The following is a 112776-nucleotide window of genomic DNA, read 5'->3' as shown; positions in this document are numbered from 1 at the left end:
AGTCCGCCGTGGGCACCTTCTCAACCAAAGACTCCGGCGCCCCGAAGCTGCGCGCGATGGCCCGCACCTGGTTCTTCACCAGGCCGCTCAACGGGGCCAGGTCGCATGCACCGTCACCAAACTTGGTAAAGAAGCCCATCACCGCTTCGGCGGCGTGGTCGGTGCCGATCACAAGGCCTGCACGGGCGCCTGCGATGGTGTATTGCGCAACCATGCGCGTGCGCGCCTTGACGTTGCCCACGACGAAGTCCACCAGTGATGGCGAGCCGTCTTTGAGTGCCTGCACTTCTGCAGCCAGTGCACGCACGGCAGGTGCGATATCAACGGTGTGCACTTCGTCGGCGTTGATCACTTCCAGGCACGCCTGGGCGTCGTGCTCGTCATGCTGTACCTGGTAGGGCAGGCGCACGGCAATGAAGCGGTAGGCCGGGTCGCTGGTTTCAGCGCGCAACTCGCTGATGGCGCGTTGGGCGAGCAGGGCGGCAGTCAGCGAATCGACGCCCCCGCTGATGCCCAGTACCAGGGTCTTGAGACGGGCGTTGGCCAGGCAATCCTTGATGAACGCCACGCGCCGGGCGACTTCGGCCTCGAGCGCAGCGGCGTCTGCAAACGGCGGCTGCACGTTTAGCGCCTGGGCAATCTCTTGCTGAACGGCTTGCATGGGTTACTCCTTGCTGGGGATTTTGAACACGTGACGCATGTAGGCGACGAAGTTCTCGTCGCGGCACTGGGTCTTGGCGGCCTCGTCAGAGATCTTCGCCACCGGCGAGCCGTTGCAGTCAGTCATTTTAAGCACGATATTCATCGGCGCCACGCCGGGGATGTCGCAGGTCAGGTTGGTGCCGATGCCGAAACTGACGTTGATGCGCCCGCGCAGGGCACGGAAAATCTGCAGCGCGCGGGTCAGGTTGAGGCCGTCGGAGAACACCAGGGTTTTGGTCATCGGGTCGATACCCAGCCTTTGGTAATGGGCGATCGCCTTTTCCGCCCAGGCCACCGGCTCACCTGAGTCATGGCGCAGGCCGTCGAAGAGTTTGGCGAAGTACAAGTCGAAATCGCCGAGGAAGGCATCCATGGTGATGCAGTCGGTCAGGGCGATACCGAGCAGGCCGCGGTACTCTCGGACCCAGCAGTCCAGAGCGGCGATCTGGCTGTCGATCAGCCGCGGGCCGAGCTGCTGGTGGGCCATGATCCATTCGTGAGCCATGGTGCCCAACGGCTTGATATCCAGTTTCCATGCCAGGTCGACGTTGCTGGTACCGACGAAGCGGGCCGGGAAGTCATCGCGAAGTACCCGCACCACTTCCTCCTGCACGCGGCCGGAAAAGCGCCGGCGGGTGCCGAAGTCAGCCACTTGCAGCTCGGCCAGTTCGTCGTCGCTGGCGTGCGCCTGCAGCCAGTCGAACTTGCGGTAAAGCTGGTCACGGGCCTCGGCCAGGCGCATGCGCGGATGAAGGTGGCGGTTGCGCACTTCGCTGATGATGGCCAGCAGCGGGACCTCGAAGAGAATCACATGCAGCCAGGGGCCTTTGAGGCGCAGGTACAGCTGGTCGCTCTCTATGCCGACCTGTACATAGCGCAGGTTGAAACGGAACAGGCGCAGGAAGCGCAGGAAATCGGGCTTGAGGAAGCTGATGCGTTCCAGGAAGGCGAGCTGGCCATCATCGAGGGTAAGTTCGCTCAGCCGTTCGAGCTGGTTGCGGATCTCGCCCAGGTAAGGGCGCAAGTCCTCGCCATTGCGGCAGCGAAACTCCCATTCCACGTCGGCGTCGGGGTAGTTGTGCAGCACGGCCTGCATCATGGTGAGCTTATAGAAGTCGGTATCGAGCAGGTTGTGCACGATGCGCTCGGCGAATGCGCTCTCGCTCATCAAGGGTGGCTCCGGAAGCAGGACTGGCGGCCATTGTGCCAGCCTTTTCAGGGTTGTTGTGGCAGTGCGGCCCCAATGCGGGCGAGCCAGCTGCCAAAGATCTGCTTCAGCCGACTTGCCCGCGAGGGGCCAGCACCCTCAACACGGGTGTTTTTTCGTGCACCCGCCAGCCTTGAAACGGTGCTGCCTGTAGCAGTCGCGCACCAGCGGTGTGCACTTCGGTGACGTCTGCTGTTACAGGGCGGTTGCACGTAAACACTTGTCAGGGTTGCAATGATGGCACTCGCTGGTTGCTCCTTGTTCGCGCGAACGGTGGCGCTTGTCGCGTGGTAGACGGTTGCACACTCAATAAAGAAAAGGCCGTCGGTCGCCTCGACGCAGCCCGCTCAGTGTGTTTTCCCACAAGCCAAAACCAATGGCACGGCCCTTGCTCGGAGCTCAGGGCTGAGAAGTTGTAGTGCCAACCAAAAAAAACTCAAGGAGCACCACCTCATGTCGCAGACGTTTTACAAGAAAGGTTTCCTGGCACTGGCCGTGGCTACGGCACTGGGTGTTTCTTCGTATGTTCAGGCCGACGTCAAGATCGGTGTCGCGGGGCCGATGACCGGGGCTAACGCAGCGTTTGGCGAGCAGTACATGAAAGGTGCCCAGGCGGCAGCTGACAAGATCAACGCTGCCGGTGGCGTCAACGGCGAGAAAATCATCCTGGTCAAAGGCGATGATGCCTGTGAGCCGAAACAGGCTGTATCGGTTGCCAACCGCCTGGTCGATCAGGACAAGGTAATCGGTGTGGTGGGCCACTTCTGCTCCTCCAACACCATTCCCGCTTCCGAGGTGTATGACGAAGCAGGCGTGATCGCCATCACCCCTGGCTCCACCAACCCGCAGGTCACCGAGCGCGGGCTGAGCGCCATGTTCCGTATGTGCGGCCGTGATGACCAGCAGGGCATCGTTGCCGGTGACTACATCGTCGATGTGCTCAAGGGCAAGAAAGTGGCGGTACTGCACGACAAGGACACCTACGGCCAGGGCCTGGCCGATGCAACCAAGGCGCAGCTCGAGAAGCGCGGGGTCAAGCCGGTACTGTATGAAGGCCTGACCCGTGGCGAAAAAGACTTCAGCGCCGTGGTGACCAAGATCCGTTCCACCGGTGCCGACGTGGTCTACTTCGGTGGCTTGCACCCCGAAGCCGGTCCGCTGGTGCGTCAGCTGCGCGAACAAGGCCTGAAGGACGTCAAGTTCATGTCCGATGACGGCATCGTCACCGACGAACTGGTCGCGACGGCCGGCGGCGCCCAGTACGTCGACGGCGTGTACATGACCTTCGGGGCCGACCCGCGCCTGCTGCCAGACAGCAAGGCGGTGGTGGAAGAGTTCCGCAAAGCGGGTACCGAGCCTGAAGGCTACACCCTCTACGCCTACGCTTCGCTGCAAGCCTTGGCCGCTGCCTTCAACGGTGCCAAGTCGAACAAGGGCGAAGACGCTGCCAAGTGGCTCAAGGCCAACCCGGTGCAGACCGTCATGGGCGAGAAGAAGTGGGACAGCAAAGGCGACCTGACTGTCTCTGACTACGTGGTCTACCAGTGGGACAAGGACGGCAAGTACCACCAGCTGGATAAACAAAAATAACAACGGCAACCAGCCCGGGCCTACGCCCGGGCCGATGCCCCTGCGGTACCTGTCTTTATTCGGAGATCTGCACGGTTCTGCGCTGCGAGGGCCGCTTCATCCGTGGCTTGCCGTGGTCGGCGCTCGTGCAGTCTCGCTCAGGTGAGATTGCGTTATGGATGGTATTTTCCTGCAGCAACTGGTCAACGGCCTGACTCTAGGGTCGGTCTATGGCCTGATCGCCATCGGCTACACAATGGTCTATGGCATCATCGGCATGATCAACTTCGCGCACGGCGAGGTGTATATGATTTCCGCGTACCTCGCGGCAATCAGCCTGGCATTGCTGGCTTATTTCGGTATCGAGTCGTTCCCCCTGCTGATGTTGGGCACCTTGTTGTTCACCATTGTCGTCACGGGTGTGTATGGCTTCACCATTGAACGCATCGCCTACAAACCCCTGCGCAACTCCACCCGCCTGGCACCGCTGATCAGTGCCATCGGCATCTCGCTGATCCTGCAGAACTATGCGCAGATCAGCCAGGGCGCCCGCCAGCAAGGCGTGCCCACCCTGCTCGAAGGCGCCTGGCGCGTCGAAGTGGGTACCGGCTTCGTGCAGTTGACCTACACCAAGATCTTCATCCTGATTGCCGCATTCGTCGGCATGGGGCTGCTTACCTATGTGATCAAGTACACCAAGCTCGGCCGCATGTGCCGCGCCACCCAGCAAGACCGCAAGATGGCCTCGATCCTCGGTATCAACACCGACCGGGTGATCTCCTATGTGTTCGTCATCGGCGCGGTGATGGCTGCGCTTGCCGGTGTGCTGATCACCATGAACTACGGCACCTTCGACTTCTACGCCGGCTTCATCATCGGCATCAAGGCATTCACCGCGGCGGTGCTCGGCGGCATCGGCTCGCTGCCCGGTGCCATGTTGGGCGGCATCATCCTGGGGATCTCCGAGTCGTTGTTCTCTGGCCTGATCAACTCCGACTACAAGGACGTGTTCAGCTTCTCGCTGCTGGTGCTGATCCTTATCTTCCGCCCACAAGGCCTGTTGGGTCGCCCGCTCGTGGCTAAGGTGTGAACATGTCCACTGCCAAAACTGCCTCCGTTGCCGAAACCCAAGGTTTCGATCTCAAACGCAGCCTGCTGGAGACCATCGTCGCCGGCCTGCTCGCGCTCATTGTCTTTGGTCCGGTCGTCGGCGTGGTGCTCGACGGCTACAGCTTCAATGCCGAACCCCGTCGCGTAGCCTGGCTGGTCGGCGGCGTGATGCTCGGGCGCTTCCTGCTCAGCCTGTACCTGCAGACCGCCGCAGGCAAACGCATGCTGCAAGGCTTCGACAGCGGCGGCTCGGGGGTGCACGTCAATGCACCGAACTACAAATCGCGTCTGCGTTACATCATTCCGGCGCTGATCGTGATCGCCATCGTCTTCCCCATCTTCGCCAACAAGTACCTGCTGACCGTGGTCATCCTCGGCCTGATCTACGTGCTGCTGGGCCTTGGCCTGAACATCGTGGTGGGCCTGGCGGGCCTGCTCGACCTGGGCTACGTGGCGTTCTACGCCATCGGCGCCTATGGCCTGGCGCTGGGCTACCAGTACCTGGGGCTGGGGTTCTGGAGTGTGCTGCCACTGGCGGCCATCGCCGCAGCGTTGGCGGGCTGCATATTGGGCTTCCCTGTTTTGCGCATGCACGGTGACTACCTGGCGATCGTGACCCTGGGCTTTGGCGAGATCATCCGCCTGGTGTTGAACAACTGGCTGTCGTTCACCGGTGGCCCGAACGGCATGCCAGCCCCGGCGCCGACCTTCTTTGGCCTGGAGTTCGGCCGCCGAGCCAAGGATGGCGGGGTGCCGATCCACGAGTATTTCGGCTTCGATTACAACGCTAACCTGAAGTTCGTGTTCATCTATGCCGTGCTGTTCCTGGTCGTACTGGCGGTGCTGTACATCAAGCATCGGCTGACCCGCATGCCAGTTGGCCGCGCTTGGGAGGCGCTGCGTGAAGACGAAATCGCTTGCCGCTCGATGGGCCTGAACCACGTGCTGGTCAAGCTCTCGGCCTTCACCCTGGGCGCCTCAACTGCAGGCCTTGCCGGGGTGTTCTTCGCCACCTACCAAGGTTTCGTCAACCCGTCCTCGTTCACGTTCTTCGAATCGGCGCTGATTCTGGCCATTGTCGTACTGGGCGGCATGGGTTCGACGGTGGGCGTGGTGATCGCTGCGTTCGTGCTGACCGTAGCGCCGGAACTGCTGCGAAGCTTCTCCGAATACCGGGTGTTGCTGTTCGGTGTGCTGATGGTGCTGATGATGATCTGGCGACCGCGAGGGCTGATCCGCATCAGCCGGGCCGGCGTGGTCCCACGTAAAGGAGTGGCGCCATGAGCGACGAAATCATTCTCTCGGTCGACAACCTGATGATGCAGTTCGGTGGCATCAAGGCGCTCAGCGATGTCAGCCTGAAGGTCAAGCGTAACCAGATCTTCGCCCTGATCGGTCCCAACGGCGCCGGCAAGACCACGGTGTTCAACTGCCTGACCGGGTTCTACAAGGCCAGCGGCGGGCGTATCGAGCTGAACGTACGCGGCAGCCATACCAACGTCATCCAGTTGCTCGGTGAGCGCTTCCAGGCGGCGGACTTCGTTTCGCCGGCGCGTTTCGTTTCGCGCCTGTACTACAAGATGTTCGGCGGCACCCACCTGGTCAACCGCGCGGGGCTGGCGCGGACCTTCCAGAACATTCGTCTGTTCAAGGAAATGTCGGTGGTGGAAAACCTGCTGGTAGCCCAGCACATGTGGGTCAACCGCAACCTGCTGGCCGGCGTGCTCAACACCAAGGCCTACCGCAAGGCCGAGAGCGATGCCCTGGACCACGCCTTCTACTGGCTGGAGGTGGTCGATCTGGTCGACTGTGCCAACCGCCTGGCCGGGGAGCTGTCGTACGGCCAGCAGCGCCGCCTGGAAATCGCCCGGGCCATGTGCACGCGGCCGAAGATCATCTGCCTGGACGAACCGGCAGCCGGCCTCAACCCGCAGGAAACCGAAGCACTTAGCCGCATGATCCGCGTGCTGCGAGACGAGCACGACATCACCGTGGTGCTGATCGAACACGACATGGGCATGGTCATGAGCATTTCCGACCATATCGTCGTGCTCGACCACGGCAACGTGATCGCCGAAGGCGCGCCGCAGGATATCCGCCACAACCCGACGGTGATCGCCGCCTACCTGGGTGCCGACGAAGAGGAGCTGGTATGAGTGCACCCATTCTGGAATTGAAGGATCTGGACGTGTTCTACGGGCCTATCCAGGCATTGAAAAAGGTCTCGATGCACATCGACGAAGGTGAGACCGTGAGCCTGATCGGCGCCAATGGTGCCGGCAAGTCGACCCTGCTGATGTCCATCTTCGGCCAGCCGCGGGCGGCCTCCGGGCAGATTGTCTACCGCGGCACCGACATTACCCGCAAGTCGTCGCACTACATCGCATCCAATGGCATCGCTCAGTCGCCAGAAGGACGCCGGGTGTTCCCCGACATGAGCGTCGAGGAAAACCTGATGATGGGTACCATCCCTATCGGTGACAAATATGCCAGTGAGGACATGCAGCGCATGTTCGAGCTGTTCCCACGGTTGAAGGAGCGGCGTAACCAGCGTGCGATGACCATGTCCGGTGGTGAGCAGCAGATGCTGGCCATTGCCCGTGCGCTGATGAGCCGGCCCAAACTGCTGTTGCTCGACGAGCCTTCGCTGGGGCTGGCGCCGATCGTGGTCAAGCAGATCTTTTCGACCCTGCGCGAACTGGCCAACACCGGGATGACCATCTTCCTGGTGGAGCAGAATGCCAACCATGCATTGAAGTTGTCGGACCGGGCCTATGTCATGGTCAACGGCGAGATTCGCATGACCGGCACCGGGCAGGAGTTGCTAGTCAACGAAGAGGTTCGTAGCGCCTATCTGGGCGGGCACTAAGCTGGACTTGGGGCTGCTTTGCAGCCCCAATATTCGTCAAATAGAGAATGTGGACAACTTGTCGCATATCTTTCTTGAGCCACGCCACAATCCCTGCGCAAGCTATTGTTTCCACAGGCTCATTGTTGTCCACGGATAATGTGGAGCCGCCTGTGGAAAACATGGTGGCATCTCGCTGCAACCCATTGAAATCAAGGCTTGCACGGTGCTGGTTAAATTTTGACCAGCTGCCGCATTGAGCGCTTTCAGGCGCGTTGTCACAGGTGTCATTCAATCCCTCAATAATACGCACGACCTGTGGATAACTCTGTGCGAAACCCTTGGACAGACTGCTGCAAGCGGCATGGTTGAAAGCGTCGCGCCATCATAGGGCTGCGCAAGGATGACCGTAGTTGGCTGAAAGGGTTCCGCCTAAGGGTCAAGTTGCCCCCAATCCGTGGGGAAAGCCTTGTGGATAACATGCGCATAGATGGCGCAGGCCCCTCTACCATGCGGGTTTTCGGGTAATGTACAAAAAATGACCAAGGGCTTCTATGGCTTGCTGACGACGCCCGTCGCGGGCATGCTGCAAAGCTTGCCGAAAATAATCCACAGCGAGGAACAGAGCATGACGTCCACCGTATTCATCACTGGCGCGACTTCCGGTTTTGGCGAAGCCTGCGCGCGCCGTTTCGCCGATGCCGGCTGGAAGCTGATCCTTACCGGCCGGCGCAAGGAGCGCCTGGATGCCCTGTGCGCCGAGCTGTCAGCCAAAACCGAAGTGCATGGCCTGGTGCTCGATGTACGTGACCGCAAGGCCATGGAGCAGGCCATCGCCAATTTGCCGGCCGGCTTCGACAAGTTACGCGGCCTGATCAACAACGCAGGCCTGGCGCTTGGCGTCGATGCCGCGCAGAACTGCAGCCTGGATGACTGGGAGACCATGGTCGACACCAACATCAAAGGCTTGATGTTCACCACTCGCCTGCTGCTGCCGCGTCTGATCGCCTACGGCCGTGGGGCGTCGATTCTCAACGTCGGATCGGTGGCGGGTAACTATCCGTACCCGGGCAGCAACGTGTATGGCGGCACCAAGGCGTTCGTTGGCCAGTTTTCGCTGAGCCTGCGCTGCGACCTGCGCGGCACGGGCGTGCGTGTCAGCAATATCGAGCCGGGGTTGTGCGAGAGCGAGTTCTCGCTGGTGCGCCACGGCGGTGACCAGGCCAAGTACGATGCCACCTACGCCGGTGCCGAGCCTATTCAGCCACAGGATATCGCCGAAACCATCTTCTGGATCCTCAACCAGCCGGCGCACATCAACATCAACAGCCTGGAGCTGATGCCGGTGAGCCAGGACTGGGCGGGGTTATCGATCGATCGTTCGGTGAAAGGCTGACGCCCTAGGGGCGCTTTGCCGCCCAACCGCCGGCAAGCCGGTTGCCACAGGCGTTGCGGGCGCCGCTCGCTGTGTGGCAACCGGCTTGCCGGACGTGGCGTCAGTCAAAGCGCTGCAGGCCTTCCAGGCAAGTCGCCAGGTGGTAGGGCGTAGTCGAAGGCATGTCATGGCGGCTGACCGCACCATCACCATCGCGGCATTCATACCAGCCGCCATCGTGCAGGAAGCGTTGCTGCATTGCCTGCAACTGCTCGGCCAGCTTCGCTTCACTGCCTGGCCGTAATGCCAGCGCGCGCAGATATTCAGCCTGTGCCCAGATCCGCTGGGTCGCATCGATCACCTTGCCATCCACCGCGAGCATCGCCAGCACTGCGGCATCCTTCACTCCGCACTGCTCGGCGTAACCGAATGCGCGGTCGATCGATGCATGCAGCGGCGTGCCGCGCAGCAGTGCCGAGGTATGCAGCAGGTAGAACCACTCGAACTGATGCCCCGGCTCGAACCAGTTATCCACAGCACCGCGGGGTTTTTCCAGCATCAGGCCAGAGTGCGGCTCGATGAAGTGCGTCTGCAGGGCTTGGCACAGTTGCAGCAGTGCTTGTTGAACACCCGGGTCTTCACGCACGCAGAGCACTTGCAGGAAGGCTTCGGCCAAGTGCATCTGTGGGTTTTGCAGGGGGCCGCTGCCAAGGTCGCTCCAGTCTTCACCCAGGCTCGCTTCGTAGAGGCCGTCATCGCGGGCAAACCGCTCGTTGACGATCTCAAGGGCAGCATTGAGGGCCGACTCCACCAGGCCTTCGCGGACTTTGCCCCAGTAATGAGCGCAGGCAAACACGATGAATGCATGGGTGTAGAGGTCCTTGCGCCGGTCCAGCGGCTTGCCTTGGGCATCGATGCTGTAGAACCAGCCGCCATGTTCAGCGTCGTGGAAATGCCGCTGCAGGGAGCGGAACAGCGCTGCAGCCCGCTCGGCCGCGCCCGGTTGTTCGATGCGGCTGCTGAACAGGTACAACTGACGCGCGCAGGCCATTGCCCGGTACCGCTGCACCGGCAGCGGGTGGTGCATGGCATCCAGGGCCTCGTAGGGCAGGGCCATTTCGGCATTCCAGCCCGGGCCGAGCCACAGCGGTACGATGCCTTCGGCGAAGTGCTGTTTGAAGCCGGCCAGTTCGGCTGGAGTGGGGCGGGGGTCGGACATGAATGCGCTCGTCACAATCGGGCAGTGCGCCATGGTAGCAGAAGTGCGCTTCAGCCCGGATTACCCAGACCCTGCCAATGCCGTGCACCGACGAAGATGAAGCGTAACTGCTGGGTTATCTTGTCCCGTGCGCTCAGGGCCTGTGGATAACCTTGCTCCGGGTTGTCGATCAGTTCCGGCAGGGTGGCAAACACGGTCTTCACCACCAGGTCGGCGATCACCGCCAACGCTGCCTCGTTCAGGTGCTGCCAGCGTTTCATGCGCGCAAGGTCGGTGGACAGGTCGTTGCTGATACCTTGGCGCAAGCGGCCGATGGCCTGGCGCACCGCCTGCGAGCCGCCGTACTGCTCGCGGGCCAGGAACAGGAACTGTGCCCGGTTGGCGGCTACCACGTCGAGGAAGATGCGTACCGAAGCGTCGGTGATGCCGCCCAGTTCGAATTCATTGTGCCGCACCAGGCGGATGGTCTGGCGGAAGGTGTCATCGACCTCGGCCACCAGCGCCAGGCCCAGGGCGTCCATGTCGGGGAAGTGCCGATAGAACCCGGTGGGCACGATGCCGGCGGCCTTGGCCACTTCGCGCAGGCTGATGCTGCCGAAGCCACGGCCACTTTCCATGAGCTGGCAGGCCGCGTCGAGCAGGGCCTGGCGAGTCTGTAGCTTCTGTTCGGCGCGCGGCAGCATGTCAGGTCATTGATCACATGAGAAACCTGCACTTTATTGGCTCATGGCCAAAAGTCAAAAAAAAGCAGTTTCAAGCCGCTTGCTCGTTGAGGTGGCGCGCAGCGTAATGCTCAATGTAGTTATCGCCGCTGATGGGGACCTCCAGCATCTTCATGTCCATGTTTGCCAGGCGCTTGAGAATGGAGGGCGCATACTTCACCAACAAGGCCTGCTTGCGTTTGGCCCAGCTCCGCACTTGCCTGGCCGAGGCCGCCTGGGTACGCAGCAGGGCCACTGCGTGGTGCTCTAATTGGTTCAGTAGGTAGACATCGAGGATCACTTCATCCAACGCGTCGTTTCGGGCATTGGCCAGGTATCTCAAGCAGGGCATGCGCACCCCCAGCAGCCTGGCCAGCAACAGCAACTCTTCGGTCTGCATGTGCCGGTTCGGTATTCTGGCAATGCCCGAACGCAGGGCTTCGATGCACGCATCCAGGTGTTTGAGCAGGCGCTGGCGTTGCTTGCCAGTGCTGGCCTGCGTGCTGGCAGGGGCTGCCTGTTTCAGTGAGTAGGAAGCGGCTTTGAGCATGATGACCATGTTTTCGCCTTCGGCTGTGATCGCGCCGTTGTTGGTCAGCAAGTAGCCGATGATCTTGTTCGCCGAGAACATCCCTTGGGCTCCGCACCGTTCACGGCACCGCGTCAGGGTGTCCTGGCTGCCCCAGGTCGAAACCGCCTTGAGAATCGCCACCTCGTTAAGTACTTCGGGGGGCAAAGGCTTGATTGCATCATTGCCCAGCCCCGCGACGATCTGTTCCAGCCAGGCTGCGTGGACCAGGGTGGTCGCAACGTCGATGGCCATGGGGTGGCGATAGGTGGGATAGCTGAGCAAATTGACCGGCCCAGCTGGGCTGAAGCTCTGGCGTTTCTGAGCGTAAGCGTAATTGATCTGCAGGCCCGCCATCGCTACTGCAAGGGAGCAACTGGCCATACACAGCTTGCCGGACTGAACGCGTTCGACCGAGCTGAGGAAGCGCTGGCTGCGCGTGTTCGTCAGCCGCAGGCTGCCGTCGCGGTCGAGTTCGATAATCCCTCGCTGCAGCAGTGCCTCGTACGGGAGTTCGACGTTATCGAACGAGGTCATGGCATTGTCCAGGTGCAACCCCGGCTTGTGGCCCAGCGCCGTGATTCGAATGCCGGTGCAGGCGGCGCCATCTGCCTGCAGTGGAACCAGGAATGGCAGGATGCCGACGAACTGATCCTTGACCATCAGCCGTGCCATGACGACCGCTATTTTGGGTAGCGAACTGTGCGTACTGTTCGGCATGAACTTGTAGGACTGGGCACTGGGAGAGTTAAGCATGAAGCGCTGTCGTTCAGGGTGGTAGTGCGCTTCGGTTTCCAATGAAAAAAGATTGCTTCCGTACCCCAGTTCAGTTGCCAGGTACACACCGATTGCCGTGCCATCGTTCAAGCGGCTGTAATGTTCACGCACATAGTCACTTTCATCGCCCAGGGATTTGATGGTCCCCATGCACAGGTTGTAATGAATGGAAATCATCGATGCCAGGGCGCCATCATGGATGGCACAGACTGCGTGGAGCTGGAGCAATCTGGGCAGGTCGCACAGCAAGGTATCACCTCGCATGCTGGGGTGCGCCAATACATCGATCAAGGCTTGCTTGGCATCTTCACCGGTCGTGATGGGCCTGGCGATGCGGGCCAGAAGTTCTTCGTCCAGCCAGTCCGGCCTGAGTGCTATCAGATCAGTTGTGGGATTTGTCATGCCAACGCTCCATCGCCTCATTTGTCTCAACTTAACAATGGCGATGGGGGGGCTGAAACTGGCAGAAATGATAGGTACTGGTGCAACAGGCGGGCATGCAATACCCCCGTAAAACAAAGCCCGGTCAAGTGACCGGGCCGGGAGGGGCGCAAGCGCTGTACTGCCAGTTGTTCTTTTCGGCCATGGCGTCAGCTCACGCGGCTGATTTCGACCAGGCGGTCCGAGCCACCTTCGGCAACATGGCCACTGCGTTCGATCAGACGGTCAGAACCACCTTCGGCAACACGATCATTGCGTTCGATCAGACGGTCAGAACCACCCTCGGCAACACGATCATTGCGTTCGATCAGACGGTCAGAACCACCCTCGGCAACACGATCATTGCGTTCGATCAAACGGTCGGAACCACCTTCGGCAACTTGGCCACTGCGTTCGATCAGGCGGTCAGAACCACCTTCGGCCACACGATCACTGCGTTCGATCAGGCGATCCGAGCCACCTTCGGCAAGGGTTTTCAAGGGCTGGGCGACTTCCACAGCGCTGGAGCGCGATTCGGCGGTCAGGTGCTGGTCGGCTGCAGGCACGGCAAAAGCGTTGGCAGCAAGAATGGACAAGGTCAGGGTCAGCAGTTGGCGTTTCATGATTTGAGTGCTCCTCAGAGGGGCTGGAAAGTGGGTACGGAGCCAATGCTACGCCCGGTAGCGCCAGAGAGAAGTTCATACGGATAATGGTAACAATCGATGCCATTGATAGCCGTCCAAGAGGGCTCTGGCACGCGGCCTTCAAGTCGATGTGTGGCTCATTGCCACCGTTGCTTTCACGCCACGGCGCACCTGCTCTATGGGCAAAACCTGAACAATGAGCCAAGAAAAACTTCGCTATCATGAGCTTCACCGATAAAACCCTGCGGGCTTTCATCAGTCCGAGACAGTGAGTGCCATCGTTGCGCCGTTATGCGCCAAGCCGTCAGGAGAATCACGCAATGACGCGTCCCGCCAGAATCCTCGTCTGGACCCTTACCAGCCTGCTGACCCTGCTGGCGATACTGGTGGTGGTGATCGCCACCTTCGACTGGAACCGCGTCAAGCCGCTGCTCAATGAGAAAGTCTCCGAAGCGTTGCACAGGCCGTTCGCGATCAATGGCAACCTGGCGGTGCATTGGCGTACTGAGCCGGAAGAAGGCGGGTGGCGTGCCTGGGTACCGTGGCCGCACTTCACTGCCGAGGACCTGACCCTGGGCAATCCCGATTGGCTGAAGGCGCCAGAGATGGTCGGCCTGGAGCGTGTGGAGTTTCGTCTGGCGCCGCTGCCACTGATATTCCAGCAGATCGTCATCCCGCGTATCGACCTGGTCAAACCCACCGCCAGCCTTGCTCGGCTGGCCGATGGCCGCGCCAACTGGACCTTCGACTTAGGCCCCAAGGATGAGAATGCGCAGCCCTCCAAGTGGCAGTTGGACATCGGCGCCATCGGTTTTGACCAAGGCAATGTAAGCCTGGACGACCAGACCCTGAAAACCAGTATGAAGGTGCAAATCGACCCGCTGGGCAAACCGATCCCGTTCAGCGAGATCGTTGGCCAAGCCAGCGCGCAAAAGGCCGGCGGTGCACAGGATTACGCCTTCGGGCTCAAGGTCCGGGGCCGCTACAAAGGTCAGCCGGTTTCCGGCACGGGCAAGATCGGTGGCCTGCTGGCGCTGCAGGACGCCAGCCAGCCGTTCCCGCTGCAGGCCGATGTGCGGGTTGCCGATACCCATGTCGTACTCGCCGGCACCCTGACCGACCCGCGCAACCTGGGTGCGCTGGACCTTCGCTTGCGCCTGTCCGGTGCGAGCCTGGGCAACCTTTATCCGCTGACGGGGGTGACCCTGCCAGATACCCCGGCCTACTCGACCGATGGCCACCTCACGGCCAACCTGCATGCGGCCACAGGCGCGACCTTCAACTACCAAGGGTTCAACGGCAAGATAGGTGACAGTGATATCCACGGCGACCTGGCGTTCACCGCGAGCCAGCCACGGCCGAAACTCTCCGGCAAGCTGGTGTCCAATCAGCTGTTGTTCAAAGACCTGGCACCACTGATCGGTGCCGATTCCAACGCCGAGCAGAAGGCCCGTGGGGGCGCCAGCAAGCAGCCTGCTGGCAAGGTGCTGCCGGTGGAGGAGTTCCGCACCGACCGCTGGCGCACCATGGACGCCGACGTCGAGTTTGCCGGCAAGCGCATCGTTCACAGTGAACAGTTGCCATTCAACGATCTCTCCGCCCATGTGATCCTCGATGACGGTCTGCTGCGCCTGGACCCCCTGCGCTTTGGCGTGGCCGGTGGCAACCTGGCATCCAGTATTCGCCTGGATGGCCGCAGCGTGCCGCTGCAGGGGCGCGCCCGGCTGACCGCACGCGGCTTCAAGCTCAAGCAGCTGTTCCCCACCTTTGCGCCGATGCAGACCAGCTTCGGGGAGCTCAACGGCGATGCCGATATCACTGGCCGCGGCAACTCGGTGGCGGCGCTACTGGGTACGGCCAATGGTGACCTGCGCTTGCTGATCAACGATGGCGCGATCAGCCGCAGCCTGATGGAGATCGCCGGGTTGAACGTGGGCAACTATGTGATCGGCAAGCTATTTGGCGATGAGGATGTTCAGATCAATTGCGCAGCGGCCGATGTGGGTATCAAGGACGGGCTGGCGAGTACGCGCCTGTTCATATTCGATACCGAAAACGCGATCATCTATGTCAATGGCACCGCCAACTTCGCCAGCGAGCAGCTGGACTTGAAGATTACTCCGGAGTCGAAAGGCTTGCGGCTGTTCTCCCTGCGCTCGCCGCTGTATGTTCGCGGGCCGTTTGCCAAGCCCGGTGCAGGCGTGCAGGCGGTGCCGCTGGCCTTGCGCGGGGCAGGCATGGTGGCGTTGGGTGTGGTGGCAGGGCCGGCGGCGGGGTTGTTGGCGCTGGTAGCACCGAGCAGTGGCGATGAGCCCAACCAGTGCACGCCGTTGTTGCAGCAGATGAAAGCCGGCAAGGCGCCGGCTGAGGTGAAGAGCAAGAGGTGAATGAACAGGGGCCGCAAAGCGGCCCCTGGTGATTACAAGCCTTCGAGAATATCCGACATGTCGTCGGCGTGTTCCTCTTCCTGAGCCAGGATGTCCTCGAAGATCCGACGCGTGGTCGGGTCCTTGTCACCAATGTACTGAATGATCTCGCGGTAGCTGTCGATCGCGATGCGTTCGGCCACCAGGTCCTCCAGCACCATCTCCTTCAACGTGTTGCCCGCTACGTATTGAGCATGGGAGTTCTTGGTCAGGTTGTCCGGGTTGAAGTCCGGCTCGCCACCCAGCTGCACAATGCGCTCGGCCAGTTTGTCGGCGTGCTCGGCCTCTTGGTTGGCATGCTCGAGAAACTCCTCGGCAGCCACGCTCGCCTTGATCCCGCTGGCCATGAAGTAATGGCGCTTGTAGCGCAATACGCAGACAAGCTCGGTGGCCAGCGACTCATTGAGCAGGCGCAGGATTTCCTGGCGGTCGGCGTGGTAACCCTCGGTCACCGCACCTTGCTCGACGTGCTCACGGGCACGCTTGCGCAGGGTTTGCACATCGGTCAGTTCAACGTTGCTCATGGTTATCTCCAGACAAATCAGGAAGAGTGGTCAAGGTATTACGCAGGCTCAGGCGCCGTTTACGGCTTCGCTGTCCTCTTCTCGTTGTTTGCAGGTCTTGAAGCCCTTGGCATCGACATGGCCGGTGGCATCGAAACGCACGTAGTAAGGCTGCTGATGGCCATCGCGGTTGAGGATGTAGTCGTTGCAGGTGCCTCCATGCGGCAGGTCGATGGCATTCGATGGGCTGCCACCGATGGCGATGACTTTCTGCATGGTCATGCCGTTTTCAACTTGCTTGACCAGTGGCTCGTCGCGGAAGGTGACGTAGTCCACAGGGTTTTCCGGGCGGCTGCCACAGGCGGCCAGGGTCGCGCTTGCCAGAAGGATTGCCAGGGTCTGTTTGTACATGGTCCCGCTCCTTGCTCCAGGGTCTGTTCTGGTTTGGAACCGCGCGGCGCGTCAGGAGTTCGATTGCGATGCTCATTCAGGCCGCTGTAGTGTTGGCGGGTCGTCCACGCAAAGGGGCTGGGCCCATGCAGCAGGAATTGGCTACGCGATACCCGTTGGTGCTGGTGCCGGGCATGCTCGGCTTTGTCAGGGCGTTGCTGTATCCCTATTGGTTCGGCATCGTGCCGGCCTTGCGCAAGGGCGGGGCGCAGGTGTTTCCCGTGCAGGTATCGCCCTTGCACTCCAGCGAAGTGCGCGGTGAGCAGTTGCTGGCGATCATCGAAGACATCTGCCAGCGCACCGGCGCTGACAAGGTCAACCTCATCGGCCATAGCCAAGGCGCCCTGAGCGCGCGATATGCCGCTGCCAAGCGGCCAGAACGTGTGGCATCGGTGACCTCGGTGGCCGGGCCCAACCATGGCTCGGAACTGGCCGACCACCTGGCGCGTACAGCGCCGGGCGATTCTGCTCAAGGGCGCATCCTCAGGGCGGTTCTGCACGGCCTGGCGGTGCTGCTGGGGTGGCTGGAAACCGGATGGCGGCGCGCCCCATTGCCAATCGACGTGCATGCCTCGCACCAGTCGCTGACCAGTGCCGGCGTAGCGCTGTTCAACCAGGCTTATCCACAGGGCCTGCCCGACACCTGGGGCGGCGAGGGGGCGGAAGAGGTCAACGGCGTCCGTTACTATTCGTGGTCAGGCACTTTGCAACCAGGTTTCACCGACCAAGGGCGTAACCGCTTTGACGGCAGCAACCGCTTCTGCCGCCTGTTCGCCCGCAGCTTCGTCAAGGAAAAGGGCCAGTGTGACGGCATGGTCGGGCGCTTCAGTTCGCACCTGGGGCAGGTGATCGGGGATGACTACCCGCTGGACCACCTGGACATCGTCAACCAGTCGCTCGGCGCCGTGGGCAAGGGCGCCGAGCCGGTGCGCCTGTTCACCGAGCACGCCGCTCGCCTCAAGGCTGCGGGGCTGTAGCCCGGCGGCGCACGGGGGTGCTCCAGCGTTCGGCGAGGATCACCCCGGCCAGGGTCAGCAGGCCGCCGATCAGGTGGTAGCTGGCCAGTTGCTCGTCGAGCACTGCGGCTGCGATCAGCGCGGTCACCAGTGGCAGCAGGTTGAAGAACAACGTGGTGCGGCTTGGCCCCAGGCGTTGCACGGCCTGCATCCACACCAGCGGCGCGATCATGGAGGCCAACACACAGGCGTACAGCACCAAGCCCACGTTATGCACGTTCAGGCCGGTCTTTTCAGAAACCAGGAACAACGGCAGCAAGACCATGATTGCTACCAGCACCTGCAGATACAGCAACTGCAAGGGCGGCAGGCGCAGCTGCCATTTCTTCAGCAGGAAGCTGTACAGCGCGTAGGCCAGGGTGGCCACCAGCATCAGCAGGTCGCCGCGGTTCAGGCCTTGCTCCAGCAAGCTGCCGGGCTGGCCGGCGGAGACCACTTCCAGCACGCCGATGAACGACACCACAGCGCCGGTCAGCGCACCGTAGCTCAGCCGCTGGCCGAGCCACGCGATGGACAGGGCCAGCGACATCAAGGGCATCAGCGAGAGAATGATGCCCATGTTGGTGGCGCTGGTGATGCTGGCCGCGAAATAGGCCAGGCTTTGGTAGAGGGCCATGCCGAGCACGCCAAGGGCGAAGATTCTGGCCAGGTGCGGACGGATGGCCGCGCGGTTGCGCCACACGGCCGGTAGCAGGAATGGGGTGAACAGCAGCCCTGCGAGCAGCCAGCGGTAGAAGCCGATCTCGGCAGGGTGAATGGCACCTGCGGACAGCTTGGTGACCACGGTGTTGCCGGCCCAGATGAGGATGGCGGTAAGGGGGTACAGGTAATTCATGACGCAGCGGCTCTCGGATGCTCACTAGCCCCTGTGGCAGCGTGCCCGCTTGCACAGAGGTTGTAGGGTGGCCCGGTATTATCGGATGTCTGTCAGCAAGCCTATACTCTTATCCAGACAACCTGCCCCTTGAAGCAGACAGCATGCGCCGTAAATACCTCGACATCCCCCAGTTCGACCTGCTTCCTGCGCCGGTGTACCTGCGCCACGACGAATTCGGCGCCGATACGCACAGCGCGCCGCACCGCCACACCTGGGGCCAGCTCAACTACACCGCCCATGGCGTGATGCACCTGGACGTCGACGGCCAGCGTTTTCTGTCACCCCCGCATTACGCTGTGTGGGTGCCGCCGGATACCGAGCATGGTTGCTACAACCCGCAGGCCATCGTGTACCGCTCGGTCTATCTGGACCGCAGCCTGTGCGGCGGGCTACCGCAGCAGCCGTGCAGCCTGGTGATCAGCGATATCCTCAAGGCCATCCTCGGCGACTTCGCCCGTCGTGATGTCAAGGTGGCTCAGGACGAACGCGACCAGCGCCTGGTGCAGGTGCTGCTCGACCAGTTGCTGCAGGCACCCACCCAGACCTGCTACCTGCCCTTCGCTCATAGCGAGGGCCTGCGCCAGGTGCTCGATGCCCTCGTCGCCGAACCTGGTGACAACCGCCCGCTGGCGGACTGGGCGGCGCAGGTGCATGTCAGCGAACGCACCCTGGCGCGGCAATTTCTGCGCGAGCTGGGCATCAGCTTTGGCGAGTGGCGCCTGCGCCTGAGGTTTTTGCGGGCTATCGAGGCGCTGGAGGCCGGTTTGCCGATACAGGCCATCGCCTTCGACCTCGGCTACAGCAGCGCCTCAGCATTCATCGCCATGTTCCAGCGCCAGGCCCATTGCACGCCGGAGCAGTACCGGCGGCAAGCGCGCACGGGTGTGTAAAATTTGTTGTCTACACTCATCTGCGACACCGTGCATCGGGCGCGGGAGAGAAGGAGACCACTCCATGAAGATGCTGCACATGCCATTGCTGGCGTTGGCCGTTATGTTCAGTGCGCAGGGATTCGCCGCCACCGCTCAACAGGAAAAGATGACCTCGTGCAATGCCGACGCTTCTGCCAAGGCGCTCAAGGGCGATGAGCGCAAAGCCTTCATGAGCAACTGCCTGAAGAAAAGCGTACCGCCCACCCAGCAGGAAAAGATGAAGCTCTGCAACGCTGACGCCAGCGCCCAGGCCTTGAAGGGCGATGAGCGAAAGGCCTACATGAGTGACTGCCTGAAGAAGAAATGACCTGCGCCTATGCCTGTAGGACGAAGGCTGGCAGACTGCGGTTCTTTTCCGTTGTCTGCCGTTGAGGCTGTATGACCTTCACCCCCCGCCAGGTCACCCTGGCCAGTTGGATCATCGTATTTGCCGGCCTGCTGCTGGCGCTCCCTCTGAAATTGTTACCTAGCTTGCTGGCCGGGTTGCTGGTGTTCGAGCTGGTGAACATGCTCACGCCACGCCTGCAGCCGATCATTGCCGGGCAGCGCGCGCGCTGGCTGGCGGTGGCGCTGCTGGGTACACTGGTGGTCAGCACCCTGACCTTGCTGATCGCCGGCGCGTTCAGCTTCCTGCTGCACGAGGCGGAAAACCCCGGCGCCTCGCTGGACAAGTTCATGGCCCTGTTCGAGCGTGCCCGTGGCCAGTTACCGCCGTTCATCGAGAGCTACCTGCCGGCCAGCGCCGCGGAATTCAAGGTGGCCATCGGCGACTGGATCAAGAGCCACCTCAGCGACCTGCAGCTGGTAGGCAAGGGCATGGCGCACATGTTCGTGACGCTGCTGATCGGCATGATTCTCGGCGCGATCATTGCCTTGCAGCGCATCCCCGACATTTCCCGGCGCAAGCCGCTGGCTGCCGCCTTGTTCGAGCGCCTGAGCCTGTTGGTGCAGGCGTTTCGCAACATTGTCTTCGCGCAGATCAAGATCTCGCTGCTCAACACCGTGTTCACCGGCATTTTCCTCGCTGTGGTGCTGCCGCTGTTCGGTGTGCACCTGCCGCTGACCAAGACGCTGATCGTGCTGACCTTCCTACTTGGGCTGTTGCCGGTAATCGGCAACCTGATGTCCAACACGCTGATCACCATCGTTGGCATGTCGCTGTCGATCTGGGTGGCGGCGGCCGCGCTGGGGTATCTGATCGTTATCCACAAGGTCGAGTACTTCCTCAACGCGCGGATCGTGGGCGGGCAGATCAGTGCCAAGGCCTGGGAGTTGTTGCTGGCGATGCTGGTGTTCGAGGCGGCGTTCGGCCTGCCGGGCGTGGTAGCGGGGCCGGTGTACTATGCGTACCTCAAGAGTGAGCTGAAGCGGGCGGAGCTGGTTTGAAGCGGCAAGCTGCAAGCTTCAAGCTGCAAGCTAAAGCCGACCGCGGTGGGCCGTCTATCGCCAATCGGCTTGTAGCTTGTAGCTTGTAGCTTGTAGCTTGCGGCTCAGCCGTAACGTTTGCGTGCTTCGATCGCCAGGCCGCTGCCGATGCTGCCGAAGATGTTGCCCTCCACATGCCGCGCATTGGGCAGCATTGCCGCCACGCTGTTGCGCAGCGCCGGAATGCCGCTGGAACCACCGGTGAAGAACACCGTGTCCACCTGGCCTTCGCTTACACCGGCTTTGGTCAGCAACTCCGTGACGCTGCCACGCACCCGCTCCAACAGCCCTTCGATCGCGCCTTCGAACACCGTACGGGTCAGGTCCACGCCCAATTCGCGCTCGACGCGGCCGAGGTCGATACGGCGGCTTTCGTGGTCGGTCAGCTCGATCTTGCTGGCCTCCACCTCCATCGCCAGCCAGTGCCCGGCCCGCTGCTCGATCAGCTTGAACAGACGGTCAATGCCCAGCGTGTCCTCGATGTCATAGCGCATGCTGCCCAGTGCCAGTTGCGACTTCTGCGAGTACAGGGCGTTGATGGTGTGCCAGGTGGCCAGGTTGAGGTGATAGCTGGTCGGCATCAGCGCACCGCTCTTCATCCGGCTGCCGTAACCGAACAGCGGCATCACGCCCTGCAGGCTCAACTGCTTGTCGAAGTCGGTACCCCCGATGTGCACGCCGCCGGTGGCGAGGATGTCGCTTTGACGCTCGGCTACCTGGTGACGTTCAGGTGACAGGCGGATCAGGGTAAAGTCCGAGGTGCCCCCGCCGATATCCACGATCAATACCAGCTCTTCACGGCTGATACCTGACTCGTAGTCGAACGCGGCGGCAATCGGTTCATACTGGAACGACACGTCCTTGAAGCCAATCTTGCGGGCCACGTCGGCCAGGGTGTCCTCGGCCTCCTGATCGGCGGCCTGGTCTTCGTCTACGAAGAACACCGGACGGCCCAGTACCACCTGATCGAAGCTGCGGCCGGCAGCGGTTTCGGCGCGGGTTTTCAGCTCGCCGATGAACATGCCCAGCAGGTCCTTGAACGGCAAGGCGCTGCCCAGCACGCTGGTGTCGTGCTTGATCAGCTTGGAGCCCAGCAGGCTCTTGAGCGAGCGCATCAGGCGGCCTTCGTAGCCTTCGAGGTATTCGTGCAGTGCCAGCCGGCCATACACCGGGCGGCGCTCTTCGATATTGAAGAAAACCACCGAGGGCAGGGTGATCTTGCCGTCTTCCAGGGCTATCAGCGATTCGACCCCGGGGCGGTGCCAGCCGACGGTAGAGTTGGAGGTGCCGAAGTCGATGCCCAGGGCACGGGCCGGGGATACGTCAGACATGGGAAAAGGGCTTCCGGAGGCAAAACGGCCGCGCAGTTTATGCCACTTGGCCAGAGAATCAAGACCGGTCGTCTGCCTTGAAGCAAAGCCAAGCGAACCTTGAAAGGCTATGCTTGACCCTTATCTTCAGATGCAACATGAAAATTCACATTGGTGATCCATAGATGGACTTCAAAGACTACTACAAGATACTCGGCGTAGAGCCCACGGCGGACGAGAAGGCGATCAAGGCCGCGTACCGCAAGCTGGCGCGCAAGTATCACCCTGACGTCAGCAAGGAGCGCGACGCCGAGGAGAAATTCAAAGAGGCCAACGAGGCCTACGAGGTGCTTGGCGACGCCCAGAAACGCGCCGAGTTCGACGAGATCCGCAAGTACGGCGGCCAGCACGGCCGGCCATTCCAGGCCCCGCCGGGCTGGGAGAACCGTGGCGGTGCGGGCGGTGGTTTCGAGGGCGGTGATTTCTCCGATTTCTTCAGCTCGATCTTCGGTGCGCGGGGCGGCAACCCGTTTGGCGGCGCTCGGCAACAACGCAGTGCCGGCAGGCGAGGGCAGGACGTGGAACTGGAACTGGCGATCTTCCTTGAGGAAACCCTGAGCAAGGAATCCAAGCAGATCAGCTTCCAGGTGCCGCAGACCAACGCTGCCGGCCAGCGAACCGGGTTCACCACCAAGACCTTGAACGTGAAGATCCCGGCTGGCGTGAGCGACGGCGAGCGCATCCGCCTCAAAGGCCAGGGGGCACCTGGCAGCGGTGGCGGCGCCAACGGCGACCTGTTCCTGACCATCCGCATGGCACCGCACCCCCTGTTCGATGTCGAAGGCCAGGACCTGATCATCACCGTGCCATTGGCACCGTGGGAGGCTGCTTTGGGCACCAAGGTGGCGGTGCCGACCCTGGACGGCAAGATCAACCTGACCATCCGCCCCGACAGCCAGAGCGGCCAGCGCCTGCGTGTGCCTGGCAAAGGCCTGGCGAACAAGCAGGGCGAGCGCGGCAACCTCTACGCCCAGCTCAAGGTGGTCATGCCGCCGGCATCCGACGCCTCTGCCCGCCAATTATGGACCCAGCTTTCCGAGAAAGCGGCGTTCAACCCGAGGACACAGTGGAGTAAGTGATCATGAGCAGCACCCTGATCGTTCAACTGGACATGCGCACGCTTTGCCAGGAGGCCGATATCACGGCCGACTACGTGGTCGAGATCGTCGAGCACGGCATCGTTGAACCTTCGGGGCGAACGCCGGAGGAGTGGTTGTTCGATGATCAGGCGCCGCTGCTGGCCAGGCGTGCGGCGAAGCTGCACCAGGAGCTGGAGCTGGAGTGGGAAGGGGTGGCACTGGCGCTGGAATTGTTGCAAGAGGTGCAGCAGTTGCGCAGTGAGAACAGCATGCTCAAGCAGCGGCTGGGCAGGTTTACCCAAATGTGATGTCGACTGCACCGGCCCCATCGCCAGCAAGCCGGCTCTCATAGGGGCGGTGCAGAACAACTGGTCCCCAGCTGTGGAGCAGCTGTCTTGCTCAATTTCTAAAGCCGGCGCGATCGGCGTGGGGGCCGGCTTGCCGGCGATGGGGCCTGTGCAATCAGCAAAAATCAGGCTGGCTCTGCCTCCGGGTCGAGCACCAGCTGCATGAAAGTCAAATCCAGCCAGCGCCCGAACTTCACCCCCACCTGGGGCATCTGCCCGGTCACCACGAAGCCCAGGCGCTCATGCAGGCGCACCGACGCCGCATTGCCACTCTCGATGGCTGCGACCATCACATGCTTGCCACACCCCCGCGCGCGCTCGATCAGTGCTGCCATCAACTGCGGCCCCAGGCCCTTGCCGCGCTGATCGCCCCGGATATACACCGAATGCTCCACGGTATGGCGAAAGCCCTCGAACGGCCGCCAATCGCCAAACGACGCATAGCCCAGCACACCGCTGTGATCCACTGCCACCAGAATCGGATAACCCTGCTGTGCCCGGGCCTCGAACCAGGCCTGGCGGTTGCCGAGGTCCACCGGCGTTTCGTTCCAGATCGCCGTGGTGTTGCGCACCGCGTCGTTATAGATGTCCAGGATGCCCGGCACGTCAGCGGGCAGGGCATCGCGAATTTCGTGGCTCATTGCTACATCTCACTAGGTCCAGGGCTGCAGATTAAATGGTTACCAGCCCACGCACACCCTCTGCCTGCATGTTTTCGCCACGCCCGCGCTGGATGATTTCGCCACGGGCCATGACCAGATACTGGTCGGCAAGCTCCTCGGCAAAGTCATAGAACTGCTCCACCAGCAGGATGGCCATGTCGCCACGCTCAGCCAGGCGGCGGATGACGGCACCGATTTCCTTGATGACTGATGGCTGTATACCTTCGGTGGGTTCGTCGAGAATCAGCAGGCGTGGTCGGCTGGCCAGGGCGCGGCCGATAGCCAGCTGCTGCTGCTGGCCGCCAGACAGGTCACCACCGCGCCGCTGCTTCATCTGTTCCAACACCGGGAACAGTTCGTAGATGAACGCAGGCACCTCACGCGCCTCGCGTGCCGGGAAGCGCGACAGGCCCATCAGCAGGTTTTCCTCGACGCTGAGCCGCGCGAAGATCTCGCGGCCCTGGGGCACGTAGGCAATGCCGGCATGCACCCGTTGCTGCGGCTTGAGCGCGGTGATTGGCTTGCCTTCCCACGCCACGCTGCCTTCGCGTGGCGGCACCAGGCCCATCAGGCAGCGCAGGAGGGTGGTCTTGCCCACGCCGTTGCGTCCCAGCAGGCAGGTGACTTCACCGACCTTGGCCTCGAAGGACAGGCCGCGCAGGATGTGGCTGCCGCCGTAGTACTGGTGCAATTCACTGACTTCAAGCACTTTCAATTCCTCGTTCTTGTCAGCTACAAGCCTCGAGCCGCAAGGGCAAGATAAAGCACCGCTACTGCTTGCGGCTTGCGGCTTGCCACTTGAGGCGCGCTAGCGCCCTAGATAAACCTCGACCACCCGCTCATCCGCCTGCACCTGCTCCAGCGACCCTTCTGCCAGTACGCTGCCCTGGTGCAGCACGGTCACATGGTCGGCAATGCTGCCGACAAACCCCATGTCGTGCTCCACCACCATCAGCGAATGCTTGCCGGCAAGGCCCTTGAACAGCTCAGCGGTGAACTCGGTCTCGGCATCGGTCATGCCAGCCACCGGCTCGTCGAGCAGCAACAGTTGCGGCTCCTGCACCAGCAACATGCCGATCTCGAGGAATTGTTTCTGCCCATGCGACAGCAGGCCTGCCTGGCGCTGGGCCAGGGGGAGCAGGCGCAGGGTGGTCAGTACCTCCTCGATGCGTTGCTGTTGCTCACCGTTCAAGCGTGCTGCCAGGCAGGCCCAGACCGATTTTTCGGTTTTCAGTGCCAGTTCCAGGTTTTCGAACACGGTCAGCGCTTCGAACACCGTGGGCTTCTGGAACTTGCGGCCAATGCCGGCCTGGGCGATCTGGTATTCGCTCATGCGGGTCAGGTCCAGGGTATCGCCGAAGAACGCACTGCCGGTGTCGGGGCGCGTCTTGCCGGTAATCACGTCCATCATGGTGGTCTTGCCAGCACCGTTGGGGCCGATGATGCAGCGTAATTCACCCACACCGATGTACAGGTTCAAGTCATTGAGGGCCTTGAAACCATCGAAGCTGACGCTGATGCCTTCCAGGCTCAGCACCGTGCCGTGACGGGTATCGAGCCCCGCCTCCCGGCGGCTGCCCAGGCCAATGGCATCACGGCCACTGCCAAGGTTGTCGAATACCGGTTCGAGCATGAATTCCGGATGCACAGGTGGCACGCCTTTCATGGCTGGCTCCTTTTCTTCAGCAGGCCGACCACGCCCTTGGGCAGGTACAGGGTGACGAGGATGAACAATGCGCCGAGGAAGAACAGCCAGAATTCAGGGAAGGCAACGGTGAACCAGCTCTTCATGCCGTTGACCAGGCCTGCGCCCAGCAGCGGGCCGATCAGTGTGCCGCGCCCGCCCAGGGCTACCCAGACAGCAGCCTCGATGGAGTTGGTCGGCGACATTTCGCTGGGGTTGATGATGCCCACCTGTGGCACATAAAGTGCGCCTGCCAGGCCGCAGAGCACGGCGCTCAGCACCCACACCAGCAGCTTGAAACCCCGCGGGTCATAGCCACAGAACATCATGCGGTTTTCTGCATCGCGTACCGCGGTGAGCAGGCGGCCGAACTTGCTCTGGGTCAGGCGCCAGCACAGGTACAGGCTTGCCAGCAGCAAACCGACGGTGAGCAGGAACAGCACCGCGCGGGTGCCCTGCGCGGCAATGTCGAAGCCCAGAATCGTGCGGAAGCTGGTGAAACCGTTGTTGCCGCCAAACCCTGTCTCATTGCGGAAGAACAGCAGCATGCCGGCGAAGGTCAGGGCCTGGGTCATGATCGAGAAATACACGCCCTTGATCCGCGAGCGGAATGCGAAGAAGCCGAACACCAGCGCCAGCAGGCCCGGCGCCAGCACCACCAGGCACAGGGCCCAGGCAAAGTGCTGGGTACCGGCCCAGTACCAGGGCAGTTCGTTCCACGACAGGAACGTCATGAACCCTGGCAGGCCGTCACCCGCGGCCTGGCGCATCAGGTACATGCCCATGGCGTAGCCACCGAGGGCGAAGAACAGCCCGTGCCCGAGCGACAGCAGCCCGGCGTAGCCCCAGACCAGGTCCAGGGCCAGGGCGACGATGGCGTAGCAGAGAATCTTGCCGACCAGCGTGAGGGTGTAGGCCGATACCTGCAATGCGTGGTCGGGCGGCAGCAACGACAGCGCCGGCATGGCCAGCAACAGCAGGACGACGACCGTGCCAATGGCGAGCGACAGGCGCGGCCCGGCTTTTTGCGAAGCGGTGACAAGCAGTGGCTGGTTCATCAGTCGATAACCCGTCCCTTGAGGGCGAACAGGCCTTGCGGGCGCTTCTGGATGAACAGAATGATCAACGCAAGGATGAGGATCTTGCCAAGCACTGCGCCTATTTGCGGCTCCAGCAGCTTGTTGGCTATCCCTAGGCCGAAGGCGGCCCAGAGGCTACCGGCCAGTTGCCCGACACCGCCGAGCACCACCACCAGGAACGAGTCGATGATGTAGCTCTGGCCAAGGTCCGGGCCGACGTTGCCGACCTGGCTCAGCGCTACACCACCAAGCCCAGCAATGCCCGAGCCCAGGCCGAAGGCGAGCATGTCCACGCGCCCGGTGGACACGCCACAGCAGGCAGCCATGTTGCGGTTCTGGGTCACCGCACGCACGTTCAGGCCCAGCCGCGTGCGGTTGAGCAGCAGCCATGTCAGCAGCACCACGGCCAGCGCGAACGCAATGATCACCAGACGGTTGTAGGGCAGCACCAGGTTGGGCAGCAGCTGGATGCCTCCAGACAGCCAGGCCGGGTTGCTGACCTCGACGTTCTGCGCGCCGAACAGCAGGCGGATGGCCTGGATCAGTATCAGGCTGATGCCCCAGGTCGCCAGCAGGGTTTCCAGCGGGCGGCCGTAGAGGTGGCGGATCACCGTGCGCTCCAGCGCCATGCCCACCCCGGCGCTGACGGCGAAGGCCACTGGCAGGGCAATCAACGGGTAGAACTCGATGGCGCCGGGGGCGTAGCGCTGCAGCAGCACCTGGACCATGTAGGTGCTGTAGGCACCGAGCATGAGCATCTCGCCGTGGGCCATGTTGATCACGCCCAGCAGCCCGAAGGTGATCGCCAGGCCGAGCGCCGCCAGCAGCAGGATCGAACCCAGCGACAGGCCGCTGAACGCCTGGCCGAGCAGTTCACCGAACAGCAGCTTGCGTTTGACTTGGGCCAGGCTCGTTTCAGCGGCAGTACGCACGGCTGCGTCGGTTTCCACATCGGGCTGCAGCAAAGCCTCCAGGCGCGTGCGGGCCAGGGGGTCGCCAGTTTCGCCAAGCAGTCGTACCGCCGCCAGGCGTACGGCTGGCTCGCTGGCGCCCAGTTGCAGGTTGGCCAGTGCCAGGCCAAGCGCAGCGTGCACCGCAGTGTCGGGTTCGCTGGCAAAGCGCCGGTCGAGGAACGCCATTTGCGCCGGGCGCGCACTTTTTTGCAGTTGCTGGGCGGCGGCCAGGCGCGTGTCGCTGTTGTCGCTGAGCAACTGATGGCTGGCCAGGGCGTTATCGATCAAGCCGCGCAGGCGGTTGTTAAGACGCACCTTGCGGGTGTCATCGGCGGCGATGCGGCCCTGGCGCAGGTTTTCCAGCAGCGGCAGGCGCGCGGCTTCGGGTTGCGCCGCCCAGCCTTCGAGCAGGCGAGCCTGCTCGGCGGGCTTGGCGCTGAGGAAGAATTCGCCCTCGCTGGCCTGGGTTGCCAGGGGCAGCAGGAGCAGCAGGGTAAGGAGGATTCTGAACATGCGGGCAATCCTGAAATCGGCGGTGGATTCATCGCCGGCAAGCCGCGCCCCCACAGGTTGGTGCTGTTCTCATGACCCTGTGGGGGCTGGCTTGCCAGCGAATGGGCTGCAGCGCAGCCCCAGTGCACTCAGTTGCCTTTCACTGCATAGTCAGGGCGCTTTTCGTTGCCTGGAATGAACGGGCTCCACGGCTGCGCGCGCAGCGGTTGCTCGGTTTCCCAGACCACGCTGAACTGCCCGTCATCCTGGATTTCGCCGATCATCACCGGCTTGTGCAGGTGGTGGTTGGTCTTGTCCATGGTCAGGGTGAAGCCGGACGGGGCCTTGAAGGTTTGCCCACCCAGGGCTTCGCGGACCTTGTCGACATCGGTGGACTTGGCTTTTTCCGCCGCTTGCGCCCACATGTGGATGCCCACATAGGTGGCTTCCATCGGGTCGTTGGTCACGGCCTTGTCGGCACCCGGCAAGTTCTTGGCTTTGGCGTAGGCCTTCCAGTCTGCGACGAACTTCTGGTTGACCGGGTTATCCACCGATTCGAAGTAGTTCCAGGCGGCGAGGTGGCCTACCAGCGGCTTGGTGTCGATACCGCGCAGTTCCTCTTCACCCACCGAGAACGCCACCACCGGTACGTCGGTGGCTTTCAGGCCCTGGTTGGCCAGCTCCTTGTAGAACGGTACGTTGGAGTCGCCGTTGACGGTGGAGATGACTGCGGTTTTACCGCCCGCCGAGAACTTCTTGATGTTGGCGACGATGGTCTGGTAATCGGCGTGGCCGAACGGGGTGTAGACCTCTTCGATATCCTTGTCGGCCACGCCTTTGCTGTGCAGGAAGGCGCGCAGGATCTTGTTGGTGGTGCGCGGATAGACGTAGTCGGTGCCGAGCAGGAAGAAACGCTTGGCGCTGCCGCCGTCTTCGCTCATCAGGTATTCCACGGCGGGAATCGCTTGCTGGTTGGGCGCGGCGCCGGTGTAGAAGACGTTCGGCGACATCTCTTCGCCTTCGTACTGCACCGGGTAGAACAGCAAGCCGTTGAGCTCTTCGAACACTGGCAGCACCGACTTGCGTGACACCGAGGTCCAGCAGCCGAACACCACCGCGACCTTGTCCTGGGTCAGCAGCTGACGGCTCTTTTCGGCGAACAGCGGCCAGTTGGATGCAGGGTCGACCACCACCGGTTCGAGCATCTTGCCGTTGACCCCGCCCTTGGCGTTGATCTCGTCGATGGTCATCAGGGCCATGTCCTTGAGCGATGTTTCGGAAATCGCCATGGTCCCGGACAGCGAATGCAGGATGCCGACCTTGATGGTCTCGGCGGCCTGGATGCTCCAGCTAAGACCCATCGCCGCAATCGATGCGCTGAGGGTAAAGGCCTTGATCAGACTGCGACGCTTCATGTGCTCTCTCCGCTGAGTTTTTTTTGGTGTTGGCCAAGCGGGGAGGGGCGTTGCAAGGGGTGTGCCGAACGGCAAAAGGTGCGTAATAGAAGGGCTGTGCGAGGTGTTGGGGCGCGGGGCCGGTCCAGGATGGTGCCTGGATGTTTTGCCTGCACAGCATTGGGGCTGCAAAGCAGCCCCTTGGTGCATCAGCTGTTGCGCACCGCCGTTCGCGGATGGCGCTTGCTGCGCACACCTTGGTAGGTGACCGCCAGCAACACGAACCAGATTGGCGTAACGATCAGCGCAGAGCGGGTGTCCGCTTCCAGGCTCAGCAGCACCAGGATGAAGGCGAAAAACGCCAGGCACACGTAGCACATGAAGCGCCCGCCCGGCATCTTGTAGGTCGACGCCTGGTGCAGCGCCGCCCGGGTTTTGCGGTACTTCAGGTACGACAGCAGGATCAGCGTCCAGACAAACATGAACAGCACCGCGGAGACCGTGGTCACCAGGGTGAATGCCTCGATCACATTCGGCACCATGTAGATCAGCACCGCGCCAAGCAGCAGGCAGGTGCACGAGAAGTACAGCCCGTTGGCCGGGACGGCGCGGCTCGACAACTTTTCGAATGCGCGCGGTGCATCGCCTTCCTGGGCCAGGCCGAAGAGCATGCGGCTGGTGGAAAACACGCCGCTGTTGGCCGACGAGGCCGCCGAGGTCAGCACCACGAAGTTGATGATGCTTGCCGCCGCCGGCAGGCCGGCCAGCACGAACAGTTCGACGAACGGGCTCTTGCCCGGCACCACGTCGCGCCAGGGGGTCACCGCCATGATCGCGATCAGTGCCAGCACGTAGAACACGATGATGCGGATCGGTATCGAGTTGATCGCCCTTGGCAGGGTGCGCTCAGGGTTCTTCGCTTCGGCGGCGGTGGTGCCGACCAGCTCGATGCCGACGAAGGCGAATACGGCGATCTGGAAGCCGGCGAAAAAGCCCATCAGGCCATTGGGGAACATGCCGCCGTCATTCCACAGGTTGGCCAGCTGCGCGGTGCGCCCGCTCGGCGATTCGAAGCCGGTGATGACCATGTACAGCCCGGTTGCGACCAGGCCCAGGATGGCCAGGATCTTGATCAGGGCGAACCAGAACTCCATCTCACCGAACATCTTCACGGTAACCAGGTTAAGCGACAGCAGCACTGCAACGCAGGTCAGCGCGGGTATCCACTGCGGCAGGTCCGGGAACCAGAACTGTGTGTAGGCGGCAATCGCGACCACATCGGCAATACCGGTGACCACCCAGCAGAACCAGTAGGTCCAGCCGGTGAAGTAGCCGGCCCAGGGGCCGAGCAGGTCGGCCGAGAAATCGATGAACGACTTGTAGTTGAGGTTCGACAGCAGCAGTTCGCCCATGGCGCGCATGACGAAGAACAGCATGAAGCCGATGATCATGTAGACGAAGATGATCGACGGCCCCGCCAGGCTGATGGTCTTGCCCGAGCCCATGAACAGGCCGGTGCCGATGGCGCCACCGATGGCGATCAGCTGGATGTGGCGGTTGGTCAGGTTACGCTGCAGGTGCTGCGCTTGAGCAGGGGGGGAAGAGGTCCGGGTCATCGGCTGCATTCCATTGAGGGTCAGTCTTTTTGTGAAAGCCGCGTAGGCTAACACGCGCGTCCCAAAACGGGGCGCGACAGATCGACTCGACTTTTCGGTAGCAGGGGCTGCTGTGCAGCCCCAATGGCCTCAGGTGCTGGCCAGCACCTTGCGCCGTACCACCAGGCTGTCCACCACCCACATCACCACCATCGACACCCCAACCAGCGGGAAGATCACGCCTAGCACCACCATCACCCCTACCGCCGCCTTCCAGCGCGGCAGGTCATGGCGTAGCGCCGGCACCCCCAGGCCGCCGCTCGGCCGGCGCTTCCACCACATCACCAGCCCGCTCACCGAACCGAGCAGGATCATCAGGCACACCAGCAGAATGATGATCTGGTTCAGCGGGCCGAACATCTTGCCCTCGTGCAGCATCACGCCCACCTCGGTCGCGCGGGCCACCGGGCTGTAGTCCTGCCAGCGCACGTCGGCCAGTACCTTGCCGGTGTACTGGTCAACATGCAGGGTGGCATCGTTGCGCGGGTCGTCGGCGAACACGGCGATGGTGAATACGCCGTCGGCAGTGGTCGGCACGGTGATGCTGTAGCCGGGTTCCACATGGCGCGCGGTGGCGAGGTCCTGAACCTGCTGCAGGCTCACCAGAGGTGCCGCTGGCCTGTTCGACATCATGTGGTGCCCGGCATGTTCGGCGTGTGCGCCAGACTGCGGCATCGGCGTGTTTTCCATGGCCCAGGGTACCGTCTGGCGGTGGGCGCTGTTCAGTTCACCGGCCTGTTGATCGGACTTGGGCACGTCATTCCACATCGCTGCCGGGAAGCGGTTCCACAGGTCGGCGTACTGTTTGCCCCACAGGCCGGTCCAGGTCATGCCGCTGAGCAGCATCAGCAGCAACAGGGCCGAACCCCAGAAGCCGCTGACCGCGTGCAGGTCGCGCCAGAGCAGCCGCCCCCGTGCTGACAACCGTGGCCACAGCACGCCACCGCCGCTGCGCCCGCGCGGCCACCACAGGTACAGGCCGGACACCACCAGCACAATGCCCCAGCCGGCTGCCAGTTCCACCAGGCGGTCACCGAGCGTGCCGACCATCAGCTCGCCATGCAGGGCTCGGGCGACTGCCTGCAGGTTCTGCTTGGCATCCTGCTCGCCGAGGATCTTGCCGCTATACGGGTTGACGAACACATTCAGTTCGCGCCCGCCGTCATGTACCACGAATTGCGCGCTGCGCCCGGCATCGATGGGTGGCAGATACTGGGCCACATGGCCTTTGGGGTAAGCCTGGCGCACTTCGGCCAGCATCAGGTCGGCGCGCTGGCGGTGATGGCCGGCCTCGACCACCATCAGGTCACGGTACAGCAGTGGGTCCAGTTGCGGTTTGAACAGGTAGATGATCCCGGTAATAGCCAGCAGGATCATGAACGGGGCGACGAACAGCCCCGCGTAGAAGTGCCAACGCCAGGCCAGGTTGTAGAAGGAAACGCGTGTTCCGCTCATGGGAACCTCCTGTTTGACCAGCTGAGGGGCGCAGCCAGCAGCCGCGCCCGTTGTTGTCAGAAGCTGAAATCGACCTTGGTCCAGAACGTCCGGCCGGGCTCGTTGACCGGCTGTGGATCGGAAGCCGGGTAGCCGAACCCGGCGTTGCCGGCCAGGTTAAGGTGCTCGGAATAGGCCTTGTCGAACAGGTTGTCGACGCCTGCACTGAACTTGAGGTTGTGGTTCACCTTGTAGGCGCCATTGAGCGAGAACACGCCGAACCCGGCGCTTTTTTCGTAGTCCTTGCCGACCACATTGCCCTGGTTCTCGGCGATGCGGTTCTGTGCAGCCACCAGCCGCCACAAGGCCCCGGCGCTCCAGGTGTCGCGGCTGTAGGTCAGGCCCATGCGGCTTTCCAGGGGTGGCATTTGTGGCAGTGCCTTGCCGTCACTGCTGTTCTTGCCCCAGGCGTAGGCCAGGGTCGCATCGGCCTTCCAGGTTTCTGTCAGCTTGTAGGCGGCGCCCAGTTCTCCCCCCATGATGCGGGCATCGATGTTCTGCGCCTGGGAGGTGCTCATGCCCATCATGCCGTTACGGTAGTCGAACAGGATGTAGTCGCGGATCTGCCCGACATAACCCGAAGCCCAGGCTTCAAGACGCTCGTCGCGATACTGGATGCCGAAGTCGAGCTGGGTGGTCTTTTCTGGCTTGATGCCGTCGAAGGCGTTGGCTGCGCCAGGGGGCGCCAGTTGGGGCGAGAACAACTCCCAGTAGTCGGGGAAGCGCTGGGCATGGCCAAGGCCAATGTAAGTGGTGGCCGGCACCGCCGCGAGGTCGTGTTCATAACGCACGAAACCGCTGGGTAGCGTGTCGGCGCGGGTATCACCTTCGGTCGCGCTGCCAGCCCGGAAATCGCGGGCAGAGGCGCGATCGAGGCGGGCGCCGGTGATCAGCCGGTCAACCCCTGTGGCGAACCAGGTCAGTTCGCCAAAGGCCCCGTAGTTATGGAAGTCGGCGTCCTTGGTCCAGGGCTGGCCCTTGTGCGCATCAACGCCCATGCCACCGCGCTCGCGATGTTCGTTGGTCTGCGCGTCGATGCCACTGATCAGTTGCACGTCGGCCCAGCGCCAGGTGGCCTTGATGCGCGCGCCCAAGGTGCGGCGGTCGACATTGCTGACCATGGGCATACCCATCATGCCACTGCCTGATGGGGTGCGCAGGCTGTAGTTGTCCATCACGTGGTCGGCGTAGTTGTAGTAGACCTGCGCCTCGACCTTGTCGAGCACCTCGCCGAGGTTGGACTTTTCAAAGCGCAGGCCCAGGCTTTCGCGCTTGAACTGCGAGCCGTCCATGCCACGGCCGGCATAGCGGGCCTCGCCGTCACCCTTACCGGCGGTGAGTTCGAGCAGGGTGTCCTGATCGGGTGTCCAGCCCAGGGTCACATCGCCGTTCCATTTGTCCCAGCGCGAGGGCACGGTGTCGCCGTTGCCGTCGTGGTAGTCGTCCGAGCGCGACTGGTTGCCGACGAAGCGCGCATAGGCCTGGCTGTTGCCTGCGGCGGCGTCGAGCACCTGGTCGAAGCGGCCGTTGGAACCGGCCAGCAGGCTGGCGTTGATCCGGCTACCGAGGGTGCCGAATTTTTCCGGTTCACGTTCGAAGAGAATGGTCCCGGCAGAACCACCGGGGCCCCAGATCACGCTTTGCGGGCCTTTGATCACGGTAAGGCGGTCATAGGTTTCCGGGGCGATGTAAGAGGTCGGTGCGTCCATGCGGTTGGGGCAGGCACCGAGCATCACACCGCCATTGGTGAGGATATTCAGGCGCGAACCGAACATGCCGCGCAGCACCGGGTCACCATTGGTGCCACCGGCGCGGATGGCTGAAAAGCCAGGGATCGTCTTGAGGTAATCGGCGCCATCGCTGGCCGGCACGGGCTGGCGCGGGTCTTTGGGGTTGGTGACAACGGTCAAAGGCGAGCTGGGCGCAATGGCGGTGATCACCGTCGGGCTCAGCTCTGGCGGCGCTTGCTCGTGCGTTTCATGGCCAGGTTCGGCGGCCAGGGCCATGGGTGCGAGCAGCGAACCGCACAATACGGCGAACGTCCCTCGCAGATAGGGGGAGAATACAGGGGTGCAGCCTGACATAGTGATTCCAGTCGATCAGTCATGGGTGGGCGCGGAGCCTCCAGGCTCCGTGCGGCAGCAGGGGTCAGACGCTGATCGAGGACGGTGGCGCGCGGCTGCGCGCACCGGGAAATATGGCCTGTCGGGCATGGCCTTGGAGGGGGGCGGCAGGGAGCAGGGCGACGGGCAGGGCGTGCCCGGCAACAAGTGGGCTGAAGGTTTGCGGCAAGGCAGGGCAGTTGAACAACAGGCTGCAGTAGCCGCATTTTTCCCACATCACATGCAGTTGGCCATCGTCGCCGTGGCCGTGATGCGAATTGCTGGCGTGACTGTGCTCCGAGGACAGCGCCATGCCCATCGGCATGCTCATGCCCGCGTGATGATCCATCGGCATCGACTGGGAAATCAGCGGGCCGATAAAGATCATCCACATGGCGAACAGGCTCAGCCAACCGCCACCGATGCGCCTGCGTTCAGGGCCGGTGGTAGGGCTGTGTCCGTTGCGTGGCAGGCTCATGAAAGCGAGCGCCAGTCAGCGAAGGGTCAGTGCGCGTGTTCGTGTGGCTGGTCTGCCGGGGGCTGCTTCTGCACGGCCACCTCGACCGTGATGTCACCGGCCTTCTCGAAATGCAGGGTCAGCGGGAAGCGCTTGCCGTCGCTGAGCAGGCTGCGGTCCTTGGGCTGCATCAGCATCACATGGTAGGCGCTGGGGGCGAAGACTACGTCCTTGCCCGCTGGCACCACTACATCAGGCACCTGCTGCATCTTCATTGCGCCGTTGGCACTCATCACGTGTTCGTGCAGCTGTGCGTCAGCGGTGATCGGGCTGTCTACGCTGAGCAGGCGGTCATCGACCTTGCTGTTGTTGTGCACGATGAAGTAGGCCGCCACATTGGGCGCGTTCGGCGGCAGTTGCAGCGACCAGGGGTGGGCGATATGCAGCTCGCCCACCGTGTATTCATGGGCGTTGGCGAAAGCGCCGGGCAGCAGCAGTGCGGCCACGATGAGAGCTTGCTTGAGCATGGTGTAGGTCTCCGTTCTGTTCAGGTTCAGGTAAACAGCGTGATGAACTCAGACCAGGGGAGAGGCGCGGGGATTGAGCGCGGGCCAGAGCTGGCGCGGCGTCATTTGGTAATCGGCGGGCGGTGGCGCATGCGCAGCCGCCAACGCGGGTGGGTTGTGCAGTTGTGGCGGATAACCTGGCAGGGCCAGCAACGGCGTGGCACCCGAACAGCACCAGCAGTGCTGCATGTTCGAGTGATCGTCGCTTTGCGTGCCGAGGTCGATCTTGGCCAGAGCCTGAACGTCTACCTTGGCCTTACCAACCGCGCTGGAACAGAAAGCCCCCCACAGCAGCTGCTCGGCCGGGCCCTTGGGCGCGGCAGAGGACAGCGGCATGGCCAGCAGGTTGAACAGCACTGCGAGGCAGGCTATCCAGGCGATGTGCCGACGTGGGGGCATGGAGAGATCCGGTCAGGAATCGTGGTGGGTATTGTACGGCGCAGTATAGGTAAAAATGATGGGGTGCGGTGAAGTGACGCAGGCGGGTAGATGGGCTGCTGTGTAGCCCATCGCCGGCCATGAAGCTACTCCAGCCATCAAGCCTTGTTACGGCCCATCAAGCCACGCACGGTCTCTTGCAAATCAGCTGGCAGCACCACCACTTTTGCATTGTTGCTGCTCGCCAGGTTCTCCATGGCGCCGACATATCGCTCACCCAGCAAGTACATGGCGGGTACCGTCTCAGTGCCCACCGCCTCTTTGACCAGCGAAATCGCCTTCGCCGAAGCCTCGGCAAGGTTGATTTGCGCTTCGGCATCGAGCTTGGCCGACTGCAGGCGCGCCTGGGCCTCGAGAATGGCGGCCTGCTTGGCACCTTCGGCACGGGTCACGTCGGCTTTACGTTCACGTTCGGCCGCGGCCTGGCGCTCCATGGCCAGCTGCATGTTCTGCGATGGCTTTATGTCCTGGATTTCTACCGAACGGACGGTCACACCCCAGTCTTCGGTCTGTTCGGACATGGCCTCTCGCAGGCGTGCCTTGATCTGCTCGCGGCTGGACAGCGCTTCGTCCAGGTCCATGGCGCCGACGATGGCGCGCAGCGATGTCATGGTCAGGCTGGTGACGGCGAACGAGAAATTCTGCACGCCATAGGAGGCCTTCTGCGGGTCGACCACCTTGGCGAAGCACAAAGCATTGGCGACGATCACCGCGTTGTCGCGCGTGATGATTTCCTGCTCCTGCACGTCGAGGATGATGTCCTTGGTCGGCAGGCGGTAGGCGACCACGTCCATGAACGGGATGACGATGTTCAGGCCAGGCTTGAGCGTGCTGTGGTAGCGCCCCAGGCGCTCGACGATCCACTCCTCCCCCTGGGGTACGATGCGTACGCCCTTGAAGACAGTGATCAGGACGAAAACGGCGAGCGTGCCGACGACGATGAGGCTGGTCATGATGCGAACTTCCTTTTAATGCGGTTAGGCCCGGATGACCCGGGCAGTATTGCCTTCGATGGCGACAAGACGTACACGCTCGCCTGACGGGATATCGCTGTCGGCGACGCAGACCCATTCCTCGTTGCCCAATATCGGTTTCTGAAACCGCACACGGCCTTTCTGGAATTGCGAAACGCTGCTGATCAGCAGCCCCACTTCGCCGATCACGCTGTCGGCCGTCCAGCGCACATCCGGCTGCTTGCGCCGGAACAGCTTGAACCAGAGTGCGGTGGTGACCGAGGAGAACAGCACCCACGCCAGTACCTGCATATCCAGTTGCAGGGTGGGGGCGGCGAGCGAGATGAGTGACACCAGCACGGCACCGATGCCGAACCAGATGATGAAGAACGTGGGCAGGATCAGTTCGAGCAGGATCAGCGCGATGCCGAAGACAAGCCAGATCCACCATTGCATTTCCATATGGTTGACGCCTTCCGGGGGAGAGCGGCGAGTTTACGCCAGCGCAGCGGCCCATGGCCATTCGGCAGCCAGCGGAAAACGCTGAAGCGGTTGTAGGACTCGAAGCGACCTACGCAAGATCCAGTGTTGAAAGCAGCTGCGCGACTGACGCCAGCTCCAGGTCCACGGGCGGCAGCGCTGGGCGTTTCAGGATGAGCACCGGAATGCCAAGTTCCCGCGCCACCTCAAGCTTGGGCTCGGTCGCAACGCTGCCGCTGTTCTTGCTGACCAGCACATCAATAGCGCGCCGGGCGAACAGCATTCGCTCATCGTCAAGGTGAAACGGCCCCCGCGCACCGATCACTTCGCAGCGATCGTTACCCGGGCAGGCCTGTAACGCCCTCAGGGTCCAGAACTGCTCTGGCGGAATCTCATCCAGATGCTGCAGCGGCTCGCGCCCCAAGGTGAACAACGGCCGACGGAATGGCTTGAGTGCATGGATCAGCCCCGCCCAGTCCTCCACCTCGCGCCAGTCGTCACCGGGCTGGGCCTGCCATGCCGGGCGACGCAAGGCCCAGCACGGGATGCCCACGGCGCGTGCGGCGACGGCGGCATTGCGGCTGATCTGCGCGGCATAGGGGTGGGTGGCGTCTATCAGCAACGTGATACCCGCCTCGCGCAGGTAGGCGGCCAGGCCTTCAGCCCCGCCATAGCCGCCGACCCGCACCTGGCAGGCCAGACCTTCCGGCACCCGGCCGATGCCCGCCAGGCTGTAGACATGCTGCGGCCCAAGCCGGCGGGCGATGGCCAGTGCCTCGGTGACACCGCCGAGCAGCAGGATGCGCCGGTTCATTGCACACCTGCCTTGCCGACGATGCCGCCCTGGCGGTCGATGGCGAACACTTCCACCTGCACCTGTGCAGGCACCACGCTGCGGGCGAACGCCAGGGCGTGCTCGCAAACCGCATCGCCCAGGGCTATGCCGGCGGCGTGCGCCAGCGCCAAGGCTTGCTGGCTGGTGTTGGCTGCCCTGATCGCGGCCTGCAGGTCGGCATCGGCGCCGATGTCTGCGGCCCAGCCGGCCAGTTGCGGCAGGTCGATGCTCGAGTGGCGGCTGTGCAGGTCCATGTGCCCGGCAGCCAGCTTGCTGATCTTGCCAAACCCACCGCACAGTGAAAGGCGTGGCACCGGCACCTTGCGCAGGTGCTTGAGCACCGCGCCGACAAAGTCGCCCATCTCGATCAAGGCAATTTCCGGCAGGCCGTACACGCGGCGCATGGTGTCTTCGCTGGCATTGCCGGTGCAGGCAGCGATGTGGGTATAGCCATTGGTGTGGGCGACATCGATGCCCTGGTGGATGGAGGCGATGTAGGCCGCGCAGGAGAAGGGCCGCACGATGCCGCTGGTACCGAGAATCGACAACCCGCCGAGGATGCCCAGGCGCGGGTTCATGGTCTTGAGCGCCAACTGCTCGCCGCCCGCTACGTTGACCGTGACTTCGAAGCCGCCGCGATAGGCGCAGTCGTTGGCCAGTTGCTGCAGGTGTTCGCTGATCATGCGCCGCGGTACCGGGTTGATCGCCGGCTCGCCCACGGCGAGTACCAGGCCGGGGCGGGTGACGGTACCGACACCCACCCCAGCGACAAAGCGTATGCCCGGCGCTTGCTGTAAACGCACTTGGCTGTAGAGCAGCGCGCCATGGGTGACATCGGGATCGTCGCCGGCGTCCTTGAGTGTGCCAGCTTCGGCGTGCTCGCCCTCGCGGCGGCAGAATTCCAGGCGCATCTGTACCACCTTGCCCTTGGGCAGGGTGATGCTCACGGCGTCAGCGCACACACCGGTCAACAGCAGGCGCGCTGCCGCCAGGCTGGTGGCCGTGGCGCAGCTGCCGGTGGTCAGGCCGCTGCGCAGCGGCGCAGGTTGTTCGCGGGTTTCTTCACGCATCGAGGGGCTTCACCACGTCGAGCAACGTGATCGGCAAGGCCTGGCGCCAAGTGTCGAAGGCGCCCAATGGCTGGGCCTGGGCGACATGGATGCGCGTCAGTTCACCGCCATGCAGTTGGCGAAAGTGCGCCAGTGCCAGTTCGCTTTGCAGTGTCACGGCATTGGCCACCAATCGCCCCCCTGGGCGCAGCCGCTCCCAGCACAACGGCAGCACGCCTTCCCGGGTGACGCCGCCGCCGATGAAGATCGCATCCGGGCGCTCCAGCTCGGCCAAGGCCTGCGGTGCCTTGCCGCGCACCAGTTGCAGGCCGGGGACACCCAGGGCATCACGGTTGTACTCGATGAAGCCCTGGCGGCCCTCGTCGGCTTCGATTGCCAGTGTTCGGCAGGCCGGGTGGGCGCGCATCCACTCGATGCCGATCGAGCCACAGCCTGCGCCCACGTCCCACAGCAACTCGCCTGGCTGCGGGGCCAGGCGGGCCAGGGTGATGGCGCGTACGTCACGTTTGGTCAGCTGGCCGTCGTGCCGGAACGCATCGTCCGGCAGGCCGGCCGTGGGTGAGCGACGCGGAGCGTCGGCCGTGGCCTGGCACTCGATGGCAACCAGGTTCAGCGCGGCCACCTGGGGCTGGGCCCAATCATCGGCGATGCCCGCCAGGTGGCGTTCGGCAGGGCCGCCGAGGTGCTCGAAAACCTGCAGGCGGCTCGGCCCGAAACCGCGCTCGCGCAGCAGGGCGGCGATGGCTGCAGGGCTGTCACCGTCGTTGCTCAGCACCAGCAAGCGCATTCCGCTGTAAAGGTGGGCGTTGAGAGCGGCCAGGGGGCGTGCGACCACAGACACCACCTGCACGTCCTGCAGCGGCCAGCCAAGACGGGCGGCGGCCAGGGCGCAGGACGAGGGCATCGACAGCACCTGCAGCTCTTGGGCCGGCACCTGCCGCGCCAGGCTGGCGCCGACGCCGTAGAACATCGGGTCACCGCTGGCGAGCACGCACACCTGCTCACCGCGCCGGGCCAGTACCGGGGCGAGCGAGAACGGGCTCGGCCAACCCTCTCGGGCGGCGCTCACGCAGCGCGGTAGCAGGGCCAGCTGACGTGGGCTGCCGATGATCCGCGAAGCGCCGAGCAGGGCGCGCCGGGCTTGCTTGCCCAGCCCACTGAAGCCGTCTTCGCCGATGCCAATTACTGTCAGCCAGGGTGTCATGTGTTTCCGATCCGCCATTTTTTTGGGGGCGCGTTGCCCCCCTCAGCCGGCAAAGGGGGCGACGCGGTGATGAATTTCTGTTCAATCGCCAGCGATGCTCGACCACCGGCTTTTCATGCCGCCGGACAAAGCAGGCATAATACCGCGCCTTCTACACTCAAGCGCATTTTCAGCGATTGCCGGACGCCCCTTTGAAGCAGGTCCATACCCCACCCGTGTCGCCCCGTCCCTCGGCTTGCCCGGGGTTGTGGCGCATCGTCAGCGCCCTGGATGGCGGGATCTGCCGGATCAAGCTGCCCGGTGGGCTGTTGCTGGCCGATCAGGCCGATGCCGTGGCGGCGGCTGCCGAGCGCTTCGCCGGTGGCGTGATCGAGGCGACCAACCGCGGCAACCTGCAGATCCGTGGCATTGGCGATGATCACGCCGGCCTGATCGAAAGCCTGCTGGCAGCAGGCCTGGGCCCCCGCGATGCTGCCAGTGACGATGTGCGCAACCTGATGCTCAGCCCTTTGGCCGGGCATGACCCCATGATGGTGCTGGATGTTCGCCCCCTGGCCGAACACATCCTCGACCTGCTGCAAGGCACACCGCGCTTTCATCAGTTATCGGCCAAGTTCGCCCTGCAACTGGACGGCGGCGAAGGCCTGGCGATGCTCGAGCACCCGCACGATCTATGGCTTTGCGCATTGCGGCTCGAACAACGCACCTGGCTGGCGTTCGGCCTGGCCGGCTGCCCGGCTGACGGCCAGGTGCTGGGTGCGGTGCCGGTAGAGCAGGGGCTGGCGCTGGTGCGTGCAGTGCTTGAGCGCTTTCTCGATCTGGCCAGCCCGGAGCAGGCGCGCATGCGCCAGTTGCTGGAAAACTGCTCAGTGGAGCGGTTCATCGCGGGGCTGGGGCTGGAAATCCGCCGGGATGATGCCGTGCTCGCGTGGCGCCGCCCAGCGAGCCACCGCTCATGGCTCGGCGCCGTTCAGCAGCAGCAAGGCATGGCCCTGGGCATTGCCCCGCCGCTTGGCAGGCTCAACGCCGACATGCTGCGCGGTGCGGCGCGCATCGCCCGTGAACACGGCGATGGCAGCCTGCGCCTGAGCCCCTGGCAAAGCCTGATGCTGACCTCTATCGCTGGCACGCGCATCGCTGCGGCGCAACGTGAGCTTTCGGCCCTTGGCTGGCTGTGCCACAGCCATGAGCCCCTGGCCCGCCTGGTTGCCTGCACCGGCGCCAGCGGCTGCGCCAAGGCGCACGGCGATACCAAGGCCGATGCCGTGGCCCTGGCCGCCCTGTTGCCTGCGGGCGCGCCTGCCAGTGTGCACCTGTCGGGTTGCCCCCGATCCTGCGCCGTGGCCCATGTCGCCCCGGCCACGCTGCTGGCCCGCTCGCCGGGCCGCTATGACCTCTATTTGCGTGACGCGCGCCTGCCGGGCTTCGGCGCCCTGCGCGCCGCCAACCTCACCTTGAACGAAGCAGGCGCCATGCTCGACCTGCCGACGGAGCACCTTGATGATTGATTACATCCGCGATGGTCAGGAGATCTATCGCAATTCTTTCCGGATCATCCGTGAGGAGGCCCGGCTCGAGCGGATCCCCGCGGACCTTGAGAAACTCGCCGTTCGTGTGATCCATGCCTGCGGCATGGTCGAGGCCATCGACGGCCTGCAGTTCTCCGAAGGTGCAGGCCGCGCCGGGCGCGAGGCCCTGGCCAACGGCGCGCCGATCCTATGCGATGCGCACATGGTCGCCGAAGGTATCACCCGTGCACGTCTGCCCGCTGACAACAAAGTGATCTGCACCCTGCGCGACCCGAGTGTCCCAGCCTTGGCCAAAGATGCCGGCAATACCCGCTCGGCGGTGGCCCTGGAACTGTGGCGGCCCTACCTGGAGGGCAGCGTGGTGGTGATCGGCAACGCACCGACCGCACTGTTCTACTTGCTGGAAATGATCGATGCAGGTGCACCCAAGCCTGCGCTGATCCTCGGCTTCCCGGTTGGCTTCGTCGGTGCGGCGGAGTCCAAGGCCATGCTTGCCGCAGATAGCCGAGGGGTACCCTTCGTGATCATGCAGGGCCGCCTGGGCGGTAGCGCGATGGCGGCGGCGGCGGTCAATGCCCTCGCCACGGAGGTGGAATGATGGCGCCGCGTGGACGTCTGCTGGGCCTGGGCGTAGGCCCTGGCGACCCTGAGCTGATCACCCTCAAGGCCCTGCGCTTGCTACGCGAGGCCCCGGTGGTCGCCTACTTCGTGGCCAAGGGCAAGCGTGGCAATGCCTTCGGCATCATCGAGTCGCACCTGCAGCCAGCGCAAACGCTGCTGCCGTTGGTCTATCCGGTGACCACCGAGGCGTTGCCGGCACCGTTGTCCTACGAGCAGGTCATCAGCGATTTCTATGACGAAGCCAGCGTGCAAGTGGCCGAGCACCTCGATGCTGGCCGCGATGTGGCGGTGATCTGCGAAGGCGACCCGTTCTTTTACGGCTCCTACATGTACCTGCATGACCGTCTGGCGCAGCGCTATGACGCGCAAGTGATCCCTGGCGTCTGCTCGATGCTGGGCGGCGCCTCGGTACTGGGGGCCCCTTTGGTCTACCGTAACCAGAGCCTGTCGGTGCTGTCGGGGGTGCTGCCGGCCGAAGAGCTCAAGCGGCGCCTGGCCGACGCCGACGCGGCGGTAATCATGAAGCTGGGCCGCAACTTCCCCAAGGTGCGGCAGGTGCTGGGCGAACTGGGCCTGGACAGCCGAGCGCTGTACGTGGAACGGGCGACCATGGCCAATCAGAAAATCGTCGCGCTGGACCAGGTGGACCCACAGTCATCACCGTACTTCTCGCTGATCATCGTGCCGGGTGAAAAATGGCAGGGATGAGCATGCACAAGGCACCGGCGATCATCGTGCTCGGCGCTGGCAGCGTAGCCACCGCGCGGCGCATTCAGCAGCGGTATCCACAGGCAACGCTGCACGGCCTGAGTGGTCGGGTCGACCTGGCCGACCAGTATTACGAAAACTTTGGCGACACGTTGCGCGACCTCTACCGGCAAGACACGCCGATCATTGCCCTGTGTGCGGCGGGTATCGTCATCCGTAGCCTGGCCAGCCTGCTCAGCGAGAAAGGCGCGGAGCCGCCGGTGCTGGCGGTGGCCGAGGACGGCAGTGCGGTAGTGCCGCTGCTGGGCGGGCTGAGCGGCGTCAACCTCATGGCCCGGGAGATCGCTGAAGCGCTGGGCGTGGCCCCGGCGATCACCACCAGTGGCGAGCTGCGTTTCGGCACCTGCCTGCTGAACCCACCCGAAGGCTACGCCCTGGCGGACATCGAACAGGGCAAGCGTTTCGTTTCCGATCTGCTGGCGGGCGAAGCCGCACGCATCGAGGGCGATGCGCCGTGGCTGGCTCAGGCCCAATTGCCAACCAGTGAAGCTGCCCAGCGCACCATTCATGTGGGATGCACTGCGCGCCCGGCCAGCCGTGACGAGTTGCTGATCCGCCCCCGTTCGGTGGTGGTTGCGGTGGATGCGGGCGGCGCTGATCTGGTCGAACGCGTCAATGATGCCCTGCGTGAAGCGGGCATCGCCGAGCAGTCACTGGCGTGCCTGCTGGCCGCCGAACAGGCCATGGCCGAACCGTCCTTGCTGGCAGCGGCCGAGACGCTGGGTGTCGCACTGCGTTTTGCGGCCAAAGAAAGCACGCTTGTCAGCATGGCCGCCGCAGCACTGCCGGATGCGCGCCTGATCGAGCAGGCGGGCTTGGTCATTGCGCTGGCATCGGCACCAGTCAAGGTCAACCAGCTGGGCCGCAAGCGTGGCCGCCTGGCCGTCATCGGCCTTGGCCCTGGCGCCGCCGAGCTGATGGTGCCGGCGGTCAAAGCCGAGCTGGCAGGCGCCGAGGACATTCTCGGTTACGAAACCTACGTGCGCATGGCCGGGCCGTTCCGCGACGATCAGGTGCAACATTGCACCGACAACCGCGAAGAGATGCAGCGCGCGCGTCATGCTTTCGAGCTTGCCGCCCAGGGGCGCTCGGTGGTGGTGGTGTCGTCGGGTGACCCGGGGGTCTTCGCCATGGCCGCAGCCGTGCTGGAAGCGCTGCACGGGTCCTCTGACCCCGCCTGGCATCGCGTCGATCTGCAGATCCTGCCGGGGGTTTCGGCCTCGCTGGCCACCGCCGCTCAAGCGGGCGCGCCGCTGGGGCATGACTTCTGCGTGATGTCGCTATCGGACAATCTCAAACCGTGGTCGACCATCGAACATCGGCTGGGCCTGGCAGCCCAGGCCGACCTGGTGCTTGCCTTCTACAACCCGATCTCGCGTTCGCGCCCCTGGCAGCTTGGCCGCGCGCTGGAAATCGTGCGCCAGCACCGGGATGGCGATACACCCGTAGTGCTGGGGCGTGACATCGGCAGGCCGGGGCAGACGCTCAAGGTGGTCACCCTCGCCGAGTTGATGCCTGAGATGGTCGACATGCGTACCATGGTGCTGGTTGGCTCTTCCACTACCTGCACCTTTGCCCGTGCCGAGGGTGGGCAGTGGGTCTATACCCCGCGTTGGTACCCTGTTGCGCCGTAAGTGGCGGGGCTAGCCGACCAGGTAGCCCCTGATGCCGGTGAAGATGATCTGCGCCGCCAAGGCGCAGACGAACAGCCCCATCAGGCGGCTGACGATCTGCAGGCCTTGCTCACCGAGAAGGCGCTCGATGCCGTGCGACAGATAAAGCACCAGGCCCACGGTGAAGCTGGCCAGCGCGATACTGACGATGGCCAGTAACTTGTCGTCCCAGTGCGGCTGGCTGACGCCCATCACCAGCAGCGCGCCGATGGTGCCCGGGCCTACGGTGAGCGGGATCGTCAGCGGTACGATGGTCACGTCCTGCTGCACGTTGTCGGCCTGCACGGCCGGTTTGCCCTGGGCCATCCCCAATGCCGAGATGAACAGCACGCTGCCGGCGCCGATGCGGAAGGCATCGGCCGTGATGCCGAAAATGCCGAAGATCGCCCGCCCGAACAGGTACAGCAACACACTGGCCACCAATGCGGCGAACGCAACCTTCCAGGCCAGCTGCTTGCGCTCCTTGCTGGAGTGGCCACGGGTCAGGCTGATGAAGCACGACAGCACGAAAAACGGGCTGTAGAGCACCAGCATCTTCAGGTAGACACTGAACAACTCGTGAAGCATGAGGGTGAGTCCTTTGTCGGAGCGGCCTGGTGGCGCAGAAGGGCTGCGCAGCAACCGCAGTTCCATGCAGCGCTGCTGTAATCCAGGCCGCTGCGGCAGCGCTTTATCGTTAGGAGGTATGCAGCGGATCGGTCTTGGTTTCCCGCTGGTTCGCCCAATACTGGATCAACTCGCGCAATTGCGACAGCTCCACCGGCTTGGCCATGTGCCCATCCATGCCGGCCAGCCGTGCGCGCTCCTTGTGCTCGGCGAGGATGTGCGCGGTCAGTGCCACCACCGGGGTGCGCTGGCGCTGGTTGGCGACCTCCCAGGCGCGCAGTTGCTGGGTGGCGGAGAAACCGTCGAGCACCGGCATTTCACAATCCATCAACACCAGGTCGTAGCGCTGGGCTTTCATGGCCTGCAGGGCTTCCTCGCCATTGCTGGCGGTATCCGGTTCGAGATTGAGTTTGCCCAGCATGCCGCGGATCACCTTGGTCGAGATGCTGTTGTCTTCGGCGACCAGCACGCGGAAGTCGCCCGGCAGCTCGTGAGTGGGCGGGGTGCCTGGCAGGGGCATCGGCACGGTCTGTTCGCGGCCGCGCTGGGCCAGCTCTTCGGCCAGGGTGGTCTTGAGCGTGTAGCCGGCCACCGGTTTGGCCAGGATGCGCTTGACCCCGGCATTGCGGGCAATGACCTTGCTCGGTGCATTGCTGATACCGGTGAGCATCACCACGAGGATGTCGTGGTTCAGGCTGGGGTCTTCCTTGATCTTGGCGGCCAGCTGCATGCCGGTCATGCCGGGCATGTTCTGGTCGAGCAAGACCGCGTCGAAATAGTCGCGCAGGTGCGCCTTGGTCCGGAGCAGGGCCAGGGCTTCTTTGCCCGAGGGCACGGCACTGACGTTCATGCCCCAAGCGCTGCACTGCTGCACCAGCACCTTGCGGCAGGTGTCGTTGTCGTCCACCACCAGCACCCGGGCGTCACGCAATGGGCTGTCGAGGTCGGCCAAGGGTTGCTCCAGCCGCGAGGGGTCGAGCGGCAGGGTCAGCCACAGGGTGTTGCCCATGCTGGTGCTGCTCTTGATGCCGAATTCGCCCTGCATCAGGCCGATCAGTTGCTTGGCGATGATCAACCCAAGGTGGCCGCCAAGCTTGTTGCTGGACAGGAAGTGGTGGCTGTGCAGCTCTGCCTGCAGCAGGGCTTCGCGCTCGGCCGCAGGCAACGGCTCGCCGCTGTCCTGCACGGCGATCCGCAGGCGCGGCACCTCGCTGCGCTGGTCCAGTGCAACGACCAGGAGGATTTCGCCGTGGTCGGTGTTTTTCAGGGCGTTTTCCAGCAGGCTGGAGAGGGCCTGACGCAGGCGCGTCGGGTCCCCGCTGATGACCCGTGGCACCTGCGGCTGGGTGAAGCTGATCAGCTCGATGTTCTGTTGTTCGGCCTTGGCGCGGAAGATGTTCAGGCAGTCTTCGATCAGGGCATTGAGGTCGAATTGCACATCGTCCAGTTCGATCTGCCGCGACTCGAGCTTGGAAATGTCGAGAATCTCGTTGATCAGTGTGAGCAGTTCGTTGCCGGCGCTGTGGATGGTCTGCACGTAGTCACGCTGCTTGACCGACAGCGGCGTGCCCAGCAGCAGTTCGGTCATGCCCAGCACGCCGTTCATGGGGGTACGGATTTCATGGCTGATCTTGGCCAGGAACTCGGCCTTGGCATTGATTTCGGCGTCACTGGCCGCCAGTGCGCGGCTGGCGCTGAAGCGCTCTTCGCTCATGCGCCGCAGGCGCTCGCTGACCGCCAGGTTGAGCAGCAGGCCGCTGGCCACGGTCAAGCCGAGCAGAATGCACAGCAGCCAGGGCGTCGAGGTGCGGGTCAGGCCGAGCAGGGCCGGCAGCAACACCAGCCCGCCCAGGTTGAACACGATCATGGCCAGGCTGAACAGGCGTGCCGGTGCATAACCTTTGTACCAGTGGTAGCTGCTGACCAGCAGCATGCTCACACTGCCCAAGGCCAGCAGGGCGTAGGTCATCAGGTTGAGCGGCAGGGTATCGACGAACAGCAGGATCAGGCCGCTGACCGCGGCCACCAGCATTTCGCCCTGCAGCAAGCGATTGAGCTGCGGTGAATTGCAGCGCGAGAAGAAGTGCTGGGTGAAATACAGCCCCGCGAGGCCCGCCAACACCAGGGTCAGGTAGGCGGCCGGGGTTTGCGCACTGTGCCACAGGTGCCACCAGGGGCCGCTGAGGTTGAGCAGGATCAGGCCGCTGAGCAGCATCAGCCCGTGGTACAACGCAAGGACCAGGGTGGTGCTGGAGCGGGTGTATAGAAAGCGGATCAGGTTGTGCAGGATGAGCATGGCCAGGCCGCCGAAGAGCATGCCGAACAGCAATGGCTGGCCCTGGTTTGAAGCGGCGACCGCCGCAGGCTCCAGGGTGATGGCCGGGCGCAGTTGATGCTCGGAGACCAGGCGCAGGTAGACGTCCACCGCGGTCGGGCTGTTCGGCAGGGGCAATACGTGATCGCTGCCACGCAGGGTCGGGCTGGCGTTGCCGGCCTGGCGGCCGTGGTGCAGCTGGCGTAGCAGCCTGTCGCCCTCCAGGGCGTAGAGGTCCAGGCGTGAAAGGTCCGGGGCGAAGACCCGCAACAGTCGCTCCTGCTCACCCGGTTCGAGGCGATAGTGTAGCCACAGGGCCTGTTGCGACGGTGCTGCATCGAGGTCGCCCAGGGTAGTGGGGCTGAACTGGTTGCGATAGCGATCCGAGCGGACGTCGCTCAATTGCAGGTTGGCTTGTTCGTCGAGCAAAACGGACCAGCCTCCGCCTTGGTCGGCCGAAGCCGGGAGCAGGCAGAGCAGGGTCAGCAAGCTGACGATCAGAGCTGTGGCAATCCGAAGCCGACGCACTACGAGATCCCTTCCTAGCTGATGTGCCGTGGAGTAACTATGCGCGGCGCGCCAAGTCGAAGGCAAGGCCCCGAGGGGGCCATGTCGACGAGCCGAAAGCCGCACGCGCAAGACGCTGCGGCTATCCGGTCAAGGTTATTGCTGGTGTTCACCGCGCTCGCGGGCAATGGCCCGATAGCCGATGTCGGTACGGTAGAAGCTACCGTTCCAGGTGACTTCCTTGGCGAGGCGGTAAGCCTGCTGCTGGGCATCTGCGACCGTGCTGCCCATGGCCGTGGCGCAGAGCACGCGGCCACCGTTGGTCACGACCTGGCCGTCCTTGAGCGAAGTACCGGCATGGAACACCTTGCCTTCGATCTTGGCTGCGGCCTCCAGGCCACTGATCGCGTCGCCCTTGGCGTAGTCGCCCGGGTACCCGCCGGCAGCCAGCACCACACCCAGGCTCGGGCGCGGGTCCCACTGCGCTTCGACCTTGTCCAGCGCCTTGGCGAAAGCGGCTTCGATCAACAGCACCAGGCTCGATTCCAGGCGCAGCATGACTGGCTGGGTTTCCGGGTCGCCAAAGCGGCAGTTGAACTCGATGACCTTGGGGTTGCCCGCCTTGTCGATCATCAGGCCGGCATACAGGAAGCCGGTGTACACGTTGCCTTCTTCGGCCATGCCGCGCACGGTCGGCCAGATCACCTGGTCCATCACGCGCTGGTGGACATCGGCGGTAACGACTGGGGCAGGGGAGTAGGCACCCATGCCGCCCGTGTTCGGGCCGGTGTCCTGGTCACCCACGCGCTTGTGGTCCTGGCTGGTGGCCATTGGCAGCACGTTGTGGCCGTCGACCATCACGATGAAGCTGGCTTCCTCGCCGTCGAGGAACTCTTCGATCACCACGCGCGAACCGGCTTCGCCAAAGGCGTTGCCTGCGAGCATGTCACGCACGGCAGCTTCGGCTTCTTCCAGGGTCATGGCGACGATCACGCCTTTGCCTGCAGCCAGGCCGTCGGCCTTGATCACGATCGGCGCGCCTTTTTCCTGCAGGTAGGCCAGGGCCGGCTCGATCTCGGTGAAGTTCTGGTAGTCGGCGGTCGGGATCTTGTGGCGAGCCAGGAAGTCCTTGGTGAATGCCTTGGAGCCTTCCAGCTGGGCCGCGCCCTTGGTCGGGCCGAAGCAGTCCAGGCCGCGGCTGCGGAACAGGTCCACCACACCGATGACCAGTGGCGCCTCGGGGCCCACGATGGTCAGGTCGACGTTCTTCTCGGCGAAGTCTGCCAGTTGCTCAAGGGCGGTCACGTCGATGGCAACGTTCTCGCACTTGGCTTCAATGGCGGTACCGGCGTTGCCAGGGGCGACGAATACTTTCTCGACGCGTGGGTCCTGGGCGACTTTCCAGGCCAGGGCGTGCTCACGGCCGCCGCTGCCGATGATCAAAACTTTCATTACAGGCTCCTTCGGAGAAGCTGCAAGCTGCAAGCGTCAAAAGAAAGCGGTTGGCGCTGATCCTTTCAAGTGCTCACAACTCAGGGATTCAAGGGGCTGTGGCTGCAAGCAGGAGCAATTTGCCCTGCTCTTGCTTGCAGCTTGCAGCGTAAAGCTTGCCGCTGCTATCAGTGGCGGAAGTGGCGCATACCGGTGAATACCATGGCGATGCCGGCTTCGTCAGCGGCAGCGATCACCTCGGCATCGCGCATCGAACCACCTGGCTGGATCACGGCGCTGATACCCACTTTAGCGGCATTGTCGATGCCATCACGGAACGGGAAGAACGCGTCCGACGCCATGACCGCACCTTGTACTTGCAGGCCGGCATGCTCTGCCTTGATGGCAGCGATGCGCGCGGAGTTGACGCGGCTCATCTGGCCAGCGCCGACGCCGATGGTCTGGCGCTGCTTGGCGTAGACGATGGCATTGGACTTGACGAACTTGGCCACCTTCCAGGCGAACACCAGATCGTGGATTTCCTGCTCGGTCGGTGCACGCTTGGTGACGATCTTCAGGTCTTCGGCGGTGATCATGCCGTTGTCGCGGCTCTGCACCAGCAGGCCACCGTTGACGCGCTTGAAGTCCCAACCGGCGGCACGCTCGGCTGGCCACTCGCCGCACTCCAGCAGACGTACGTTCTGCTTGGCAGCCACCACGTCGCGGGCCGCCTGGGAGATTTTCGGGGCGATGATCACTTCGACGAACTGGCGCTCGACGATGGCCTTGGCGGTTTCGCCGTCCAGTTCACGGTTGAAGGCGATGATGCCGCCGAAGGCCGACTCGCTGTCGGTGGCGTAGGCCAGGTCGTAGGCCTTGCGGATACCGCCCTCGTCCTCAGGCACCACGGCGACGCCGCAGGGGTTGGCATGCTTGACGATGACGCAGGCCGGCTTGACGAAGCTCTTCACGCACTCCAGCGCGGCGTCGGTGTCGGCCACGTTGTTGAACGACAGCGCCTTGCCCTGCAGCTGGATGGCGGTGGAAACGCTGGCTTCGCCTTTGTTGGCTTCAACGTAGAACGCAGCGCTCTGGTGCGGGTTCTCGCCGTAGCGCATTTCCTGAGCCTTGACGAACTGGCTGTTGAAGGTGCGCGGGAACTCGCTGCGTGCTTCAGTGGACAGCGTGTCCTTGGCCTGGTCGATGGTGCCCATGTAGTTGGCGATCATGCCGTCGTACGCCGCCGTGTGCTCGAAGGCCTTGAGCATCAGGTCGAAACGCTGGGCGTAGGTCAGGCCGCCGGCCTTGAGGCCTTCGAGAACGCTGGCGTAGTCGCCGGCGTTGACCACGATGGCGACGTCCTTGTGGTTCTTGGCAGCCGAACGGACCATGGTCGGGCCGCCGATGTCGATGTTCTCGATGGCGGTCGGCAGGTCGCAGCCAGGCTTGGCAATGGTGGCTTCGAACGGGTAGAGGTTGACGGCGACCAGGTCAATCGGCTTGATGCCGTGCTCGTTCATGATTGCGTCGTCGACACCGCGACGGCCGAGGATGCCGCCGTGGATCTTCGGGTGCAGGGTCTTGACCCGGCCGTCCATCATTTCGGCGAAGCCCGTGTAGTCGGCCACTTCCACCGCGTTCACGCCGTTGTCCTTGAGCAGCTTGTAGGTGCCGCCGGTGGACAGGATCTCGACACCGAGCTGCTGCAGCTCACGAGCGAATTCGAGGATACCGGTCTTGTCGGAGACGCTGATCAGGGCGCGGCGGACTGGCAGGCGGGTAGTCTGGTCGGTCATTTCGGATTCCAATAACGCGGTGGAGTCAGCAAAAAAGGCGCCTCTGTTCAGGGAGCCGCCTTTTCTGATTGGGATTCTGGCTTACAACAAGTCGTACTGCTTGAGTTTCTTGCGCAGGGTGCCTCGGTTGAGCCCGAGCATCTCGCTGGCCTTGGTCTGGTTGCCCTTGACGTAATTCATCACGCTTTCGAGCAGGGGCGCCTCTACTTCGGAGAGCACCAGGTTGTACACGTCAGTGACGGTAGCGCCTTCCAGGTGTGCGAAGTAGTTGTGCAGCGCCTTCTCGACGCTGTCACGAAGGGTCTGGCCCTCTTCGCTCGGCGTGTTGAGGTGCTGTTTGAGGTTGGCGTTGTCGCTCACGGGCGTTGTTCCACTCACTAATGTCTCGGTCATCATCGTCATGCGGCCACCCCTTGTCCGTCCTCTGTCTCAAGGCTCTGTCGACGTTCGCTGAAAAAAGCTCGAACGTTGGCGCACTGCGCTTGTGTGTCTTCCAAAGCGTTGAACCGGGAGCGAAACTCCTTGCCGCCGGGTCGTGTTGCCAGGTACCAGCCGACGTGCTTACGGGCGATACGTACGCCCATCACATCGCCATAGAAGGCGTGCAGCGCGGCAAGGTGCTCCAGCAGAATACGTTCCACTTCGTCCAGCTGCGGGGCCGGCAAATGCTGGCCCGTCCCCAGGTAATGCTCGATCTCGCGAAAGATCCAGGGCCGCCCTTGGGCGGCCCTGCCAATCAGCAGACCGTCGACGCCGGTGGCGTCCAGCACCGCCCGGGCCTTTTCTGGCGAAGTGATATCGCCGTTGGCAAAAACCGGAATGGACACCGCCTGCTTGATGGCAGCGATGGTGTCGTATTCGGCTTCGCCGGTGTACAGGTCGGCGCGTGTGCGGCCATGCACCGCCAGCGCCTGGATGCCAGCCTGCTCGGCGATTCTCGCCACGTTCAGGCCGTTCTTGTTCGCCCGGTCCCAACCGGTGCGGATCTTCAGGGTCACCGGGACGTCCACCGCGCCGACCACGGCGTGGAGAATCTCGCTGACCAGAGCTTCATCTCTCAATAAAGCAGAGCCTGCAGCTTTGTTGCAGACTTTTTTTGCCGGGCAACCCATGTTGATATCGATGATCTGGGCGCCAGCTTCGACGTTGGCCCTGGCAGCCGCTGCCATCATCTGCGCATCGCCACCGGCGATCTGTACCGAGCGCGGCTCGGGATCGCCTTCGTGAATGCGGCGCAGGCTGGACTTGCGGCTGTTCCACAGGCTCATGTCGCTGCTGACCATCTCCGACACCACCATGCCCGCGCCCAGGCGCTTGCAAAGTGTACGGAAAGGCTGGTCCGTGACCCCGGCCATGGGCGCGAGGATCAGGTTGTTACGTAGTGTATATGGGCCGATGCGTACCGCCGACATAGGTGTTCCCTGTTGTGGGGCCGAATCATTGGAGTCGAAAAAGGGTTGGCATAATACCCGCTCTCGGTGACCGGATAAAGATGGATTTGGATAAATTCTGAACAGTTGCAGGCTTATGACCAGGCGCTACAAGCTGCAAGCTGCAAGCGGCAAGAGGGGGCAGACCGGTTGTCGGCTCGCTTCTCTTGTAGCTTGCAGCTCGGCGTCTATTCGGGGGAGCGGAAGCTCAAGCTGTAATTCACCGCTCTAGGGCCAGGGTCGAGGATATCCAGTGCAATGTGGATTGGCGTCTGGCTGGGCATTTCGCCACGGCCGGCCAGTTCACCCGAGAGATACTCGCTCGGCTTGAAGCGCCGGCTGGCGATCAATTGGCCATTGAGGTCGGCAAAACGCAGCTCCAGCAGAGGGAACGGCTGGGCAAAGGGGGCACGGTTGTAGATGATCGCGTCGACGATCAGCGCGCCTTTGAAGTCCGGGTGGCTGCGCACGACCAGGTTGCTGCTCTTGATCCGGCCGATATCGACACGGGTAGGCACCTCGCAGCCAAGCATCGGGCACAGCTGCTGGAAGAGCGGGCGATACTGGTCCTGGCGCGCCATTTCATCGAAATGGAACCACACGTACTGGAAGGCCAGCAGGCCGGCGGCCAGCAGCGTGAGCACGCTCCAGAGCAGGCGTTTGCCCCAGTGGGGGCGCGGTTTTTCCCAGCCCAGTTGCAAAGGGTCGTCGACCACGTCGATGAGCGGCTCCTTGCGTGACGCACGCGAGGCCTTGGCGGTGAAGCCAGGTTCAAGGCGCTCGCCGGTCAGCCCCGGGTCAGGGGTGTCATCGTGCGCCGACAGATGCAGATCCGTATCGTCATCATCACGGGCACTCAGGCCCTTTTCGTGAACGGGTTCGTCATCTGGCGGCAGCCGCTCGGGGAAGTCGTTCGGGTTGTCGCGCTCGGCAGGCCGATGCACGGCAGGTTCATCATCGAAGTCCAGGTCCAGGTTGCCGTCCAGCGTGGGCTCGGTGCGATCACCCGGGGCAGGCTCCAGGTCCAGCGGCTCTGGCTTGAGCAGTACCGGGGCGGGCTCTTCGGGCTCCAGCGGCTCATGGTGATCGTCGGTCGCATTACCGAACAGCTCGTCGCCATGGGGCTCGGCGGCGGGCTCGTTACGCCGCGCCTGTAGTGCATCGACAGGGGCGGCGGGGCGCGGCTCGTCTGACTTGCCACGGCGTTCGAGGCGGGCCAATTCCTGGTCCAGGTCAAGTTCGTCGAGGGCTTGAGCTGTGGCTGCCCAGTCTTGCGGCTCGGCGGCTGGGCGCTCGCTGACCGGTGGTTCGGGCGCAGTGACTGGCCCAACCGCCGGGATTGGCGGCACTGCCGGGGCGGCGCTGGCGCGGTTCTGCTCCAGCAGTTGCTTCGCCGCGTTGAACACCTGCAGGCAATGGCCGCAGCGCACGACCCCACGCGCCACGCTCAATTGGTGGTGGGTGACGCGAAAGCTGGTCTGGCAATGCGGGCACTGGGTGACGAAACTGTCGGTCATGCGGCGATCCGGGAGCTGTGCAGAAAAGTATTTTAGGCCCGCTTAGCGGCGGCGACCACTGATGCGTACCCAGCCGTCGCGTACGACGATCGGGTCCAGCTCGAAGTCGGCAGCGTAGGCTGCGGCCACTTCCTCACCCTGTTCGGCGAGGATGCCAGACAATGCGAGCAGGCCGCCTGGGCGTACCAGGCCGGACAGCTGCGGCGCCAGCGAGACCAAAGGGCCTGCGAGGATATTGGCGACCAGCACGTCGGCCTGCATGGCCGGCATATGCTCGGGCAGGTACAGCGCCAGCTTCTCGTCGGCGACGCCGTTGCGCTGGGCGTTGTCACGCGAGGCTTCGATGGCCTGCACGTCGATGTCGGTACCGACCGCTTCGCGTGCGCCCAACAACAGTGCGGCAATCGCCAGAATGCCCGAACCGCAGCCGAAGTCCAGGACCTGGGTGCCTTCGAGCTGCTGGCCGTCGAGCCATTCCAGGCACAGGGCGGTGGTTGGGTGGGTGCCGGTGCCAAAGGCCAGGCCTGGGTCAAGCAGCAGGTTCACGGCGTCCTTTTCCGGAGCCTCGTGCCAGCTTGGCACGATCCACAAGCGGCGGCCGAAGCGCATTGGCTGGAAGTTGTCCATCCAGCTGCGTTCCCAATCCTGATCCTCGATCACTTCGGCCTGGTGTTCCGGCAGCTGCGTGCCGGTCAGCAGGCGCAGGTGAGCGAACACCTGTTCAGGGTCGGCGTCGGCCTCGAACAGTGCCAGCAGGTGGGTATGCGACCACAGCGGCGTGGTGTTGAGGTCGGGTTCGAAGATCGGCTGGTCTTCGGCGTCCATGAACGTGACCGACACGGCGCCGACTTCGAGCAGGGCGTCTTCGTAGGTTTCGGCTTGTTCCGGGCTGATGGCCAGGCGTACTTGCAGCCAAGGCATGGCGGGCACCTTTGGTAAATCGAGAGGGGCAGCCCGAGGCTGCGCGAAGGCTGGCAGTTTACGCGAGTGCGGGGTGTTTGTGGATGGCTTGAGGCGCTGCCTGCAGCTCAATGGCCGGCAAGCCGGCTTCCTTAGGCCCTTCAGTGTTTTTCAGTGTGGTGATCTGACCGAAGGCGCTGCTTTGCCCGCGATCGGGCCAGTAAATGGGGGGCTGCATGACCGTTGGCGTGAGAAAGCCCCACAAAAAACCCCGGCACAGGGCCGGGGTTCGTGTTGCATCACGCTAACGCGATCACTCCTGGTTGGCCAGTTTGTGCTCGAGGTAGTGGATGTTCACGCCGCCTTTGCAGAAACCTTCATCACGCACCAGGTCGCGGTGCAGCGGGATGTTGGTCTTGATGCCGTCGACGACGATTTCGTCCAGGGCGTTGCGCATGCGGGCCATGGCTTCATCGCGGTCTTTGCCGTAGGTGATCAGCTTGCCGATCAGCGAGTCGTAGTTCGGCGGAACCGAATAACCGCTGTACAGGTGCGAATCGACGCGAACGCCGTTGCCACCCGGGGCGTGGAAGTGCTTGACCTTGCCTGGGCTCGGAATGAACTTCTTCGGGTCTTCTGCGTTGATCCGGCACTCCAGCGAGTGACCGCGGATCACCACGTCTTCCTGACGGATCGACAGCTTGTTGCCAGCGGCGATGCTGAGCATCTCCTTGACGATGTCGATACCGGTGACCATCTCCGAGACCGGGTGCTCAACCTGCACACGGGTATTCATTTCAATGAAGTAGAAACGGCCGTTTTCGTACAGGAACTCGAAGGTGCCGGCGCCACGGTAGCCGATCTCGATGCAGGCATCGACGCAACGCTTGAAGACTTCCTGGCGGGCCTTCTCGTCGATGCCCGGAGCAGGTGCTTCTTCCAGTACTTTCTGGTGACGACGCTGCAGCGAGCAGTCGCGGTCGCCCAGGTGGATAGCGTTGCCCTGGCCGTCGGACAGCACCTGAACTTCCACGTGACGTGGGTTGGTCAGGAACTTCTCCAGGTAGACCATCGGGTTGCCGAAGGCGGCACCGGCTTCGGTACGGGTGAGCTTGGCCGAGGCGATCAGGTCCTCTTCCTTGTGCACCACGCGCATACCGCGACCACCACCACCACCGGCGGCCTTGATGATCACCGGGTAGCCGACGTCACGGGCGATCGCCAGGGCGACCTCTTCGTCTTCCGGCAGCGGGCCATCGGAACCTGGTACGGTCGGTACGCCGGTCTTGATCATCGCGTCCTTGGCCGACACCTTGTCGCCCATCAGGCGAATGGTGTCGGCGCGCGGGCCGATGAAGGCGAAACCGGACTTCTCTACCTGCTCGGCGAAATCGGCGTTCTCTGCGAGGAAGCCGTAACCCGGGTGGATGGCGGTGGCGCCTGTCACTTCGGCAGCGGCGATGATCGCCGGGATATGCAGGTACGAATCTTTGGACGAAGCAGGACCAATGCAGACCGACTCGTCTGCCAGGCCCAGGTGCATCAGTTCACGGTCGGCCGTGGAGTGCACGGCGACGGTCTTGATGCCCAGTTCTTTGCAGGCACGCAGGATCCGCAGGGCAATTTCCCCGCGGTTGGCGATCAGGACTTTTTCCAGCTTCCCAGACATCGTTGGCTCTCCGCGAATCAAACGATGGTGAACAGCGGCTGGTCGAACTCAACCGGCTGACCGTCTTCCACCAGGATGGCGTCGATAACGCCGCCGATATCGGCTTCGATGTGGTTCATCATCTTCATCGCTTCGACGATGCACAGCGTGTCGCCTTTCTTCACGCTCTGACCCACTTCAGCGAAGTTCGGCGAGGTCGGCGAAGGTTTGCGGTAGAAGGTGCCGACCATTGGCGAGCGGATCACGGTGCCTTTGAGCGCCGGGGCAGTGGCGGCAGCTTCGGCAGCCGGCGCAGCAGCAGCGACCGGAGCAGCAGCAGGTGCGGCAGCCATTGGCGCAGGTGCGTAGAACTGCTGAGCGGCTGGGGTCTTGCTATGACGGCTGATACGGACCGACTCTTCGCCTTCCTTGATCTCCAGTTCGTCGATGCCAGACTCTTCCAGCAGCTCGATCAGTTTCTTGACTTTACGGATATCCATTAATCATCAACTCCCAAAGGTTCGGTCAGGGGGCATAAGTTAAAAACGTATCTGAAACGTTTTTCTCGAACCCCGGCCCACTCAGGCCAGGGCTTCTATCATCAGGGCTGTGCGTTGGCAGCCAGGTGTTCCAGTGCGGCCTCCAGGGCCAGGCGATACCCGCTGGCGCCCAGACCGCAGATCACCCCTACGGCTACATCGGAGAAGTAGGAGTGGTGACGGAACGGTTCGCGTTTGTGCACGTTTGACAGGTGCACTTCGATGAATGGGATGCTCACCGAAAGCAATGCGTCACGTAATGCGACGCTTGTGTGGGTGAAAGCAGCCGGATTGATCAGGATGAAGTCCACACCCTCGTTGCGTGCGGCGTGAATCCGGTCGATCAGCTCGTACTCGGCATTGCTCTGCAGGTATTGCAGGTGATGGCCCGCGGCGCGCGCGCGCTGCTCCAGGTCCTGGTTGATCTGGGCCAGGGTCACGGCGCCGTAGTGGCTCGGTTCGCGAAGCCCGAGCATGTTCAGGTTGGGGCCGTGAAGCACCAGTAGCGTTGCCATCTGCAGATTCCTTGGATTTGTAGGGCAATTCGACACAGCGCGGCGAGTGTGCCGTAAAGCGACCGCAAGTGTCCAGTTCCCGGCAATAGCCAGCACGATGTCCGAGGTTCGCGCGAAGTATGTGACCAAAAAATTAAATCTGGTCACTCCTTCGCAGAATTATGCCGGCACGCGGGAAGTTATAGACCGAGTTTGCCGCGCATGCGCGCCAGAATACCCGCGAATTCGGCGGCGTTTATCTCGCCAATGACCCGATCGGTGGTCATTTCGCTGCCGTTCGCGGCAAAGAACAACAGTGCAGGCGGGCCGAACAGCTGATAGCGGTCGAGCAGGGTACGTTGCTCGGCGTTGCTTTCGGTGATGTCGAAACGCAGCAACTTGAAGGCGCTCAGTTGGGGTTGGACCTGCGCTGCGTTGAGGACTTCATGCTCGATGACCTTGCAACTGATGCACCAGTCGGCGTACCAGTCGAGCAACACGGGCTGCCCCGCCGCTTTCGCCTCGGCCAGTGCCGCGTCGAGTGCAGCAGGCGTGGTGACGGTTTGCCAGGCATCCACCGAGGCTGCCGGGCCACTGCCGGCACTTGCCGGCGCGGGTGCTGGCAATGGGCGCAGCGGGTCGCCCTGGCCATGCAGGGCGCCGTACCAGCAGGCCAGGCCGTACACCAGCAGGGCCAGGCCCAGCAGTTGCGCCAGACGTTGGCGTGGCGCCTTGACCACGAACTCCAGCGCCCCGAGGAAAACGGCCACGCCCACGCTCAGGAACCCGACCAGCAACAAGGTCGCCGGCCCCGGCAGTACGCGGCTGAGCAGGCCGATGGCCAGGCCCAGCAGCAGTACACCAATAGCGTTTTTCACGGTGTTCAGCCAAGGCCCGCTCTTTGGCAGCCAGGCCGCGCCCCCCGTGGCCACCACCAACAACGGCGCGCCCATGCCCAGGCCCAGGGCGAACAGTTTGAGAGCGCCACCCAGGGCGTCACCGCTGGCACTGATATACAGCAAGGCGCCGGCCAGAGGTGCCGAGACGCACGGCGAAACCAGCAGACTGGACAGCACGCCCAGCACCGCTGCGCCCAGCAGCGAGCCGCCCTTGGTGCGGTGGGCGAGGGTATCGAGGCGATTGCTCAAGGCCTGTGGCAGTTTGAGTTCGAACAGGCCGAACATGGCCAGGGCGAACAGCACGAAGAACAGCGCGAAAGGCACCAGCACCCACGCCGATTGCAGCCGCGCCTGCAGGTTCAGGCTTGCACCGAACAGGCCCATCAATGCGCCCAGCATGGCGAAACTGGCGGCCATGGCCAGCACATAGGCCAGCGACAGGGCCAGGCCGCGCAGGCCACCGACCTGGCCACGCAAGACCACGCCAGAGAGGATCGGCAGCATCGGCAACACGCAGGGCGTGAAGGTCAGGCCAACCCCGGCGAGGAAGAACAGCAGCAGTGATTTCCAGCTCCAGCCTTGTTCGCTGGCCGTCGCGGGGGCGTCGGCGGTGCTACCCCCTGCGCCGTCGATGCTCAGGCGTGCCGTCTCTGGCGGGTAGCACAGGCCCTTGTCGGCACAGCCCTGGTAGCCGACCAGCAGGGTGAAGGCGCGAGCGTCGGTGCGCGGCAGTTCGATGTCCAGTACGCCGTGGTAGACCTCGACGTCGCCGAAGAACTCATCGTGTTTGGCCTCGCCCTTGGGAATGTTCGGCGAGCCCAGGGCGATGTCTGCCGGCTCGGTGCGGAACTGGAAGCGATGGCGGTAGAGGTAATAGCCGTCGGTGGCGACGAAGCGCAGCTTGAGGGTGTGCGCATCAGCCTGGACCAGGCTGAGCTTGAAGGCTTCGTGTACTGGCAGAAAGTCTGCGCTGTTGCTCAGCGAGGCGGCGCCGAGAGTGGCGCTGGGGCGGTTGTCGAGCAGGCCCGTGGCGAAGGCAGGGCTGGCCAGCAGCAGGAAAAGCAGGAAAAACAGGCGGCGCATGGCGTCCTCGCGGGGTGGAACGTGCCGGGCATGATAGCGGAGTTGGCCTTCGTTGGGGGGCGGGGCAGGCAAACGATCACAGCCTGAAGGCCCGCACCGCCCGGTTCAGTTCGCCACCAAGGGTCAGCAATTGCTCGCCCTGCTCACGCCCTTCACCGATGCGCTGCAGGTTGTCTTCACCCAGTTCATGAATCCGCTCGCTGTGCCCCCGGATCTCGCTCACCGCATCACTCTGCTGCGCCGTGACGTCAGCAATGCGCACTGCGGTATTGGCTATGGTGCGGATCGCGTTGACGATTTCGTCCAGCGCGCCATCGGCAGCCTGTGCCTGGTCAGCTGTAGCTTGGGCGTGTTCCAGTTGCGCGCGCATGCCCGTCACCGATTCCCTTGCCGCCTGCTGCAGCCGGTCGATCAAGGCCTGGATCTCGCCAGTGGCGCCAGTGGTGCGTTGCGCCAGCGAGCGTACCTCGTCTGCGACCACGGCAAAGCCGCGGCCCATCTCGCCCGCGCGGGCGGCTTCGATGGCGGCGTTCAACGCCAGCAGGTTGGTCTGCTCTGCGATCGACCTGATCACCGTGAGCACACCGCCGATGGTGGCCGACTCCTCGGCCAGCTGTTCGATCATGCGTGCATTGCCCTGTACTTCATCGACCAGCGTACGCAGCCCGCCAAGGCTCTGGCCGATAACCGTCTGGCCTTGCTCCACGGCGCGGCCGGCAGCGCGGCTGGCATCGGCCGCAGAGCTGGCATCACCGGCCACTTGCAAAATGGTGGCCTCCAGTTCGCCCAGTGCATCGCGGATCTGCCCGGTGTCACCCGCCTGGCGCTCTGCGCCGTCATGCAGGGCAGCGCTCATGCCGGCCAGTGCGTGACTGCTGCCGGCCACCTGCTCGGCGTTGTGGCGGATGGTGCCGACCAGCTCTACCAAGTACTGACGCAGGCGATTGAGCGATTCCTGGATGTCGTGCAACTCGCGGTTGGTCTTGCCCAGGGCGATGGGGGCGGCGAAGTCGCCTTCGGCCCATCGTGACAGCGCCGGGGCCAAGCCAGTCAGGGTACGCGTCAGCCGCCGCTGCAAGGTGTCGATGAGCAGGGCGATCAGCAGGATCAGGCCGATCATCAGGCCTTGGATCAGGCGCACTTCGCTGGCGATACGGGCATGCTGGCCGCGCACTTCAGGCTCAAGGCTGGCAATGGCCTTTTGCACGGCGTCGAGCCGTTCGTTGGTGCTGGCGGCCAGCACGGTACGCCGTTCGATCTGGTCGCGGGTCCGTTGCAGTTCGCCCGGGTAGCGGTTGAGCAGGCTTTGCAATTCGCGTTTGAGGCCAACGGCAACGTCTTCCTGCTCCCCTGCGGCCTGCGTTTCCAGGCCCATCATGGCAGCGAAATCATCGGCGTTGGATTCGGTGGCGCGGGTCACGCCCAGCAACGGCAGGTTGTCGATGACCTGAGCCTGGGCGCGGATCAATTGCAGCTCGCGTTCCACCTCGTCGGCCAGTTCGGCGCGGCCGCTGCTGACCAGTTTGTCACGGGCCAGCGACAAGCGGCCCAGGTGGACGCTGGCGTCGAACAACGGCAGCAGATAACGGCTAGCCTCGCTGCTGTCGCTGTCGCGGGCATAGTTGGCCAGCTGTTCGAGATTGGCGCCCAGCTCACGCTCGGCCTGCAACAGCAGGGCTTGAGGGTCGCCGGCCAGTTTGCCAGCCGCGAGCAGCTCGTTGGCGGTGAAGGCTTGCAGGCTATCAAGGCTTGGGCGCAATTGGTCGGCCAGCGCTTCAGGCCAGTCGGCGAGTGCCTGCGCAAGCTGTTGGTTGGCCTCCAGCGCCGCCGCATGGCGTAGGGCGTCGCCGCTGCCCAGATAGGCCTGGATGTTGCGCGCGGCCTGGTTCTGGAACTGCTGCGACAGGCCCAGATAGCGTTCCATCAATTGATAGGGGCGCTCCAGGGCACGCTGCGACCACCACAGGGTTGCACCCAGCGCGATACACACGGTCACCAGTAACAGGGTGTTGAAATTGGTCAGCCACTTCAGGCGCATAGCCGCTAACTTCCTGCGGGGGTGGGGAGGTAGGTGCCTGAAGTTATTGCTATTTTGTGACGCGGTGATGACGATGATGGCTCAAGGCTATCTTGTTGGCGCGGGTCGGCCGCTCAGGGCTCGACCCGGACTACACAGTTGCGCCCGGCATGCTTGGCCCGATACAGCGCCTCATCTGCGGTGCTGGCCATGCTCAATGCATCGAGCTCATCGTCCAGTTGCACGATCCCGGCACTGAAGGTGCACTGCAGGTCGCAGGGCTGCGCGGGGTAGAGAATTTCGGCGAAGCGTCGGCGAATCTCATCCAGCACCTTGTGGGCGGCATCCAATGCGGTGTTGGGCATGACGATGGCGAATTCTTCGCCGCCATAGCGGCCGATGAAGTCGGTCTTGCGCAGCCGTTGCTTGAGAAAAAGCGCCAGGCTCTTGATCACCCGGTCGCCCATGGGGTGGCCATGGCGGTCGTTGATCTTCTTGAAGTGGTCGATGTCGAGCATGGCAAAGCTCAGCGGCTGGCCCTCGCGACGGGCGCGAAAGCTACAGTCCTCCAGCAGTTGCAGGATGTGCGTGTGGTTGTACAGGCCGGTAAGGCTGTCGCGGACCATGCGCGACTTGAGGTGGCGCGCACGCGCAGCGCGGTTGCGCACGGTGGTGATCAGGTGGCGTGAGCGGATCGGCTTGGTCAAAAAGTCGTCGCCGCCCTCGCTCATGGCATCGAGCTGTTTGTCCAGGTCGTCCTCGGCGGACAGGTAGATGATCGGTACGCTGACGTAGCGGTCGTTGTGGCGGATCACCTTGGCCAGTTCCGGGCCGGAGCAGGCGGGCATGTAGAGGTCGAGAATGATCAGGTCGGGCTGAAAATCAGCCAGCTCGGCCATGGCGCGGATCGGGTCGGTCAGGCTGCGGGTGATCATGCCGGCGCTGCCCAGCACGCGTTCGGTGTGCAGCGCCTGGGTGCGTGAGTCGTCGATGATCAGCACGCGCAGTGGTTCAAGCGGCGCGGTGCTGGTCATGATCTCAAGCTTCTCAAGCAGGCTGGAGGCCTCCAGTGTGCCGGTGAGAAACGCTTGGCCACCTGCGCGCACGGCGGCCAGGCGCGTTGGCGTGTCCGCTTCGTTCAGGCTGAAGAACAACAGCGGGATCGGCTGCTCCAGCCCCGACTGCACCTGCGCCGCCAGTTGCATGCCGCAACCCGGCCCGCTGAAGTCGACATCCATCACGATGGCAGATGGCCCCAGCTCTGCCACAGAGGCCAGCAACGCGTCGACGCTGAACAGCGGTTGCACGCTCAGGCCGAAGAACTCCAGCTGCTGGGCCAGACGCTCGGCGCGCTCATGGTCGCGCAGCAGCAGATACACCGGCCTGCGGGCAGGTGGCAGGGTCAACTGGTCAAGTTGGTCGCCCTTGCGCAAACCTGTGCGCGACAGGCGTTGCAGCAGTTGATCGAGCTCCTGCTTGAGGCGCTCTTGGCTCGGCTCCGCGGCTTGGGTCATGTCCTGACTACTTATTAGTGGGATGTGCAGGTGCGATGATGGCTCTATGCTAGCAGTTCTTTTCACCCATGCGAGTGCGGTGGATCAACAAAGCGTTGATGACGAATATTCAGTTACTGACTGATTGGTCGCTTATGCGTACGGTGGTGTCTGCTTTATAGTGCAGCAACATGGGCTTGCCGTGGCACCCTGGCACTGGCCTGTGGTCAAAAGCCCTGAACCGTCGTGACTGATAAGGACAAAGCCATGCTGGACTGGAAAAACCGCGAGGCCAAGGCCGAGCCCCGTGAGCGTGTCGATGGCCGCGGTGCTGCCGCCCGTGGCTATTTGGGTGGCCTCTGGAGCCGAGCCCTGGTAACCCTGATCGGGTTGTACCTGCTGGTCTGCATCGGCTTGGGCTGGTACTGGAGCCAGGAACCGGAGCTGTTCCCGGTGCAGCAGACCGCTCAGGCAGCAGCTGAGCGCAATGGCCAGCAGATGGTGATTGGTTACACCACCATCGAAACGCTCAAGACTGTGGCCGAAACCCTGCTGAACAAACCGGGCGGCTACATTTCCAACGATCGCTTCCCGCCGGGGTTGTGGATGGACAACATGCCGAGCTGGGAATACGGCGTGCTGGTCCAGGTGCGTGACCTGTCCCGCGCTTTGCGCAAAGACTTCGCACGCTCGCAGTCGCAATCTACCGAGGATGCGGACCTGGCCAAGGCCGAGCCGCGTTTCAACTTCGATAACAAGAGCTGGATCCTGCCGTCCAGCGAGTCGGAGTTCGAAGAGGGCATCAAATCGCTTGCCCGCTATCAGGCTCGCCTGGCTGCAGGCGACAAGGGCGCGATCTTCTACACCCGTGCCGACAACCTGAACAACTGGCTGGGCGATGTCGCCACGCGCCTGGGCTCGCTGTCGCAGCGCCTGTCGGCCAGCGTTGGCCGGGTCAAGCTCAACACCACGCTGAAGACCGAGTCGGTGGTTGCCGGCCAGGCGCCGCAGGTGGACGAGGAGGTGGTGGAGACCCCATGGCTGCAGATCGACAACGTGTTCTACGAGGCCCGTGGCCAAGCCTGGGCGCTGTCGCACCTGCTGCGAGCCATCGAGGTGGACTTCGCCGACGTATTGGCGAAGAAGAATGCCACCGTCAGCGTGCGCCAGATCATCCGTGAATTGGAGGCCTCGCAAGAGGCGTTGTGGAGTCCGATGGTGCTCAATGGCAGTGGTTTTGGCATGTGGGCCAACCACTCGCTGGTCATGGCCAACTACATTTCGCGGGCCAACGCTGCGGTCATCGATCTGCGCCAGCTGCTGTCGCAGGGTTGAATATGGCCATCAGCCCCAAAGAGGCCGCCCACCGGGCGGCCTCCGACCGAGAGCTGGTTGCCTGGGTGGACGAAGCCGACCAGGTGCTTGGGGCGCTGCCAAGGGCCGAGCTGCGTGAACGGGGCCTGATCGGCCGGTGTACCTTCATTCTGCTGTTCAACAGCGCAGGGCAACTCTGCGTACACCGGCGTACCTTGAGCAAGGCGCTATACCCAGGTTACTGGGATGTGGCAGCAGGCGGCATGGTGGCCGCAGGCGAGTCGTATGCCGTCTCGGCAGCCCGCGAGCTGGCCGAGGAACTGGGTATCGAAGGCGTGGCGCTGCAATTTCACGAGCGGTTCTATTTCGACCAGCCGGATAACCACCTGTGGTGCGCGGTGTATTCGGCGGTGTCCGATGCGCCTTTGCGGCTGCAGCCGGAGGAGGTGAGCGAAGCGCGTTTCGTCAGCCTCGCACAGGTCGAAGAAGATCAGCATATCTACCCTTACTGCCCTGACTCCTTGGCAGCGCTGGCGCGCTACAAGGCTGCTCAGTCGTAGGCGAACTGGTCGATCAGCCCCAGGCGCGGCACGCGGGTACCGGGCTCGAGCACTGCGCCAGGGGCGATGACCGCGTTCGCACCTATCCTGCAACCATCGCCTATCAAGGCGCCAAACTTGCGCACCCCGGTGTCGAGGGTCGCCTGTGCGTGGCGAATCCTGATGACGGCCCCCTCCAGTTCATTGCGGTAGTTGGCGATGATCGCCCCGGCTTCGATATTGACGTTGGCCCCGATCAGCGAGTCGCCGACGAAGTTGAAATGGGCCAACTTGCTCGAATCGAGCATGAAGCTGCTTTTCACCTCGCAGCTTGGCCCGACGATGCAGTTGCTGGCGATGTAGACGCCCCCTCGCAGGTAGGCACCCGCAGCCACGAAGGCCCCGGGGCCAATGATGATCGCCCCCTTCAGCACTGCCCCGGGCTCGACGACGGCGGTGTGATGAATGGCATGATCACCCTGGCGCCGATACCCTGCGTCGAGGCGCGTCATCAGGGAAAGGACCTGGCTTTCACACGCCTGGGTCACGCCCCATGGGGTGGGCACGGCTACGCCCAGCTCGTGCCAGTTGGCGATGAACGTACCAATTTGGGGTGTCGTCATGGGCCTGTCTCCTGGGTAAGACGCGCCAGTTTGCATCAACCCAGGCGCCGACAGGCGGCGAAGTCGCAAAACATTCGCATAATGGCGCATTCCAGTACTTAGCAATTGCCTGTTTTATCGTTACACTGCGCGCCCTTTTCGGGCTGCCGCAGGTCTTGCGGCAGTAGCGCCGCCCCTGCCAGAGTGGGGCTTCGCGGTCGGCACCTGCCGACCAGTTTTTGTCCTCAGCACAGAGGAACAAAAGTGGCCAAGAAAGCTTCTTCCTTTTCCGCCCTTGGCGGTCTCGTGTTCTCCACCGACGCCGGTCGGCACTGCCCCGACTGCAGCCAGCCGGTGGATGCCTGCATCTGCAAGCAGCAAGCCCTCCCCGAAGGCGACGGCATCGCCCGTGTTCGCCGTGAGAGCAAAGGTCGTGGCGGCAAGACCGTGACCACCGTCACCGGTGTACCGCTGCCGCCAGACCAGCTCAAAGCGCTGGCCACCACGCTCAAGCGCCGCTGCGGTACCGGCGGCGCCCTGAAAGACGGGGTTATCGAGATCCAGGGCGACCATGTCGAGCTGTTGATCGGCGAGCTGACCAAACAGGGTTTCAAGGCGAAAAAGTCCGGGGGCTGAGGCCATCCCGCGACTTTTTGCCCAGCGCTTTCTAAACTCGTTCCCGCGACCAGGGTCTATTCCTGGGCACGGATGAATCGTCATTTCCAGCTTTTACACTGCGCCCGCCACCATGTGGGGCAGTGTCTTCGACTTTATAGGGGACTTGAATGTCCGTACGACGCACACGCAAAGACGATGGTAGCCAATGGACCGTGGCCGACAGCCGCAGTGTTTATGGCATCCGCCATTGGGGCGCTGGTTATTTCGCCATCAATGAAGCCGGGCGCGTCGAAGTGCGCCCCAACGGCCCTCAAAGCGCGCCGATCGACCTGTTCGAGCAGGTCGATGAGCTGCGCCAGAGCGGGTTGTCGCTGCCGCTGTTGGTGCGCTTCCCCGATATTCTGCAGGACCGCGTGCGCCAGCTGACCGGTGCCTTCGACGCCAACATCGCGCGCCTCGAATACCAGAGCCAGTACACCGCGCTGTATCCGATCAAGGTCAACCAGCAGGAAGCGGTGGTAGAGAACATCATCGCCACGCAGAACGTTTCCATCGGCCTGGAAGCGGGCTCCAAGCCTGAGCTGCTGGCGGTGCTTGCGCTGGCACCGAAGGGCGGCACCATCGTCTGCAATGGCTACAAGGACCGTGAGTTCATCCGCCTGGCGCTGATGGGGCAAAAGCTCGGCCACAACGTGTTCATCGTCATCGAGAAAGAGTCCGAGGTGGCGCTGGTGATCGAAGAGGCCGCCGAGCTCAAGGTCAAGCCGCAGGTTGGGCTGCGCGTTCGCTTGTCGTCGCTGGCTTCGAGCAAGTGGGCAGACACCGGTGGCGAGAAGTCCAAGTTCGGCCTTTCTGCTGCCCAGCTGATTTCGGTCGTGCAGCGCTTCCGCGATGCCGGGCTGGACCAGGGCATCCGTCTGCTGCACTTCCACATGGGCTCGCAGATCGCCAACCTGGCCGACTACCAGCACGGCTTCAAGGAGGCCATCCGCTACTACGGCGAGCTCCGTGCCCTGGGGCTGCCGGTCGACCATATCGACGTAGGTGGTGGCCTGGGTGTGGACTACGACGGTACCCACTCGCGCAACGCCAGCTCGATCAACTACGACATGGACGACTATGCCGGCGTGGTGGTGGGCATGCTCAAGGAGTTCTGTGACGCGCAAGGCCTGCCGCATCCGCACATCTTCTCCGAGAGTGGTCGCTCGCTGACTGCGCACCACGCCATGCTGGTGATCCAGGTGACCGACGTCGAGAAACACAACGACGACGTGCCGACCATCGAAAACAAGGAAAGCCTGCCCGAGACCGTGCAGTGGCTGGCCGACCTGCTCGGCCCGACCGACATCGAGATGGTCACCGAGACCTACTGGCGCGCTACGCACTACATGGGTGACGTGGCGGCGCAGTACGCCGATGGCAAGATCAGCCTGAGCGAGAAGGCCTTGGCCGAACAGTGCTACTTTGCTGTGTGCCGCCGCCTGCACAACTCGCTGAAGGCCCGCCAGCGCTCGCACCGCCAGGTGCTGGATGAACTGAACGACAAGCTGGCCGACAAGTACATCTGCAACTTCTCGGTATTCCAGAGCCTGCCGGACACCTGGGCCATTGGCCAGGTCCTGCCGATCATCCCGTTGCACCGCCTGGACGAAGAGCCGCTGCGCCGCGCCGTGCTGCAGGACCTGACCTGCGACTCCGACGGCAAGATCAACCAGTACGTCGACGAGCAGAGCATCGAGACCAGCATGCCAGTGCACTCGCTCAAGGACGGTGAGGATTACCTGCTGGGCGTATTCCTGGTCGGTGCCTACCAGGAAATCCTGGGTGATATGCACAACCTGTTCGGTGACACCGACTCGGTGAACATCTACCAGAACGCCGACGGCAGCGTGTACCACGCCGGTATCGAGACCCACGACACCATCGAAGACATGTTGCGCTACGTGCACCTGTCGCCGGAGGAGTTGATGACCCACTACCGCGACAAGGTGGCCAGCGCCAAGATCACTGCGCGCGAGCGGACCCAGTTCCTCGATGCACTGCGCCTGGGGCTGACCCGGTCTTCGTACTTGTCGTCGTGATTGGCAAGGCTGCTCCTGCTACCGCAGCAGGAGCAGCCTGGCATCAGTGAATCCACAGCCCTTTTCGTTGCAGGCGCCAGCCCGTCCAACCCAGCGTAACCGCCCGTAACGCCATGAACCCGAGAAACGCCCACCACAACCCGTGGTTGCCAAACCCACTCATGGCCCACGCCAGCGGCAATGCCATCAGCACCGAAACCAGCATCGCATTGCGCATCTCCCGCGCCCGCGTCGCACCGATGAACAGCCCGTCCAGCACGTAGCTCCACACCGCAACCAATGGCAGTACCGCCAGGTACGGCAGGTACGGGTATGCCGCCGCGCGCACGCTGTCGATGTCGGTCTGCAGGTCGATGAACACATGCCCGGCCAGCAGGAACAGCACGGCGAACCCCAGGCTGGTGATCAATGACCATCCACAGGCCACGACCAGTGAGCGGCGCAGGGTGTCCCGATCGCGGGCACCGATGGCATGGCCGCACAGGGCCTCCACGGCATGCGCCAGCCCGTCCAGGGCGTAGGCGGTGAGCAGCAGGCCGTTGAGCAGCAGTGCGTTTGCCGCCACCGTCGCTTCGCCCAAGCGGGCGCCTTGCACAGTGATCAGCAGGAACACCAGCTGCAGGGCCAGGCTGCGTAGGAAGATATCGCGGTTGACGGAAAGCAGCGGCCGCCAGGCTTGCCAGCGCTTGAGTGCCGCCCAGGCGATATGCCCGGGGTAGGCGCGCAGGGCAGGGCGGGTCAAGGCCAGGCCCAGCAGTGCGGCCGCCCACTCGGCGATCACCGACGCCCGCGCCGACCCCAGCACACCCCACTCCAGGCCAAGCACGAACCATAGGTTGAGAGCGATGTTCAGCAGGTTGGTGGTCAGCAGGATGGCCAGCGGCGCGCGAGCATTCTGTGTGCCGAGGAACCAGCCGACCAGCGCGTAGCTGGCCAGCGCCGCCGGCAGGCCGAGCAGGCGGGTATGGAAGAAGGCCTCGGTCGATTGCTGCAAGGCTTGGCTCGGTTGCATCGCGTGCAGCGCCAGTTGGCTGAAGGGCAGGGCGAGCAGGCCGATGAGCACGGCAAAGCCCACCGCTAGCAGCAGGCCTTGCACCAGTACCTGGCGCAACGCAGCACCATCGGCACGCCCTGCGGCCTGGGCAGCGAAGCCGGTGGAGCCCATGCGCAGGAAGCCCATCAGGCCGACCATGAAGGTGAACAGCGTGGCGCCTACGGCCACTGCGCCAAGCTGATGGGCGTGGGGCAGGTGACCGATAACCGTGCTGTCTACCAAGGCTACCAATGGCACCGAGATGTTGGACAGGATCATCGGCGCGGCCAGGGCCCAGACGTTGCGGTGGGTGAGGCGGTGGCGCCAGTCGGTGGCAATTTGCGACATTTGTGTTCCTGAGAAAGCAGGCCGCTATGTGCCCTTCTGGATCGAGAGGCCGCATTGTACCGGCCAGGCACCTGCCGTTGCGCTATAGTTGCTGCCTTCACGCCTACGCTGCCTATTTAGAGTCCCCACTCCATGTTCAACAAAGGATTGTTGCTGGCCTGCGCGCTGGCCCTGCTCAGTGCCTGTGATTCCTCCACGCCAGACGAACCTGCCGCTACCGAAAAACCAGCGGCAAGCACCCCAGCCGAATCTGCGGCGCCCAAGCCTGAGGACACTGCCGAACTGGCCAAACGCTACGAGGGCCGTGAGCTCAGCGTGCTGGATGTCTCGGAAGTGCAGCTCGACGGCGCCAGTGCCCTCTCGGTCAGTTTTTCCGCGCCGCTGGACGCCAAGCAGGACTTCGCTGCCAAGCTGCATCTGGTCGATACCGTCAAAGGCAAGGTCGACGGTGCCTGGGAGCTTGCCGACAACCACATGGAGCTGCGCCTGCGGCACCTCGAGCCGCAGCGCAAACTGGTGCTGACCGTCGACAAGGGCCTGCTCGCCGTCAACGGCAAGCAGCTAGAAGGCGAATCGGTGACCCGTCTGGAAACCCGCGACATGCAACCGACCATCGGCTTCGCCAGCCGTGGTTCGCTGCTGCCGACGCGGCTGGCCGAGGGCCTGCCGGTGATTGCCCTGAACGTCGACAAGGTCAATGTCGAGTTTTTCCGGGTCAAGCCGGACATGCTCTCGACCTTCCTGGTCAACTGGGGCCGCAACAGCAGCCTCTACTACTACCAGTCCAAGGAAACCCTGGCCCTGGCCGACCTGGTCTACAGCGGCCGGTTCGACCTCAACCCGGCGCGCAATACCCGCGAGACCGTGTTGCTGCCGATCGCCGGGATCAAGCCGCTGCAGGAGCCGGGCGTGTACCTGGCAGTGATGCGCGCGTCAGGGACCTACGATTATTCGCAGCCGGCGACGTTGTTCACCCTCAGCGACATCGGCGTATCGGCCCACCGCTATCGCGACCGTCTTGACGTGTTTGCCCAAGCCCTGGAGGGTGGCAAGGCGCTCAAGGAGGTAAACCTCGAGCTGCGTGACGACAAGGGCAAACTGCTGGCCCAGGCCAAGACCGATGGCCAAGGCCATGCCCAACTGCCGCTCACGGCCAAGGCCGATACCCTGATCGCGACCCAGGGTGTGCATACCACACTGCTACGCCTGAACACTGCAGCGCTGGACCTGGCTGAATTCGACATCACCGGCCCGCAGGCAAACCCTCTGCAGTTCTTCATCTTTGGCCCGCGCGACCTGTATCGCCCGGGTGAGACGGTGCTGCTCAACGGCCTGTTGCGCGACCAGGATGGCAAGCCGGTGAAGGCCCAGCCGGTCAGCGTCGAGGTGCGCCGCCCGGATGAGCAGGTCAGCCGCAAGTTTGTCTGGGAAGCCGATGCCAGTGGCCTTTATCAATACCCGTTGCAACTGGCCACAGAAGCGCCGACCGGTCGTTGGCAACTGATGCTCGACTTGGGAGGGGGGCGCAAGCAGGTCTATGAATTCCTCGTCGAAGACTTCCTCCCTGAACGCCTGGCGCTTGAACTGAAGGGCAGCGGCACACCGCTCTCGCCCGAGCAAACGGCGCAGGTCCAGGTCAATGGCCGTTACCTCTACGGCGCGCCGGCGGCGGGCAATCGGCTGAGCGGGCAGGCGTACGTGCGCCCCCTGCGCGAAGCGGTGCCTGCTTTGCCGGGGTACCAGTTCGGTTCGGTTACCGAAACCGAGCTGAACCAGGATCTGGAGCTGGATGAAGTGACCCTCGATCAGGCCGGCAAGGCCGTGATCGCTATCGAAAGCCGCTGGGCCGAAGCGCGCTCGCCGTTGCAGTTGACCGTCCAGGCCAGCTTGCAGGAGTCCGGTGGCCGCCCGATCACCCGTCGTCTCGAACAACCGATCTGGCCCGCCGACCGCCTGCCTGGCCTGCGTGGCGTGTTCGAGGGTGAAGAAACCGACAGCGACGGCCCGGTGGAATTCGAGTTCCTGGTGGCCGACCGTGACGGCAACAAGCTCGCTGCCAGCGGCCTCAAGGTACGGCTGATTCGAGAGCGCCGGGACTACTACTGGAACTACTCGCAAAGCGACGGCTGGAGCTACAACTACAACGAAAAATTCCTCACTCAGAGCGAGGAGCAGGTGAACGTGCAAGCCGGCTCTACCGCCAAGCTGACCTTTCAGGTCGAGTGGGGCCCTTACCGCGTGGAAGTGGAAGACCCGGAGACGGGCCTGGTGTCCAGCCAACGCTTCTGGGCGGGATATCGCGCCCAGGACAATGCCGAAGGCGGCGCAGTGCGCCCCGACCAGGTCAAGCTGGCGCTGGACCAGCCGGCTTACGCTGACGGCGCGACTGCGAAGGTCACGGTAACCCCGCCAGCTGCCGGCAATGGCTACCTGATGATCGAATCCAGTGATGGCCCGCTGTGGTGGCAGGAGATCGATGTGCCCGCCGAAGGCAAGACCTTCGATGTGCAACTGGACAAACAGTGGGCTCGTCACGACCTGTACATCAGTGCCCTGGTGATCCGCCCCGGCGAGCGCAAGGCCAATGCCACGCCCAAGCGCGCCATCGGTGTGTTGCACCTGCCGCTGGGCCGCGCCGAGCGCAAACTGGCGGTCAGCCTGCAGGCAGCGGAAAAAATGCGGCCCAAGCAACCCCTGAAGGTCAGGATCAAGGCCACCAATGCCGATGGCAGTATCCCCAAGCAGGCCCATGTGCTGCTGTCCGCGGTAGATGTGGGCATCCTCAACATCACCGACTTCAAAACCCCTGACCCCTACGCCAGCCTGTTCGGCCGCAAGGCCTACGGCGCCGACCAGCTGGACATCTATGGCCAACTGATCGAAGCCGGTCAGGGGCGCCTGGCCAGCCTGGCCTTCGGCGGTGACGCCGCCATGGCCAAGGGTGGCAAGCGCCCCAACACGACGGTCACCATCGTTGCCCGGCAGAGCGTACCGGTGGCCCTGAACGAGCAGGGCGAGGGCGAGGCGAGCGTGTATATCCCCGACTTCAATGGCGAACTGCGCCTGATGGCCCAGGCTTGGACCGAGGACCACTTCGGCATGGCCGAGGGCAAGACCGTGGTGGCGGCCCCGCTGATTGCCGAACTCTCGGCGCCGCGCTTCCTCGCCGGCGGCGACCGCACCAGCCTGGCGCTGGACCTGGCCAACCTTTCCGGCCTGGCCCAGCAGCTGACTGTCGATATCAGCAGCGAAGGGCAGGTGAGCCTAACAGGGGACGCTCAGCAGCGTGTTGCCCTGGCCGAGGGCCAGCGCACCACCCTGATGATCCCGGTGCAGGCGCAGGGTGGCTTGGGCCAGGGCAAGGTGCATGTGCGGGTCAATGGCCTGCAGTTGCCGGGCGAGCCGCAAAACACCTTCGAACGTGAATGGACGCTGGGCGTACGCCCGGCGTATCCGGCCATGCTCAAGCATTACCGTGTGGCCCTCAAGGACCAGCCCTGGACGCTGCCTGAAGCCGACCTGGCAGCATTCGAACCTGCCGGGCTGGAAGCCAGCCTGGCGCTGTCGAGCCGCCCGCCACTGAACCTGGCCGAGCAGATCCGTGCCCTTGAAGCCTACCCCTACGGTTGCCTGGAGCAGACCACCAGCGGCCTGTACCCTTCGCTGTACGCCGATGCGCAGAGCCTCAAGCGCCTGGGGATCAAGGGCGAGCCGGCCGAGGTGCGCAAGCGCAAGATCGAAATGGGCATCGAACACCTGCTAGGGATGCAGCGTTACAACGGCAGCTTCGGCCTGTGGAGTTCGGACGGCGAGGAGGAGTACTGGTTGAGCGCCTATGTCACCGACTTCCTGCTCAGGGCGCGTGACCAAGGCTACGGCGTGCCGGCCGAGGCGCTGAAGAAAGCCAATGAACGCCTGTTGCGCTACCTGCAAGAGCGTAACCTGATCGAGGTCGACTACAGCGAGAACGCCGAACACACCCGGTTTGCCGTGCAGGCCTACGCTGCGCTGGTACTTTCGCGCAGCCAGCAGGCGCCGCTGGGTGCCTTGCGCAGCCTGTATGAACGGCGCGCCGATGCGCGCTCTGGCCTGCCGCTGGTGCAACTGGCGGTAGCGCTGGACAAGATGGGCGACAAGCCGCGTTCGCAGCAAGCACTGCAAGCGGGCCTGGGTATCAGCCGTAGCAACGGCTGGATGGCCGATTACGGCAGCAGCCTGCGTGACCAGGCACTGATCCTGGCGTTGCTGCAGGAGAGTGGTCTGGGCAGCAACCAGGTCGATCAGCGGTTGTTCGCGCTGTCTGATGAGCTGGCAGCCAACCGTTGGTTATCGACGCAGGAGCGCAATGCGCTGTACCTGGCCGGCCGTAGTTTGCTCGATAAGCCCGAGACCCCGTGGAAGGCGCGCCTGGACAGTGCCGGCGAGGTGCGGGAATTCAGCAATGCTGACGCTGGCATGAAGCTCGAAGGCCCGCTGTTGGCCTCGCCGCTGAGTGTGCAGAACGAGGGTAGCGAAACGGTCTACCAGCAACTGACCCTCTCGGGCTATCCACGCCAGGCACCTGCCGCGGGCGGCAACGGCATGCAGATCCGCCGTGAATACCTGGGGATGAACGGCCAGCCGCTGGACCTGCACAATTTGCGCAGTGGCGACCTGGTACTGGTGCATCTGGCGGTCAAGGCCACGGAGCGGGTTCCAGATGCACTGGTGGTCGACCTGTTGCCGGCGGGCCTTGAGCTGGAGAATCAGAACCTGGCGCAGAGCGCTGCCAGCCTGAACAATGCCAGCAGCGCAGTGAAGCAGTGGCGCGAGTCGATGCTCAATGCCGGCGTGGTGCACCAGGAGTACCGTGATGACCGGTACGTGGCAGCGCTCAAGCTTGACGGCTATGGCACCACTCACTTGCTGTACCTGGCACGAGCGGTGACCCCAGGCACCTACCGCATACCGCCGCCGCAAGTGGAGTCCATGTACCGCCCGAACCTCCAGGCGGTTGGCGACGGCCAAGGCGACCTGACGGTTGGGGGGCGCTGACGCGCAGCTACAAGCTGCAAGCTACAAGCTACAAGCTACAAGCTACAAGCTACAAGCAAAGCGGATCGGCGTCGTGCCGGCTTTTTCTTGCAGCTTGAAGCTTACAGCTTGCAGCTTCCAGCTCAGCGAATGACCCAGCTCATCACCCACAACCCGAGCACCAGCCAGATGATCCCGAGGATGATCGAGGCGCGCATGAAGGCACGGATTGCCGAGTACAGCAGCAGCAGGCCGACGATCAGGGCAAGAATGCTGATCAGTGAGGTGTCCATGCCCAGAGTGCGCGCAAGACCATCGATGAAGTTGCCCCCGGCATTGGCCAGCAGGTTGAACAAGCCGCTCAACGCATCGACGATGAAGCGGATCAACGAACCCAGTGCCTGGCCAAGCCACTCGAAAAAACCTTCTACATGCATAGTTGCTTCCTGATGTACGAATCGGCGAGTTTGCCGTCCCCAAGCCTTTGGCCATCACCTGGCCCGGTCGGTTCCCGATGCCTAGCTTAGCGCGGCCGCGCCACCGCGCGGCAAGGATCCTGCGCGCCAGCGTGGTGGCGTTGGTGGGGCTGGTCGGCCTGTTGTGGTTGGCTGACCGCATCTGGCCATTGCCCATGCCGGCAGATGACCTGGCGCGGGTGGTGCTGGCCGAAGACGGCACGCCCTTGTGGCGCTTCGCCGATGCCGAGGGCGTGTGGCGCTACCCGGTCAGCCCGCAAGAGGTTTCGCCTTTGTACCTGCAGGCCCTGCTGACCTACGAGGACCGTTGGTTCTTCCACCACCCAGGGGTCAACCCCCTGGCGCTGGTGCGCGCGGCATGGCTGAACGTGCGCGGTGGGCGTGTTGTTTCAGGTGGCAGCACGCTGTCGATGCAGGTGGCGCGCCTACTCGATCCTCACGACCGCACGCTGGCTGGCAAGCTGCGGCAACTGTGGCGTACGGCGCAGCTGGAATGGCACCTGTCCAAGCAAGACATTCTGCAGATCTACCTCAACCGGGCGCCCTTCGGCGGCACATTGCAGGGCGTGGCGGCGGCCAGTTGGGCGTACCTCGGCAAGTCGCCGATGCACCTCACACCTGCCGAAGCGGCGCTGCTGGCGGTATTGCCCCAGGCACCCAGCCGGTTGCGCCCGGACCGTCACCCCGCACGCGCCCAGCGTGCCCGGGACAAGGTGCTGCAGCGCCTGGGCGAGTATCAGGTATGGCCCGCCTGGCAGATCAAGGAAGCGGCCGAAGAAGCGTTGTTGTTGGCCCCGCGTCAGGAGCCAGCCCTGGCACCACTACTGGCGCGCCGGCTGAACACTCCCGGTAGCCCGCCGTTGATCCGCACCACGCTCGATGCCTCGTTGCAACGGCGCCTGGAAGACCTGCTGCTGGGCTGGCGTGCTCGCTTGCCCGAGCGTACTTCTGCAGCCGTGCTGGTGGTGGATGCGCACAGCATGGCCGTGCGCGCCTACCTGGGCTCGATCGACCTTGCCGATGAGCGCCGTTTCGGCCACGTCGACATGGTCCACGCCTTGCGCTCACCAGGCTCGACCCTCAAGCCGTTCCTCTATGGCATGGCCCTGGACGACGGCCTGATCCATTCCGAATCGCTGCTGCAGGATGTGCCGCGCCGCTATGGTGATTACCGGCCTGGCAACTTCTCGATGGGTTTCAGCGGCCCGGTCTCGGCCAGTTCGGCGCTGGCCTTGTCGCTGAACCTGCCGGCGGTGCAGTTGCTCGAAGCGTACGGCCCCAAGCGTTTTGCCGCGCAACTGCGCATGGCCGGGATGCCGCTGGCGCTGCCGCCATTGGCCGAGCCTAACCTGTCGTTGATCCTCGGTGGCGCAGGCAGCCGCCTGGAGGAACTGGTGGGTGGTTATGCGGCATTGGCCCGGGGCGGCAACAGTGCGCGGGTGCGTTTGCAACCGCAGGACCCACTGCTGGAGCGGCGCCTGCTGTCGCCGGGGGCGGCGTGGATCATCCGGCGGATTCTCAGCGGCCAGGCGCGACCGGACCGTGATCCGCACGCGCAGTGGGTGCAGCGCCCACAGTTGGCCTGGAAAACCGGTACCAGCTATGGCTTTCGCGATGCCTGGTCGATCGGCGTGGGGCCGCGTTACCTGATTGGCGTGTGGATTGGCCGGCCCGACGGCACGCCAGTACCCGGCCAGTTCGGCCTGGCCTCGGCAGCGCCGCTGATGCTGCAGATTCACGACCTGCTGACCAACCGCGATAGCCAGCGGGGCCTTGGCGTGCCGGTCGAGCACGTGCCTGCCAGCATTGGCGTGGCCGCGATCTGCTGGCCGCTGGGCCAGCCAATGAGCCGGCAAGACCCCAACTGCAGGCGCCAGCGCTTCGCCTGGACCCTGGACGGCACCATCCCGCCGACCCTGCAGGCAGCCGATCAACCGCTTGGGCTGGGTTTGCATGAGCAGGTCTGGGTCAACGCCCAGGGGCTGCGGGTGGATGGCACTTGTCCGGGTGCCCTCGCGCGCGATATAGCCCTTTGGCCAGCCCCGCTCGAGCCTTGGCTGGCGCGGGTCGAGCGGCGTGCGGCGCGGTTGCCGGCCGTGGACCCAAGCTGCCCGCCGCAGGTGCCTGCCACAGCACCGCCCCTATCGATCGTCGGTGTACGCCCAGGCGACAACCTGCGCCGCCCAGCCACCAGTCGCGAGCCATTGCAACTGCAGGTTTCGGCCCTGGGTGGGGGTGGGCGACGCTGGTGGTTCCTCAACGGCCAGCCCCTTGGCCAGACCGAGGGGCAGGGCAGCATGCGGGTACGCTTCGAACAGGCCGGGCAGAATGAACTCAGCGCACTCGATGAGAGCGGTGAAACTGCGCGGGTGGCATTTCAGGTCAGCGAGTAACCGTTCGACGTTTAACGGGGCAGCACCTACGCTTGCTGGTGATGGGTGTGGCCGGCCGACGCCCCGGCGCCCAAGGGATTGTGGAGCGTCCTATGCGTCTTACGGTCGTGCCCCCGTTGCTGCTGACCTGGGCCAGCCTGGCCCTCGCCGAGCCGTTGCCGGCGTTTCTCGACACCCAGGAATACGAGCGCCGTCTGCCGACCGCCAACCTGCCGGTGGATACCTATCGCCCCGTGACACCGGCGCTGCAGGTCGTGTTACCCGCTGCCCCCACCCGCGTGCCCTCGGATGCCCGATTCGTGCTGCACAAGGTGCGCTTTGAAGGCGGTACGGTTTACCCGCTGAGTGAATTGCGTGAGCACTATCAAGCATTGATCGGGCACCAGATATCCGTGGGCGATCTGCAGCAATTCACTGAGCGACTGACCCAGCGTTACCAGCATGATGGCTACCCGCTGTCGTATGCCTACCTGCCACCTCAGGACTTTGCCGAGGGCCGTGTGCAGGTGGTGCTGGTGGAAGGGTACATCAAAGAATATGAGCTGCTGGGTGATATCGGCCCTTCTGCGCTCCACCTCAAGCAGATGACAGCACGCCTGCTGGCCGAGCGGCCACTGACCCAGGAGACGCTCGAGCGCTATGTCGGCGCGGCGCAGCGGATACCGGGTATCAATGTGAAGGCGGAGGTGGTGGTAGGGCGCGCCCCTGAAGAGGCAAACCGTCTGAGGGTACGTGCATGGCACAGACCCGTTGATGCTGGCGTGACCCTGAGTGACGGCAGCCGCGGAGGGCCGCAGGCGCTGTTCAAACTCGCCAGCAATGGCCAGACGCGCTTCGCCGAGCAACTGGCTGCGAGCTTTCTGCTGTCGGCCGGTGGCGACCACGTTGATTACCAGCGCCTGGATTACAGCCAGCCTCTGGACGCTCAGGGCAGCCAATTGCTTTTAGCCGTAGCGCGGTACCGCAGCGAGCCGCGCACACGCGTGCGCCTGGAGCACGGTGCCGACATCGATCAGCGGCTCGAGAGTGAGCGTTATTCAGTCGGTCTCGGCCAGCCGCTGATGATTGCGCCGAACGAATGGGTGAACGTGGCCGGGCGTTTCTATTCGGTCGGGGAGCACATCGAGTATCGGTCCGGCGGCTTACCCGAGTACGACTCCTCTGTTCGCGCGCTGTCATTCGAAGGCGATTGGCGCAAGGCTGACCACCGTCGCCTGCGTATCGCCAGTGCCGGGGTCTACCAGGGTATGGACTATCTGGGGGCGCGTAGCGATGCGGACTACGACATGGACTTTCTGCGCTTTCGAATCGCTGGGCTGCAGAGCGACCAACTGTCTGACAACTGGCAGAGCGTGGTGTCAGCCGCAGTGTACTGGAGTGACGACAGGCTGCCCGAGAGTGAGCGGGCGGCGTTTGGCGGGCAGCATTTCGGCCGCGGCTACCCAAGCGACCAGGCTGCGGGTGACAAGGGCTGGGGTGTGGCTTACGAGCTCAACTACAGCATCAGGCCTGGCCGTGCCTGGTCGCAACGGGTGCAGCCCTATGCGGTACTCGATGCAGCGCACGCCTGGTACAACGGCGGGCCTTTCGAGGATGCGCACCTCAGTTCAGTAGCGCTGGGCGTGCGCCTGGCAGGCGCGCGGTATGGCAATGTGGCGCTGGAGGTCGCCAAGCCGCTGGCGGATGTGGCACTGGACAGCCTGAACCGTGGGCCGCGGCTGATGCTGAGTGTCAGCTATCAGTTGGATTGAGCCACCGGCTTTAGGCCCTATCGACGGTTTGCCGGTGATAGGGCCTGTGAAGGCAGCTTCAATCAATGGGTGGTGAACCGCAGGTGCACCGGCGACGAACTGGGTGTCAGCGCCAGTGCCAGTTGCGTGCGGTTGTGCATATGGGTCAGCCGCAACACCTGCGACACATAAAGTTTCACGGTGTTTTCGGTAATCCCGAGTTCACAGGCAATCTGGTAGTTGGTCTTGCCTTTGCTCACCAGCCGCGCCACTTCCAGCTGGCGTGGTGAGAGCTTCTCGAACGCGGCAGGCAGGTCGCTCTCACCCTCTTCGACATCGCTGGCGCGGCGGTGAACGCCCTCGCCCCGAGCCTTTTCCAGGTCCTGGTAAAGTTCGTCGATGCAGCCAGCCAAGTCTTGCAACCGCTTGTTGAGACTGCCCAGGTTCTGGAAGTTGGATTTGCGCTCCAGCAAAACCTGCTCCTGGCGACGCACGCCTTCGAGCAGTTCGTCGAGGTCCACGGGTTTTTGGTAGTAATCCGCGAAGCCTTCGCGCAGCGCACGAATCACGTCCTGCTTGTCGGCGCGGCCGGTGAGCATGATCGCTTCGAACACGCGCTGGCGCCCGGCAATTTCTTTCAGCTCGCGCATCAGTTCAATGCCATCGCGCTCGGGCATGTGCAGATCGCACAGCACCAGTCCAATGGCTTCATCTGCCACATAGCGCTCAATGGCTTCGTCTGTCGAATGGGCGGCCACGCAATGATGGCCCTGACTTTCAAGGTACTCACACAGCTGTTCGACGATCAGCGGCTGATCATCAACCACCAGAACCTTCACCTCACTGAATGACTTGGTCACGATCACCTCCCTGTTCCTAAGCGGCCCTGCTCCCGGGCCAGACGCTCTGGCAGCTTAACCATAGACGCTGCTAGCGAACCTGTACAACGCATGTACAAGTATTCGGACAACGGGATCGATTATTGGATCCATACCGCTGTGAGCAGAAAGCCGGCCAGCACATAAGGCACGAAGGCTTGTTTGTCGCCCATTTGTTCGGTGAGTGCCTGCAACCTCCTCTTCACCTTCGGATTGAACAGGGTCCACAGGCGCCGGCGAGTCAGCAGCCAGAGCAACACGCTGACGCCTGCACCGATGAAGGTCCCGAGCACATATTCATGGCTGGTCGCCAACGCCAGGGCGCCCATGAGCTTGACGTCGTCAGCGCCGAAGCGGCCGAGCATGTAGCCTGGCAAGGTCAATAGCATGACGATGGCCAAGGCCCAGCCGGCATCGCTGGCGTCGGCGCCAATCCAGGTATGGCCAGTGAAGAACAGCCAGACCAAGGCACCCGCTGCTACCCCCAATGTCAGGACGTCGGCGATCTGGCGTTCGCGAATATCCTGTTCAGTGCACAAGGCAAGCCACATCAGCAGAACAATGCTTTGCATTGGCAGGTCGATCCTTATTCGTTGAACACGTCTACCCGTTCATCAAGGTTTATCAACAGGGTAGACGCGATCTGACGAACGGGCTATGCGATGCTCATTTGGCCCTGCCTGGCGGGTAATTGCCCAGTACCTGGCTCACCGTCTTCTGGATGGCGCTGTTGCGCTCCTCAGGGCTGGGCGGGTAATTGTTCATGATCTGCTCTGCACTGCCGCGCCAAACCAGCTTGCCGTCACGGCCATCGAACATGTCGACCTGGATGGTCGCCACCTTGTAATCGACGCTACGGGTTTCGTTGTACATCGGCCCGCCCCAGTAGCCACCCCAATAGCCGCCCCAGCCACCGCCGTAGTTGGTGGTGATCTGCTGCTGGCGTTGCTCGACGATCAGATAAGCACGGACCTTGACGTCAGGCTGGGCACTGCCTTGGGCCGGGCGCAGGCCGCGCTGGTCGAGCTGGTCGGCGACGGCCTGGCGGATTCGCTGTTCGGTAAGGTCGCTCTTGATCCGCGGGTCATCCGGGCGGTAGTGCAGGGCCGGCTCTTGCCATGACCAGCTGCGGTACGCGGCAAAGTCTCGGCTGGCGTCGAAATCCTGCTGGACGTTGTTGCTCGAGCAGGCGGCAAGCAACAGTACCAATGACAGTAGAACGAAGCGACGCATCATGATGGTTCTCCGTTAGGCATTAACTGGGAGGATAGCCGCTGAGCGCCTTGTGTACCGATTCGCGCAAGGCGCTTTCGCGGTCACGTGGCGAGCTTTTGTCGCTGCCGCTTTCAGCACTCGCGCTCCACACCGGCTGGCCGTTGCGAGCGTCGAACAGATCGATGCGCACCACCATCACCTCAACTTCGTAGGTGCGTACGATCGGCACGCTGCCATAGGCGCCGTAACCGTTGCGGTAGCCGCCGAAACCGACACCGCCATAGGGGTACGGGCCGTAGTAGGGGTCGTAGTAGTCATAGTCGCGTACCTGGCGCAAACGCCGCTCCAGGCGCATGTCGGCACTGACCAGCAAGTCGCCGGTCGCGCCCCGGGCTGGGCGCAGCCCATGCTGGTCGAGGGCACCACTGACGGCATCGGCCAGTTGCCCCGGGTCGGCGTCGGCAGTGCCGCTTGGCAACTGGCCGTTGCGCCAGCTCCAGCTGCGATAACGGCCATAGTCACGCGGTGGGGCAGGGTAGGCACTGGCGTCGAAGGTGGTGGCCGCCTGCGCGGGCGCCGGTGGCAAGGGGCGGCTGCTGGCAACGTACGGATTGCTGCCCTGACAGGCGCTGAGGGCAAGCGGCAGCAAGGCCAGGTACAACAGGCGGTACGACATGAGGTCCTCCCGGCGGGCAGGTCAGCGAGGGCGGCACATCCAGTGCAGGTAGCGACCAAGCCCGGCAAAGCTTGGGTGGCGGCGGTGGGCCAGTTCCATCTCCAGCAGGTCGAGCATCTGCGCCTTGGCCTGGAACTCCCTGGGCATGTAGTCGTGGAACACTCGCACGCCACTCTCGGTTTCGACCTGCCATAGAGGATCAAGTTGCACCTTGAGCTCACGCGGATCAAGCGGTTTCTGCGGGGTGAGGCTCTGTTTTTCACCTTCCAGGCGGTTGCTGCGCAACTTGCGGAAATGGCCCTTGAGCAGGTTGCGATAAACCAGCGCATCCCGGTTGTAGAAGGCCAGGGACAACCACCCGCCAGGCGCGGTCAGCTGGTGCAGCACGGGAAGGATGCTCTCTGGCTCGGCCAGCCATTCGAGCACGGCGTGGCACAGCACCAGATCGTAGGGCTCGGTGAGTTGACCGAGCAGGTCCTGCCATGGCGCCTGGATGAAGGTGGCGCTCTGGCCGGCATCGGCAAAGCGCGTGCGGGCACCTTCGAGCATGGGTGCGGCCGGTTCGGCCAGGGTCAGTTGGTGACCGCGTTCGGCCAGCCATAACGCCATGTGGCCGAGCCCTGCGCCGATGTCGAGCACCCGTAGCGGGCGGTCTGGGAGGGTTTCGGCCAGGTCGGCCTGCAGCACGGCCAGGCGGATAGCGCCCTTGGCGCCACCGTAGATTTTCTCGGCGAAGCGGGTGGCCAGTTCATCGAAGTGACGGTCGTTCATCGAGCGAAGCGCCTTTCGGTGTCGGCCAGCTTGGCCCGTACCACCTGCTCCATGTCCAGGCCCAGTTCGCTGCACAGCAGCAGTAGGTAGAGGACGACGTCCCCTACCTCCTGGCCGGCGTGGGCGAGTTTGTCCGCAGGCAGCTGGCGCGATTCATCCTCGCTGAGCCATTGGAAGATTTCCACCAGCTCGGCCATTTCCACACTGGCCGCCATGGCCAGGTTCTTCGGGCTGTGGAAGCCGCGCCAGTCGTTGTTGTCACGGATCTGGTGCAGGCGTTGAGTGAGTTCTTGCAGGTTCATCGCGGGTCTCCTAGTGCCGCATAGCTTCCGTGCAGCCCCAACGCAAAGCAAGAGGATTCAGGGGCCACGGTAGCCTGCGGCCTTCACAGCGCCGACCAGCGCCCGACCATATGCAGCAGCTCGCCATGCCCATCCAGGCGCAGTTCCCCGGCAGGGCCGGCCGCGCTGGCGCTCAATACCACCTCCGAGGGCAGCCGCACGGGTTTGCGGAAATCCACCTCAAAGGCATATCCGCTGTCTGGCAGGTGCCCGCGCAGCGCTGCCAGCGCCATGGCTTTGCTCCACATGCCATGGGCGATAGCTTTGGGGAAGCCGAACAGCCGGGCACTGGTGGCGCTCAGGTGAATCGGGTTGTAGTCGCCACAGACTTTGGCGTAGCGCCGGCCGATATCACTGTCGGCGTACCAGCGGGTCGTTTCAGGCAACGGCTGGGGTTCGCTTTCCTCTCGCTCTTCGGGCTGCCCTTCACGTTTCAAACCGCGCACCAGCATCCGGCTGGTTTCGCGCCATATCAGGCCTAAGCCATCTTCGGCTTCGGTGATCAGGTCGAATGTGCCGCCCTTGGCATGTGGCTTCAGGTTGTCGGCATAGACCGCAAAGTGCAGCCCGTCGATGCCACCCAGGGGGCGCAGCACCTCGATGCGGTTATGCAGGTGTACCAGGCCCAGCAGCGGGAAGGGGAAGTTGTCGGCGGTCAGCAACTGCAACTGCAGGGTGAACGCCATGATGTGGGGGTAGGTGCCCGGCAAGCGGGCGTCATCGGTGAAGTGGCAAAGATGCCGGTACGCTGCGAGATTGCCGTGCTGCACGCGCATGAAGCAGCGCAGGCCATCGGCTGGCAGCGCCTGGCCGCTGATCTTGCGTTTGCTGGCAGCGCGCAGATAGAGGCTTGCGCGTGAGTCGGGGCTGTTCAGGTCATGCCAAGGGCGGTTCATGGTCACGCTCCCATCAATGCCTGGCCACAGACGCGCAGCACTTGGCCATTGACCGCGCCGGAGCCGGGCTGACTGAGCCAGGCGATGGCCTCGGCGACATCCTGCGGGCGACCGCCCTGGCCCAGCGAACTCAGGCGCCGCCCGGCTTCGCGCAGGCCCGTGGGCATGGCGGCGGTCATGTGCGTCTCGATGAAACCGGGGGCCACGGCATTGATGCTGCCACCTTGCGCGCCAAGCTTCGGCGCCCAGGCCTGGGCAAAACCGATCAGCCCGGCCTTGCTTGCGGCATAGTTGGCCTGGCCGCGGTTGCCGGCGATGCCGCTGACCGAGGCCAGCAGCGTGATGCGTGCGTCCGCCCCCAGCGCGCCGCCTGCATACAGTGCCTGGGTCAGTACCTGGGGTGCCTTGAGATTGACTGCCATCACCGCGTCCCAGTAGTCAGGGGTCATGTTGGCGAGGGTCTTGTCTTTGGTGATGCCGGCGTTGTGCACGACGATGTCGATGCCGCCGGGCAAAGCCTGGAGCAGCAACTCGGCGGCGTCGCTGGCGCAGATGTCCAGGCCCAGCGCCTTGCCGCCCAGGCGGGCGGCGAGGGCATCGAGGTCTTGTTGGGCCTGCGGCACGTCCAGCAGCATCACCTCGGCACCATCACGCGCCAAGGTTTCGGCAATGGCTGCGCCGATCCCGCGTGCAGCACCGGTGATCAGTGCCCGGCGCCCGGCCAGCGGCCGCGTCCAGTCTTCGACCTCGCTGGCACAGGCTTGCAAGCGCAGCACCTGGCCGGAAATGAACGCACTCTTGGGTGACAGAAAGAAGCGCAAGGCGCCTTCGAGCTGGCTGTCGGCAGCTTCATCCAGGTACAACAGCTGCGCCGTCCCACCGTTGCGCAGCTCTTTGGCCAGCGAGCGGCTGAAGCCTTCGAGGGCACGCTGGGCGACGCTGGCCAGCGGGTCGTCGATGCCTTCCGGAGGGCGCCCGAGTATGACCACATGGGCGCAGGGCGCCAGGCTGCGCAGCAACGGCTGGAAGAATTCGCGCAACTGCTTCAGCTCATCGCTGTCGGACAGATGACTGGCATCGAATACCACCGCCTTGAGCTTGGGCCCCAGGCCCGCCACCCATGCCGGCGCCTGTAGGCTTGCGCCATTGAAGCTGTAGCATTCGCTGGTCAGGCGGGGAGCGATGGCTTCGACCTGATTTGCCAAAGGCCCTCCGCCGATCACCAGCGCACCTTCCACAGGGCGTAGGCGGCCTGCCTGCCAGCGTTCCAGCGGTGCCGGGTGTGGCAGCCCGACGGCATCGATGAGGCGGCGGCCGAGGTTGGAGTTGGCAAAGTCGAGATAGCGATCGCTCATGTGCGGGTCTCCCTGAAGGCAAGCATTGAAGTGTGGACCAACTTTGTAGGAAGGTCGTTCGAATGCGGCAAAAACACCTAGGCTGTTCGGATCGAGATGTTTCAGGAGGAATCTACGCATGCGTTCACTTCGCCGGGTCGCGATTCTGGGCGGCAACCGAATACCTTTCGCCCGCTCCAACGGCACCTACGCCACTGTCAGCAACCAGGCAATGCTCACGGCCACGCTGGAGGGGCTGACGGAACGGTACCGCCTGCACGGTTTGCGCCTGGGTGAAGTCGTGGCCGGTGCGGTGCTCAAGCATTCTCGCGACATGAGCCTGACCCGCGAATGCGTGCTGGGTTCGCGGCTCTCGCCACAGACGCCGGCCTACGATATTCAGCAGGCTTGCGGCACCGGGCTGGAGGCGGCCTTGCTGGTGGCCAACAAGATTGCCCTTGGGCAGATCGACAGCGGTATCGCCGGTGGTGTCGACACCACTTCCGATGCCCCGATCGGGGTCAATGAGGGGCTGCGGCGCATCTTGCTGCAGGCCAACCGTGGCAAGACCCTGGGCGAGCGGCTAAAGCCCTTCCTGCAACTGCGGCCGGGGCATCTGAAGCCCGAACTGCCGCGCAATGGCGAGCCGCGTACCGGGTTGTCGATGGGCGAGCATTGCGAGCGCATGGCCCAGGCCTGGCAGATCGACCGCGCCGAGCAGGACGCGTTGGCGCTGCTTAGCCATCAGCATCTGGCAGCGGCCTATGCCGAGGGTTGGCAGGATGACCTGCTGACACCCTTTCTGGGCCTCACGCGCGACAACAACCTTCGGCCGGACTTGACCCTCGAGCAGTTGAGCAAGCTCAAGCCCGCCTTCGACCGCAGCGGCGTGGGCACACTCACAGCGGGCAACTCCACACCGCTGACCGATGGTGCGTCGCTGGTGCTGCTGGGCACGGAGGAGTGGGCGCAGGCACAGGGCCTGCCGGTGCTGGCCTATCTGGTCGATGGCGAGACGGCTGCGGTGGACTTCGTCAAAGGGCAGGAAGGGCTGCTGATGGCGCCGGCCTATGCGGTACCGCGGCTTCTGGCGCGCAATGGCCTTAGCCTTCAGGACTTCGATTATTACGAGATCCATGAGGCATTCGCTGCCCAGGTGCTGTGCACGCTCAAGGCCTGGGAGAGTGCCGAGTACTGTCGCGAGCGGCTGGGGCTGGATGCACCGCTGGGCGCGATCGATCGGAGCAAGCTCAACGTCAAGGGCAGTTCATTGGCGGCAGGGCACCCGTTCGCGGCGACCGGGGGGCGGATCCTGGCCAACCTGGCCAAACTGCTGGCGACGGCGGGGAAGGGGCGAGGCTTGATTTCGATCTGCGCGGCGGGCGGGCAGGGGGTGACAGTGATCGTCGAGCGGTGACCGCCTGTAGGGCTGCAGGGTGCCGGTAGGCGGTGTTAGGCTTGTCTGGTCAGAACCACAAGAACTCACTATGCCGAGTATCGGACACCCCCGCGCCATTCCAGCCCTGGTCCATTTGCCCAGGCCGCTCTATGCCCGTGCTGAAAGCCTGGGGGCCGGCTCCTGGACCACTCGCCACAGCCACGACTGGGTGCAGTTTTCCTATGCGATCAGCGGTGTGCTGGGTGTCTACACGCGTGATGGCAGCTATTTCGCCCCACCGCAATGGGGTGTGTGGATTCCCGCCGACGCTGAACACGAAGTGGTGACGTCCGGGCGGGCGGAAATGCGCAGCCTGTACATTCGCCGCGACGCTTGCCCTTGGGCTTCGGCGCAGTGCCGGGTGTTGGAAGTGACACCGCTGGCGCGTGAGTTGATCAAGCAGTTCTGTGTTTTCCCAGCGCACTATCCCGAAGGCGATAGCGTCGAAGGCCGCTTGGTCTCGGTACTGCTCGATCAGCTTCGTACTTTGCCTGAAGTGGGGTTCTCCCTGCCGCTGCCGCGGCATGCCGGCTTGCTGGCGCTGTGCAACAGCTTGATTGCCGCGCCGGATCAGGTGCAAACCTTGCAGCAGTGGGCCGGCCAATTGCAGTGCTCGGAAAAGACCCTGATGCGCCTTTTTCAGCGCGAGACGGGGTTGAGCTTTCGTAACTGGCGTCAACGCATGCGGTTATTGTCGTCACTGGCGTTGCTGGAGACGGGGGCGAGTGTGACAGACGCGGCGCTGGGCTGCGGCTATGACTCGACGTCGGCCTACATCGCCGCCTTCAAGCAATTGTTTGGCTCTACACCGGGTGAGTTGACGTTGTAGCGGGGGGCCGGCCTCTTCTCGGGGAACCTGCGAAGAGGCCGGTGCAGCCTGCCGGTCAGGTGCGGAAGCGTCGTACCAGCGAATCCAGCTCATTGGACAACCCGGCCAGGCTTTCCGAGTCCTGCCGCGCCGCCTGCGCCAGGTCGGCCACCAACTGCGCATCACCGTGGATCTGGCTGATATGGCGGTTGATGTCTTCGGCAACCTGGTGCTGTTCTTCTGCCGCGGTGGCGATTTGCGTGTTCATGTCGCGGATGATGTCCACCGACTCGCGTATCTGGCCAAAGCTGTCGCGGGCCAGGCCAATGCGGTTGACCGACTGCTGCGACACTTCCAGGCTGGCATGCATCTGCTCGGCCACTTCGGCGGTACGGCTGGCCAGGTTGCCAAGCAGCCCATCGATTTCAGCCGTCGAGTCGGCGGTGCGCTTGGCCAGCGCCCGGACCTCGTCGGCCACTACCGCAAACCCGCGGCCCTGTTCGCCGGCGCGGGCGGCTTCGATCGCGGCATTGAGCGCCAGCAGGTTGGTCTGTTCGGCAATCGAGCGAATGGTACCGAGGATCGACTGAATGGCATTGCTGTCGCGCTCCAATTGCTGGATCGACTGCGCCGACTGCTCGATCTCCTGGCTCAGCCGGTCGACACTGTTGACCGCCGCATCGATCTGCTGCTGGCCTTCGCGGGCCTGTTGCTGGCCGCTGTCGGCCGACTGCGCGGCCTGGCTGCAGGAGCGGGCGACCTCGTTGGCGGTGGCGACCATTTCGTGGAATGCGGTGGAGACCATGTCCACCGCTTCGCGCTGGCGCCCGGCGGCCTCGGCCATGTCGCTGGAGACCTGAGTGGAGCTGGTGGAGGTGCTCAGGATCTTGCTCGCCGCCGAGCCGATATGCTGGATCAGGCTGCGGATGGCGCCGAGGAACTGGTTGAACCAACCGGCCAGTTGCGCCGTTTCATCACGGCCACGGACTTCCAGGTTGCGGGTCAGGTCGCCTTCGCCCTGGGCGATGTCCTCCAGGCCACTGGAAACGCTGTTGATGGGGCGCACGATGAGTTTGGCGAACGTGGCGCCGACCACGGCGAACAGCGCAGCCAGCACCAGCGCGACGCCGCCGATGAGCCAGGTGAGGCGGGTGGTGGTCTGCATCACTTCGCTTTGTTGGATCAGGCCTATGAAGGTCCAACCGAGTTTTTCGTCGGGGTAGACGTTGGCCATGTAGCGCACGCCGCCGATTTCGACCTCAGCCAAGCCCTTGCCGGCTTTGGCCAGCTCGGCATAACCGTCGCCGAAGCTGGCCAGCTGTTTGAAATTGTGACTGGCATCGCGTGGGTCGACCATCACGTTACCGTTGTTTTCCATGAGGATCAGGTAGCCGCTTTCGCCCAGCTTGATCTGCTGGACGATCTCGGTCAGGCCCTTGAGCGATACGTCGATGTTGACCACGCCACCGGGGCTGCCCAGTTGGTTGGCAACGGTGCGCACGGTGCTGACCAGTACGGCATCGTCGCCGGCCCAGTAGTACGGGGCGGTGCGCAGGGTCTTGCCAGGGTTGGCCATGGCCGCCTGGTACCAGGGGCGGGTGCGCGGGTCGTAGTTGCTCATGTTCGGATCGCCTGGCCAGAAGGCGTAGCCGCCGTCCTGCAGGCCATAGGACACGTAGGCGTAGTCCGGATGGCTTTTGGCCAGGCGCGTGAACAGTTCGTACAGTGTCTTGTCCTGTTCGCTGGGTGTGATTTGCGCAGCGTCGGCGCTGATGTGTTTCTTGACGTTGTCGCCGCTACCGGTGACCTGGGGGAGGCTGGCCAGGTAGTCGACGTTTTGGGTGATGCCCTGGAAAAACAGGTTCATCGCGTTACTGACCTGGCGGATTTCCCGGCTGCTGCCGTCAAGAAAACCGTCGCGGGCTTCGCCGCGCAGGTTGATGACCACCAAGGTGGCTACGAGGACGATGGGCAGTGCGGCGATGACCGCGAATGCCCAGGTCAGTTTCTGTTTGATGTTCATCGACGCTCCCGGAATTTATTTTTTTCGACACGCGAGGCAGGTAGAAACTGTATCGGCGGCATCCGGGTTTTTTTGAGTGAAAATGCCCGTATTTATTGGGCAAAGGCGCATTTGGCGACTATTCGGTCGGCTCCAGGCTAATATGGCATACCAAGCGTGGGCTCAACTGCAGCATTCACTCCCTTTTGCGAGATCTTTGAGAATCGGGCAATCAGGCCGGTCATTGCCTTTGCAGTGCGCTACCAGTTCGCTCAAGGTGTCACGCAGGCTGGCCAGTTCCTCGATACGCCGGTTCAGCTCATCGATGTGTTGCAGCGCCAGCGCCTTCACGTCGGCGCTGGCGCGCTGCCGGTCCTGCCACAGGGTCAGCAGCTTGCCCACCTCTTCCAGGGAAAACCCAAGGTCGCGTGAGCGCTTGATGAAGGCAAGGCTGTGCAAGTCCTCTGGCTGGTACAGGCGGTACCCGCTGTCGCTGCGGGTGGCCTGCTTGAGCAGGCCGATGGCTTCGTAATAGCGGATCATCTTGGTGCTGAGCCCGCTGCGGCGGGCGGCCTGGCCGATATTCATGGGGCCTCCTGCGAGGTGCTGGTGGGTTTCCAGGTCTTGAGCCACAAGGCGTTGCTTACCACGCTGACGCTGGACAACGCCATGGCGGCGCCGGCCACTACTGGGTTCAGATAACCCAGCGCGGCCAGCGGAATGCCGATGAGGTTGAAGATGAATGCCCAGAACAGATTCTGGCGGATTTTCGCATAGGTCTTGCGGCTGATTTCCAGGGCGGCAGGCACCAGGCGCGGGTCACCACGCATCAGGGTGATGCCGGCAGCCTGCATGGCCACGTCGGTGCCGCCCCCCATGGCGATGCCGATATCGGCGGCGGCAAGCGCTGGGGCGTCGTTGATACCGTCGCCGACCATCGCCACTACACCACCCTTTTTCAGCTCGGCTACCGTGGCGGCCTTGTCGGCCGGGAGCACTTCGGCGTGTACATCGTCGATGCCGAGGGTGTCGGCGACCACCTTGGCGCTACCGCGATTGTCGCCGGTCAACAGGTGGCTGCTGATATGGCGTTCGTGCAGGGCTGAGATAGCCTGTTGGGCACCTGGCTTGAGGCTGTCGCCGAAGGCGAACAACCCCAGCACGCGAGGCTGTGGGCCCCGTTCAATCAGCCAGGACAGGGTACGGCCTTCGGCTTCCCAGGCCTGTGCCTGTGTGGCGAGGGCGCCGGGTTGCAGGTTGCATTCGTCGAGCAGGCGCCGGTTGCCCAAGGCCAGTTCACGGCCTTGCACCTGGCCAGCGATACCGCGGCCGGTAAGGGACTGGCTGCCGGTTACCGTGGGCACCTCCAGCCCCTGCCCGGTGCAGGCATCGAGCACTGCCTTCGCCAAGGGGTGTTCGCTGCCCCGTTGCAGGGCAGCGGCCAAGCGAAGCATTTCAGCTTTCTCACCGACCAGTGCCTGGCTGTGGACAACGCGCGGGCTGCCAGAGGTGAGCGTACCGGTTTTGTCGAACACCACGCGGTTCACTGCATGGGCGCGCTCCAGTGCCTCGGCGTCCTTGATCAGGATGCCGTGGCGCGCGGCAACGCCTGTGCCCGCCATGATCGCCGCAGGTGTGGCCAGGCCAAGGGCGCAAGGGCAGGCAATCACCAGCACGGCGACGGCATTGATCAGCGCAGTCTGCAGCGGGGCGCCGGCCAGTGACCAGCCGATCAGGGTCAGCAGTGCGATCAACAGCACGGCCGGCACGAAGATCTGGCTGACCCGGTCTACCAGTTTCTGGATGGGCGCCTTGGCAGCCTGGGCATCTTCGACCAGGCGGATGATGCGGGCCAGCACGGTTTCTGCACCCAGCCCCCGGGTACGCACCAGCAGCCGGCCTTCGCCGTTGATCGCGCCGCCGGTAACGCTATCGCCCGGTTGCTTGGGCACTGGCAGGCTCTCGCCGCTGATCAGGGCTTCGTCGGCGTGGCTGTTGCCTTCTTCCACTTCACCATCGACCGGGAAGCGCTCCCCTGGCTTGACCAGCACCAGGTCACCGAGCTGCAATCGGGCAATTGCAACGTCTTCTTCGTGGCCATCGACCACCCTCACTGCGCGCTCTGGGCGCAGCGCCTCGAGGGCACGGATGGCGCTGGCGGTCTGGCGTTTGGCGCGGCTTTCAAGGTACTTGCCCAACAACACCAGGGCGATCACCACCGCCGACGCCTCGAAGTACAGATGCGGGGCCATCCCGGCCGGTGCCTTGGCCCATTGGTACAAGCTAAGGCCGTAACCGGCACTGGTGCCCAGCGCGACCAGCAGGTCCATATTGCCGGCGCCAGCGCGCACAGCCTTGTAGGCCGCTACATAAAAGCGGGCACCAAGGATGAACTGCACGGGGGTGGCCAGCGCGAATTGCGCCCAAGCCGGCAACATCCAGTGCACACCAAAGGGTTGCAGCAGCATCGGCAACACCAGGGGCAGGGCCAACACAAGGGCGGCGCCTACGGCCAGACGTTCGTTGCGCAGTCGGCGCTGGACGGCTTGCTGATCGTTGTCGGCCGGCAGCGGCAGGCTGGCACCGTAGCCGGCCTTTTCGACCGCGCCGAGCAACAGGTTGTCATCAAGGCCCTGCAGCACCTGAAGGTGGGCACGTTCGTTGGCAAGGTTGACACTCACCTGCTCAACGCCCGGTAGTTTACCGAGTGCGCGCTCGACACGGCCGACGCAACTGGCGCACGTCATGCCCTCGATCCGTAGCTCCAGGGTGCGGGTCGGTACCTGGTACCCGGCGCTGCGCACGGCCTCGACCAAGGCCGGCAGGCTGCCGGCCGGGGCTTGGACCCTGGCCTGTTCGTTGGCGAGGTTGACGCTGACCTGTTCAGCGCCATTGACCTTGCGCAGCGCGCGCTCGACGCGGCCAGCACAGCTGGCGCAGGTCATGCCGGAGATCGGCAGGTCGAATGAAGTGGATGCGGGCATGGCTCTCCTCCTTGGACAGGCCACCAGCATCAACCTTGCCATGTGGGGAAGGTCAATAGTCCAGGCTGGCTCGCCTCAGTACCAGCCCATTGTGGCCCATGGCAATGCGGTACTTGTTGATCTGGCCCGCTTGCAGGGTCAGCCGGGTGCTACGCTGGTCTTCCAGGCCGGGCGCGCAGCCGGGCATCTGCCCCGGCAGCAGGCGCAAGCGCACGTCAACAGGGCCGGGCGGCAGGTTGAAGGAGGCCGACTGCTCCTGGAACACGCGCCCGGAGAGCTGGTCGTTCAGATAGACACCGATTTCGCAGCTGGTGGCCACTTCCAGGCGTTCGCGTGAAATGATCAGCACGCTGTAGTCCGAGTTGCCTTCGGCGCTTGCCGGTGGCACTGCTGCCAGCGTGCCCAATAGCCCGACAACGCCCACTGCTGTCCTGAACATGAAGAATCTCCTGCTTGCCGAATCGTAAAGGCGCAGCTTGGCCGAGGTTGGTAGGGATTTCCAGCCCGGCCGTTCGATGCAGAACTTGACCTTGCCCCGATGGCAAGCTTGAAACTGCGCCAAACCCTGAAGGAGGCAACACCCATGCAAGTGTTCAACGTACAAGGCATGACCTGTGGCCATTGCGTCAAGGCGGTGACCCGCGCGGTACAGGACCAGGACGCGAGCGCCAAGGTCGAGGTCGATCTGGCCGGCAGGCAGGTGCGTGTGCAGAGCGCTCTGGCTGCTGAGCAGTTGCTGGCAGCGATTCGTGAAGAGGGCTACCAGGCCGACGTGGCCTGAAGTCGAATGGGACGCTTCTGCGGCCCTGTTTTGTTGCAAATGTTTTCATGCTGATGGCGTCGCTTGCAGGTAGACTTACGCACTTGCTTAGCCTGCTATGGATTCCTGATGAACCTGCGAATGGTGCTGATCCTGGGCGCACTCAGTGCGTTCGGGCCCCTTGCGATCGACTTTTACCTGCCCGCCTTCCCGGCCATGGCGCAGGCGTTCGCCACCGACGAAAAACACGTCCAGACCACGCTGGCCGCCTACTTCCTCGGCCTGTCGCTCGGGCAACTGGCGTATGGGCCGGTGGCCGATCGCTTTGGCCGGCGCAAGCCGCTGCTGTTTGGCGTCACGCTGTTTACCCTGGCGTCGTTGGCCTGCGCCTACGCGCCAAACCTGGACACGCTGATCTTGGCGCGCTTCGTCCAGGCGCTGGGCGGCTGCGCCGGAATGGTGTTGTCACGGGCCATCGTCAGTGACAAGTGCGACCCGGTGGCCTCGGCCAAAGTGTTCTCACAACTGATGCTGGTGATGGGGTTGGCGCCAATTCTTGCACCGATGCTCGGCGGCGTACTGGTGAACCTGGCGGGTTGGCAGTCGATTTTCCTGACATTGAGCCTGTTCAGTGCTGCTTGCTTGCTGGCGGTCGGCCTGGGGTTGCCAGAGAGCTTACCTGCGCACATGCCGCGCCAGCCGTTGTCGGGCGCTTTGCGTCAATACCTTCGGTTGCTGGCTGACCGCACGTTCTTTGGCCATGCATTGACCGGAGGGATCGCCATCGCGGGTATGTTTGCCTACATCGCCGGTTCACCGTTCGTGTTCATAAAGCTTTACGGTGTGCCGGCCGAGCACTACGGCTGGTTGTTCGGTACCAATGCGGCAGGTTTCATCCTGGTGGCGCAGATCAACGCGCGTCTGCTGGCAAAGCGTGGGCCGGCCTTCCTGCTGGTGCGTGCAGTATGGCTGTACCTGGCTGCGGGGCTGGCGTTGCTCGGAGTGGCAGCGCTGCGCCCAGCTGAACTATGGCCATTGCTGGTGCCGCTGTTCATCTGCATCGCCAGCCTGGGTTGCATCATCCCCAATGCTTCGGCGTGCGCCATGAGCGGGCAGGGCGCACGCGCCGGTAGCGCCTCGGCCTTGATGGGCTGCCTGCAATTCAGCGTCGCCGCAGGCGCGGCGGCGCTGGTCAGCCTGCTGCACGATGGCAGTGCAGTGCCTATGGCGTTGGTAATCAGCCTGTGCGGGGCGCTGGTGGTCAGTGTTGCGCTGTTGACCCGGCGCTTGCAGGCCACGCCTGCGGCTTGAGTGGGTGAGGCGCGCGCAGACGAGCTTCCAGTGTGACGACGAAGGCGCGTGCTTCTGCTTCGCTGCGAAAGCTCACCACATGCTGGTCAAGCCTGACTTCCCAGGGGCAGTTGGGGTTACGGTTAGACGCACTGACGATAATCTCCATCGCGGCATACCTCCGAAGGGTGGGGAGAGCGGCTCAAGTGTAGCGCTGCGGTTACGGGGTGCGAGGGTATGAGTGGGCGTCCTGACTGGCGGTCAGGGCATTTTCCGGCAGGGGCGTCAGACGCTTCCAGATGCAATGGCTGGAGGGTGTAGAACCTTCACTTTTGTTTGCGCTATTTATGGAACGGCGCTGTCGGCAGAGTCTCTGCCCGCGCGGGGCCATTGTTCCTCGTGCGTCGTTTCTTCCCTTCTATTTCGCGGCCTGATGCCTGTCACCTAAAACTGACGCGGGGCCATTGGCCTATTCCAATCGGTCAAGGGTTGCCCTACCCATCTCTCTTTGACTCCCCTGGGCTGCCTGCGCGGCTGCCGGACGGGCCGTTCATGCGGCTTATACTGACCCCGGTGCCAGGCCGGTAGCAGCTAGGGGGCCATCGGCGTTACCAATGTTGGCCATTGGAATTCGGATCTTGCAGGGAGTTGAAGGGACATGAATACAGTCAGCAGTATCAGTCAGATTGCCGGCCTGATGGCCGACCCCAAGCGAAGCGCCATGTTGTGGGCGTTGATCGATGGCACGCCGCGGCCGACCGATGAGCTGGCGATGATGGCTGGGTTGACGTCCTCCTCGGCCTGCGCCCACTTGTCATTGCTGTCGTCGGCAGGCCTGCTCAGGCTTGAAGCGCGCGGTCGCAAGCGTTACTTCCGGCTGGCGACGCCACAAGTGGGGGCGGCCGTGGAAGCCTTGGCCAGCGTGCAGCTGGGTACCGAAAGGGGCGTGCAGGCCAAGCCGTTGCCAATGCCGATGTCGACGCGCCGGGCCCGTCGTTGCGGTGATCACCTGGGCGGCGAGCTGGCCGGTGAGCTCTATCATCGGTTGGTGGTAGCAGGCTGGCTGGAGGGCAGCGTGCACCAGATGATGGTCAGTGAGGAGGGCCGGGCGCAGTTGGCTGGCATCGGCGTCTATATCGATGCACTGGCGCCTCAGCAGCAGCGCGGTTGCGTGATCTGCCACTGTAATGAGTGGAGCGACCAGGGGCCTCATCTTGGCGGCAGCCTGGGGCAGGCCTTGCTCACGTTGTTCCTGCAGTCGGGATGGATACGTGAGGCGGAGAACACGCGGGCATTGCAGATATCGGCACTGGGGATTCAGCAGATCAATCGCATTGCCCGCGTTCCAGCGTTGCAAGTGGGGTAGCTGCAACGCCTTGCCCGGTCACACCAAGCGTGCGTCCAGGCTGTTCTGCGCGAGGCGGCGGGCCTGGTCTTCAGTCATGCCCAGGTGGGTGTGCAAGGCGTGGAAGTTTTCGGTGACATACCCGCCGAAGTAAGCGGGGTCATCCGAGTTCACGGTCACCTTCACGCCGCGCTCGAGCATGTCGAGGATGTTGTGCTGGCTCATGTGATCGAACACACAGAGTTTGGTATTGGACAACGGGCACACGGTGAGTGGGATCTGCTCGTCGATGATGCGTTGCATCAGGCGTTCGTCTTCTATGGCGCGCACGCCATGGTCGATGCGCTTGATCTTCAGCAGGTCGAGGGCTTCCCAGATGTATTCGGGTGGGCCTTCCTCGCCAGCGTGGGCCACGGCGACGAAGCCTTCGCTGCGAGCTCGGTCGAAGACGCGCTGGAACTTGCTCGGCGGGTGGCCTTTTTCGGAGCTGTCCAGGCCGACCGCGATGAACGCGTCGCGGAACGGTAGGGCCTGGTCCAAGGTTTTCTGTGCTTCTTCTTCGCTCAGGTGGCGCAGGAAGCTGAGGATGAGGCCGCTGCTGATACCCAGTTGCTCGCGACCATCCTTGAGTGCCTGGTTGATACCATTGAGCACTACCTCGAACGGGATGCCGCGGTCGGTGTGGGTCTGCGGGTCGAAGAACGGCTCGGTGTGGATGACGTTCTGCGCCTTGCAGCGCAGCAGGTAGGCCCAGGTCAGGTCATAGAAGTCCTGCTCGCTGCGCAGCACGTCTGCACCCTGGTAATACAGGTCGAGGAATTCCTGCAAATTGTTGAAGGCGTAAGCGCTACGCAGGGCTTCGACGTCGTTCCAGGGCAGGGCGATCTTGTTGCGCTCGGCCAGGGCGAACAGCAACTCCGGCTCCAGTGAGCCTTCCAGGTGCAGGTGCAGTTCAGCCTTGGGCAGGGCGTTCAACCATTCATACATAGTGGGTGTTCTCAAATCAGGTACGGTTGCCGCCATTCTACAGGGCCAGGCCGGGTATTGCGCCCGGCCTGGCCTTGCATTGTCTCAACCACCGATCAGGTCCGACTCACCAGACGAGCGATTCGCCTTTGTAGTTGATGAAGCGCAGCCCGCCGTTGCCACTTTGCGCCTTGATCTGTTCGAGCATGCCCCGGGTACTGGTGGGCACGTCGATTTCGGCGTTCTCGCCGCCCATGTCGGTCTTGACCCAACCCGGGTGCATGGCCAATACGCAAAGGTCAGGCCGCTGCAGGTCGACCACGAGGCTGTTGATCATCGAGTTCAGCGCAGCCTTGCTCGCCTTGTACAGGCAAATCTCGCCACCGTCGGGGATGGTCACGCTACCCAGGATCGAGCTCATGAACGCTAACACGCCCGAGCCTTCACGCACTTGGCCGGCAAGGCGCCGGGCAACGCGGATCGGCGCCACGGCGTTGGTCATGAACAGGTCGCCGATTTCATTGCGCTGTACGGTTTCCGGGTCCTGCGGTAGCGGCCCCATGACGCCGGCATTGATGAACACCAGGTCGAACACCTCGCCTTGCAGGCTCTCCTTCAGGCCATCGAGCTGTGCGGTGTCGTTCATTTCCAGCTGTTCGACGCGTACCCCTGGCACGTTATCAAGAGCGCTGGGTTTTTGCGGGTCACGCACCGTGGCCGTGATGTTCCAGCCGTCTTCGTGAAGGCGCTGCACCAGGCCAAGGCCAAGCCCGCGGGAGGCACCGATGATGAGGGCAGTTCGTGAAGTCGTCATAGGTACATTCCTGTCGCGGTAGGGAAAAGGATTTGAGCATACTGCAGACTGGCGTCATGCGCCGCATCACGCGTGGTCAAGAAATGATCAATAGTGTTTGGCCGTGCGGGCCCGGGGGCTTCGCTTGTTGGCTAACGGGTTATCCACAGGCTGTTCCACAGTTAATGTGCGCAAGATGCCAGGCGGCCTTGGTGATAGGGGGGGCATGACTGGGGATAACTCACCACGGCTCAGCCGACCGAGCCTTTTATCCTACTATGATCAAAAAATGCTCAATGCTCTGCAGGCCATGAAGGGCGTGGCCTGCATCGGAGTGCCCCAAGCTTATCCACAGGCAGGCCCACAGTTGTTGTGGGCAAAGGTCAGCGGGCTTCCAAGAGGATGCGCCCGCGGCTGAGGTCGGCCAGTTGCTGTTGCAGCGCACCGGTGTGCGCCTCGCCGACCGCAATGTGCAGGTCCACCCCATTGGCGGTGAACCGCTCTTCCAGCACGAGTCCGTCGACTTCGGCCAGGCGCAGTTTGACCAGGGCCAGTTCGCTGAAGCTGCAGCTGCAGCTGTACTCGCTTCGTTGCACCAGCAGCCTTTTCGGCGCCTGCTGCAAGCACTTGTTGGCACCGCCACCATAAGCCCGGGCCAGGCCGCCGGTGCCTAGCTGGATGCCCCCGTACCAGCGGATCACCAATACCACGACCTGGTCACAGTCCTGGGCTTCTATGGCAGCCAGGATTGGCCTGCCGGCCGTGCCGCCAGGTTCGCCATCATCGCTGCTGCGATACTGCCCGCCCAGCTTCCAGGCCCAGCAGTTGTGGGTGGCAGCCAAGTCGCTGTGGCGTTCGATGAAACTCATCGCCTCGGTGGCGCTGGATATCGGGCCGGCGAGGGTGATGAAGCGGCTCTTGCGGATTTCCTCGCGAAACTCGCAGAGGTCGAGCAGGGTAGAAGGCATAAGTAGATGTCAGGCACTCGGCGTGATGCCGCACCCCTTGAGGATGATGTGGATAAGGTTGTTGCTCGCATCTTCCATGTCTTGCTTGGTCAGGCGGCTGCGGCCGGTAACCTGGCAGATCTGGGTGGCGAAGTCGGCATAGTGCTGGGTGCTGCCCCAGAGCAGGAATATCAGATGAACCGGGTCTACCGGGTCCATCTTGCCTGCTGCGATCCACGCCTCGAATACCGCCGCCCGGCCACGGAACCACTCGCGGTAGTCGGCGCTGAAGTACTCGGTCAGACAACTGCCGCCGCTGATCACCTCCATGGCGAATATCCGGGAAGCTTGCGGGTTGCGCCGGGAGAACTCCATCTTGGTGCGGATGTAATGGCTCAACGCAACGCCTGGATCGTCATCGATGCTCAAGGCGTTGAAGGTGCTGTCCCAGAGCTCGATGATGTTGCTCAACACGGCAATGTACAGACCGAGCTTGTTGGTGAAGTAGTAATGCAGATTGGCCTTGGGCAAGCCGGCTTTGAGCGCAATGGTATTCATGCTTGTGCCCTTGAAGCCATGGCGGGCGAATTCGTCTTCGGCGGCCTGGATGATGGCCTGTTCGTTCTTCTGGCGGATGCGGCCGGCGGGCTTGCCCGAGGCGGAAAGGCGATGCGCAGGGACTTCTAGGGTCATGGACGATTCCGTACAGGTCTGTGGCAACGGATGTCGGACAAGATTACCTTCCTGCGCTCAAGTAACAAGCATTAGCGTCACAAGCAGGCATCAGCGTGTCGCAGCCAGGCTCTCGAGGAAGCTTTCCAGCACAAGATTCGGCCGTCGCCCTTTGCGGGTTACCCAGCTCAGGCTCAGGTCATAGAAGCGCTGTGAGGGCTTGAGGGCGCGCAGCCGGCCTTGCTGGACCCAGAACGTGGCGTAGTGGTCGGGCAGGTAGCCGATGTAGCGGCCGGTAAGGATCAGAAATGCCATGCCCTCACGGTCCGACGCGCTGGCGGTGCAGTTCAGGGCCTGATAAAGCGCCTGGATTTCGGCGGGCAAACGGAAGGTCGGAGCGATCGCCTCCTGGCTGTTGAGGCGGGCTTCGTCGATCTGCTGATCGTCGGCATAGAACAGCGGGTGGCCGACCGCGCAATAGAGCAGCGAGCGTTCGCTGTACAGCGGCTGGTACTCAAGGCCCGATAGCGGGCTGGTTTGCGGCACCACGCCGACATGCAGGCTGCCATCGAGCACACCCTGCTCGACCTGGCTTGGGGCGATCATGCGGATCTGGATGCGTACCTCGGGGCCGCGATCCTTGAGCTCGGCCAATGCATGGGTGATGCGCATGTGCGGCAGGGTCACCAGGTTATCGGTCAGGCCGATGTTCAGTTCTCCGCGCAGGTGCTGGTGCAGGCCGTTGACTTCGGTGCGGAAGGTTTCCAGGGCGCTGAGCAGTTGCAGCGCCGAATGGTAGACCTCGCGGCCTTCCTCGGTCAGCGAAAAGCCGGCGCGGCCACGCTGGCACAGGCGCAGGCCCAAACGCTGTTCGAGGTCGTTCATCTGCTGGCTGATGGCTGAGCGGCCAATGCCAAGCACGTTTTCGGCAGCCGAGAAGCCGCCGCACTCTACTACGCTGCGGTAGATCTTCAGCAGGCGGATGTCGAAATCGCTGACTTGAGCGAGTGGGTCGGGGCGTCGGCTCATAAGTTTAGTCTTGCGCTACCTGAAGATTAGAAAAGTAGTCTTTTTCAGACTTTATCCACGTGCGAATTTAGCTGCAACAACATCCATCGTTGCCTATTCGTTTTTCGAGGAACCGCCGATGAACATGCCCGAAACCGCCCCTGCCGGTATCGCAAGCCAGCTCAAGCTGGATGCGCACTGGATGCCTTACACCGCCAACCGCAATTTCCATCGCGACCCACGCCTGATCGTGGCGGCCGAAGGTAATTATCTGGTCGATGACAAAGGGCGCAGGATCTTCGATGCCTTGTCGGGCCTTTGGACCTGCGGTGCCGGGCATACCCGCAAGGAAATCACCGAGGCGGTGGCGCGTCAGCTTGGAACGCTGGATTACTCGCCTGCTTTCCAATTCGGTCATCCACTTTCGTTCCAGCTGGCCGAGAAGATCACCGCGCTGACCCCTGGCGACCTGAATCACGTCTTCTATACCAACTCCGGTTCCGAGTGCGCCGATACCGCGCTGAAGATGGTCCGTGCCTACTGGCGCCTGAAGGGCCAGGCCACCAAGACCAAAATCATTGGCCGAGCCCGCGGTTACCATGGCGTGAACATCGCCGGTACCAGCCTGGGTGGCGTAAACGGCAACCGCAAGATGTTTGGCCAACTGCTGGACGTCGACCATTTGCCGCACACTGTGCTGCCGGTCAATGCCTTCTCCAAAGGCCTGCCGGAAGAGGGCGGCATCGCCCTGGCAGATGAGATGCTCAAGCTGATCGAACTGCACGATGCTTCGAACATCGCAGCTGTGATTGTCGAGCCGCTTGCAGGTTCGGCGGGTGTTCTGCCGCCGCCTAAGGGCTACCTGAAGCGCCTGCGTGAAATCTGCACCCAGCACAATATTCTGCTGATCTTCGACGAAGTGATCACCGGCTTCGGCCGTATGGGCGCCATGACCGGGTCCGAGGCCTTTGGCGTGACCCCTGACCTGATGTGCATCGCCAAGCAGGTCACCAATGGCGCCATTCCGATGGGCGCAGTGATCGCCAGCAGCGAGATCTACCAGACCTTCATGAACCAGCCGACCCCGGAATATGCTGTGGAATTCCCCCACGGCTACACCTACTCGGCCCACCCGGTTGCCTCTGCTGCGGGTATCGCCGCGCTCGATCTGCTGCAAAGGGAAAATCTGGTGCAGTCGGCCGCCGAACTGGCACCGCACTTCGAGAAGCTGCTGCACGGCGTCAAGGGCACCAAGAACATCGTCGACATCCGCAACTACGGCTTGGCCGGCGCGATCCAGATCGCGGCCCGGGATGGCGATGCCATTGTGCGTCCGTATGAAGCCGCGATGAAGCTGTGGCAAGCCGGCTTCTACGTACGCTTCGGCGGCGATACCCTGCAGTTCGGCCCAACCTTCAACACCCAGCCGCAGGAACTGGACCGCCTGTTCGACGCGGTCGGTGAGGCGCTGAACAAGATCGACTGATCTTTCTGATTCTGACGTAAGGCGCGCGAGCTGTTAGCGCGCCAGCATCAACCTTCTTTATCTGGAGTTTTGCATGAGCATTGTTCAGCACCTGATCCACGGCGAGCTGGTTTCCAAGGGCGAGCGCACCGCCGATGTCTTCAACCCGTCCACCGGCCAGGCCGTGCGCAAGGTCGAACTGGCCAGCCGCGCGACCGTGCAGGAAGCGATCGACTCTGCCAAGGCAGCTTTCCCTGCCTGGCGCAACACCCCCCCGGCCAAGCGCGCCCAGGTGATGTTCCGTTTCAAGCAGCTGCTGGAGCAGAACGAGGCACGCATCTCGCAGATGATCAGCGAAGAGCATGGCAAGACACTGGAAGACGCTGCGGGCGAACTGAAGCGCGGTATCGAGAACGTCGAGTTCGCCTGTGCGGCACCTGAGGTGCTCAAGGGTGAATACAGCCGTAACGTCGGCCCGAACATCGACGCCTGGTCCGACTTCCAGCCGCTGGGTGTGGTCGCCGGTATTACGCCGTTCAACTTCCCGGCCATGGTTCCCCTGTGGATGTACCCGTTGGCCATCGCTTGCGGTAACGCCTTTATCCTCAAGCCGTCCGAGCGTGACCCAAGTTCCACCCTGTACATTGCCCAGTTGCTGCTGGAGGCCGGCCTGCCCAAGGGCATCCTCAACGTGGTGCACGGTGACAAGGAAGCCGTGGACGCGCTGATCGAGGCGCCGGAAGTTAAAGCGCTGAGCTTTGTGGGTTCGACCCCGATCGCCGAGTACATTTATGCCGAAGGTACCAAGCGCGGCAAGCGCGTCCAGGCACTGGGCGGGGCGAAGAACCATGCAGTGCTGATGCCCGATGCCGACCTGGACAACGCGGTCAGCGCACTGATGGGCGCGGCCTACGGTTCGTGCGGCGAGCGTTGCATGGCTATTTCGGTGGCGGTGTGTGTGGGCGACCAGGTTGCCGATGCGCTGATCGCCAAGCTGGAGCCGCAGATCAAGGCGCTGAAGATCGGTGCTGGCACCTCTTGTGGCCTGGACATGGGGCCGCTGGTGACTGCCGCAGCCCGTGACAAGGTAGTGGGCTACATCGATGAAGGTGTTGCTGCTGGCGCCAGGCTGGTGGTGGATGGCCGTGGTTTGCGTGTGGCGGGTAATGAAGATGGCTACTTCGTGGGCGGCACTCTGTTCGACAAGGTGACGCCAGAAATGCGCATCTATAAAGAAGAGATTTTCGGCCCAGTGCTGTGCGTGGTGCGCGTGAACAGCCTGGAGCAGGCCATGCAACTGATCAACGATCACGAGTATGGTAACGGGACCTGCATCTTCACCCGTGATGGTGAAGCGGCACGCCTGTTCTGTGATGAGATCGAAGTGGGTATGGTTGGCGTGAACGTGCCGCTGCCGGTGCCGGTGGCCTACCACAGCTTTGGCGGCTGGAAGCGCTCGCTGTTTGGCGACCTGCATGCTTATGGGCCGGATGGCGTACGCTTCTATACCCGTCGCAAGGCGATTACCCAGCGGTGGCCGCAACGTGCGAGCCACGAGGCGTCGCAATTTGCCTTCCCTAGCCTTTAAGACGTGAGAAGCGCAGCGGGGAGGCCGTCAGGCCTCCCCGCTTTGTTTTGCAGCGATTGTGAAGTTTATTGGAATTAAGCCTTGACGCGTTCTCGAATCCCCTTATAATGCGCCCCACTTCCAGCGTAGTCGGAACGAGAAACTCCTTGAAATTCAATGAGTTGCTTAATCCAGGTAGTGCTGGAGGTGCTTCGGTCATCTGATCGATAGCGGTTGAAATGGTGGTTGACAGCGCTTTTAAACGCTGTATTATTCGCCTCCCGCTACGAGAGATCGAAGCGAGCCAAGTGTTTGAAGCTAAACGAGTTTCTCGCAAAAAACTTCAAAATAAACGCTTGACAGGCTCTGAGGAAAGCGTAGAATGCGCGCCTCGGTTGAGACGAAACGCTCTTAACCAAACGCTCTTTAACAAATCGAATCAAGCAATTCGTGTGGGTGCTTGTGAGTACGGACTGATAGTCAAAAAGATTATCAGCATCACAAGTGACCATGCGAGAAATCACATAGTCATTTGAGATTGCTGAGCCAAGTTTAGGGTTTCTTAAAAACCCAAGCAGTATTGAACTGAAGAGTTTGATCATGGCTCAGATTGAACGCTGGCGGCAGGCCTAACACATGCAAGTCGAGCGGATGACGGGAGCTTGCTCCTTGATTCAGCGGCGGACGGGTGAGTAATGCCTAGGAATCTGCCTGGTAGTGGGGGACAACGTTTCGAAAGGAACGCTAATACCGCATACGTCCTACGGGAGAAAGCAGGGGACCTTCGGGCCTTGCGCTATCAGATGAGCCTAGGTCGGATTAGCTAGTTGGTGGGGTAATGGCTCACCAAGGCGACGATCCGTAACTGGTCTGAGAGGATGATCAGTCACACTGGAACTGAGACACGGTCCAGACTCCTACGGGAGGCAGCAGTGGGGAATATTGGACAATGGGCGAAAGCCTGATCCAGCCATGCCGCGTGTGTGAAGAAGGTCTTCGGATTGTAAAGCACTTTAAGTTGGGAGGAAGGGCATTAACCTAATACGTTAGTGTTTTGACGTTACCGACAGAATAAGCACCGGCTAACTCTGTGCCAGCAGCCGCGGTAATACAGAGGGTGCAAGCGTTAATCGGAATTACTGGGCGTAAAGCGCGCGTAGGTGGTTTGTTAAGTTGGATGTGAAAGCCCCGGGCTCAACCTGGGAACTGCATCCAAAACTGGCAAGCTAGAGTACGGTAGAGGGTGGTGGAATTTCCTGTGTAGCGGTGAAATGCGTAGATATAGGAAGGAACACCAGTGGCGAAGGCGACCACCTGGACTGATACTGACACTGAGGTGCGAAAGCGTGGGGAGCAAACAGGATTAGATACCCTGGTAGTCCACGCCGTAAACGATGTCAACTAGCCGTTGGAATCCTTGAGATTTTAGTGGCGCAGCTAACGCATTAAGTTGACCGCCTGGGGAGTACGGCCGCAAGGTTAAAACTCAAATGAATTGACGGGGGCCCGCACAAGCGGTGGAGCATGTGGTTTAATTCGAAGCAACGCGAAGAACCTTACCAGGCCTTGACATGCAGAGAACTTTCCAGAGATGGATTGGTGCCTTCGGGAACTCTGACACAGGTGCTGCATGGCTGTCGTCAGCTCGTGTCGTGAGATGTTGGGTTAAGTCCCGTAACGAGCGCAACCCTTGTCCTTAGTTACCAGCACGTTATGGTGGGCACTCTAAGGAGACTGCCGGTGACAAACCGGAGGAAGGTGGGGATGACGTCAAGTCATCATGGCCCTTACGGCCTGGGCTACACACGTGCTACAATGGTCGGTACAGAGGGTTGCCAAGCCGCGAGGTGGAGCTAATCTCACAAAACCGATCGTAGTCCGGATCGCAGTCTGCAACTCGACTGCGTGAAGTCGGAATCGCTAGTAATCGCGAATCAGAATGTCGCGGTGAATACGTTCCCGGGCCTTGTACACACCGCCCGTCACACCATGGGAGTGGGTTGCACCAGAAGTAGCTAGTCTAACCTTCGGGAGGACGGTTACCACGGTGTGATTCATGACTGGGGTGAAGTCGTAACAAGGTAGCCGTAGGGGAACCTGCGGCTGGATCACCTCCTTAATCGACGACATCAGCCTGCTGATGAGCTCCCACACGAATTGCTTGATTCTTTGTATAAAGACGATGCTGTAACGCGACCCTGTTATAGGTCTGTAGCTCAGTTGGTTAGAGCGCACCCCTGATAAGGGTGAGGTCGGCAGTTCAAATCTGCCCAGACCTACCAATTACTTGGTGCGGCCTAGAAAATACGGGGCCATAGCTCAGCTGGGAGAGCGCCTGCCTTGCACGCAGGAGGTCAGCGGTTCGATCCCGCTTGGCTCCACCACTCTTTCAGGTTGTACAGCTTTCAGAACTTAGAAATGAACATTCGGTGATGAATGTTGATTTCTGGCTTTTGTCAGATCGTTCTTTAAAAATTCGGATATGTGATAGAAATAGACTGAACACCAGTTTCACTGCTGGTGGATCAGGCTAAGGTAAAATTTGTGAGTTCTGCTCGAAAGAGCAACATGCGAATTTTCGGCGAATGTCGTCTTCACAGTATAACCAGATTGCTTGGGGTTATATGGTCAAGTGAAGAAGCGCATACGGTGGATGCCTTGGCAGTCAGAGGCGATGAAAGACGTGGTAGCCTGCGATAAGCTTTGGGGAGTCGGCAAACAGACTGTGATCCAGAGATCTCTGAATGGGGGAACCCACTCAGCATAAGCTGAGTATCTTGTACTGAATACATAGGTGCAAGAGGCGAACCAGGGGAACTGAAACATCTAAGTACCCTGAGGAAAAGAAATCAACCGAGATTCCCTTAGTAGTGGCGAGCGAACGGGGACCAGCCCTTAAGTTGATTTGAGATTAGTGGAACGCTCTGGAAAGTGCGGCCATAGTGGGTGATAGCCCCGTACACGAAAATCTCTTATCAATGAAATCGAGTAGGACGGAGCACGAGAAACTTTGTCTGAACATGGGGGGACCATCCTCCAAGGCTAAATACTACTGACTGACCGATAGTGAACCAGTACCGTGAGGGAAAGGCGAAAAGAACCCCGGAGAGGGGAGTGAAATAGAACCTGAAACCGTATGCGTACAAGCAGTGGGAGCCTACTTTGTTAGGTGACTGCGTACCTTTTGTATAATGGGTCAGCGACTTATATTCAGTGGCGAGCTTAACCGAATAGGGGAGGCGTAGCGAAAGCGAGTCTTAATAGGGCGTTTAGTCGCTGGGTATAGACCCGAAACCGGGCGATCTATCCATGGGCAGGTTGAAGGTTAGGTAACACTGACTGGAGGACCGAACCGACTACCGTTGAAAAGTTAGCGGATGACCTGTGGATCGGAGTGAAAGGCTAATCAAGCTCGGAGATAGCTGGTTCTCCTCGAAAGCTATTTAGGTAGCGCCTCATGTATCACTGTAGGGGGTAGAGCACTGTTTCGGCTAGGGGGTCATCCCGACTTACCAAACCGATGCAAACTCCGAATACCTACAAGTGCCGAGCATGGGAGACACACGGCGGGTGCTAACGTCCGTCGTGAAAAGGGAAACAACCCAGACCGTCAGCTAAGGTCCCAAAGTCATGGTTAAGTGGGAAACGATGTGGGAAGGCTTAGACAGCTAGGAGGTTGGCTTAGAAGCAGCCACCCTTTAAAGAAAGCGTAATAGCTCACTAGTCGAGTCGGCCTGCGCGGAAGATGTAACGGGGCTCAAACCATGCACCGAAGCTACGGGTATCACCTCTGGTGATGCGGTAGAGGAGCGTTCTGTAAGCCTGTGAAGGTGAGTTGAGAAGCTTGCTGGAGGTATCAGAAGTGCGAATGCTGACATGAGTAACGACAATGCGAGTGAAAAACTCGCACGCCGAAAGACCAAGGTTTCCTGCGCAACGTTAATCGACGCAGGGTTAGTCGGTCCCTAAGGCGAGGCTGAAAAGCGTAGTCGATGGAAAACAGGTTAATATTCCTGTACTTCCAGTTATTGCGATGGAGGGACGGAGAAGGCTAGGCCAGCTTGGCGTTGGTTGTCCAAGTTTAAGGTGGTAGGCTGAGATCTTAGGCAAATCCGGGATCTCAAGGCCGAGAGCTGATGACGAGTTGCCTTTAGGCGACGAAGTGGTTGATGCCATGCTTCCAAGAAAAGCTCCTAAGCTTCAGATAACTGGGAACCGTACCCCAAACCGACACAGGTGGTTAGGTAGAGAATACCAAGGCGCTTGAGAGAACTCGGGTGAAGGAACTAGGCAAAATGGCACCGTAACTTCGGGAGAAGGTGCGCCGGTGAGGGTGAAGGACTTGCTCCGTAAGCTCATGCCGGTCGAAGATACCAGGCCGCTGCGACTGTTTATTAAAAACACAGCACTCTGCAAACACGAAAGTGGACGTATAGGGTGTGACGCCTGCCCGGTGCCGGAAGGTTAATTGATGGGGTTAGCGCAAGCGAAGCTCTTGATCGAAGCCCCGGTAAACGGCGGCCGTAACTATAACGGTCCTAAGGTAGCGAAATTCCTTGTCGGGTAAGTTCCGACCTGCACGAATGGCGTAACGATGGCGGCGCTGTCTCCACCCGAGACTCAGTGAAATTGAAATCGCTGTGAAGATGCAGTGTATCCGCGGCTAGACGGAAAGACCCCGTGAACCTTTACTATAGCTTTGCACTGGACTTTGAATTTGCTTGTGTAGGATAGGTGGGAGGCTTTGAAGTGGGGACGCCAGTTCTCATGGAGCCATCCTTGAAATACCACCCTGGCAACTTTGAGGTTCTAACTCAGGTCCGTTATCCGGATCGAGGACAGTGTATGGTGGGTAGTTTGACTGGGGCGGTCTCCTCCCAAAGAGTAACGGAGGAGTACGAAGGTGCGCTCAGACCGGTCGGAAATCGGTCGTAGAGTATAAAGGCAAAAGCGCGCTTGACTGCGAGACAAACACGTCGAGCAGGTACGAAAGTAGGTCTTAGTGATCCGGTGGTTCTGTATGGAAGGGCCATCGCTCAACGGATAAAAGGTACTCCGGGGATAACAGGCTGATACCGCCCAAGAGTTCATATCGACGGCGGTGTTTGGCACCTCGATGTCGGCTCATCACATCCTGGGGCTGAAGCCGGTCCCAAGGGTATGGCTGTTCGCCATTTAAAGTGGTACGCGAGCTGGGTTTAGAACGTCGTGAGACAGTTCGGTCCCTATCTGCCGTGGACGTTTGAGATTTGAGAGGGGCTGCTCCTAGTACGAGAGGACCGGAGTGGACGAACCTCTGGTGTTCCGGTTGTCACGCCAGTGGCATTGCCGGGTAGCTATGTTCGGAAGAGATAACCGCTGAAAGCATCTAAGCGGGAAACTTGCCTCAAGATGAGATCTCACTGGGATCTTGAATCCCCTAAAGGGCCGTCGAAGACTACGACGTTGATAGGTTGGGTGTGTAAGCGCTGTGAGGCGTTGAGCTAACCAATACTAATTGCCCGTGAGGCTTGACCATATAACACCCAAGCAATTTGCTGCTGCAGATTGTGGTGGTGAAGATGATACGAACCGAAAGTTCGCAACGAACCACAAATATCGCATATCCGGATTCGCTGGGCTGTCCATCTGGACATTCTGGCTACAGAATTTCTTGACGACCATAGAGCATTGGAACCACCTGATCCCATCCCGAACTCAGTAGTGAAACGATGCATCGCCGATGGTAGTGTGGGGTTTCCCCATGTGAGAGTAGGTCATCGTCAAGATTCATTTCGCAAAACCCCTATCTGCGCGAGCAGGTAGGGGTTTTGTCTTTCCGGCTCTGTTGCTCGAAAGTCGGCTCCCACATTTCGAGCTGTATCACTAGAATAGAGCCCACGTATCTATTCAGAACCTCGAGATGCCCAACCCAGTCGAAACTCAAGCGCTAGAGCAGTTGCCGCTGGACGAGTTGGTCGCGTGCCATGAATGCGACCTGCTGATGCGCAAGCCCCAACTGCAACACAATGAGAAGGCCCAGTGCCCCCGCTGTGGTTATGAGCTGTACGCTCACCGGCACAACGTAGTCAACCGCAGCCTGGCACTGGCGCTGACCGCGCTGTTGCTGTTCGTGCCTGCCAACTTCCTGCCGATCATGCAGTTGCACCTGCTTGGCCAGACGTCAGACGACACGGTGTGGAGTGGCGTGCTGGGCTTGTACAACTCCGAAATGCGCGGTGTCGCTGTCGTGGTGTTCCTGTGCAGCATGGCGGTTCCATTTCTCAAACTGATGTGCCAGCTCTTGGTGCTACTGAGCATCCGCCTGAACGTTGGGCGTAGCTATGGGCTGCTGATTTATCGCATTTATCATCATTTGCGAGACTGGGGCATGCTTGAGGTCTACTTCATGGGCGTGCTGGTCGCCATCGTGAAACTGGTCGACCTTGCCGAGCTGACCATAGGGCTAGGGTTGTTTTGCTTCATCAGCCTGTTGCTGATCCAGGTTTGGCTTGAAGTGGTGATGTCTCCACACCAGATCTGGAGTGCGCTGTCGGGGGAGGATCTGCATGCGGGCGATTGATGCGGGCATTGTGGTCTGCAATGAGTGTCATGAACTGAATCGACAGGATCCCGAGAGCAAGTCGCAGGCCTGCACGCGCTGCGGCGCGATTGTGCATGCGCGTCGGCCCAACAGTATCGTCCGTACCTGGGCGCTGCTCATCGCTGCCTCGATCCTCTACATACCTGCCAACGTGCTGCCGATCATGACTGTCAGTACATTGGGGCAGGGCAGCCCGGACACGATCATGTCCGGCGTCATTACGCTGCTCAAGCATGGCATGGTGCCCATTGCCGCAGTGGTGTTCATTGCCAGTATTCTGGTGCCCACCTTCAAACTGGTGGGCATCGGTTTGTTGTTGTATTCGGTGCAGCGCCGCCAGCCGTTGTCAGCGCGGCAACGCATTTTGATGTATCGGTTCATCGAGTTCATAGGACGCTGGTCAATGCTGGACATCTTCGTCATCGCCATCTTGGTGGCGGTGGTGAATTTCGGCCGTATTGCCAGTGTCGAAGCCAACTTGGGCGCTGTCGCCTTCGCTACTGTGGTGATTCTCACGATGCTCGCTGCTTTAACTTTCGATCCCCGACTGATTTGGGATAACACGGAGTCGGATGACGACCATGAGTGACATGCCAACGGCTAAAACCCGGCCCGCCTCCAACTGGTCGGCCATCTGGATTCTGCCGCTGATCGCTTTGATGATTGGAGGGTGGCTGGCCTGGCAGGCCTACCGTGATGCGGGTGTAGAGATCGAAGTTCGTTTCGAGAGCGGTGAGGGTATCGTCGCCAACAAAACCGAAGTCATCTACAAAGGCATGCCTGTGGGCAAGGTCAAAAGCCTGGTGCTCGATGCCGAGGGTGAAAACCAAGGTGTCATCGCCACCATCGAGATGAACAAAGATGCAGAGCCTCACCTGACCAAGGGCACACGCTTCTGGCTGGTCAAGCCCAGTGTCACGCTCGCAGGTATCTCGGGTCTGGAGACCTTGGTGTCAGGCAATTACATTGCCGTCAGCCCGGGTGAAGGTGAGCGAACCAAGCGCTTCAAGGCATTGAAGGTGGCGCCACCGCTTTCGGACAGCGAACCGGGCCTGCACCTTACGCTCAAAGCAGACCGCCTGGGCTCGCTCAACCGTGACAGCCCTATATTCTACAAGCAGATCCAGGTTGGCCGGGTAAAGAGCTATCGCCTGTCAGAGGACCAGAGCACGGTCGAGGTCAAAGTGTTCATCGAGCCGGCTTATGCCAGCCTGGTGCGCAAACATACGCGCTTCTGGAATGCCAGCGGCATCAGCATCGATGCCGGGCTGTCGGGGGTAAAGGTACGCAGCGAGTCCCTCTCCAGCATCGTTGCGGGTGGCATCGCCTTCGCTACGCCGGAGCACCGCAAGGATAGCCCGCCAACCGACCCGAGCCTGCCGTTCCGCTTGTACGAAGACTTCGATGCCGCCCAGGCGGGTATCCGTGTGAAGGTCAAGCTGAGCGACTATGAGGGCCTGCAGGCGGGGCGCACCCCGGTCATGTACAAAGGTATTCAAGTCGGTTCGCTGAAGGCCCTGAAGATGGAGGACAACCTCGGCA

97 protein-coding genes, 2 tRNA genes, 3 rRNA genes and 1 pseudogene (2 of these 103 running past the window's edge) are annotated in these 112776 nt (G+C 62.6%); 39 read left to right on the top strand and 64 right to left on the bottom strand.

Annotated elements, in window-relative coordinates:
- Together nadE and pncB are read right to left on the bottom strand one after the other, a co-directional pair.
- A protein-coding gene (gene nadE / locus ABRP30_RS25025; protein ID WP_267819080.1) for an ammonia-dependent NAD(+) synthetase crosses the window boundary here: on the bottom strand, window positions 1-661 show its 5' portion. Its footprint begins 167 nt before the window's first position; 661 of the gene's 828 nt are visible here — the first part of the coding sequence; it begins with the start codon at window positions 659-661; its stop codon lies beyond the left edge, outside the window.
- 3 nt (window positions 662-664) lie between these two features.
- A complete protein-coding gene (pncB, locus tag ABRP30_RS25020) occupies window positions 665-1870 on the bottom strand; it encodes a nicotinate phosphoribosyltransferase (protein WP_241806230.1) in 1206 nt (401 codons plus the stop codon).
- 492 nt (window positions 1871-2362) lie between these two features.
- Here pncB and ABRP30_RS25015 point away from each other — a divergent pair, with 492 nt between their 5' ends.
- From ABRP30_RS25015 to ABRP30_RS24990, 6 genes are all read left to right on the top strand, one after another.
- A complete protein-coding gene (locus ABRP30_RS25015) occupies window positions 2363-3499 on the top strand; it encodes a branched-chain amino acid ABC transporter substrate-binding protein (RefSeq protein ID WP_241806229.1) in 1137 nt (378 codons plus the stop codon).
- Window positions 3500-3653: 154 nt separating this feature from the next.
- Window positions 3654-4568, top strand: a complete 915-nt coding sequence (locus ABRP30_RS25010) for a branched-chain amino acid ABC transporter permease (RefSeq protein WP_012316457.1) — start codon at window positions 3654-3656, stop codon at window positions 4566-4568.
- 2 nt (window positions 4569-4570) lie between these two features.
- On the top strand, window positions 4571-5872 hold the full coding sequence (gene livM / locus ABRP30_RS25005) for a high-affinity branched-chain amino acid ABC transporter permease LivM (RefSeq protein WP_267819077.1): 1302 nt from the start codon (window positions 4571-4573) through the stop codon (window positions 5870-5872).
- Window positions 5869-6744 (top strand): ABC transporter ATP-binding protein, encoded by an 876-nt coding sequence (locus tag ABRP30_RS25000; RefSeq protein WP_241806227.1) that lies wholly within the window; start codon window positions 5869-5871, stop codon window positions 6742-6744. Before livM ends, ABRP30_RS25000 begins: the two co-directional genes overlap by 4 nt.
- Window positions 6741-7457: an ABC transporter ATP-binding protein gene (locus ABRP30_RS24995; RefSeq protein ID WP_349976277.1), complete on the top strand. Its 717-nt coding sequence runs from the start codon at window positions 6741-6743 to the stop codon at window positions 7455-7457. Before ABRP30_RS25000 ends, ABRP30_RS24995 begins: the two co-directional genes overlap by 4 nt.
- Window positions 7458-8064: 607 nt before the next feature.
- The gene (locus ABRP30_RS24990; RefSeq protein WP_267819074.1) at window positions 8065-8832 is read left to right on the top strand and encodes an SDR family oxidoreductase; all 768 of its coding nucleotides are present in this window, start codon (window positions 8065-8067) and stop codon (window positions 8830-8832) included.
- 100 nt (window positions 8833-8932) lie between these two features.
- Here ABRP30_RS24990 and ABRP30_RS24985 read toward each other — a convergent pair whose 3' ends face one another.
- The 4 genes from ABRP30_RS24985 to ABRP30_RS24970 all read right to left on the bottom strand — a co-directional run bounded on the left by ABRP30_RS24985 (window position 8933) and on the right by ABRP30_RS24970 (window position 13119).
- On the bottom strand, window positions 8933-10030 hold the full coding sequence (locus ABRP30_RS24985; RefSeq protein ID WP_349976276.1) for an AGE family epimerase/isomerase: 1098 nt from the start codon (window positions 10028-10030) through the stop codon (window positions 8933-8935).
- Between the two features lie 50 nt (window positions 10031-10080).
- Complete coding sequence (locus ABRP30_RS24980) at window positions 10081-10713, bottom strand: TetR family transcriptional regulator (protein ID WP_241806223.1); 633 nt, start codon at window positions 10711-10713, stop codon at window positions 10081-10083.
- A gap of 70 nt (window positions 10714-10783) precedes the next feature.
- Window positions 10784-12478, bottom strand: coding sequence for a hypothetical protein (locus ABRP30_RS24975; RefSeq protein ID WP_349976275.1), 1695 nt, complete (start codon window positions 12476-12478; stop codon window positions 10784-10786).
- Window positions 12479-12666: 188 nt separating this feature from the next.
- Window positions 12667-13119: a phage infection protein gene (locus ABRP30_RS24970; protein ID WP_349976274.1), complete on the bottom strand. Its 453-nt coding sequence runs from the start codon at window positions 13117-13119 to the stop codon at window positions 12667-12669.
- A gap of 341 nt (window positions 13120-13460) precedes the next feature.
- On the opposite strand from ABRP30_RS24970, the gene ABRP30_RS24965 reads away from it, so the two are divergent.
- Window positions 13461-15527 (top strand): AsmA family protein, encoded by a 2067-nt coding sequence (locus tag ABRP30_RS24965; RefSeq protein ID WP_349976273.1) that lies wholly within the window; start codon window positions 13461-13463, stop codon window positions 15525-15527.
- A 32-nt stretch (window positions 15528-15559) separates the two neighbouring features.
- Here the strand turns inward: ABRP30_RS24965 and ABRP30_RS24960 are convergent, their stop codons facing one another.
- A complete protein-coding gene (locus tag ABRP30_RS24960; RefSeq protein WP_241806219.1) occupies window positions 15560-16090 on the bottom strand; it encodes a bacterioferritin in 531 nt (176 codons plus the stop codon).
- Window positions 16091-16138: 48 nt separating this feature from the next.
- Window positions 16139-16480 carry an osmotically-inducible lipoprotein OsmE gene (osmE, locus tag ABRP30_RS24955; RefSeq protein ID WP_267819062.1) on the bottom strand — a complete coding sequence of 114 codons (342 nt, stop codon included), beginning with the start codon at window positions 16478-16480 and terminating at the stop codon, window positions 16139-16141.
- Between the two features lie 125 nt (window positions 16481-16605).
- Here osmE and ABRP30_RS24950 point away from each other — a divergent pair, with 125 nt between their 5' ends.
- Window positions 16606-17496: a triacylglycerol lipase gene (locus tag ABRP30_RS24950; RefSeq protein WP_349976272.1), complete on the top strand. Its 891-nt coding sequence runs from the start codon at window positions 16606-16608 to the stop codon at window positions 17494-17496.
- Here the strand turns inward: ABRP30_RS24950 and ABRP30_RS24945 are convergent.
- Window positions 17477-18370, bottom strand: a complete 894-nt coding sequence (locus tag ABRP30_RS24945) for a DMT family transporter (RefSeq protein ID WP_267819058.1) — start codon at window positions 18368-18370, stop codon at window positions 17477-17479. The genes ABRP30_RS24950 and ABRP30_RS24945 overlap by 20 nt on opposite strands.
- A 143-nt stretch (window positions 18371-18513) precedes the next feature.
- On the opposite strand from ABRP30_RS24945, the gene ABRP30_RS24940 reads away from it, so the two are divergent.
- The 3 genes from ABRP30_RS24940 (at window position 18514) to ABRP30_RS24930 (ending at window position 20730) form a co-directional block, all read left to right on the top strand.
- On the top strand, window positions 18514-19302 hold the full coding sequence (locus ABRP30_RS24940) for a helix-turn-helix transcriptional regulator (RefSeq protein WP_267819056.1): 789 nt from the start codon (window positions 18514-18516) through the stop codon (window positions 19300-19302).
- Window positions 19303-19366: 64 nt separating this feature from the next.
- Window positions 19367-19651, top strand: coding sequence for a PsiF family protein (locus ABRP30_RS24935; protein ID WP_267819054.1), 285 nt, complete (start codon window positions 19367-19369; stop codon window positions 19649-19651).
- A 71-nt stretch (window positions 19652-19722) separates the two neighbouring features.
- Window positions 19723-20730, top strand: coding sequence for an AI-2E family transporter (locus ABRP30_RS24930; protein ID WP_241806213.1), 1008 nt, complete (start codon window positions 19723-19725; stop codon window positions 20728-20730).
- Between the two features lie 104 nt (window positions 20731-20834).
- Here the strand turns inward: ABRP30_RS24930 and ABRP30_RS24925 are convergent, their stop codons facing one another.
- Window positions 20835-22100 (bottom strand): Hsp70 family protein, encoded by a 1266-nt coding sequence (locus ABRP30_RS24925; RefSeq protein ID WP_267819052.1) that lies wholly within the window; start codon window positions 22098-22100, stop codon window positions 20835-20837.
- A gap of 164 nt (window positions 22101-22264) precedes the next feature.
- Between ABRP30_RS24925 and cbpA the strand changes: the two genes are divergently transcribed.
- Together cbpA and ABRP30_RS24915 are read left to right on the top strand one after the other, a co-directional pair.
- Window positions 22265-23218, top strand: a complete 954-nt coding sequence (cbpA, locus tag ABRP30_RS24920; protein ID WP_241806211.1) for a curved DNA-binding protein — start codon at window positions 22265-22267, stop codon at window positions 23216-23218.
- Window positions 23219-23220: 2 nt separating this feature from the next.
- Window positions 23221-23526, top strand: coding sequence for a chaperone modulator CbpM (locus ABRP30_RS24915; protein WP_012316438.1), 306 nt, complete (start codon window positions 23221-23223; stop codon window positions 23524-23526).
- 164 nt (window positions 23527-23690) lie between these two features.
- Here the strand turns inward: ABRP30_RS24915 and ABRP30_RS24910 are convergent, their stop codons facing one another.
- The 17 genes from ABRP30_RS24910 to cbiE all read right to left on the bottom strand — a co-directional run bounded on the left by ABRP30_RS24910 (window position 23691) and on the right by cbiE (window position 41083).
- Complete coding sequence (locus ABRP30_RS24910; protein ID WP_267819049.1) at window positions 23691-24206, bottom strand: GNAT family N-acetyltransferase; 516 nt, start codon at window positions 24204-24206, stop codon at window positions 23691-23693.
- Between the two features lie 31 nt (window positions 24207-24237).
- Entirely contained in the window at window positions 24238-24936 is a 699-nt protein-coding gene (urtE, locus tag ABRP30_RS24905) for an urea ABC transporter ATP-binding subunit UrtE (RefSeq protein ID WP_267819047.1), read from the bottom strand.
- A gap of 99 nt (window positions 24937-25035) precedes the next feature.
- Complete coding sequence (urtD, locus tag ABRP30_RS24900) at window positions 25036-25893, bottom strand: urea ABC transporter ATP-binding protein UrtD (protein WP_241806208.1); 858 nt, start codon at window positions 25891-25893, stop codon at window positions 25036-25038.
- The gene (urtC, locus tag ABRP30_RS24895) at window positions 25890-26969 is read right to left on the bottom strand and encodes an urea ABC transporter permease subunit UrtC (protein WP_349976271.1); all 1080 of its coding nucleotides are present in this window, start codon (window positions 26967-26969) and stop codon (window positions 25890-25892) included. The genes urtD and urtC overlap by 4 nt, the downstream gene beginning before the upstream one ends.
- Window positions 26969-28456 carry an urea ABC transporter permease subunit UrtB gene (urtB, locus tag ABRP30_RS24890; protein WP_349976270.1) on the bottom strand — a complete coding sequence of 496 codons (1488 nt, stop codon included), beginning with the start codon at window positions 28454-28456 and terminating at the stop codon, window positions 26969-26971. Before urtB ends, urtC begins: the two co-directional genes overlap by 1 nt.
- Window positions 28457-28584: 128 nt before the next feature.
- The gene (gene urtA / locus ABRP30_RS24885) at window positions 28585-29850 is read right to left on the bottom strand and encodes an urea ABC transporter substrate-binding protein (RefSeq protein ID WP_241806205.1); all 1266 of its coding nucleotides are present in this window, start codon (window positions 29848-29850) and stop codon (window positions 28585-28587) included.
- A 188-nt stretch (window positions 29851-30038) separates the two neighbouring features.
- A complete protein-coding gene (gene cycA / locus ABRP30_RS24880) occupies window positions 30039-31445 on the bottom strand; it encodes a D-serine/D-alanine/glycine transporter (protein WP_349976269.1) in 1407 nt (468 codons plus the stop codon).
- A gap of 129 nt (window positions 31446-31574) precedes the next feature.
- Window positions 31575-32939: a PepSY domain-containing protein gene (locus tag ABRP30_RS24875; RefSeq protein ID WP_349976268.1), complete on the bottom strand. Its 1365-nt coding sequence runs from the start codon at window positions 32937-32939 to the stop codon at window positions 31575-31577.
- Window positions 32940-32995: 56 nt separating this feature from the next.
- A complete protein-coding gene (locus tag ABRP30_RS24870; protein WP_349976267.1) occupies window positions 32996-35062 on the bottom strand; it encodes a TonB-dependent copper receptor in 2067 nt (688 codons plus the stop codon).
- Between the two features lie 64 nt (window positions 35063-35126).
- Window positions 35127-35558 (bottom strand): DUF2946 domain-containing protein, encoded by a 432-nt coding sequence (locus ABRP30_RS24865; protein ID WP_267819038.1) that lies wholly within the window; start codon window positions 35556-35558, stop codon window positions 35127-35129.
- 26 nt (window positions 35559-35584) lie between these two features.
- Window positions 35585-36064 (bottom strand): copper chaperone PCu(A)C, encoded by a 480-nt coding sequence (locus tag ABRP30_RS24860; protein WP_267819036.1) that lies wholly within the window; start codon window positions 36062-36064, stop codon window positions 35585-35587.
- 48 nt (window positions 36065-36112) lie between these two features.
- Window positions 36113-36502: a DUF2946 domain-containing protein gene (locus ABRP30_RS24855; protein WP_241806199.1), complete on the bottom strand. Its 390-nt coding sequence runs from the start codon at window positions 36500-36502 to the stop codon at window positions 36113-36115.
- Between the two features lie 137 nt (window positions 36503-36639).
- Complete coding sequence (locus ABRP30_RS24850) at window positions 36640-37494, bottom strand: SPFH domain-containing protein (RefSeq protein ID WP_241806198.1); 855 nt, start codon at window positions 37492-37494, stop codon at window positions 36640-36642.
- 24 nt (window positions 37495-37518) lie between these two features.
- Window positions 37519-37956 (bottom strand): NfeD family protein, encoded by a 438-nt coding sequence (locus tag ABRP30_RS24845; RefSeq protein ID WP_241806197.1) that lies wholly within the window; start codon window positions 37954-37956, stop codon window positions 37519-37521.
- A gap of 109 nt (window positions 37957-38065) precedes the next feature.
- Window positions 38066-38788 carry a cobalt-precorrin-6A reductase gene (locus ABRP30_RS24840; protein WP_349976266.1) on the bottom strand — a complete coding sequence of 241 codons (723 nt, stop codon included), beginning with the start codon at window positions 38786-38788 and terminating at the stop codon, window positions 38066-38068.
- Window positions 38785-39879: a cobalt-precorrin-5B (C(1))-methyltransferase gene (locus ABRP30_RS24835; RefSeq protein WP_267819031.1), complete on the bottom strand. Its 1095-nt coding sequence runs from the start codon at window positions 39877-39879 to the stop codon at window positions 38785-38787. Before ABRP30_RS24835 ends, ABRP30_RS24840 begins: the two co-directional genes overlap by 4 nt.
- Window positions 39872-41083, bottom strand: coding sequence for a precorrin-6y C5,15-methyltransferase (decarboxylating) subunit CbiE (cbiE, locus tag ABRP30_RS24830; protein WP_267819029.1), 1212 nt, complete (start codon window positions 41081-41083; stop codon window positions 39872-39874). Before cbiE ends, ABRP30_RS24835 begins: the two co-directional genes overlap by 8 nt.
- Before the next feature lie 176 nt (window positions 41084-41259).
- On the opposite strand from cbiE, the gene cobG reads away from it, so the two are divergent.
- The 4 genes from cobG to cobJ are packed head-to-tail and all read left to right on the top strand — an operon-like array spanning window position 41260 to window position 45635.
- Complete coding sequence (gene cobG, locus ABRP30_RS24825) at window positions 41260-42591, top strand: precorrin-3B synthase (protein WP_349976265.1); 1332 nt, start codon at window positions 41260-41262, stop codon at window positions 42589-42591.
- Complete coding sequence (locus ABRP30_RS24820) at window positions 42584-43210, top strand: precorrin-8X methylmutase (RefSeq protein WP_267819025.1); 627 nt, start codon at window positions 42584-42586, stop codon at window positions 43208-43210. The genes cobG and ABRP30_RS24820 overlap by 8 nt, the downstream gene beginning before the upstream one ends.
- Window positions 43210-43941 (top strand): precorrin-2 C(20)-methyltransferase, encoded by a 732-nt coding sequence (locus tag ABRP30_RS24815; RefSeq protein ID WP_241806191.1) that lies wholly within the window; start codon window positions 43210-43212, stop codon window positions 43939-43941. Before ABRP30_RS24820 ends, ABRP30_RS24815 begins: the two co-directional genes overlap by 1 nt.
- A gap of 2 nt (window positions 43942-43943) precedes the next feature.
- On the top strand, window positions 43944-45635 hold the full coding sequence (gene cobJ / locus ABRP30_RS24810) for a precorrin-3B C(17)-methyltransferase (protein ID WP_349976264.1): 1692 nt from the start codon (window positions 43944-43946) through the stop codon (window positions 45633-45635).
- Between the two features lie 9 nt (window positions 45636-45644).
- On the opposite strand, the gene ABRP30_RS24805 is transcribed toward cobJ, so the two are convergent.
- The 14 genes from ABRP30_RS24805 to ABRP30_RS24740 all read right to left on the bottom strand — a co-directional run bounded on the left by ABRP30_RS24805 (window position 45645) and on the right by ABRP30_RS24740 (window position 64369).
- Window positions 45645-46241 (bottom strand): MarC family protein, encoded by a 597-nt coding sequence (locus ABRP30_RS24805; protein WP_349976263.1) that lies wholly within the window; start codon window positions 46239-46241, stop codon window positions 45645-45647.
- Between the two features lie 109 nt (window positions 46242-46350).
- The gene (locus ABRP30_RS24800; protein ID WP_349976262.1) at window positions 46351-49122 is read right to left on the bottom strand and encodes a response regulator; all 2772 of its coding nucleotides are present in this window, start codon (window positions 49120-49122) and stop codon (window positions 46351-46353) included.
- A gap of 135 nt (window positions 49123-49257) precedes the next feature.
- The gene (gene purD / locus ABRP30_RS24795; RefSeq protein WP_039602987.1) at window positions 49258-50553 is read right to left on the bottom strand and encodes a phosphoribosylamine--glycine ligase; all 1296 of its coding nucleotides are present in this window, start codon (window positions 50551-50553) and stop codon (window positions 49258-49260) included.
- Between the two features lie 167 nt (window positions 50554-50720).
- The gene (gene purH, locus ABRP30_RS24790) at window positions 50721-52328 is read right to left on the bottom strand and encodes a bifunctional phosphoribosylaminoimidazolecarboxamide formyltransferase/IMP cyclohydrolase (RefSeq protein WP_241806188.1); all 1608 of its coding nucleotides are present in this window, start codon (window positions 52326-52328) and stop codon (window positions 50721-50723) included.
- A gap of 81 nt (window positions 52329-52409) precedes the next feature.
- Window positions 52410-52730, bottom strand: coding sequence for a DNA-binding transcriptional regulator Fis (gene fis / locus ABRP30_RS24785; RefSeq protein ID WP_008093076.1), 321 nt, complete (start codon window positions 52728-52730; stop codon window positions 52410-52412).
- Window positions 52727-53740: a tRNA dihydrouridine synthase DusB gene (dusB, locus tag ABRP30_RS24780; RefSeq protein ID WP_241806187.1), complete on the bottom strand. Its 1014-nt coding sequence runs from the start codon at window positions 53738-53740 to the stop codon at window positions 52727-52729. The genes fis and dusB overlap by 4 nt, the downstream gene beginning before the upstream one ends.
- Window positions 53741-53946: 206 nt before the next feature.
- Entirely contained in the window at window positions 53947-55275 is a 1329-nt protein-coding gene (locus ABRP30_RS24775; RefSeq protein WP_349976261.1) for a DUF3426 domain-containing protein, read from the bottom strand.
- A 42-nt stretch (window positions 55276-55317) separates the two neighbouring features.
- Complete coding sequence (prmA, locus tag ABRP30_RS24770; protein WP_267819006.1) at window positions 55318-56196, bottom strand: 50S ribosomal protein L11 methyltransferase; 879 nt, start codon at window positions 56194-56196, stop codon at window positions 55318-55320.
- A 292-nt stretch (window positions 56197-56488) separates the two neighbouring features.
- Window positions 56489-57844, bottom strand: coding sequence for an acetyl-CoA carboxylase biotin carboxylase subunit (gene accC, locus ABRP30_RS24765; protein ID WP_241806184.1), 1356 nt, complete (start codon window positions 57842-57844; stop codon window positions 56489-56491).
- A gap of 17 nt (window positions 57845-57861) precedes the next feature.
- Complete coding sequence (accB, locus tag ABRP30_RS24760; RefSeq protein WP_241806183.1) at window positions 57862-58323, bottom strand: acetyl-CoA carboxylase biotin carboxyl carrier protein; 462 nt, start codon at window positions 58321-58323, stop codon at window positions 57862-57864.
- A gap of 101 nt (window positions 58324-58424) precedes the next feature.
- Entirely contained in the window at window positions 58425-58877 is a 453-nt protein-coding gene (gene aroQ / locus ABRP30_RS24755; RefSeq protein WP_349976260.1) for a type II 3-dehydroquinate dehydratase, read from the bottom strand.
- A 179-nt stretch (window positions 58878-59056) separates the two neighbouring features.
- Entirely contained in the window at window positions 59057-60838 is a 1782-nt protein-coding gene (locus tag ABRP30_RS24750; RefSeq protein WP_349976259.1) for a protein-disulfide reductase DsbD, read from the bottom strand.
- 76 nt (window positions 60839-60914) lie between these two features.
- Window positions 60915-61694, bottom strand: a complete 780-nt coding sequence (locus ABRP30_RS24745; RefSeq protein ID WP_372490510.1) for a methyl-accepting chemotaxis protein — start codon at window positions 61692-61694, stop codon at window positions 60915-60917.
- A 1295-nt stretch (window positions 61695-62989) separates the two neighbouring features.
- Complete coding sequence (locus ABRP30_RS24740; RefSeq protein WP_267818998.1) at window positions 62990-64369, bottom strand: diguanylate cyclase; 1380 nt, start codon at window positions 64367-64369, stop codon at window positions 62990-62992.
- Window positions 64370-64615: 246 nt separating this feature from the next.
- Between ABRP30_RS24740 and ABRP30_RS24735 the strand changes: the two genes are divergently transcribed.
- Both ABRP30_RS24735 and ABRP30_RS24730 read left to right on the top strand, forming a co-directional pair.
- Window positions 64616-65683, top strand: a complete 1068-nt coding sequence (locus ABRP30_RS24735) for a DUF2333 family protein (protein ID WP_267818996.1) — start codon at window positions 64616-64618, stop codon at window positions 65681-65683.
- 2 nt (window positions 65684-65685) lie between these two features.
- On the top strand, window positions 65686-66222 hold the full coding sequence (locus ABRP30_RS24730) for an NUDIX hydrolase (protein WP_349976257.1): 537 nt from the start codon (window positions 65686-65688) through the stop codon (window positions 66220-66222).
- Here ABRP30_RS24730 and ABRP30_RS24725 read toward each other — a convergent pair.
- Entirely contained in the window at window positions 66213-66824 is a 612-nt protein-coding gene (locus ABRP30_RS24725; RefSeq protein ID WP_349976256.1) for a transferase, read from the bottom strand. The two genes, ABRP30_RS24730 and ABRP30_RS24725, sit on opposite strands and share 10 nt — an antisense overlap.
- A 243-nt stretch (window positions 66825-67067) precedes the next feature.
- On the opposite strand from ABRP30_RS24725, the gene ABRP30_RS24720 reads away from it, so the two are divergent.
- Both ABRP30_RS24720 and speA read left to right on the top strand, forming a co-directional pair.
- Window positions 67068-67439 (top strand): translation initiation factor Sui1, encoded by a 372-nt coding sequence (locus ABRP30_RS24720; protein ID WP_349976255.1) that lies wholly within the window; start codon window positions 67068-67070, stop codon window positions 67437-67439.
- 149 nt (window positions 67440-67588) lie between these two features.
- Window positions 67589-69502, top strand: a complete 1914-nt coding sequence (gene speA, locus ABRP30_RS24715; protein WP_267818991.1) for an arginine decarboxylase — start codon at window positions 67589-67591, stop codon at window positions 69500-69502.
- 43 nt (window positions 69503-69545) lie between these two features.
- Here speA and ABRP30_RS24710 read toward each other — a convergent pair whose 3' ends face one another.
- Window positions 69546-70883 (bottom strand): MATE family efflux transporter, encoded by a 1338-nt coding sequence (locus ABRP30_RS24710; RefSeq protein ID WP_349976254.1) that lies wholly within the window; start codon window positions 70881-70883, stop codon window positions 69546-69548.
- Window positions 70884-71015: 132 nt separating this feature from the next.
- Here ABRP30_RS24710 and ABRP30_RS24705 point away from each other — a divergent pair, with 132 nt between their 5' ends.
- Entirely contained in the window at window positions 71016-75917 is a 4902-nt protein-coding gene (locus ABRP30_RS24705) for an alpha-2-macroglobulin (RefSeq protein ID WP_349976253.1), read from the top strand.
- 122 nt (window positions 75918-76039) lie between these two features.
- Here the strand turns inward: ABRP30_RS24705 and ABRP30_RS24700 are convergent, their stop codons facing one another.
- Window positions 76040-76333, bottom strand: coding sequence for a hypothetical protein (locus ABRP30_RS24700; protein WP_241806171.1), 294 nt, complete (start codon window positions 76331-76333; stop codon window positions 76040-76042).
- Window positions 76334-76410: 77 nt separating this feature from the next.
- On the opposite strand from ABRP30_RS24700, the gene pbpC reads away from it, so the two are divergent.
- On the top strand, window positions 76411-78765 hold the full coding sequence (gene pbpC / locus ABRP30_RS24695; RefSeq protein WP_349976252.1) for a peptidoglycan glycosyltransferase PbpC: 2355 nt from the start codon (window positions 76411-76413) through the stop codon (window positions 78763-78765).
- A gap of 92 nt (window positions 78766-78857) precedes the next feature.
- Complete coding sequence (locus ABRP30_RS24690; RefSeq protein ID WP_349976251.1) at window positions 78858-80516, top strand: POTRA domain-containing protein; 1659 nt, start codon at window positions 78858-78860, stop codon at window positions 80514-80516.
- A gap of 62 nt (window positions 80517-80578) precedes the next feature.
- On the opposite strand, the gene ABRP30_RS24685 is transcribed toward ABRP30_RS24690, so the two are convergent.
- The 9 genes from ABRP30_RS24685 to ABRP30_RS24645 form a co-directional block, all read right to left on the bottom strand.
- Window positions 80579-81361, bottom strand: coding sequence for a response regulator transcription factor (locus ABRP30_RS24685; protein WP_372490362.1), 783 nt, complete (start codon window positions 81359-81361; stop codon window positions 80579-80581).
- Window positions 81362-81474: 113 nt separating this feature from the next.
- Window positions 81475-81945: an A24 family peptidase gene (locus tag ABRP30_RS24680; RefSeq protein ID WP_349976250.1), complete on the bottom strand. Its 471-nt coding sequence runs from the start codon at window positions 81943-81945 to the stop codon at window positions 81475-81477.
- A gap of 94 nt (window positions 81946-82039) precedes the next feature.
- Window positions 82040-82609 (bottom strand): DUF4136 domain-containing protein, encoded by a 570-nt coding sequence (locus tag ABRP30_RS24675; RefSeq protein ID WP_349976249.1) that lies wholly within the window; start codon window positions 82607-82609, stop codon window positions 82040-82042.
- A gap of 19 nt (window positions 82610-82628) precedes the next feature.
- Window positions 82629-83264, bottom strand: coding sequence for a DUF4136 domain-containing protein (locus ABRP30_RS24670; protein ID WP_349976248.1), 636 nt, complete (start codon window positions 83262-83264; stop codon window positions 82629-82631).
- A 21-nt stretch (window positions 83265-83285) separates the two neighbouring features.
- Window positions 83286-83903 (bottom strand): methyltransferase, encoded by a 618-nt coding sequence (locus ABRP30_RS24665; protein ID WP_372490360.1) that lies wholly within the window; start codon window positions 83901-83903, stop codon window positions 83286-83288.
- The gene (locus ABRP30_RS24660; protein ID WP_372490359.1) at window positions 83837-84016 is read right to left on the bottom strand and encodes a hypothetical protein; all 180 of its coding nucleotides are present in this window, start codon (window positions 84014-84016) and stop codon (window positions 83837-83839) included. Before ABRP30_RS24660 ends, ABRP30_RS24665 begins: the two co-directional genes overlap by 67 nt.
- Before the next feature lie 15 nt (window positions 84017-84031).
- Window positions 84032-84337: a MazG-like family protein gene (locus tag ABRP30_RS24655; RefSeq protein WP_241806163.1), complete on the bottom strand. Its 306-nt coding sequence runs from the start codon at window positions 84335-84337 to the stop codon at window positions 84032-84034.
- Between the two features lie 83 nt (window positions 84338-84420).
- Window positions 84421-85272, bottom strand: coding sequence for a MaoC/PaaZ C-terminal domain-containing protein (locus tag ABRP30_RS24650; RefSeq protein ID WP_349976246.1), 852 nt, complete (start codon window positions 85270-85272; stop codon window positions 84421-84423).
- Window positions 85273-85274: 2 nt separating this feature from the next.
- Window positions 85275-86627 carry a 3-oxoacyl-ACP reductase gene (locus tag ABRP30_RS24645; RefSeq protein WP_267818968.1) on the bottom strand — a complete coding sequence of 451 codons (1353 nt, stop codon included), beginning with the start codon at window positions 86625-86627 and terminating at the stop codon, window positions 85275-85277.
- Between the two features lie 118 nt (window positions 86628-86745).
- Between ABRP30_RS24645 and ABRP30_RS24640 the strand changes: the two genes are divergently transcribed.
- Window positions 86746-88023, top strand: coding sequence for an acetyl-CoA C-acetyltransferase (locus tag ABRP30_RS24640; RefSeq protein WP_349976245.1), 1278 nt, complete (start codon window positions 86746-86748; stop codon window positions 88021-88023).
- Window positions 88024-88093: 70 nt separating this feature from the next.
- Window positions 88094-88873 carry a helix-turn-helix transcriptional regulator gene (locus ABRP30_RS24635; RefSeq protein WP_267818965.1) on the top strand — a complete coding sequence of 260 codons (780 nt, stop codon included), beginning with the start codon at window positions 88094-88096 and terminating at the stop codon, window positions 88871-88873.
- Between the two features lie 55 nt (window positions 88874-88928).
- On the opposite strand, the gene ABRP30_RS24630 is transcribed toward ABRP30_RS24635, so the two are convergent.
- The 5 genes and pseudogenes from ABRP30_RS24630 to ABRP30_RS24610 form a co-directional block, all read right to left on the bottom strand.
- Complete coding sequence (locus ABRP30_RS24630) at window positions 88929-89633, bottom strand: methyl-accepting chemotaxis protein (RefSeq protein ID WP_372490509.1); 705 nt, start codon at window positions 89631-89633, stop codon at window positions 88929-88931.
- 201 nt (window positions 89634-89834) lie between these two features.
- A pseudogene (locus tag ABRP30_RS24625) lies at window positions 89835-90719 on the bottom strand (cache domain-containing protein); the annotation flags it as partial.
- 318 nt (window positions 90720-91037) lie between these two features.
- Window positions 91038-91442 carry a Cu(I)-responsive transcriptional regulator gene (cueR, locus tag ABRP30_RS24620; RefSeq protein WP_267818961.1) on the bottom strand — a complete coding sequence of 135 codons (405 nt, stop codon included), beginning with the start codon at window positions 91440-91442 and terminating at the stop codon, window positions 91038-91040.
- Window positions 91439-93838, bottom strand: a complete 2400-nt coding sequence (locus ABRP30_RS24615; protein ID WP_349976244.1) for a heavy metal translocating P-type ATPase — start codon at window positions 93836-93838, stop codon at window positions 91439-91441. Before ABRP30_RS24615 ends, cueR begins: the two co-directional genes overlap by 4 nt.
- A 52-nt stretch (window positions 93839-93890) precedes the next feature.
- A complete protein-coding gene (locus tag ABRP30_RS24610) occupies window positions 93891-94277 on the bottom strand; it encodes a hypothetical protein (protein ID WP_241806155.1) in 387 nt (128 codons plus the stop codon).
- A gap of 144 nt (window positions 94278-94421) precedes the next feature.
- Between ABRP30_RS24610 and ABRP30_RS24605 the strand changes: the two genes are divergently transcribed.
- Window positions 94422-94619: a heavy-metal-associated domain-containing protein gene (locus ABRP30_RS24605; RefSeq protein WP_241806154.1), complete on the top strand. Its 198-nt coding sequence runs from the start codon at window positions 94422-94424 to the stop codon at window positions 94617-94619.
- A 108-nt stretch (window positions 94620-94727) separates the two neighbouring features.
- A complete protein-coding gene (locus tag ABRP30_RS24600) occupies window positions 94728-95909 on the top strand; it encodes a multidrug effflux MFS transporter (RefSeq protein ID WP_267818956.1) in 1182 nt (393 codons plus the stop codon).
- Here the strand turns inward: ABRP30_RS24600 and ABRP30_RS24595 are convergent.
- The gene (locus tag ABRP30_RS24595; RefSeq protein ID WP_267818953.1) at window positions 95860-96057 is read right to left on the bottom strand and encodes a hypothetical protein; all 198 of its coding nucleotides are present in this window, start codon (window positions 96055-96057) and stop codon (window positions 95860-95862) included. The genes ABRP30_RS24600 and ABRP30_RS24595 overlap by 50 nt on opposite strands.
- 489 nt (window positions 96058-96546) lie before the next feature.
- Here ABRP30_RS24595 and ABRP30_RS24590 point away from each other — a divergent pair, with 489 nt between their 5' ends.
- Window positions 96547-97254, top strand: a complete 708-nt coding sequence (locus tag ABRP30_RS24590; RefSeq protein WP_267818951.1) for a helix-turn-helix transcriptional regulator — start codon at window positions 96547-96549, stop codon at window positions 97252-97254.
- An 18-nt stretch (window positions 97255-97272) separates the two neighbouring features.
- On the opposite strand, the gene ABRP30_RS24585 is transcribed toward ABRP30_RS24590, so the two are convergent.
- The 5 genes from ABRP30_RS24585 to ABRP30_RS24565 form a co-directional block, all read right to left on the bottom strand.
- Window positions 97273-98220: an adenosine deaminase gene (locus ABRP30_RS24585; protein WP_267818949.1), complete on the bottom strand. Its 948-nt coding sequence runs from the start codon at window positions 98218-98220 to the stop codon at window positions 97273-97275.
- A 106-nt stretch (window positions 98221-98326) separates the two neighbouring features.
- Complete coding sequence (locus ABRP30_RS24580) at window positions 98327-99013, bottom strand: SDR family oxidoreductase (protein ID WP_349976243.1); 687 nt, start codon at window positions 99011-99013, stop codon at window positions 98327-98329.
- A 362-nt stretch (window positions 99014-99375) separates the two neighbouring features.
- Window positions 99376-99960: a YigZ family protein gene (locus tag ABRP30_RS24575; protein WP_267818945.1), complete on the bottom strand. Its 585-nt coding sequence runs from the start codon at window positions 99958-99960 to the stop codon at window positions 99376-99378.
- A gap of 9 nt (window positions 99961-99969) precedes the next feature.
- A complete protein-coding gene (locus ABRP30_RS24570) occupies window positions 99970-100632 on the bottom strand; it encodes a TetR/AcrR family transcriptional regulator (RefSeq protein WP_267818943.1) in 663 nt (220 codons plus the stop codon).
- Window positions 100633-100722: 90 nt separating this feature from the next.
- Window positions 100723-101640, bottom strand: coding sequence for a LysR family transcriptional regulator (locus ABRP30_RS24565; protein WP_267818940.1), 918 nt, complete (start codon window positions 101638-101640; stop codon window positions 100723-100725).
- Between the two features lie 118 nt (window positions 101641-101758).
- Between ABRP30_RS24565 and ABRP30_RS24560 the strand changes: the two genes are divergently transcribed.
- The 10 genes from ABRP30_RS24560 to ABRP30_RS24515 form a co-directional block, all read left to right on the top strand.
- On the top strand, window positions 101759-103105 hold the full coding sequence (locus tag ABRP30_RS24560) for an aspartate aminotransferase family protein (protein WP_349976242.1): 1347 nt from the start codon (window positions 101759-101761) through the stop codon (window positions 103103-103105).
- 73 nt (window positions 103106-103178) lie between these two features.
- Window positions 103179-104672, top strand: a complete 1494-nt coding sequence (locus ABRP30_RS24555; RefSeq protein ID WP_241806144.1) for a CoA-acylating methylmalonate-semialdehyde dehydrogenase — start codon at window positions 103179-103181, stop codon at window positions 104670-104672.
- Between the two features lie 561 nt (window positions 104673-105233).
- A 16S ribosomal RNA gene (locus ABRP30_RS24550) occupies window positions 105234-106770 on the top strand.
- Window positions 106771-106856: 86 nt separating this feature from the next.
- Window positions 106857-106933, top strand: a tRNA-Ile gene (locus tag ABRP30_RS24545).
- Window positions 106934-106959: 26 nt separating this feature from the next.
- Window positions 106960-107035: transfer RNA gene (locus ABRP30_RS24540), tRNA-Ala, on the top strand.
- Between the two features lie 242 nt (window positions 107036-107277).
- A 23S ribosomal RNA gene (locus tag ABRP30_RS24535) occupies window positions 107278-110169 on the top strand.
- 134 nt (window positions 110170-110303) lie between these two features.
- A 5S ribosomal RNA gene (rrf, locus tag ABRP30_RS24530) occupies window positions 110304-110419 on the top strand.
- The 16S, 23S and 5S rRNA genes sit together here with 2 tRNA genes alongside, the layout of an rRNA operon.
- 134 nt (window positions 110420-110553) lie before the next feature.
- Complete coding sequence (locus tag ABRP30_RS24525; protein WP_267818936.1) at window positions 110554-111213, top strand: paraquat-inducible protein A; 660 nt, start codon at window positions 110554-110556, stop codon at window positions 111211-111213.
- Entirely contained in the window at window positions 111200-111823 is a 624-nt protein-coding gene (locus ABRP30_RS24520; RefSeq protein ID WP_267818934.1) for a paraquat-inducible protein A, read from the top strand. Before ABRP30_RS24525 ends, ABRP30_RS24520 begins: the two co-directional genes overlap by 14 nt.
- On the top strand, window positions 111816-112776 hold the start of the coding sequence (locus ABRP30_RS24515) for a PqiB family protein (RefSeq protein WP_267818932.1). The gene runs 1340 nt beyond the window's last position; 961 of the gene's 2301 nt are visible here — the first part of the coding sequence; its start codon is at window positions 111816-111818; the stop codon falls past the right edge of the window. The genes ABRP30_RS24520 and ABRP30_RS24515 overlap by 8 nt, the downstream gene beginning before the upstream one ends.

The organism is Pseudomonas sp. WHRI 8519, from assembly GCF_040224055.2.
In the GTDB taxonomy this organism is placed as follows: Bacteria; Pseudomonadota; Gammaproteobacteria; order Pseudomonadales; family Pseudomonadaceae; genus Aquipseudomonas; species Aquipseudomonas putida_X.
Note: the sequence above shows the minus strand (reverse complement) of the source record. Positions and strands in the feature narration are given on the sequence as shown.

Excerpts from the sequence above, each read along its gene's own strand:
- pncB (WP_241806230.1), bottom strand. The coding sequence starts at position 1,870 with ATGAGCGAGAGCGCATTCGCCGAGCGCATCGTGCACAACCTGCTCGAT.
- ABRP30_RS25015 (WP_241806229.1), top strand. The coding sequence starts at position 2,363 with ATGTCGCAGACGTTTTACAAGAAAGGTTTCCTGGCACTGGCCGTGGCT.
- ABRP30_RS25010 (WP_012316457.1), top strand. The coding sequence starts at position 3,654 with ATGGATGGTATTTTCCTGCAGCAACTGGTCAACGGCCTGACTCTAGGG.
- livM (WP_267819077.1), top strand. The coding sequence starts at position 4,571 with ATGTCCACTGCCAAAACTGCCTCCGTTGCCGAAACCCAAGGTTTCGAT.
- ABRP30_RS25000 (WP_241806227.1), top strand. The coding sequence starts at position 5,869 with ATGAGCGACGAAATCATTCTCTCGGTCGACAACCTGATGATGCAGTTC.
- ABRP30_RS24995 (WP_349976277.1), top strand. The coding sequence starts at position 6,741 with ATGAGTGCACCCATTCTGGAATTGAAGGATCTGGACGTGTTCTACGGG.
- ABRP30_RS24990 (WP_267819074.1), top strand. The coding sequence starts at position 8,065 with ATGACGTCCACCGTATTCATCACTGGCGCGACTTCCGGTTTTGGCGAA.
- ABRP30_RS24985 (WP_349976276.1), bottom strand. The coding sequence starts at position 10,030 with ATGTCCGACCCCCGCCCCACTCCAGCCGAACTGGCCGGCTTCAAACAG.
- ABRP30_RS24980 (WP_241806223.1), bottom strand. The coding sequence starts at position 10,713 with ATGCTGCCGCGCGCCGAACAGAAGCTACAGACTCGCCAGGCCCTGCTC.
- ABRP30_RS24975 (WP_349976275.1), bottom strand. The coding sequence starts at position 12,478 with ATGACAAATCCCACAACTGATCTGATAGCACTCAGGCCGGACTGGCTG.
- ABRP30_RS24970 (WP_349976274.1), bottom strand. The coding sequence starts at position 13,119 with ATGAAACGCCAACTGCTGACCCTGACCTTGTCCATTCTTGCTGCCAAC.
- ABRP30_RS24965 (WP_349976273.1), top strand. The coding sequence starts at position 13,461 with ATGACGCGTCCCGCCAGAATCCTCGTCTGGACCCTTACCAGCCTGCTG.
- ABRP30_RS24960 (WP_241806219.1), bottom strand. The coding sequence starts at position 16,090 with ATGAGCAACGTTGAACTGACCGATGTGCAAACCCTGCGCAAGCGTGCC.
- osmE (WP_267819062.1), bottom strand. The coding sequence starts at position 16,480 with ATGTACAAACAGACCCTGGCAATCCTTCTGGCAAGCGCGACCCTGGCC.
- ABRP30_RS24950 (WP_349976272.1), top strand. The coding sequence starts at position 16,606 with ATGCAGCAGGAATTGGCTACGCGATACCCGTTGGTGCTGGTGCCGGGC.
- ABRP30_RS24945 (WP_267819058.1), bottom strand. The coding sequence starts at position 18,370 with ATGAATTACCTGTACCCCCTTACCGCCATCCTCATCTGGGCCGGCAAC.
- ABRP30_RS24940 (WP_267819056.1), top strand. The coding sequence starts at position 18,514 with ATGCGCCGTAAATACCTCGACATCCCCCAGTTCGACCTGCTTCCTGCG.
- ABRP30_RS24935 (WP_267819054.1), top strand. The coding sequence starts at position 19,367 with ATGAAGATGCTGCACATGCCATTGCTGGCGTTGGCCGTTATGTTCAGT.
- ABRP30_RS24930 (WP_241806213.1), top strand. The coding sequence starts at position 19,723 with ATGACCTTCACCCCCCGCCAGGTCACCCTGGCCAGTTGGATCATCGTA.
- ABRP30_RS24925 (WP_267819052.1), bottom strand. The coding sequence starts at position 22,100 with ATGTCTGACGTATCCCCGGCCCGTGCCCTGGGCATCGACTTCGGCACC.
- cbpA (WP_241806211.1), top strand. The coding sequence starts at position 22,265 with ATGGACTTCAAAGACTACTACAAGATACTCGGCGTAGAGCCCACGGCG.
- ABRP30_RS24915 (WP_012316438.1), top strand. The coding sequence starts at position 23,221 with ATGAGCAGCACCCTGATCGTTCAACTGGACATGCGCACGCTTTGCCAG.
- ABRP30_RS24910 (WP_267819049.1), bottom strand. The coding sequence starts at position 24,206 with ATGAGCCACGAAATTCGCGATGCCCTGCCCGCTGACGTGCCGGGCATC.
- urtD (WP_241806208.1), bottom strand. The coding sequence starts at position 25,893 with ATGAAAGGCGTGCCACCTGTGCATCCGGAATTCATGCTCGAACCGGTA.
- urtC (WP_349976271.1), bottom strand. The coding sequence starts at position 26,969 with ATGAACCAGCCACTGCTTGTCACCGCTTCGCAAAAAGCCGGGCCGCGC.
- urtB (WP_349976270.1), bottom strand. The coding sequence starts at position 28,456 with ATGTTCAGAATCCTCCTTACCCTGCTGCTCCTGCTGCCCCTGGCAACC.
- urtA (WP_241806205.1), bottom strand. The coding sequence starts at position 29,850 with ATGAAGCGTCGCAGTCTGATCAAGGCCTTTACCCTCAGCGCATCGATT.
- cycA (WP_349976269.1), bottom strand. The coding sequence starts at position 31,445 with ATGACCCGGACCTCTTCCCCCCCTGCTCAAGCGCAGCACCTGCAGCGT.
- ABRP30_RS24875 (WP_349976268.1), bottom strand. The coding sequence starts at position 32,939 with ATGAGCGGAACACGCGTTTCCTTCTACAACCTGGCCTGGCGTTGGCAC.
- ABRP30_RS24870 (WP_349976267.1), bottom strand. The coding sequence starts at position 35,062 with ATGTCAGGCTGCACCCCTGTATTCTCCCCCTATCTGCGAGGGACGTTC.
- ABRP30_RS24865 (WP_267819038.1), bottom strand. The coding sequence starts at position 35,558 with ATGAGCCTGCCACGCAACGGACACAGCCCTACCACCGGCCCTGAACGC.
- ABRP30_RS24860 (WP_267819036.1), bottom strand. The coding sequence starts at position 36,064 with ATGCTCAAGCAAGCTCTCATCGTGGCCGCACTGCTGCTGCCCGGCGCT.
- ABRP30_RS24855 (WP_241806199.1), bottom strand. The coding sequence starts at position 36,502 with ATGCCCCCACGTCGGCACATCGCCTGGATAGCCTGCCTCGCAGTGCTG.
- ABRP30_RS24850 (WP_241806198.1), bottom strand. The coding sequence starts at position 37,494 with ATGACCAGCCTCATCGTCGTCGGCACGCTCGCCGTTTTCGTCCTGATC.
- ABRP30_RS24845 (WP_241806197.1), bottom strand. The coding sequence starts at position 37,956 with ATGGAAATGCAATGGTGGATCTGGCTTGTCTTCGGCATCGCGCTGATC.
- ABRP30_RS24840 (WP_349976266.1), bottom strand. The coding sequence starts at position 38,788 with ATGAACCGGCGCATCCTGCTGCTCGGCGGTGTCACCGAGGCACTGGCC.
- ABRP30_RS24835 (WP_267819031.1), bottom strand. The coding sequence starts at position 39,879 with ATGCGTGAAGAAACCCGCGAACAACCTGCGCCGCTGCGCAGCGGCCTG.
- cbiE (WP_267819029.1), bottom strand. The coding sequence starts at position 41,083 with ATGACACCCTGGCTGACAGTAATTGGCATCGGCGAAGACGGCTTCAGT.
- ABRP30_RS24820 (WP_267819025.1), top strand. The coding sequence starts at position 42,584 with ATGATTGATTACATCCGCGATGGTCAGGAGATCTATCGCAATTCTTTC.
- ABRP30_RS24815 (WP_241806191.1), top strand. The coding sequence starts at position 43,210 with ATGGCGCCGCGTGGACGTCTGCTGGGCCTGGGCGTAGGCCCTGGCGAC.
- cobJ (WP_349976264.1), top strand. The coding sequence starts at position 43,944 with ATGCACAAGGCACCGGCGATCATCGTGCTCGGCGCTGGCAGCGTAGCC.
- ABRP30_RS24805 (WP_349976263.1), bottom strand. The coding sequence starts at position 46,241 with ATGCTTCACGAGTTGTTCAGTGTCTACCTGAAGATGCTGGTGCTCTAC.
- purD (WP_039602987.1), bottom strand. The coding sequence starts at position 50,553 with ATGAAAGTTTTGATCATCGGCAGCGGCGGCCGTGAGCACGCCCTGGCC.
- purH (WP_241806188.1), bottom strand. The coding sequence starts at position 52,328 with ATGACCGACCAGACTACCCGCCTGCCAGTCCGCCGCGCCCTGATCAGC.
- fis (WP_008093076.1), bottom strand. The coding sequence starts at position 52,730 with ATGACGATGATGACCGAGACATTAGTGAGTGGAACAACGCCCGTGAGC.
- dusB (WP_241806187.1), bottom strand. The coding sequence starts at position 53,740 with ATGTCGGCGGTACGCATCGGCCCATATACACTACGTAACAACCTGATC.
- ABRP30_RS24775 (WP_349976261.1), bottom strand. The coding sequence starts at position 55,275 with ATGACCGACAGTTTCGTCACCCAGTGCCCGCATTGCCAGACCAGCTTT.
- prmA (WP_267819006.1), bottom strand. The coding sequence starts at position 56,196 with ATGCCTTGGCTGCAAGTACGCCTGGCCATCAGCCCGGAACAAGCCGAA.
- accC (WP_241806184.1), bottom strand. The coding sequence starts at position 57,844 with ATGTCTGGGAAGCTGGAAAAAGTCCTGATCGCCAACCGCGGGGAAATT.
- accB (WP_241806183.1), bottom strand. The coding sequence starts at position 58,323 with ATGGATATCCGTAAAGTCAAGAAACTGATCGAGCTGCTGGAAGAGTCT.
- aroQ (WP_349976260.1), bottom strand. The coding sequence starts at position 58,877 with ATGGCAACGCTACTGGTGCTTCACGGCCCCAACCTGAACATGCTCGGG.
- ABRP30_RS24750 (WP_349976259.1), bottom strand. The coding sequence starts at position 60,838 with ATGCGCCGCCTGTTTTTCCTGCTTTTCCTGCTGCTGGCCAGCCCTGCC.
- ABRP30_RS24745 (WP_372490510.1), bottom strand. The coding sequence starts at position 61,694 with ATGAGCGCTGCCCTGCATGACGGCGCAGAGCGCCAGGCGGGTGACACC.
- ABRP30_RS24740 (WP_267818998.1), bottom strand. The coding sequence starts at position 64,369 with ATGACCCAAGCCGCGGAGCCGAGCCAAGAGCGCCTCAAGCAGGAGCTC.
- ABRP30_RS24735 (WP_267818996.1), top strand. The coding sequence starts at position 64,616 with ATGCTGGACTGGAAAAACCGCGAGGCCAAGGCCGAGCCCCGTGAGCGT.
- ABRP30_RS24730 (WP_349976257.1), top strand. The coding sequence starts at position 65,686 with ATGGCCATCAGCCCCAAAGAGGCCGCCCACCGGGCGGCCTCCGACCGA.
- ABRP30_RS24725 (WP_349976256.1), bottom strand. The coding sequence starts at position 66,824 with ATGACGACACCCCAAATTGGTACGTTCATCGCCAACTGGCACGAGCTG.
- speA (WP_267818991.1), top strand. The coding sequence starts at position 67,589 with ATGTCCGTACGACGCACACGCAAAGACGATGGTAGCCAATGGACCGTG.
- ABRP30_RS24710 (WP_349976254.1), bottom strand. The coding sequence starts at position 70,883 with ATGTCGCAAATTGCCACCGACTGGCGCCACCGCCTCACCCACCGCAAC.
- ABRP30_RS24705 (WP_349976253.1), top strand. The coding sequence starts at position 71,016 with ATGTTCAACAAAGGATTGTTGCTGGCCTGCGCGCTGGCCCTGCTCAGT.
- ABRP30_RS24700 (WP_241806171.1), bottom strand. The coding sequence starts at position 76,333 with ATGCATGTAGAAGGTTTTTTCGAGTGGCTTGGCCAGGCACTGGGTTCG.
- pbpC (WP_349976252.1), top strand. The coding sequence starts at position 76,411 with ATGCCTAGCTTAGCGCGGCCGCGCCACCGCGCGGCAAGGATCCTGCGC.
- ABRP30_RS24690 (WP_349976251.1), top strand. The coding sequence starts at position 78,858 with ATGCGTCTTACGGTCGTGCCCCCGTTGCTGCTGACCTGGGCCAGCCTG.
- ABRP30_RS24680 (WP_349976250.1), bottom strand. The coding sequence starts at position 81,945 with ATGCAAAGCATTGTTCTGCTGATGTGGCTTGCCTTGTGCACTGAACAG.
- ABRP30_RS24675 (WP_349976249.1), bottom strand. The coding sequence starts at position 82,609 with ATGATGCGTCGCTTCGTTCTACTGTCATTGGTACTGTTGCTTGCCGCC.
- ABRP30_RS24670 (WP_349976248.1), bottom strand. The coding sequence starts at position 83,264 with ATGTCGTACCGCCTGTTGTACCTGGCCTTGCTGCCGCTTGCCCTCAGC.
- ABRP30_RS24660 (WP_372490359.1), bottom strand. The coding sequence starts at position 84,016 with ATGAACTGGCCACCCGCTTCGCCGAGAAAATCTACGGTGGCGCCAAGG.
- ABRP30_RS24655 (WP_241806163.1), bottom strand. The coding sequence starts at position 84,337 with ATGAACCTGCAAGAACTCACTCAACGCCTGCACCAGATCCGTGACAAC.
- ABRP30_RS24650 (WP_349976246.1), bottom strand. The coding sequence starts at position 85,272 with ATGAACCGCCCTTGGCATGACCTGAACAGCCCCGACTCACGCGCAAGC.
- ABRP30_RS24645 (WP_267818968.1), bottom strand. The coding sequence starts at position 86,627 with ATGAGCGATCGCTATCTCGACTTTGCCAACTCCAACCTCGGCCGCCGC.
- ABRP30_RS24640 (WP_349976245.1), top strand. The coding sequence starts at position 86,746 with ATGCGTTCACTTCGCCGGGTCGCGATTCTGGGCGGCAACCGAATACCT.
- ABRP30_RS24635 (WP_267818965.1), top strand. The coding sequence starts at position 88,094 with ATGCCGAGTATCGGACACCCCCGCGCCATTCCAGCCCTGGTCCATTTG.
- ABRP30_RS24630 (WP_372490509.1), bottom strand. The coding sequence starts at position 89,633 with ATGGTCGCCACCGCCAACGAGGTCGCCCGCTCCTGCAGCCAGGCCGCG.
- cueR (WP_267818961.1), bottom strand. The coding sequence starts at position 91,442 with ATGAATATCGGCCAGGCCGCCCGCCGCAGCGGGCTCAGCACCAAGATG.
- ABRP30_RS24615 (WP_349976244.1), bottom strand. The coding sequence starts at position 93,838 with ATGCCCGCATCCACTTCATTCGACCTGCCGATCTCCGGCATGACCTGC.
- ABRP30_RS24610 (WP_241806155.1), bottom strand. The coding sequence starts at position 94,277 with ATGTTCAGGACAGCAGTGGGCGTTGTCGGGCTATTGGGCACGCTGGCA.
- ABRP30_RS24605 (WP_241806154.1), top strand. The coding sequence starts at position 94,422 with ATGCAAGTGTTCAACGTACAAGGCATGACCTGTGGCCATTGCGTCAAG.
- ABRP30_RS24600 (WP_267818956.1), top strand. The coding sequence starts at position 94,728 with ATGAACCTGCGAATGGTGCTGATCCTGGGCGCACTCAGTGCGTTCGGG.
- ABRP30_RS24595 (WP_267818953.1), bottom strand. The coding sequence starts at position 96,057 with ATGGAGATTATCGTCAGTGCGTCTAACCGTAACCCCAACTGCCCCTGG.
- ABRP30_RS24590 (WP_267818951.1), top strand. The coding sequence starts at position 96,547 with ATGAATACAGTCAGCAGTATCAGTCAGATTGCCGGCCTGATGGCCGAC.
- ABRP30_RS24585 (WP_267818949.1), bottom strand. The coding sequence starts at position 98,220 with ATGTATGAATGGTTGAACGCCCTGCCCAAGGCTGAACTGCACCTGCAC.
- ABRP30_RS24580 (WP_349976243.1), bottom strand. The coding sequence starts at position 99,013 with ATGACGACTTCACGAACTGCCCTCATCATCGGTGCCTCCCGCGGGCTT.
- ABRP30_RS24575 (WP_267818945.1), bottom strand. The coding sequence starts at position 99,960 with ATGCCTTCTACCCTGCTCGACCTCTGCGAGTTTCGCGAGGAAATCCGC.
- ABRP30_RS24570 (WP_267818943.1), bottom strand. The coding sequence starts at position 100,632 with ATGACCCTAGAAGTCCCTGCGCATCGCCTTTCCGCCTCGGGCAAGCCC.
- ABRP30_RS24565 (WP_267818940.1), bottom strand. The coding sequence starts at position 101,640 with ATGAGCCGACGCCCCGACCCACTCGCTCAAGTCAGCGATTTCGACATC.
- ABRP30_RS24560 (WP_349976242.1), top strand. The coding sequence starts at position 101,759 with ATGAACATGCCCGAAACCGCCCCTGCCGGTATCGCAAGCCAGCTCAAG.
- ABRP30_RS24555 (WP_241806144.1), top strand. The coding sequence starts at position 103,179 with ATGAGCATTGTTCAGCACCTGATCCACGGCGAGCTGGTTTCCAAGGGC.
- ABRP30_RS24525 (WP_267818936.1), top strand. The coding sequence starts at position 110,554 with ATGCCCAACCCAGTCGAAACTCAAGCGCTAGAGCAGTTGCCGCTGGAC.
- ABRP30_RS24520 (WP_267818934.1), top strand. The coding sequence starts at position 111,200 with ATGCGGGCGATTGATGCGGGCATTGTGGTCTGCAATGAGTGTCATGAA.